The following is a 104,894-nucleotide window of genomic DNA, read 5'->3' on the forward strand; positions in this document are numbered from 1 at the left end:
GCCATAAAGGACCTTTATAACAATGAAATTGTAGCTTATCATATTAGCCATCGTCATGATATACAACTAGTTATCGATACGCTAAACAAGGCGAAAAAACAACGAAACGTGCAAGGGATTCTTTTGCATAGTGATCAAGGTTTCCAATACACTTCACGCCAATATAATGATTTCCTAAAAAAACATAAGATGAAAGCTAGTATGTCTAGAAAGGCGAATTGTTGGGACAATGCTTGTATGGAGAATTTCTTTAGTCATTTCAAAGCGGAGTGTTTTAATCTGAGTTCATTTCGTTCAGTAGAAGAAGTTAAATTTGCCGTACATAAGTATATTCATTTTTATAACCACCATCGTTTTCAGAAAAAATTAAAGAACCTGAGTCCATACGAATATCGAACTCAGGCTTCTTAACTATGCGTTTTAATTACTGTCTACTTGACAGGGGTCAGTACATATATGGCGGCTTATTAAAGGTATTAGCAAAAGAAAGTATTGTTCGTTTCTTTAAACATTTCGGACCAGTAATGGCAATTGGATTTAGTACATCTAGCTCTAATGCATCGCTTCCATTTGCAATGAAAACAGCACAAGATAAGCTTGGCGTTCCAAAAGCGATAAGCTCATTTGTACAACCACTAGGGGCAACTATTAATATGGATGGTACTGCCATTATGCAAGAAGTAGCCACTGTATTTATCGCTCAAGTATACGGAGTTGAACTTACATTACCGCAATTAGCTATGGTCGTATTAACTGCTGTACTAGCTAGTATCGGTACTGCTGGTGTACCTGGTGTTGGACTTGTAATGCTTACAATGGTTTTAAATCAAGTAAATCTACCAGTAGAAGGTATCGCTTTAATTATCGGTATTGACCGTATTCTAGATATGTCTAGAACAGCTGTAAACATTTCTGGTGATGCAATTTGCGCAATGATTGTCGCAAAATCAGAAGAAAAATATAATACGGATCAATCGGCAGCATCGTAAATCAAAAAAGGAGTGAATTATTTCACTCCTTTTTTGATTTACTCCCTTTTTTAGAACGATATTCTTTCCCTTTATTATCATTACCAGTTTCAAATTCAGTGCTAAATTCCTGATTAAACTGGCCGGACTTTGGTGATCCTTGATTACCGCTCCCTTTACTACCGTTACGATTCGTCATATTTCTCCCTCCTTCCTTGTATTAGTAGTATGGCGCTCTATCTTTTTTCATACACATTTTATTTATTAACATCTATTACACACGAAAGAAGATCTCCCATCTATAAGGAAGACCTTCTATTTTATCACGTAAGCGTTTTCTTGTTTATAATCACTTAAATAAGTTTTTTGGAAATTGAAATCATTACATTCATTTCATCTTCTGAAAGTGCAGAGAATCTTTCTTGTAAATATTGTTTTTTCGCATCTTCCATTTTCGCAACTAAATCTTTCCCTTGTTCTGTAATCTCTAAATACACAACTCGGCGATCTGATGTAGAACGTGAACGAGTTACAAAACCCTTATTAATTAATTTTTCTGTAACAGCTGTAATATGACTATTCGACACATTTAATTCATTTGCTACACGCGATACCATTTCTTTATTCGTACGATTTAATATTCTTAGGACGATGAATTCATTCCACGGTATGTAACCACCAAATATTTTTCCGATATCATTACGCAACGTGCGAAACATAGCAAACACATTTGTCGATAGTTCTTCCATTAATTGCTCTCGATTTTGAGACAACATTGACAGCTCCTTTTATTTCATTTAGTTAAATAAAAACCTTATTAATAATTTTACATGAAATCTTACTTTTTGTCACCTTATTTTCCCATAATTCGTAGTTTTTTAATATGTATTTCATGATAAAATGAAGTCAACTTCCAGAAAAAGGGGTATTTTAATGCATGAGGAGGATAGGTTCTCAAATCTCAGCCTAAAAGATAAAACAATTATCATTAGTATTATTGCTCTTTTTCTCATTATAGTTTTTACATTTATATTTTTTGTATATGTAGGAATCTTTCAAATTACAGGTATAGCGTATAGTTCACGTACTGCTTTACTTCTCTTTTTTTTATTAATCACTTTCTTAGATGGTATTACATTATTTATTTTCAGTTTCTTCAAAGCGCTGCTATATCCATTGACTCAAAACATGTCAAATTGGATTTCTCTCACTCTTTTCTCATTCATTGAAATTACACTAGATTGGTTCGTCATTCATACTGCTGATGATTGGATAGAAAGCGTACAAATGTCCAACTTAACTGAATTATGTGTCGTACTATTCTTTTTTCTATTAAATAAATTATTAAGTGACAAGAAAGAGTAAGAATACAAGCTTTTCTATATAAAAATTGGTACAATGAAAGCAAATCTTACTAAAGAGGTGTTAATTATGAACTTACAACAATGGGCTGATAAAGGTATGTCCTTTGATACATATGTGAATGAAATGCAAGTAAACCAATACGAGCTACTACACATTTACAATAATTTTTTAATTCCAAATGAATTACTTCCTGTATTAGAAGAACGTCAAAATGATGGCTGGCGTGTTATCGTATTAACTGCTGATTGGTGTGGCGATGCTCTTTTATGCGTACCTGTTATGAAACGAATTTCTGAAGTTGCAAATATTGATATGAGTTTATTAATTCGCGATGAAAACTTAGAATTAATGGATCAATATTTAACAAATGGAACAGCACGTGCGATTCCAATCTTTATTTTCATTGATAAAGATGGAAATGAACAAGCTGTTTGGGGACCACGCGCTCCAAAAGTACAAGAATTAGTAACTTCAATGCGCGCTACATTACCTGAAAAAGAAGATCCAACTTTCGAAGAAAAACAAAAAGAAATGTATGCTAATTTCCGTGCTACATTAGCTGATGATACTTCTCTTTGGGAACATGTAATGGAAAACATGATGGAAAAAGTAGTAAAATAAAAACCTGCCGAGCTCGGCAGGTTTTTTTATTACATAATGAAGAAATAGAATACCGCAGCTAAAATGAAACGATAATAAGCGAACGGTGTTAGTTTTACACGAGATAATAATTTCAAGAATGAAACAATTGCAAGCATCGCAACAACGAATGCAGTTACAAATCCTGTTACAAATAGCGTTATATCTGCTGAGCTTAATACATCCCAGCTTTTAATTAAATCTAAGCCACTTGCAGCTACCATCATCGGTACCGCTAAAATGAACGTATATTCAGCTGCCGCTGTATGCGACACGCGAGCTAATAAACCACCACTTATTGTAGAACCAGAACGAGAAAATCCTGGCCAAAGAGCTAAACATTGGAACATTCCAATTGTAAATGCCTGTTTATATGTGATTTCATCTAACGTTCTTGCTGTACTTGGTTTCGAAAACTTCTCAGCAACAATCATTAAAATACCACCGGCTACTAAGCTAATAACAACTGGTCCTGGACCAAATAAAACCTCTTTAATAGTGCTATGGAATAATACGCCAAGTACCCCGGCAGGAATCATCCCGATAATAATATGTAATAAATTTAACGATGGTCCGTCTGTTACTTTACCTATTCCAACTAACGACCATAGACGCTTCCAAAATATAACAACAACTGCTAAAATCGATCCCAATTGGATAACAACTTCAAAAACTTTCGCTCTCTCATCGTCAAATCCAATTAAATGTCCTGTTAAAATCATATGTCCTGTTGATGATACTGGTAGAAACTCTGTTAACCCTTCAACAGCACCCATGATTAAACCAATTAACCAATCAGCCACAAGTAGTGCCTCCTTAATAACAAATAATATGTAATTTTTTCACACCTTATCATAATACCTTATCCCTTTTCAAAGTGCATCCTTTTTTTATTGGCTTCATATGTTATAGGCGCGTATTTCTTTTCTAATCTTTGATTAAATTGTATGATAGTAAGAGTTTGTTTTTTTATACGGAAAGGGGATTTTATGAAAGAAACTACTTCATTCTCACAAAAGTTAAAGCAATTTGTATTACTATTTTTTCCGATTTTCGTAACGCAAATGTCATTATTTGCGATGAGTTTTTTTGATACAACGATGTCAGGACATGCAAGTCCAACTGATTTAGCAGGTGTGGCAATTGGAACAAGTATATGGATTCCAGTTAGTACGGGGTTAACAGGAATTTTAATGGCTACTACTCCCATTGTTGCACAGCTCGTTGGATCCAAGAAAAAAGAGGACGTTCCCCACGTTGTCATACAAGCAGTTTATTTAGCAATTTGTGCTAGCTTCGTTGTTATCCTCATCGGTTTTTTCGTCATTTCACCTATTTTAAATGGCATGCGCTTAGAAGAACCTGTGGAACGTATTGCAGCGCAATTTTTAAGTATTATCGCAATAGGAATTATACCTTTATTCACTTACACTGTTTTACGTGGATTTATTGATGCATTAGGAAAAACTCGAACAACGATGATTATTACATTATTATCATTACCAATTAATGTAATATTAAATTACCTATTAATTTTTGGTAACTTCGGTTTCCCAAAGCTCGGTGGTGCCGGAGCAGCAATTGCTTCCACTGCAACATATTGGTGCATTTTAATTATTACAGTCATTATTATTCAGACGAAAGAGCCTTTTGCCTCTTTCAACATTTTCAAACAATTATACCGACCTTCTCTTTCGAGTTGGATAGCATTCTTAAAACTTGGCGTCCCTATCGGATTTGCTATCTTTTTTGAAACGAGTATTTTCGCTGCGGTAACGCTCATGATGAGTAATTTTAGTACGACAACTATTGCAGCTCACCAAGCAGCTATGAACTTTGCTTCCTTGTTATATATGACTCCGCTAAGTTTAGCAATGGCAATGACTATTGCGGTTGGATTCGAAGTTGGAGCAAAACGTTACGATAATGCAAAACAATACGGACTGATTGGAATTGGATTAGCCCTTGCCTTTGCTTTATTATATTCGATTCTTCTCTACTTCTTTGACGATCAAATTGCTTCTATTTATACGACAGATGCAAAAGTTCATCATTTAGCAAAAGAATTTCTTATCTTTGCAATTTTATTTCAAATTTCAGATGCAATTGCAACCCCTGTACAAGGAGCTTTGCGTGGTTATAAAGATGTAAATGTTGCTCTAATTATGACTTTAATTGCTTATTGGATAATAGGTCTACCACTAGGTTACATATTAGCGACGTATACAGAATGGGCCGCGAAAGGCTATTGGATCGGTCTTATTATCGGTCTAGCATTTGGCGCTGCCTTCCTACTTATCCGTCTCTTTCAAGTACAACGAAAATATACAACACAAAACAGCCGCTAATAATAAAGCGGCTGTTTTCTTTATGCATATTTTTTCTTGTAACGTATAATATAATGAAAAAGAAAGGTGGGTACATATGGACGACAAAGAAAAAAAGCAATCATTCGATGAAGAATTTGCCCCTGAAATTTCACCTGGATATCGGCAAGATGTACATAAGCCACCTAAATATAAAAACACTTCGTTTTTAATGGGCATTACCATTTTCGCTGCTGTATTACTCATACTTATCATTTTCGTTTATTTTTGATGAAAGGTGGCCTATTATATGAAGAAACAAGATTCCAATCGTTCAAAAAGAACTGTTAAAACACAAAAAGGATATGCAGGAGATTCTGTTCATACTCTTAAACAAGTCGAGCAAGGGAATTTATATATTGCTCAAAAAGAACTTGGTCAACAAAATGAAAATCTTTAAAGGCCCTTTATTCCTTAAGGGTCTTTTTATCCGCATTAAGTAATACACCCTCAAATGTTCTATTGAGCAATGAATTTCCTTTATTGTACGCGCTGCTTTTGTTCTAGCACCATAAATATATTATTAACCTTTACAATTTTCACTTCATAATTCAATTTCATTTCGCTTCTCTTACTCTTACCATTTTCAGTACCCGCAACGTACGCTACAGCTTGATAAAGAAAACTCTCATTGGTCTCTTCACGTATCTCCTCGTTTGTAAATTTATACTCTAAATCTTGAAAACGATTTGGATAATAATTTCCCATTAATTGTTCATACCCTCTATTTAAAAATAGTTCTTCACCTTTTCGTTTCACATCTTCTTTATTAGTAGACCCAAACACTGATAGTTGCTCGGTCACAAAATGCTCTCCTACCTTTTTCATTTCATTATGAGTTAAGTTTTCTATACTTTTGTTCTTTAACTCTTTATTTAACTCGTACTGATCAATCGGTTTAAAGGTAGCAAAAACCTCCTCTTTATATGACCAAAACAATACAAAAGCGATACATAGAGAAATGATTAACAGTCTTTTTTTCGTAATACTCCCGCCCTTCTTCATAATAATAGATATATCTTAACATATAGAAAGAAAATTCTGATATCATAAAATAGAATAACTTAACTCAGAAACGAGGAACAATTATGGACTCTTACAAACATTATATAAAAGAAGCTTTGCCTAATCTTTCTATACATTCATATAAACAAAATGAAGAAGGATGGGATAATGTAGCAGTTATAGTAAATGATGAGCTACTGTTTCGTTTCCCGCGAAAACAGGAATATGCGATGCGAATTCCGTTAGAAAAAGAACTATGCGCAATTCTCACTCAATCACTACAAGAAATCGAAGTTCCACAATATCACCTAATTTATAAAAATGAATCTGATGAGGTTCCTCTTTTTAGTTACTATACTCTCATTCATGGTGAACCATTAAAAACAGAAACAGTTGCCACGCTGGAGGATCCAAAGCTGAAAGCAATTATTACACAATTAGCTACTTTCCTTGCGGTACTACATAGTATTCCTTTACACCAAGTTACAACGCTATGTTTCCCTATTGAAAAAACATGTACCTACTGGAAAGAGCTACAAACAAAATTAAACCAATATCTCACTACTAGCCTTACTTCATTACAGAAACTAGCCTTAAATCGCTTATTTGAAAATTTCTTTGCATGTTTAGCTACATCCACTTTTCAAAACACAATCATTCACGCTGATTTTACTCATCATCACATTTTATTTAACAAGCATAACAAAAGCATTTCAGGTGTTATCGATTTTGGTGATGCGCAAATTGGCGATCCTGCTTTTGATTTTGCAGGACTATATTATGATTTCGGACATGAGTTTACTACATCTGTATATGAACAGTACAGTACACTTATTTCTCATCATGATCCATTACTCATTCATCGTATTACTACCTTTTATCAATACAGTCCTTTACTACATAATATTATTTATAATTTTGAGTCAGAGAGTGAACTCGAATTCATTACAGGCACAGAACAGCTAAAAACGATATTACAGGGATGAGATTACATTCTCTCCCTATATACTCTCTCCTCATACATCATTAACTTTTTATCCATTTCAACAATAACTTTATACAATTGAAATGCCTGTAAAATTTGCAGTTGAATTTCAAAAGGAGCATTTTGTTCTTTTAACCATTGAAATACTTTTGTTTCATCTTTCATTGATTATTCCTCCCTTTATTCTGCTATTTGTGGGTAGCCCGATTAATGAGGGCTGATAATCAGTGGGTGATTGACAAAACCCCCACTGATTAAAGTTTCACTTTATTAAAATCTGCTACAAATATACCGTAAATGATGAAAAGCTTTTCATGTCAATAACAAAAAAGGATGCAAAGTTGCATCCTTTAATGAACTATATTTTTCTTCTGTTTCGCTTCTGTCTTTACTTCTTCCCCTTGGCATTCACTACGAAACGCACAACTTATACACTCAGAACGAAAATGACGCTCTGTATAATGCTCAGGTTGCTCTAACATTTCTTTCATTCTAGATAAATCAGCCATTCCAGTTATAATATTTTCCTGTTTCGGAATGTACTCATACTTAGTTCCTTCTATTAAATTAATAACTTCAATTTTTCCTGGAAGAACTCCGAAAGCTTTATAACTGAATACTGTCATTAGCTTCTGACAAAGAGCAAGCATTTCCTCATCTGCATCGACAACATACTTTTTAATTACAAACGACTCAGCACTCCACTCACCAACTTCAAATGTCAATGACATGTGGACACCTAACTCTTCCATATATGTTTGAAACTTCTCGTATAAAAATAATGGTGGTGTCTGACTATCATCCTTTTCAACGAACTGTAATAGGTGATCCGTTAGCTTCGCTAATACAATATAGTATTCCGTCTTCGAAGCAAACATATTAATCCTTACTTTTTTCCAATACTTTTCTATTAATATTAAAAGTACAATTTTCGTTTGTTGACCCGCAGGTAGCGTGTAATACTCGTTAATAATTTGATTGACAATCATTTGTGCTATTTGTTGCCATTCAAATGAAGAAGGTTCTCTTCTTTTTATGTGACGAAAATAAAATTTATGCGGACAACGCATAAAATCATACAAATGATAATCTGTCATCGTTTTGATTGAGATTTTCTCATGCACTTGCTCTTCATCTCCCTTCTGCCATTAAGAAAGGTGTTTTACAAATTCAGCTCCAAACTGTAAACATTTTTCTACATCTTCATCTTCTGGCGTTAATTCTACTTTTAGTCCTTCTAACACAACTGCTGCCCCGCGCTCTTGTAGCTTTTCTATTAAAATGTCAACTGCCACTCCGTATTTCGGATAAGCCGAATCACATGATCCGAATACTGCCGCTTTTTTCCCAGTTAAATCAATAGAATCCATTGCATCATAAAAATCTAAGAAATCATCAGGAAGATCGCCATCTCCCCAAGTGTATGCACCTAAAATAATTCCATCATACTGTTCTAATATAGAAGCTTCTGGTGAATCCATAATATCAATAACTTCAATTTCATTTTCTGTTTCACGAATTACGCCGGCAATATGGTCAGCCATTTCCTCTGTATTTCCACTCATACTTGCAAAAATCATTACTAACTTACTCAACTGAACCTCTCCCTTTACTTTGTATCTCTTTTTCTGTTTGAATGCTCTTCTTCTCATCTACATATTCAGACCGAATTACATTTCTTTGCCATTCCATATGCTGATCAACATCTTTATTTTTATCTTTTAATCCCCTCCGCAGAAGGTGAAAATTCTTTCTCATTAACATGTCGCATCCATCCTATTGATAATAATTATCAATTTCAACTACATTTAGATTAATTGACATTGATTACCAATGTCAATAACTATTTTTAAAAAAATGATTAAAATGTACAAGCTTGTCCGTTAGCTATTCATATACTATGAATGAGCATAGTTCTTTCTCAGCCCTCTCTGACGGAAAGAAATAAAAGCAACTGCAATAGAGTGCAGTTGCCTTTTTTTGTTTTTCTATAATTTTAGTAATCTTATAGTCGTCTCTAAAAATAGCTCCACTCCACAAATTAATGCTGATTCATCCACGTCAAATTTCGGATGATGATGTGGATAACAAGTATATATATTTTCATTACCTGTTCCTAATTTAATGAAACAACCAGGTGCTTTTCTTAAATATGCTGAAAAATCTTCTCCACCCATAGAAGGTTCAAGCTTCACAACACGCTCATTCCCAAACAAATGTAGTGCACTTTCTTCTACTATTTTCGTAATATATTCATCATTAATAACCGGATCATATCCATATCGATACGTATATGTATACGATCCTCCATGTGCTTCTGTAATTCCTTTCACAATTTTCTCGATTTTCCCTTCTGCTTCCACCCTCAATGCTTGATTAAATGAACGAACAGTTCCCATTAAAGTTGCTGTACTAGGAATAATATTGTCAGCCGTTCCCCCATGAAATTGTGTAACTGAAACTACCCTTTGCATAAAAGCACTTGTATTTCTTGATACGATATGTTGTAGATTTGTAATAATCTGTGCTCCGATAGCAATAGGATCTATCGTTTCTTCTGGTCGCGCCGCATGTCCTCCTTTGCCTTGAATCTCAACTGTAAATACGTCTGGAGCTGCCATCATCGGTCCATATGCAATTCCTATCTTTCCACTCTCAAGTCCTGACATAACATGTAAACCTATTACATAATCAACACCGTCCATTACACCTGCCTCAACCATTTCTTGTCCCCCACCGGGATACACCTCTTCTGCGTGCTGAAAGAATAGACGAATCTCACCTGCAAAATCTTCCTTTATATTTGATAACACCTCTGCTGTACTTAATAAAATAGCTGCGTGAGCATCGTGCCCACATGCATGCATCATTCCTTTATTCACAGATGTATAAGATTTACTTGTCTCCTCTTGAATTGGCAAAGCGTCTATATCAGCTCGAATCGCAATTACTTTCCCTTGCTTCACACCTCTTTTAATTGCTAGTACACTATACTTCGTCGGTCTCGTTACTTCAAAAGAAGAAAATGAGCATAATGTATCATATATAAATTGCGAAGTTTCTTTTTCATGAAATGATAATTCCGGATACTTATGGAAATGCCTTCTCCATTTCACGATATTTTCTTCCGAAATTAGATTCTTCCACACTCTATTCATGATAATTTCCTCCTTTTCAAAAGAACTAGAAATTTAAAAGTTTACTCCGTCTTAAATGATTAATAAAAACAAACACTGTATTTTTACGTATTCTTATAGTCCACTTTTATGTATTCACACAATCCACTTTCTATTTACATGTCAAACCCATTACAAATTCATGCTGAATGTAATATAATTGCTAAGTTAGGGATTTTCTTTTTTAGTATTTAGTGCTAATATCAAAAAAGAGCCTTTTGACTTATTTTTACCTAAAATGTGGGATTTTGTTTTTTTCACAATAATGTAGGACATGATACCTACAAAGAGCTATTATTTCATTAAGAGAGGGAAAGACATGGAAAGATTAAAAGAGATATGGTCTCGACCACTCACACAATGGGTTGCAAAGACGGTTTATTATCTTGCAATTTTATTTGCATTACTTTGGTTGTATGGATTCCATGATACAAACACAAGTACATTTATTTACAATGAATTCTAGGGTGGGAACGTTATGAAGTTATTAGAACAAATTGAAAAGTGGGCTGCAGAAACGCCTGATCAAACCGCTTTTGTTTGGCGAGATGCGAAAATTACGTACAAACAATTAAAGGAAGATTCTGATGCGTTGGCACATTGGATTTCTTCTGAGTATCCAGACGATCGTTCACCAATTATGGTGTATGGCCATATGCAACCTGAAATGATTATTAACTTTTTAGGATGTGTAAAAGCTGGACATGCTTACATTCCTGTAGATTTATCTATCCCAGCTGATCGTGTACAACGTATTGCTGAAAATTCTGGTGCGAAATTACTTTTATCGGCAACAGCAGTAACTGTAACTGATTTACCAGTTCGCATCGTAAGTGAAGACAACTTAAAAGATATTTTCTTTACTCATAAAGGGAACACTCCAAATCCTGAACATGCGGTAAAAGGTGATGAGAACTTCTACATTATTTACACATCAGGAAGCACAGGTAATCCGAAAGGGGTTCAGATTACTTATAACTGCCTTGTTAGCTTTACAAAATGGGCTGTAGAAGATTTCAACTTACAAACAGGGCAAGTATTCTTAAACCAAGCACCTTTCTCATTTGATTTATCTGTAATGGATATTTACCCATCATTAGTAACAGGTGGTACACTTTGGGCAATCGATAAAGATATGATTGCGCGTCCAAAAGACTTGTTTGCTTCTTTAGAGCAATCGGATATTCAAGTATGGACTTCCACACCTTCTTTCGCTGAAATGTGTTTAATGGAAGCATCTTTCTCTGAGAGTATGCTACCGAACATGAAAACATTCTTATTCTGCGGTGAAGTGTTACCAAATGAAGTAGCTAGAAAATTAATTGAGCGTTTCCCTAAAGCAACAATTATGAATACGTATGGTCCAACAGAAGCTACTGTCGCTGTAACAGGTATTCACGTTACAGAAGAAGTGCTTGATCAATACAAATCACTTCCAGTTGGCTATTGTAAATCAGACTGTCGCCTTCTTATTATGAAAGAAGATGGCACGATCGCACCTGATGGTGAAAAAGGTGAAATCGTAATTGTCGGTCCAAGCGTAAGCGTTGGATATTTAGGAAGCCCTGAATTAACAGAAAAAGCATTTACTATGATTGACGGTGAGCGCGCCTATAAAACAGGCGATGCTGGCTATGTTGAAAATGGTCTTCTATTCTATAATGGTCGTCTTGATTTCCAAATTAAGCTGCATGGTTATCGAATGGAATTAGAAGAAATTGAGCATCACCTTCGTGCGTGTTCTTACGTAGAAGGAGCAGTTATCGTTCCAATTAAAAAAGGTGAGAAATACGATTATTTATTAGCGGTTGTTGTTCCTGGGGAGCATTCGTTTGAAAAAGAATTCAAATTAACATCTGCAATCAAAAAAGAACTCAATGAGCGATTACCAAACTACATGATTCCACGTAAATTCATGTATCAATCTTCTATTCCAATGACACCAAATGGAAAGGTAGATCGCAAAAAATTATTGAGTGAGGTTACAGCATGACCGCATATGGATCATTTTATTTTTTCGCTATAGTGGGCATTTTATTAATACCTACTATCATAGCTGGATTAAAAGGTAAAATGTTGCGCAAATATAATGCCGTTTTAACATTAGTCATGATTGCTATTATCTTCTCAGATAAACCAAAGCAAGCAATGATGCTAGCTGCATTTATTATTTGGCAATATGTCCTTATTAAAGGCTATTTAATTTTAAGAAAACAAAATAATAGTACATTCATGTTTTGTGTAGCTGTTATTTTATCGATTTTGCCACTTATTTTGGCAAAAGTCGCACCATTTGTACCTGAATTGCATTTTATTGTTTTCGCAGGTATGTCTTATGTAACATTTAGAGCTGTACAAATGGTCTTTGAAGTTCGTGATAATTTAATTAAAGAACTTTCCTTCTTTAATTTCTGGGAATTCGTTTTATTCTTCCCTGCGATTTCAAGTGGACCTATCGATCGTTACCGTAGATTCCAAAAAGATATTCAAAAGCCGCCTAGTGCTGAGGAATATCAAAAGTTACTATATACAGGGTTTAACCGTATTTTCCAAGGTTTCCTGTATAAATTTATAATCGCGCACTTGATAACAACATATCTTGTAAAGGCTGTATTCGCCAATCAAGATACACTTTTATCTAATGTGATTTTTATGTACGCTACTAGCATGCAATTATTCTTTGACTTTGCAGGTTATAGTGCGTTCGTAATTGGTATCAGTTATATGATGGGAATTAAAACGCCAGAAAACTTTAATAAGCCATTCCTTAGTCGTAATATTAAAGACTTCTGGAACCGCTGGCACATGAGTTTATCATTCTGGTTCCGTGATTTTATTTACATGCGTTTCGTCTTTTTTGCAACGAAGAAAAAGTTAATTAAAAACCGTTACACCATTTCGTATATCGGGGCATTTTTAAACTTCTTCATTATGGGAATTTGGCACATCCAAGGAAGCGCTGTTGCGCAGTATGTTATTTATGGTCTATACCATGCCGCACTGTTTATTTTATTCGATATTTTTGAACGAAAAAACAAGAAGCATAAGTTTTGGCCAAACAATAAATTTACACACATCCTTGCGATTGTAATTACGTTCCACGTTGTATGTTTCGGTTTCCTAATCTTCTCTGGACACCTTAACAGATACTTTTAATGCACCCTTCTTATTCCATTAAGAAGTTGCACATATAATATATTTCGGATATAAAGGAGATTTTAAAAATGGCAGAATTCAAAGAGCAAGTATTAGATATTTTAGAAGAAGTATGTGAAAACGATATTGTGAAAGAAAACTTAGATGTTCAATTATTTGAAGAAGGTATCCTTGATTCTTTCGCTGTAGTATCTTTATTAGTTGAATTCCAAGAGCGTTTAGATATTGAAGTTTCTATTTCTGATTTTGACCGTGACGAGTGGGCTACACCAAACATGGTTATTAAAAAGTTGGAAGAAATCCGATGAACAAAGCAAAATTTGGTCCGATGCTTTTAGCATTGGCCCTTTTTGCTGTATTCTTACTTATTCCAACGCGCTTCCTACTTCCACTTTTAAGTGATGAAAAAGTAGAACAAGCTGCTACTTCTTTAAAAGAAGAAAAAATTCAAAGTATGATTTTACAGCAAAAGATGTTAGCAAATCCAAAATATCTTCCGATGTACGGTTCATCGGAATTCGCACGTATGGATGCTTTCCATCCATCTAATTATTTTAAAGTAAAGCCTGAAGGATTTACGCCATTCCTTCTTGGACGCGGCGGAACACAAGACCTTGTACATGTGTTAAACTTCGCATCTACAATGGATCAATTGAAAGATAAGAAAATGGTATTCGTTCTTTCTCCGCAATGGTTTGTACCACAAGGTATTGATGAAACGCACTTTGCACCTAACTTTTCAAAGCAACAAGGTTACCATTTCATTTTCAACAATGATTTAAAACCTGAAATGAAAAAACAAATTGCAAAGCGTTTATTAAACTTTGAGATTGTAAAAAAAGAAACTTTATTAAAAATTTCGCTTGAAGGCATTGCTTATGATGATACGAAGTATAAAGTAAAAGCACTTGCTGCTAAACCTTTCGCTTATATTTATCGTAACATTTTAGATCGTAAAGATTTATTTACAGCTATGTTTAATATTAAACCGCACAAAGAAAAGCTTGATCCTTCATTAAAACAAATGAACTGGGAAGAGGCTCGTAAACATGCGGATCAAACAGGTGCAGTAGAATCTGGATCTAATGAATACGGTATTGAAGATGATTATTTCAATAGCAAAATTAAGAAAAAATTAAAGCAACGTGAAGGTTACTTAAAAAATGATGCTTATGACCAATCGCCAGAATATGAAGATTTACAAATTGTACTTGATTTATTAAAACAATCTGGTGCAAAACCACTCTTCATTTCTGTTCCTGTCAAAGGTCCTTGGTACGACTACGCTGGATTCCCGAAAGAACGCCGCGAAGCATACTATAAGAAAGTTCATGAGCAAATCGAAAAAGCTGGTTATCCAATTGCCGACTTCTCAAATCATGAATACGATAAATACTTCTTAAAAGATCATATGCACTTAGGTTGGAAAGGCTGGGTTTACATCGACGAAGCCATCCAACAATTTTATAAAGCAAACTAATGAAAAGACCGCTTGAATTACTCAAGTGGTCTTTTTGTATATATTTTGTAATTGCTCGATTGCATTCTCCGCTTCTTTCATAACTCGCTCCACTACATGCTGAGCTGATTCGATTCGTGCCAACGATGCTGCCTGTCCTGCCCAAAGTGACATATATTCTTCCTTATTTTGCTTCGCTGCCTCTTGGCGTATTTTAGAAGTTAATACGTTTTGCACTGGATACATCGGAAGCCCTTCTTCTTTTCCTTCATGTCTCTCTATAAATTCATTCCGGATACCCCGTGCATATTTCCCGGAAAACGCACGAGTTACCGTTGTGCTCGTATCTGTACTATGTAAAACCGCTTCTTTATACACATCGTGCGTAATACTCTCTTCACTTGTTAAAAAGGCCGATCCCATTTGAACACCTTCTGCTCCTAGTGCCAATGCCGCAACAAGCCCTTGTCCGTTCATTACACCACCTGCTGCGACAATTGGGATATGCGGAACAGCCCCTACTAACTGAGGTATTAACGCAAAAGTACCAATCATAGCATCTTGTTCTTTCCCGACAAATGTTCCTCTATGCCCCCCTGCCTCGCTGCCTTGACCGACAATTATATCTACCCCTAATTCTGCAAGTACTTTTGCTTCTGTCACATGGGTAGCTGTTCCGATAACCTTTATTCCACTTCTTTTTAAGTCATCTATTTCTTCTTTTTCTAACGTTTGAAATGCAAAGCTAACGACCGGTACTTTTTCTTCTAATAACACTTGTAATTGTTCCTTATAGCTTTTTGGAAGCTTTAACGTTCCTTCTACTTCTATACCTAATTCTCTATTCACTCCGCTTAGTAATATTTTCGCCTCATTTACCTTCTCTTCTTCTATTTGTATCTCTTTCGTTACAAGTAAATTAACACCGAAAGGCTTATCTGTTAGTTCTCTTATTCTATAAATCGCTTCACCAATTTGTTCTGGGCTCATATAGCCCGCCCCAAGCGTCCCTAATCCTCCGCTATTACTTACTGCTGCAACGAGTTCTGGCGTCGTAATCGCGCCTGCCATACCGGCTTGAACAACAGGATACTCAATTTTTAATATGTCTGTTACTCGACTTGTAAACATCATTTTCCCTCCTATTTTCCTTATATCTTCTTTATTTGATAAGCTTTCCCCTGCTTTTGCAAGGGTTGAACTTCATATGAAGCGAATATATTGAAAGAGAAGGAGGCTGAGCTTAATGATTTATCCAAATGCATTAAAACAAGGTGATACAGTAATGATTATTGCACCATCTGGTCCACCTACAATCGAAAATGTATTAAAAGGTGTGAATGTATTACAAGAGATGGGGTTATCCGTAATAATCGGGAAGAGTGTTTACGAGAAATATGGATTTTTAGCCGGAAGTGATCAAGTTCGGCTTGACGATATACATGAAGCATTTACAAATAATGAAGTGAAGGCAATTTTTTGTGCACGAGGTGGTTATGGAAGTGCTCGTCTTCTTCCTCACATTCAATATGAAGTTATTAGGCAGAATCCAAAAATCTTTTGGGGATATAGCGATATTACAGCTTTACATACTGCTGTTTCACGTTATGCAAAGCTTATAACATTTCATGGTCCGATGATTGAAGAACTAGGAAAAGGTATTGATTCCCTATCTTTATCCTCTTTTAATCAGCTATTCCATCCGTATTCAACCATTTTATCTGCATCAGAATGTATCGTACCTAGCTCCCACAGTACAGTTACAAGTACGTTAGTTGGAGGAAATTTAGCTGTGTTAGCAAGTATAATTGGCTCGCCCTACGAGATAAATACGGACAATACACTTTTATTACTTGAAGACATTGGTGAAGAACCGTACCGCATTGACCGTATGTTAAATCAGCTACTTTTATCTGGAAAGTTTAATAAATGCAGGGGCGTTATTTTCACAAGTTGTCACGACTGCACTCCTTCAAAGCCATCTCAATCATTGCAAACAATATTATATGAATATTTCGCGCCATATCATATACCTGTCCTATTCGATTTACCAATTGGACATATAAGTCCAAACATCGGTATTCCACTTGGAGCTACAGCGACAATAAACACGAATAATAAAACAGTCTCTATTTCTTCTGGTATAGCCACTTCATATTCAAATTAAAAAGTAAAAGGAAAAGCGATTACGCTTTTCCTTTTACTTTTACTTTTACTTTTACTTATAATAATTAAAAATTCGTCCAGATGCGATATCTGCAATTTCTTCTGGAATAAATGTTTTACTTATATCAGTGCCAACATTTAATACAGCTGTAGCATCTTTCTCAATGCTACCAAATAACTCTTTCCCACGTATCGTAATAAGGGGCGTTCCTTCTGGCAACACATCTTTTACAAATTCCATTTGTGTAAAGAACGGAACGATCCATCTACCTTCTCCTTGGAAATGACGCAAACGAAGTATTCCTTCTGTTGCCCCGTCCTCTGCTTCTAGTGAACCAGCAACATAAAACTCAGTAGATAAGAGCAATTCATAAAATTCCTTTTGCTTCTGTTTATCATCCCCTGCTACAACAAGTACCTCTTCTAATTTCTTTACTGAAATTTGCTCCATATGATGCCACCCCTATTTTCAAAATGATTGTACTTAGATTATACGAAATATTCTTATTTTTTTCTACATAATTCGCAATTATTTTCTTAAAATAATTTTAACACTTCTTTTGTCGTCACAATCGTAGCAAACTCTTCATGTAAATTTACAAGTGTCATATTGTGAATATCTTCTGCACTATACTCTTTACCATCTAAACCTATACGGTTAAAAGTAGCCGTTGCATCACTCACTAAATATGTTGTAAATCCTAAATTCCCTGCCATTCGTGTCGTAGTTTCCACGCAATGATTTGTCGTTAATCCTACAACCACTACTGCATTACATTTGTTCTTTCTTAATTGCTCTTCTAAATTTGTCCCAATGAACGCGCTGTTAACGAATTTCTGAATAACCACTTCACCAAGTAGTGGTTGCACTTCTTCTTTAAAGTTTACCGTTTCCGCTCTCTCATAAAACATTGACTGAGCATTTTCTTTATTTACATGTTGAATATGAAAAACTGGTCGTTCCCTTTTTCTCCATTCTTCTAACAAAATTCTCATGTTTTCTTCAGCAAAAATATTATTTCTCTCGCCCCAATCTGGTAATTGAAATGCCTTTTGTACATCGATTATGATAAGTGCTATTTGATTTGTCATCATTTCCCCCTTAATTTGGCTGTAATTGAAATAGAAAACCAAGTTGTTGTGACGCAGTAATAAAGCAAACATAGGCGCAAAGCTCTACAATTTCTTTTTCTGTCCAATATTGTTTTAATACGTGAAACATAGTATCATCTATTGCTTTTCGGTTATGAACAAATGTATGCGCAAAAGTAACGGCTACACCAATCTCCTCTGCCTTTTGCACATCATCAGGTCTTCCCTTTGCCATACAGTACGGACATTCATTCCCATACGCTAATGTTCTTCTCACTTGCTCCTTCAACTCTGCTGAAAGAGTTCCTTTATTGTACAGTGTATCTTCTAACTTACTCCACGAGTGTAATATATCCGAATTATGCCCTAATAACTTTTGAAACTTTGTATCTCCTACATTTGATAATGAAATTCTCTCCATCATTTTCCCTCCTATTTCCTTCTGTTTTATTGTAAAATAAATAACGTTCACTTTACATTTCATATGAATCTTAATTTATATTTTTCCTTTACAAAAATCATTATTTTACTGGAGGTATATTTACAAATGCAACTAGACCGTGTTGATCGAAAAATTTTAAATGAATTATATAATGATAGTCGCCTTTCTATGCGTGAATTGGCGAAACGAGTAAACTTATCTGCTCCGTCTACTGCAGAACGTGTTCGTAAACTTGAAAGTGAAGGCGTTATTCAAAAATATACAATCGATATCGACTATAAAAAAGCAGGACTAGTTTTAGATTGTATTTTAGAAATCACTTTAAAAAATGGTGATACAACACGTATGCAACAGTTTATTCAGTCTTATCCATCTGCAAGTTTTTGTTACCGAGTGACAGGAAGCTTATGCTACATTGTAAAAATTTCTGTTCCTTCACTCGTTGAACTTGAAGAATTTATCAATGATGTTTCTTCATATGCAACGACAGTTTCTCATATCGTATTATCAGAAGTATCTCTTACTCCTGATATAGAACATATCTTCCCAGAAGATTAATTTATTTTCATTCATAAATTATAAAAAAACCCCTTACAATAAGAATAAAAATAATATATTATGTATTAAAATACATAAAATTCAAGAAAGGGGCTTTACATTGAAAATCTGGTTTTATGAAAAAACGGCACAATTAGATGACTTGCTTGGTATTTGGGACAATGTTCCGACCATCCCGCGAATTGGTGAAAAAGTGGAGATTTTAAAGACAGTCCGCACTGTTACAGATATTAAATATGTAAAGAATGGTAATAATTTTCGTGTAGAAATTATTACAAATTAAAAAGTAGCTCCTAAGAGCTACTTTTTAATTATCTATTATGTGCTTTCTTTATAACGATTTTATCTTCTTCTACAGCTACTGTTACATAATCATTTTCTTCTAACCGAAGCTTATTTACAGCCTCATCTGGTAACTCTATGGCCATCAATCTATCGGTTACGATCACTTGACTATACACTTCATTTTCTTGTGATGAATTCACTACTTTTTGCTCATTTATAAAACGTACTGGTGGCACGCCAACTTCTTTTACTGTACGCCATTGTTTCCAAACATACGGAATTAACCATAGTAATCCAACAACTGTAAGACCGATACCAATCCATAAATTACTTTGCGCCTGTAATTCAGTAATTGAGATTGTACCACTTTCTTCTCCACCGAAAAATTGCATACTTGTTGCAATCAAATTATTTAGAGCGTGCACAGCTATATTCGTCCATATATTTTTTGTCTTTATGTATAAAAGACACATAACGACACCAAACATGAACGCACCAATAACATCAAAATGTCCTAGGCCAAAAATAATTGAAGATATAATTACAGCTTTTTTAATTCCCCATTTATGAGCCATCCGCTGTAAGAAAAATCCCCTAAAAATAACCTCTTCCATAATAGGTGCTAACACACATGCTGAAATGAAAGTAAATATCGTCATATATACGTTACTCGTATTAATAACATTTCCGTCTTCTAGCATAGTAACTAAGAAATTCGGTAACGTATGTGCTAATATGTAAAATTGAATCTGAGATATGCCAACTGAAAAAATCATCCCCATTATCGTTGCTAATACAATTAATCCCCAAGATAAACGCCCTGGCTTATCAAAAAAACTGTTAAATACAACATTATTTTTATTTGTTTTTACGTATAGCCAAAGTAACGGAAATACAAAAAATACAGTTATTTGTGAAATAACCTCCATCGTATTCTCAGAAACATTTGCTAGACCTAATGGTATCATTATAAGGAACACCCCTATAATCATCCATCCAAAAAAGCTACGTAGCCTTATACGTGAAAATGCATAGTGCATATAGAACACCCCCAAAGATAGTAAAAATAAAATAAAACTTTAATCAGTACTTTATAGGCAATCCTTTCCCTATAAATAGCAGGATAACTAAATTATAATATGAATATAGTTGAAATCCTTCCTATTTTTCTCAAATCATTTCAAACAGCATAGCTCTTAAAATACCATATCGCTGTTCTTCAAGTTGCAATCCAAGTGAAATTTATGTAATAAAAATCCCCGTTTTTACAAGCGGGGATTTCTTTTATTATAATACGTCACGTTTTTGGAATAATGCACTTGATGCTACAAGTAACACAACAAAGTATGCAGCTACAAGTAATAATGAAGTTGTAAACGTAAATTCTGTAAATGTTGGTTCCATTCCACCATTGATTAATTTATTACTATCGTAAGCTCTTAAATCCAAATGGTTGAATACTACAAACTTCGCTACACCTTTTGCAAACATTATTAATACCATGTTAATTGCACCTTGTAAGAAGAATAGGAACATCGTAATAATTAATGGTAATACAGATTTTCTAAATACGTTTGCTAAGAAAAATGCAAGTGTTGCAAAGAAAAATGGTGATAGCAGCTGATATAATATTGTTTTTAAAACAATTCCTAACGTTAATTCAGTTTTACTACCGTCCATTACAATTAATCCAATAATCATAGCAATTAACGTACTAGCAAATACAATAAATAACATCGTTAATAACACTGTAATATATTTAGAAAATAAAACTGTCATTCGTTTTCTTGGACGAATTAATAATTGTTTAATCGTTCCTTTTTGGAATTCATCTGTAATTGTACGCGAAGCTGTTGTAATTCCAAAAATCGTTGCGAATATCATAATTAAGCCGATATCTGAACTTACAAAATCTAAGTAAGATCCATTTAAACTACCAGCTTCACCCCATTTCGCCAGTACTACTGCTCCTAAAATCTCCAATAAAGCAATGACACCAATTAAAATATACATACCTTTTTTCGCATGCAACTTTAAAAATTCATTTTGAATTAATTTAAACATTACGCTTTCACTCCCCCAGTAATCGCTAAGAACTCATCCTCTAACGTTTTATTTTGAACAGTAACCCCGTATACAAGCACATCAGCATGAACAAGTTTTTTTACAAGTTGCGGAATGTTGTCTTTTGTTACAGATGCTACAATTACATTCCCTTTTGCTTTACCTTTAATGATTTCATTCGCTTTCTGAACTTCATCTACTTCAAACGCTACAACGACTGCCTCATCATGTTTCACTTTTTCATGTAAGTTGTACTCTTGTACAAACTCACCTTGTTTAATAATAACGACGCGATCACACATTAATTCAATTTCACTCAATAAGTGACTTGATACGATTACAGCAATATTCTCTTCTTTCGCTAAACGTTGTAAATAATCACGAATTTGGCGAATACCAGCTGGATCTAATCCATTTGTCGGCTCATCTAAAATTAAGATTTTCGGCTGATGAAGTAATGCCTGTGCAATTCCTAAACGTTGTTTCATACCAAGTGAATATGTTTTCACCTTTTTATGAATCGCATGCTCTAACTCAACAAGCTTTACAATCTCAGCAATGCGCTCTTTACTAATTGGTGTAATGGCCATGTTCGCAAAATGCTTTAAGTTTTGCATTCCTGTCATATAATCATATAGTTCAGGATTTTCTACAATCGCTCCAATTTGCTCTAGTGCCTTTTCACGCTCCGAGCGAATACTATGTCCACAAATTGTAATATCGCCCTCTGTCATTGAAATAAGACCTGTCATCATACGGATCGTCGTCGTCTTACCGCTACCGTTCGGTCCAAGGAATCCGTATACTTCTCCTTCACGAACCTCAAATGATAAACCACGAATAATTTCCGTTCCACCAATCTTTTTTCGAACATTCTCTAACTTTACTACTACGTTTCCCAATGCTGATTCCTCCTTTAGACTTCTAGTTTTTTATCGATAATATAAGCAATTACATATATTATTAGAGCACTAACCATTACCATGAAACTTATATTAAAAATGTTAAATCCATTTTCTTGAAACATATTAATAAACAGACTCTTGCTTTCACTATGATATTCTACTCTTCGCAATACTTGGAAAGCTGGAGCTAATTTTCCTAGCAAGGTTGTCGCTAAAGTAATCGCGATATTTATTACTAGAAAAATAATAACGATTAGTATATTTTGCGCCTTTTTCTTTTTCGTAAGTAACTTTACTAGAGTAATTACCAATATGATTTGTAAAACACTAAACAAAAACTCAAATAAATCGCTTATCGTATATATTAAATTATTAATTATGCCTACTTGCATAATCTCTTTTGCTTCTACATATACAGAAGTCGTAGGAAAAGCTAATACATAACTTACGTAGAAAAGAATTCCACATATCCCATACCATATAGCCATTGCGATAAATGAGAAAATAAGCATAGAAATTACATATTGTTTCCCAGATATTGCTGTAAGTCGTAACATTGGATTAGTTAGTAAGCGTGAATATGATTTCATTGTTTGTATAAACATATAAACAATATAAAAGAAAAATATAATCATAATGATTCCAAATATACCCTCTTGTCTACTGATAGCCGCATCACTTTTTCTTACAATCATTTGTGAAAATAACACAGCTTCAATTAGCACAAAGAATAAAAAAGTAACAATATATCTTTTCTTATTTACATTCCATAAATAGGAAAGTACTGACTTCACTTACTAAACACCTCCTTAAACAATTCATGAACTGCTTTTCCTCTCTGAAAACGAATTTCTTCTACATTTTCATATAGAACCATTTCTCCATCTTTTAAAAAGATCACTTCATCAAAAATATTTTCAATTTCATTTATTAAGTGAGTGGAAATTAATATCGTACAATCTTCCCTATAGAACTGTAGAATTAGATCCAATACATGTTCTCTAGAAAGAGGATCAATCCCGCCCAATGGCTCATCCAGTACATATAGCTTCGCTTTTCGAGAAAACGTTAAAATAATCTGCAACTTCTCAACCATACCTTTTGACAATGCTGTAATTTTTTCTTCTAACGGTATTTTAAATTCTGCAATCGTATCTACCGCTTTTTGAATATCGAAGTCTTTATAAAAATCTCGATAGAAAAATAAAGCGTTTTTTACAGTCATCCAATCATCAAAGATTGGCTTATCGGACATAAATGAAACAATTTCTTTCGTCTGTAACCCTACCTTTTTACCGTCTATTGTAATACTACCTTCAGAAGGGTGTTGCAAGCCTGCAATCATTTTCAATAACGTCGTTTTCCCGCTCCCGTTATCTCCAACAAGCCCAACGATTTTCCCTTCCGTAATCTCTATGTTTAATTCACGGATCACTGCTTTTAATCCGTATCTCTTCCATAAGTTTTCTATTTTCAATAGCTCTGTCATTGGCTCTCCTCCCTCTTATCATGTAATGAAGAACGAAGAATTGTAAGAATTTCTTCTTCTGAAAAACCTAAATTGTCCATTCCATCTATAAAAGAATGAAGTAATTCTTTCGCCATCTCTTTTCGCAGCTCCATAATTTTCTCCCCTTCATTCGTTACATACCGTCCCATTCCTCTACGTGTGACAACAACTCCATCCCGTTCTAGCTCTTGAAATGTACGCTGAATCGTATTTGGATTCACTTGTAATTCACTCGCTAATTCACGGACAGAGGGAATTTTATCACCAGGCAATAAATGTCCTGTTACGATCTCTTTTTTTATGTATTCCATTACCTGAATGTAAATTGGTGTATTTGGAGAAAACTCTATTTTCATTTCTTCCCTCCTTTTGTATCGGTGTACTAGTTAAATAATACACCGATACAAAAGGTTTGTAAATACCCATTTAATTACAAAAAAGTTCTATCCGTTAAACGAATAGAACTTCCCAAATATAAATCGCTATACAAAAATAATAGTGTTATGTAAACAAAATTATAAAGAAAAACTGTCTTATCAATGAATAAGACAGTTTTTCTTTATAATCCTATATTAAAAGTTAAACACGAAGTCATCGTCAGCTAACTTTTCAACGTTCGTTGCTTTTACGTAACCATTTCCTTTTACAGAGAAGAAATCATGGTTTTTCGTATCTGTACGTAAACCATTTAAAACGATTGGGTTAATTTCTTCTTCTTCAAACTTCGGCTCAAGTCCTAAGTTCATAAGCCCTTTATTCGCATTGTAACGAACGAAACGATTTACATCTTCTACAAGACCGATAGAAGTGTAAATTTCTTCTGTATAGGCCATTTCAATTTCATATAGTTCCATTAATAAATCTTGTGTTTCTTTTTGCACTTCTTGTTGCTCTTCTGCAGAAAGTTCTGCGAAGATTTGTTGTGCTAAAATACCGACGAATACGCCGTGAATTGACTCATCACGAATTATCAAGTTGATAATCTCACCACTTGCTGTTAGTTTTCCTTGACCAGCTAAGTAAAGTGGATAGAAGAATCCGCTATAGAATAAGTAACTTTCTAAGAACACACTTGCTACCATTGCCATGTATAACTCTTTTTTTGTTACTTCAGGCTTTAATAAACGACGATAGTAACTAGTAATAATACCAGCTTTTTTCTCAAGTAACGGATGATTGTCTACCCAGTCAAAAATATCATCAATCTCTTCTTCTGTAGCTAATGTTGTGAAAATGTGACTATAACTTTTCGCATGTACTTCTTCCATAGCTCCCATGAAAGCTAATACACTTTTCGCTTGTAAATTTTCAAGATGAACCAGTACAAGTGGCATTCCTTCGCCACCTTGTTTCGTATCTAAAAGTGTTAAACCACCTAATACACGCTTATAAGCAATTTGCTCTTCTTTCGATAATTGCACCCAAGTATTTTTGTCAGACGAAACCGCAATTTCTTCTTCTGTCCAAAACTGAGCGATGTTTTGCTTCCAAAACATTAAACTAAAATCATCTTCTTTTTTGTTCCAGTTTACCGCACGCATTAAATCGCCCCTTCTCTAAATATGATAACTAAGCATGAGCAGGGTTCAGAAAACCCTGCTCATCATGTCTCACTTTTTATATTAAACGGTACAAGCCACACACTCTTCCACGCTTAATTTACGTGTTCTCGTATAATACAGACTCTTTAAGCCTTTTTTATGTGCATAGATGTAGTAACGTGCTAATTCACGTGTTGAAATATCACTATTAACGTAAAGAATTGTACTAATTCCTTGGTCAATATGTTCTTGAATTTCTGCGATTAAATCAATTAATTTAAACTGATTCATATCGTAAGAAGATTTATAGTACCAGAACGTATCTTTTGATAAATACGGCATTGGATAATATGTTGTCGCATTCGCATATGTTCTTGATTCGATTTGACTTACGATCGGCATTACGCTTGAAGTTGCATTTTGAACGTAACTGATTGATTGTGTTGGAGCAATGGCAAGACGATATGAGTTGTATAAACCATTCTTCTGTACTTGCTCTTTTAAACTTGTCCAATCTTCTTTTGTTGGAATATGAATTCCTTCAAATAGTTGCTGAACTTTTTCAGTTACTGGGCTGTAATCTGTCGTTTCATACTTTTCGAAGTATGTGCCATTCGCATAATCAGATTTATCGAAGTCCTTAAATGTCTCGCCTTTTTCTGTAGCGATTTCCATACTTTTCTCAATAGAGTAGTAATTTAACATCATAAAGAATGTACGAGCGAATTCTTTCGCTTCTGCACTTTCATAAGCGATTTTATTTTTTGCTAAATATCCGTGTAAGTTCATTGCTCCAAGTCCAACTGAATGAAGCTCGTCATTTGCTTTTTTCACAGTTGGTGCATTCGGAATAATCGTCATATCAGAAACAGCTGTTAAAGCTTCCATTCCCGCATGAACTGCTTCACGAATTTCTTTATTTTCCATTACGTTTACGATATTTAACGATCCTAAGTTACAGTTAATATCACGACGGATAATGTCATCTGTACCGTAATCATTTATTTCTGAAGTTTCTTGAAGCTGGAAGATTTCTGTACATAAGTTCGACATCTTCACAGTTCCAATATCCTTCAATGGATGTTGATTATTTGCATTTGATTTAAACATTAAGTATGGGTAACCAGACTCAAGCTGAATCATAGCGATTTTAATAAGCATATCACGTGCACTAATATCTAGTGGCTTCTTCTTCACTTTCGGATTGCTCATTAATTCATCGTACATTTCATCAATGTCAATATCATCTAAATGCTTGCCATATTCTTTATAAACCGTATAAGGCGCGAAAACATGGAAAGGTTCGTTTTTCTCAGCAAGCTCAAAGAACTTACTTGGAACGATAATTCCGATTGATAGAGACTGAATACGGCTCTTCTCATCGGCATTTATTTTTTTTGTATCAAGGAATTCAATAATATCCCAATGGAAAATGTTTAAATATACTGCACCGGCACCTTTTCGTTGGCCAAGCTGATTCGCATATGAAAACGAATCTTCAAGCAATTTCATAACAGGTACTACGCCACTTGCAGCGTTGTCGATACCTTTAATTTGCTCACCGCGTGCGCGTAGCTTAGATAAGTTTAAAGCTACTCCCCCGCCGATTTTCGATAATTGCATCGCAGTATTAATGTTAAAGCCGATCGAATTTAAGCTATCGTCCATCTCTAACAAGAAACAAGACACCATTTCTCCTCTTCTGCTTCTTCCCGCATTTAAAAAGGTTGGTGTCGCTGGTTGGTAGTTTTGTTTTACAATCATGCTTGCGAATTGTCTTGCCTTCGAAACATCACCGCGTCCTAAGTATAATGAAACAATTGCTACACGATCTTCATAGCTTTCTAAGTATTGTTTTTGATCATTCGTTTTTAACGCATAATCTTTGTAGAACTTAGATGCTGCCATATAAGATTGGAACTCGAAGTTTTCACCATAAGCGATGTTATATACTTCCTCTACTTCCTCCAAGCTATACTCGTCCAGAACGTTGTAATAGTAATCATGTTCTTTCATATACTCCATTCGCTCTGCCACGCTATTAAAAGGAACGGTATTCTCTCTAGCTTCTTCCATAAAGACTTCTAATGCCTCTTTATCTTTATGAAGCTGATAAAAACCGTCCTGCATTTGCGTGATTTCATTATTCAGTTCAATGTGTCGCAATCTCCCGCACCCTTTCCTTAAAATATTCTACATCGTTATTTGTTCCAGATAACTCAAATTTTGATACAATAGGCACTTCATATTTAGTAGAAATCTTGTCAGCACTTGCACCGAACATGTCTCCCCAGTTACGATTGCCGCTTGCAGATACGCCTTTTAATTTTTCATTATTGCGCTCTAAAAAGTCTAAAACACGTTCTGGTACATTGCCAAAACCTGTTGTATACGTAATAAGAATAAAGTCTTCATCTATTACTAGATCTTCATCAATTTGAACGGCCGGCATATTTAATTTGTGAATGAAACGCTTCACGTTTCCTGTCATAGAATCATATGCAACTAACATTTCCGACCCTCCCTCTCAAATCTATATTCTCTATATGTTGTTCTTGATTTCTCTATATATTGTATTACGTTTCAAAATAAGACACAAGATATATGTATAAATTCTTTCTTTTTTTAACTTTTACTTTTCGACATGATAGCCGTTTTTTTTCAATACAATGACTATGAAACAACATTCTAAAACTCATGTCAATAAAGTGCTTTTCAAAAAAGTTGTCAACGAATTTAACCTTATTTTTAAAAAAGTTAACAATATATTTTGTCATAAAACGGTAGATGCTGAAGAAATATATTTCTCCAGCATCACGCAAAAAAGAACAGATATGAAACTATAATCTGCTCTAAAAAACGATTACATTTATCAAATTTACCTTATTAAATATATTATACATATACTTTCGTTTCTCGTTACATACTAAAAGATAACTATTATAGAAAAAGATTATTATTATGGAACTTCAATTTATTTATGAAAAGTTTATTCAGAGTGCTCAATGCGCAAAATATCTTTTACAAATATATGATGCGGATTTTCATCTTTATCAATCATTGTACATACCGGAGCCTCTTCATCAAAGTATACAATCATTCCTTCTACGTACTGATATGTATGTCGAACTTGTACAGTTACTTTAATTTCTACTGCTTCTTCATATGCTCTTTTTATTTTCTGAAGCATTTTTGCTGAACATTTTCGTTTCTCTGGATACATAACCATTCCCATAAATCGATTGCCGGCTCTATCTTTCCACATATAATCCCAATGTGGTAAAATGCCTTGTTTAAAATCGCCCATAATTCCCCTCTCCTTTATCTTTTATTTATCCCGCATTAAACGTCCGATTGGTGAAAGGCTACTAATCAGTGAGAGATGCCCTGCTGATCAAAATTCCCCTTTATGAACGTGGCGTTTCTGAATATGTATAAATCACTTGCCCGCCTCGCTGTGCGTTACCAATGAAATGCTTAAAGTCTTCTCTATTTACAACAACTTCTCTGAACGTATAAAATACATCTTTCGTAACAACATACTCCTTTATTTCACCATTTTTTAGCTGATCTAAAATTGTATTTGCTAATTCTTTATCCATGTATTTCACCTCTCTGCAATATTTTATTTTATCGTATATTCTATAGGTCAACAACTGTAAATTTATCCCGCTATTTGCAGGTAGTGCGATTGGTGTTGACTACTAATCAGTCGTGGAATGAACAAAAAATCTTACTGATTAACGTTTCACTTTATCTCGTTGTTATGCCATGATTTTATTTTCGTTATTTCGCAAACAATATCGTTTTACTATATGTCCACTAAATATCATATACTAACATAGCTACTTCTCTATATCAAACATTTCGGCATTCAATTATGCAAAGTTCCATACCACTATGCTACAATATACAAATAGAACTAGGAGGGATACTATGATTCGGAAAGCAAAAAAGACAGATGCAATGGCAATAGCTCCTTTATTGTATAATGCTCTGCATGAAATTGCTGAAAAAATCACAGGTAGCACAGATGAAGCAGAAGTATTACTAGGACTTGAGACATGGTTCTCAAAAGAAAATAACCGTCTGAGCTACGAAAACTGTTTTGTCTATGAACAAGACGAGAGTGCAGTTGGAGTTATTGTCGCTTATCACGGTAGTGAAGCAACACAGCTTGACGCACCAATTGTACATCACTTAAGAGAATTACATAAAGATGAATCAATTACGTTAGAAAAAGAAGCTGAGCTTGATGAGTATTACATTGATACACTATCAGTTTCAAGTGCACACGGCGGAAAAGGTATCGGTTCTAAATTAATTGAAGCTGCCGAAATCTATGCAACTGAAAAAGGGCATGAAAAAATCGCTTTACTTGTTAATTTAGAAAACACACGCGCCTATTCACTATACGAAAAGTTAGGTTATAAAAAAGATGAAATTGTTATGCTAGTAGGCGAACCTTATGCTCATCTCGTAAAACCATTAAACGTCAAAATTTCTGTATCTTAACATAAAAGCACACGATTTATATAAATCGTGTGCTTTTATGTTAAATTCGTATTTAATATATTTCCATCCATCGCCTCGTGAAACGTATATGTTGTACATCCCCATGGCTTTCTATGCAAAATAGGCGAACCAGACCATCCCATTGCCCTCAGCTCCGTTCCAATCATCGAATTAAAATAATTATGACCTACAAGAGCAATACTTCCATGTACGAGAGCATAACGATGTAATACGTAAGCTGCTTGCCTTGCCCTCTCTCTTACTTCCTTATAAGATTCAACATTTTTATGGTAACCAAGTATCCATAATGCTCGTCCAATACACATCCATACGTTAAGTTTACACTTCAACCATTTTGGCGCATAAAAGCTCGCCGGAACTGCCACTTCCCTAAAAAGAGAATTTTGTATAAAACATAAAGAATCCATTAATTCAGCTGCTGACTGTACAGCACACTTTTGATCACTCGTTACAATCAATTTCGCTACTTCAACCGCTTCTCTTGTTTCCAATGGTATAGGTTGTTTTTCTGTTATAGTATGTAAGTCATATCCTTTTATCCATTCATGAAAGGATGTAACCGTCATTGGTTCTATAGTACAATCTAAGCGACCATGACGAATAAAAGAAATCTTCATTCTTTTCACTCTCCATTCATCACTTATGAACTCTATTATGCACTAGTTCTAAACATCATACCACGCAAGAAAATAAAGTTATATACCTTTACATCTCCCCACCATTATCATGTGTTATCGAAGCATGGATACCATCCATCCCATCAAAATATGTACTCGTATCATATTGACGAATCTTTTTTAAATGCATATAAGAAAATAAAAATAAAATTAAAGCTATAACACTCCCCACAAATTCAAACATCATTTTACCGCCTCTAATTTCTCCCACTTCAGCAGGTTATTCTACTTTTTCATTATACCTCGATATAAAGATTCTCGCATTTTTGCTATTTTTTTCAAAAAACATGGATTTTCTACATATTTTCTTACAAAAAGTGAATATTTTTCGAATTTTTACTTTGGAAACATTTACAAAGTAGGAAATATGGTTCAAAATAGGAGGAAATAAAAAAACCCAAATTTATTCTTTTTTTGGGAAAACTGTAACAAGGAGAGTTGCTTATGCAGATCGCAGAAACTGGAGATATCATCGAATTTAAAGGTGGAATGCAAGGCCGTGTTCAAAAAGTAAATCAAAACTCTGTTATTGTTGATATAACAATTATGAAGAATTTTAGAGAACTAGATATGGAACCTCTTACAGTTGTAAGTCATAAAAACTATACTGTCATTAATCAAAATGCATAATATAATAGAAAGAAAGGGCCTGTATACTATACAGGCCCTTTCTTTCTATTAACGATTATCAATTGTTTCCGGATATAGATCGTGGTTCATCATGCGGTAATCAGCCATTTGTTCATACTTCGTCCCTGGGCGCCCGTAGTTGCAGTATGGATCAATTGAAATACCACCACGTGGTGTGAATTTCCCCCATACCTCAATATAACGTGGATCCATTAATTTAATTAAATCGTTCATAATAACGTTCATGCAATCTTCATGGAAATCACCATGATTGCGGAAACTAAATAAATACAACTTTAAAGATTTACTCTCTACCATTTTTTGCTCTGGAATATAGCTAATATAAATTGTTGCAAAATCTGGTTGTCCTGTTTTCGGGCATAAACTTGTAAATTCAGGACAATTGAATTTTACAAAATAATCACGGTTTGGATGATTATTATCAAATACCTCTAATATTTCTGGGCTATATTCAAATAAATATTTTGTATTTTGATTCCCTAGTAATGTTACATCTTTTAAATCTTCATCTAATCTTCCTGTCATTTTAAACATCCCTTCTCGTTATACGCCGCGCTTATTTCCCCATACTAACGCATGAAGCTGAGGCAATACTTTTGCATCATTCATCTCTTTACAATTTACAGCTTTATCAATCAGCCATTCATACTTATCTAATAATTTTTTTATAAGCATCGCATCATCCACTGTTTTTGTATCATCGTTTCCTACTTGTAAGAAAAATGGTACCTTTGGATAACGTTCGTGCATCTTAACTGCATATTCAAAATCATGATCATCGAATACTACTACTTTTAAACTAATATCTTTTCCTGCTAGTTTCTGAATAATAGCATCTAACCTCTGAAAATCTGTTTTCATCGTTGAACTTGGTGGTTTTGGAGAAATTGTTATCTCATCAATTTGAAGTAACCAATCTTGCCATTTACTCCCTTGCGTTTCAATTGCCGTTCGCATTCCATTTTCTTTTAATATAGAAAGAAGAAACTCAATATTTTTCAGTAATGCCGGATTTCCACCTGAAATCGTAACATGAGAAAAATTTTCTCCTCCAATTGCAACAAGCTCATCCCAAATATCTTCTGGTGTCATCTGTCTAATTTGATCTTTAGCTGATCCATCCCACGTAAAAGCAGAATCACACCAAGCACAGCTATAATCACAACCAGCTGTACGGATAAACATTGTCTTTTGCCCTACAACCATTCCTTCACCTTGAATAGTCGGACCGAATATTTCTAAGACAGGGATTTTACTCATCAAGCATCCACTCCCGTCTTACTTCCGCATAACTAGTCGGCGTCTCAAATAGACGAACAAATTCAACGCGAGCTCCTTTATATTCGTTCACTCGATTCTCTTTTGTTAGTGCTTCTGCCATCTTTTCATAAATCCAAACGACCATATTTTCAGCAGTCGTATTCATTGCAGGTAACGTTTCGTTTAAATAACGATGATCTAGATAAATTTCTATTTCATTCTTCCAAATTTCTTTTATATCTCCAAAGTCAATTGCAAGACCTATTTCATTTACATATCCACTAATTCCAAATACAACTTTATATGTGTGACCATGTAAGTTTTTACATTTCCCTTCATAACAGTGTAAATGGTGTGCTGCATCAAATGTAAATTCCTTGCTGACCATTACTCTTTTATTATGGTATTTGAGTTGTTTACGCTGAATATCCTTGTCCATTTTTTGCAAATTCTCTACGATGCGAAATCCAAAAAAGTTATCCATTAGTTGTTCGCTCCTTCGCGTTCTTGTAGGTACGTATCTAATCCTGCTTTACGAAGTTGACATGCTGGACATTCACCGCAACCATCACCAATGATTCCGTTATAACATGTTAATGTTTTTTCTCGAACAAACTCAAATGCTCCAAGTTCATCTGATAATTTCCATGTTTCAGCTTTATCAATCCACATAAGTGGCGTGTGAATGACAAACGGGTAATCCATAGATAAATTTAAAGTAACATTTAACGATTTCACAAACACGTCACGGCAGTCTGGATAACCACTGAAATCAGTTTCACATACACCCGTTACAATATGACGTGCTCCAACTTGTTTTGCTAATACAGCAGCAAATGATAAGAAGAGTAAATTTCGTCCATCTACAAATGTCGATGGCAATTCACCTTCTTCATGTGTAATCTCCATATCCGTTCTCGTTAAAGCATTTGGAGCAAGTTGATTTAATAGACTCATATCTAGTACCGTATGCTTTATTCCTAGTTCTTTTGCAATTTCCGCTGCACAATCAATTTCTAGCTTATGACGTTGATTGTAATTAAACGTTACAGCTTCTACCTCTGCAAACTGCTCTATTGCCCAAAATAAACATGTCGTACTATCTTGTCCTCCACTAAAAACAACAACTGCTTTTTCTTTTTTCATTTCACTCATTCTCCTTCTCTACTATAAATAAGAAGAAAGAACGTTCTTGAACTGTCACAATAAAAAAACAAAACAATACCTAAGGATATTGTTGTTTCCATAGTTTTTTATAGAGGGAGTTCGCGAACCTCTCCCGCGCGGTGCACGGAATTTCTTCTTTCATTGACACAGCTTATTGTAACATATTGTATACTAGCGTAAAAATTTCTGATTTTTCAGATATTTATTATTTCATTTCTTTCATTTTATAGTATGATTAATTTAATATAAGAAGAGAGGAGGCATCCCACTGAAACCCTTTATTATTTATCTCTTTTTAAATATATTATTCATCCTGATTACAATGCTCGTATATCATTTATTTTGGAATCAAAAAGGGAAACGCTCTCCTAAATTAAATTCAGCTATATTCATTGTACTCTGTTGCCTTGCTACCGTACTCTGTATTACATTTGCAGCAAAAACAAATAATGGTTTTCAATTTGATATGCGCCATATTGTATTAATTGTCGGTACATTAACGGGAGGGCCTATTGCTGGTGGTTCTATCTTAGTTGTATTAAACATATATCGCTTATTATTAGGTGGGATAGGTGTTTTCCCATCTCTTATCGGTTCTGTTCTTCTATTTATTGTTCTATTATTAACATATAAATTTTTCAATCGAACTTCTAATCGTATAAAAATAACACTTGCTATTATCTACAGTCTCACATACGGATTTAGTTGGATACCCTTCTTCCTTTCAAAGGTTACAAATAAGACTGATTATATACCGCATATTATTGTGTATGAATTATGTTCAATGCTTGGTACGATTCTAATTTTATATTTACTACACATATTACAAACTCAAGTTCGTCTCCAAAACGAACTTATAAATGCTGAAAAGTTTCATTTAATTGGTGAAATGGCAGCGTCTATCTCTCATGAAATTCGCAATCCATTAACTTCAACGAAAGGTTTTTTACAACTGTTACAATCAGATACATGCACTGAGCAGGAACGAAAATTATATATCGACATTGCCATTAATGGCATCGAACAAGCAAATCATGTTCTTACAGATTATTTAACCTTTGCTAAACCAAGCATTGAAAAAGAACAAACATTACAGTTAGAAGAAGAATTACTACATGCATTGTCGTTAATTACACCGCTTGCTAATTTAACAAATGTACGTACTCATTATATAAAGCAAAGCACTTCTTTTTTTATCGCTGGAGAAAAGCAAAAACTAAATCAATGTTTATTAAATATTTTAAAAAATTGCATTGAGGCTATGCCAAAAGGCGGTGATCTTTATTTCACATTAGTTCCTGATCATAAGCATATTCAGTTATATATAAAAGATACAGGAGTCGGTATGGATTCAGAACAAGTAAAACGTCTTGGTTCGCCCTTTTATTCAACGAAAGAAAAAGGTACTGGACTTGGAATGATGGTCGTATTCAGTGTTGTTCAAGCTATGAATGGAAAAATTGATATTATAAGTGAAAAAGGAATCGGTACAACCTTTTTATTAACTTTTCCACTCATACAAAAAACGTGATGAAATACTCATCACGTTTTTTCTGTTCCTTCAACTAATTCAGCAAAAGCTTTCACTTTTCCGTGCGGTTGTTGATTTTCTTTACGTGCTTTCCAGGCGCGCTCTTCTTCTCGCTTCTTCTTAGACATGTTTTTTCAACTCCTTCTTTTCTTTCTCCATGTAGTATTCCAAAATAAGAAAGAAAACTATGCACGTATCAAAAAAGAAGTGGTTTCCCACTTCTTCCACTTTAGCGTTGCAAAATTGCATGTTTCGCCTCTTTTAACTGCGTAAGATGTCTTTGTTCATGCAAATCAAGAAATTGAACCCATTGATACAAATTCAGATCATTAAAAACAGGATGCTTTAATCCATTTTCAAATAAATCTTTTTCATCTATAACACTATGAAGCGCGTGTAATAGTTCTTGGCGTGAATGTTCTAGTAATTGAATTCCTTGCTGTTTTTTCATTAAAGTTTCTGTTGGTTGCATTTGCTGAGGAGCTTCTCGTTTATGTGTGCGATCAAGCGTAAGTTGGAGGTCTTTAAATGGAGTCATGTTTCTTTCATTTTTTTGTAAAGCATATACAAGGGCAGACGTGACAGATTGTTCAACTAAATGCAAGTGGTGTAAAATTTGAATAATACTCCATTTATCACGGCGTGGCTTTACATTCACTTCTGTGTCATTTAACATTTCAATTTCTGATAATAGCGTGCTTCGAGTAGCCTGTAATGAGTTTACTAAACTTTCTAAACTTACATCCATATTAGATTGAAGCATACTTGTTCCCCCCTTTTGTTGGTGAAAAGAGGTGCTCCTTATTAGAAACACCCCTTCAGTATTCTGAATTTTCTTTTATTATCTCATCATTTTCCCATTATGTCGATGTTAAACATGTGAAAAAAGCGCATGTTTTTTACAATTTTGTGTCGTCAATCGCATGTAACCATGCTTCAATTTCTGTAATAACACTTTTCACACAGCCTTCAGCAAATGGTGATGTTAAATTTGCAACCTCTACTAATTCTAAGAACGATTTACTTCCACCTTGTTGGCACAGATTCACATAATCTTCCCACGCCTCTTGTCTATTATCTCTTGCACGTTTCCAAAATTGTAGCGCACAAATTTGAGCAAGCGTGTAATCAATATAATAGAACGGTGAGCTATAAATATGCCCTTGACGTTGCCAAAAACCACCGCGCTCTAAATAATCATTCTCCTCATAATCACGATGTGGTAAATATTTCTTCTCTATGTTACGCCATGCTGTCTTACGCTCTTCAGGTGATGCTTCAGGATTTTCATATACATAATGTTGATATTCATCAACAGATACACCATAAGGTAAAAACAGAAGTGCTGAACTTAAGTGAGAGAAGTAATATTTATCTGCATCTTCTTCAAAGAATAGCTTCATCCATGGCCATGTAAAGAATTCCATACTCATAGAGTGGATTTCACACGCCTCATATGTTGGCCAATTATATTCTGGAATTTCAAATTTACGACTTTCATATACTTGGAAGGCATGACCTGCTTCATGTGTTAATACATCAATGTCACCAGATGTTCCATTGAAGTTTGAGAAAATAAATGGCGCTTTATAATTCTCAATATATGTACAATATCCGCCACCAGCTTTTCCTTTTTTCGCAACTAAATCTAATAAATCATTATCTAGCATGAAATTGAAAAATTCATCTGTTTCAGCCGATAACTCTTTATACATTGTCTTTCCATGATCAACAATCCAATCCGCATCTCCTTTTGGAGTTGGGTTACCTGTAGCAAACTCAAAGTTTTCGTCGTAATAAGCTAACTTCTCTACACCGATACGTACTTGTTGTCGCTTTCTTAATTCCGTTGTAACGGGAACGATATAATCTAGCACTTGCTGACGGTAATTAGCCACCATCTCCGCATTATAATCTGTACGGTACATTCTTGCATATCCAAGTTCAACAAAGTTTTTGAAACCTAAAGATTTTGCGATTTTCGTTCTCACTTTAACAAGCTCATCATAAATACGATCTAGTTCTTCCTCATTTCCAGCTAAAAATCCGTAGTATGCTTCACTTGCTGCTTTACGTTCGCTTCTTTCTTTTCCTTGCATAAACGGAATCAGTTGCGATAACGTTCTTTCTTCTCCAGCAAAGTCAATTTTTGCAGATGCTAATAACTGTGTATATTGCGATGATAATTTATTTTCTAATTGTAAATCTTTCACGACTTCATCTGAATATGTTTTTAAATCACATTCTGCTAGAGCAAATAATTGTTTTCCATAATACGCCTCTAATTCTTCACGAAATGGAGAATTAATGAGTGCCTTATAATATTTTGTACCATATCCTTGTACAACTGGAGAGAATTCATCAAAGAAATCCTGCTCCTCCTTATAAAAAGTATCCGTCGTATCAACAGAATGGCGAATGTAACAAAGGTTTCCCATTGTACCAAAATCGTTGCGAATCTCATTAATTGAATGAATGACTTGTTTTTGTTCTTCTACAGTTTTTGCGTTATCAAACTTCTCTAAAGCAACAGTAAATTTCTCTTTTAACTCTTCAATATTTGGGCGTTTATATTCATAGTCTTTAAATGACATGAACGAGCCTCCTCTCCATTACATACCTTTATTATAATTCAATACGTATTCTTGAATTCCCTCTTAATTTTCAACAAATTTCGGCAGTGACTGCCCTGAGTTCATTACAAATAAAAAAAGCCTTGGATTTATTTATCCAAAGCTCCTTTGGAACATATTATTTTTCATACTTCCCAATTTTTTTTAATAAATCAAGTAATTCATCTTTTTCATCTTTCGTTAACATTTCAAAAGACTGATGTATAACTTTCTCATGCCCCGGAAAAATAGAAGCAATAAAGTTCTCGCCAGACTCAGTTAATTGCGCGTAAATAACACGTCTGTCATTCGGACATGGAATTCTCTTTACTAATCCCTTTTTCTCCAGCTTATCTACAACATATGTAATGCTGCCACTAGCTATTAAAATACGCTCACCAATTTGCTGAAGTGGTTGACCGCCTTTATGATATAGCAGTTCTAATACAGCAAATTCAGTTGGATTTAATCCGTTACTTTGTATAGATTTATTTGTAGTATCCATAACAGAACGATGTACACGAGATAATGCAATAAATACTTTTAAAGATTGAGAAATATCTTCTCGTTCATTATTTGATGTCATACAACTTTCAACCCTTCACTTAAATTCTCAGCAATAAAAAGAAAATGCCACTTCATACTTCATGTGAATTCCGAATGAGCATTCACTCATCCATTTCCTCTCCCCTAATATATTAAGAATCATTCTTGAATAAAAACATGACAATTTTAACATAGTTTATATATAATGATAATAAAAAAAGAAGGAGTACCACATTTGAAAGTCAAATTCCAAAGCATAATTGTATATATATTGCTTGTTATCCTACCGACAATAGGGATTGGTGCTACATTTTATTCGTATCATACATATAAAATGAAACAGGAAAACAAATTATCTGCTCATACAGTTCTCTTTTTATATAGAGATTATTTGGATCATCATCTTGGTGAAGCAATTTCTGCTTTAGACATGCTTGCAAAAGTTGTAGGCACCGAGACTGGTAATATAAATGGCATTAAACAAATTGTACATGATACAGATGGAAACGATGCACGCTTTTCTGGTCTATATTACGCTACACCAGAAGGAGTCATTACAATCGCATCTGAAGATGAATCAAAGCCTATAGATGTTTCAGACCGTAAATATATTCAAGACGCGCTCCAAACTAAAAAAACCACTGTATCATCAGTCATTACTGATCGCGTTCTTGGACATAAAGCTATTATAATTGCTGCCCCCATATTTAATAAACAGAAGGAGCTCTCAGGATTATTATTAGCTAGTTTACGCTTTGATTACATTTCATCTTCTTTAAATGCCATTAAACCACAATACCATTTTGAGGTAACTGATAAACATGATGTAGTTTTTCTAACCGATGATAATAACGACACAAGTGATACGCATTCTAATATGCTTACTACCCCACTCCAAAGATTAAATTGGAAGGTCTCTGTTTCTCCATTACCTATTCATCAAAAAACCTTATACCAGTGGGTTACAATAGAGTGTATAGCTACTTTATTTTTAATGTCTATTTTATTTTTACTTGCTCAATATATTTTGTTAAAACGGCAAACAAAACTTGAAAGACAACAAAATGAACTACAGAAAATTGAATTAGTTGGAACTTTTGCAGCGAGTACAGCACACGAAATCCGTAATCCTCTTACTGGAATTAAAGGGCTCGTCGCTCTATTAAAAGAGAAATATAAAGATGAGCAAGATCAGTTCTACTTTTCCGTAATTGAACAAGAAATAGAGCGAATCAATGAAATTGCAAGTGAATTTCTTATTCTCGGAAAGCCAACCGCCATCATCGAACAAACGTATGATGTAAGAACAATTCTAAATGAGGTAGCATTAATTATTCAATCTGAGGCGAATTTACATAACATTGTATTCCATTTACATTTGCCAGACCATCCTGTTCATATCCGTTGTTCGAAAGACCATATGAAACAAGTGGTTTTAAACATTACAAAAAATGCAATTGAGGCCATGACTTCTAGTGATACACTAACCATTGTAGTAAAAAACAATGAAACACACGCACAATTGCAGATTATAGATACTGGAAAAGGGATTCCGCAACATATTCAAAAACACCTCTTTCATCCGTTCTTTACTAATAAAGATACTGGAACAGGTCTTGGACTTGTCATATGTAAACGAATTGTAGAGATGTATAATGGGCATATTTTTATTGACAGTACAGAAAACGAAGGAACAACAGTTCATATCGAAATTCCGTTACACATAGTATAATTATCCTTATCCTATAAGGGTAATTATACTTATTTCATAAAACCAGCCACAAGCATTCGCCAAAAATTATTTGATTTTCCTTCATACCCGATTTGGAAAATAGGTATTTTTATAATTGAAAACCATTTCGGTGTTTGTTTTTCTTTATAACATTGATATTGTAAAATAAGCTTGTCCAATTCTTGACTAACTTGAATTGTCTCCCTACTATTTAGCCCACTTGTTAATCCTAGTTGAATCATTTCTTCACGTTTCATATGAATATCACGTGAAAGCTTTTCTAATGTGTACTTCCTTTTTACAGTAAACATCCATATCCCCCTTATTATACTTCCATGCTCTTAACTTCACTTCTCCATTGACTTTTTTAACTACTTAATCATATGCAAATTTGAAGAATCAGAAATTTTAACATTTTCTCCCTGTAATTTACAAATCTTTACCCTCACTTTGAGAATTATTACAAATTATTCTATCTTTGTAAATACATTCGCAATAATAGACATTTTTTTCATCTTGTTTTTTTATAAATGCTACGTAAACCGGTGATTCTTAATTTTCCACCTACTTTTCTTCGACATTTTTTGTTTAATTTATATAAAAAAGCAAAACATAATGATGATTGATAAAGTGAAACTTTAATCAGTGTTTTTTGTTCAGCCCCCACTGATTATTAGTATTCACCAATCGGGTAGGCAGTGAATCTCCCACCTATCCAGCCCAATGTTGAGGTGGGAGTCTTACTCCCCACAAATAGCGGGATAACAATAGAAAGGAAATATTTATATGCGAAAATATACGATTGCATTACTCATCATTGTTTTGTTTTTACCGTCCTTCTTATTTCCTATTCAAGCAAATGCTCATACGAATAAAGTTGCTATTGTCATTGATGATTTCGGAAATAATATGAAGGGGACTAATCAAATGTTATCACTTCCCATTCCACTCACTGTTGCTGTTATGCCTTTTCTTCCTTCCACAAAAGAAGATGCAATAGCTGCCCATAAGAAAGGCCATGAAGTTATTATACATATGCCAATGGAACCTATAAAAGGTAAAAAAGAATGGCTTGGGCCGAAAGCAATTACAACTGATTTAAGCGATGAAGAAATAAACAACCGACTTGAACAAGCGATTCAAGAAGTACCGCATGCAATTGGAATGAACAATCATATGGGGTCAAAAGTAACAGCGGATGAAAGAATTGTTCGCCTTATACTTGCTGCTTGTAAAAAACACGGTTTATTTTACTTAGATAGTAAAACGAATCCTAATAGTGTCGTCCCAAAAATCGGAAAGGAATTAGGAGTTCCTATTATTGAAAACCAACTATTTTTTGATGATGTGTATACAGCAGGACATATTTCAAAACAAGCCCAATTACTCATCAAAAAAATTCAAGAAAAACCTATTATGGTAGCTATCGGGCATGTGGGCCCTCCAGGTGAAATTACATCACGCGTTATTGAAACTTCTATCCCTAAAATTCGTGAGCATGCAGACTTTATTTTCTTATCTGATCTAGCATTATCCCCGCCTCCTGTTTCAAAATAAAGTTCATTACTCACATATAATCAGCCCTCACCAATTGGGCTTTTATGGGCAATCCGTCCCCCCACTTAACTTCTTTACTTGCGCTGAATTTTGAGGCTCGGATTTTACTGCCCACAAATGGCGGGACAAAAAAGTACCTATCTATATATAACAGATAGGTACTTTTTTTAACTTAAATATAATCTACATGACTCACTCTGAATCCTTTTTTCTCTATTTTTCCGATTAATTGCTTTAATCTTGTTTCATCTAACTCATCTGATATATTTACAATAACGCGGCGGATATATTGATCACCGTTATCTAACGTAAATAGGCCACCGATATTATATGCTTTTAACAATGTCCCAAGCTCTTTAATCGTTCCCTTACAATCTTGTGTTGCAATTGTTAATATATAACCACCTGTTCGCATACCAAATGAATCTTCAATAACATCAAATATATTCGAATGCGTTAACATACCGACAAATTCATTATAATCATTTAGCACGGCTAAAAACGGAAGCCGACGAATTACATAAAAAGCTCTGAAGAATGAATCCTTTTCAAAAATAAATGCATTGGAATCATCAAGCATATCCCCTGCACTTACATGCTCTAATCCGCTATTGCATTTTTTTTCTAATAAATCTACTTTATAAATAATCCCCGTGAATTTCTTCTCATCTTCTGCTAATACCGGGATGGCTCGAAATCCCGTTTCGTTCATCATTTGCAGTGCCTCTTCACCAGAATCATTTATCTTGCAAAATGTTACTTGCTGCTTTGGCAGAAAATGATATTTAACTCGCAAAATATGTTCCTCCTTACATGTCAACATGTAATCTATATATAATAAGGAGACCTATATTTTATGAGTGAAATTATTTTTAAAACGCTTTCATTTGTTTATTAACTTGTATCCATATCACATCCATTTTTATATAACAGAGCTCCTTGCACCCTTAATCATTAATAACTTTACATGATAGTTCATTAAATATTCTATACCCTCTAGCCATTTTTTCGCTTCTTCTGGCGTTTTTCCCCACACAATCATGCCGTAATTATGAACAAGAACTACTCCTCCACCTTCAATGAAATTCGGAACATTGCTTTCTAATAAATCAGCGAATTTTTTTTCATCTTCTACAATTGGAATTGTCATTTCTGTTATACCTTCTTTTCCGAAAACACGCTCCACACTGCGTTTATCGAACGTTACTTCTCCTTCTTCCCCATATAACTCTGATATTAAATGACTATCTACAGTCTGCACTTGTAAAATACATCCTGCACTACTTTTTTTATAAATATCCGCATGCATAAATGACTCTGCAGCTGGTTTTTCTTCATTTTCAAATACTGACTCGCACATGCAATTTACGACAATAAAATCTTCTTCCGAAAATAGCCCTTTATCTCTTCCCTCAACATTTACTAAAAATGTTAACGGCTCTTTTGACGTACATAGCGATAAGCTAATTTTGGTACCATAAAACCAATCACGAAGTGCCAATTCAGATTTCACATCTTTTAATTCATTCCATTTCTTCAGAAAAAATAACATTTCGTCACCCCCGGCATAATATTCATATAAGGTTCGAATCCTTTCTATGTAAAAGGAATATTTTTTGATTATTCTAAAAATTTAATTGAATTATCACATGAGAACGCTTTTTTGTCAATATAGTTTCGTGGTTCTTCTTTAAAATAGGCTATTCATATGTCTATACTCCTATCTATTTCCTATTTCATTTTGCACATAAAAAATACGCTATTCTTTAATTAAAGAATAGCGTATTTTCCTCATTTTTTATCCCGCATTAACGGGCAGCCCGATTGGTGAGGGCTACTAATCAGTGGGGAATGAACAAAACCCCCACTGAATAAAGTTTCACTTTATTTCTTTATTGCATTATACAAAAACTGTGCGTATTGTTCACGTGTTACGAAATTATCTCCTAAAAAATTCCCTTCCCCGTCGCCTTTTGATATTTTATTATCCACTAAAGCTTTCACATATCCTTTCGCCCAATGGCCATTTGGTACATCTTTAAAATTCTCTGCACTATTTTCATTTTCTTTTAACTGAAATACTCTTTGTAGTACTACTGACATTTCATATCGAGTTAATACTCCATCCGGACGGAACATACCATTTCCATAGCCTGTCATAATTCCAGCTTGAACCACTGCATCAATAGCCGTTTCATACATATTTCCTTTCGTATCTGTAAATGCCGTTTTTTGTTCTAGATTATTTTCTAATTTTAAATACCTTTGTATTAGAAGTGCTACTTGTCCACGAGTAATGTTATCACCAAATCCAAATTCACCATTTCCATAGCCTATAAATAATTTTTCTTTCGCTAAGTAATTAATTGCTTCTTCTGACCAATGTCCCTTTGGTACATCTTTAAATTCTACCACTTCTGTTTTCTCATCTTCTTTAGATGTATTACCGTCTTTACTTTCTACTACATTTTGAATAACAGATCCTGTAAAGAAGATTCCTGTATCCGCGAATGGATCTTTCAAACCAAATTCATATACTTTCTCACCTGGTGTACTCCATTTCACTACACCATTACTATACGTACCATTATCGCTCTTCAGACGGATTTTCGTAGAAATCTCACCATCTTTTTCATATATAGGTACTTTTACTTCTTTATTTACTTCTGTTTCCTCTAAAAATACTTTTTGATTTTGGACATTAATATAAGCCGTCTTACTTAGTTCTATAACTGGTCGGACATCACGGATTTCATTTGCAACAAAACTTAGAAATACTAATTTTTTCAAATTACTAACTGGTGATAAGTCTGAAATATAATTCGCTTCTAAATCAAGCTTTTGTAAGTTTACTAAACTTGATAATGAAGTAATATCTTTTAACTCGTTGTTGGGTAAGTTTAAAATTTTCAACTGTGTCATCTTACTTAGAGGAGTAACATCTGTTATTTCATTTTTCCCTATCCATAGCTCTTGTAATTGATTCAATTGATCAATGCCTGATAAATCTTTCACTTTATTACGTGTTAATACTAAATCTTTTAACGGTAACGTATAAAGCGGTTTAATATCTTCAATTTGATTACCTGCTAAAGTTAAGTATGTTACATTTTTCAAATTGCTTAATGGAGCAACGTTCGTAATTTTATTATTTGCTAAATTCAAGTAATCTAGTTGTTCCATTTTCGCTAATGCTGTTACATCTTCTATTTGGTTGCCTGATAGAAATAAACTTTTTACATTTTTCATTTCAGTTAGTGGTGCAACGTTTGTAATTTTATTATTACTTAAATCAAGGGATTCTAAATTATCCATCTTAACAAGTGGCGTTACATCTGCAAATTCATTACCACGCAAAGCTAAATGATTTAATTGCTTTAAGTTCGCAAAGAACGACGGATCCTTTATCTTCGCATTCGCAACTGTTAAAGATTTTAAATTTGGCATATATTTTAATGCACTATAATCAAGTATCTCATTTGTATTTAAAAACAAATCCTTTACTTGTAATAAATCTTCTTTCGTAATTGGTGTATTTAAATCTTTTCTATTAAATACTTTTTTATTAACAAGCTCTCTTAATTTGTTATCTGTTATCATATTTTGATTATCAACTGGATTATCCGTTTCCGTATTTCCTGAATTAGAGTTATCATCTGGTTTCTCTGTTTCTTTGTTACCTACAGTTGGATCTTTAATTTCAAATTGAACTTGATATTTGTGATCATATCCAATAGCTGGAATAAGTATATGCATTTGCATATTGTGCTTCTTCTCAAACTCGCCAATTTCAAATTGAACTACCTTCGTTCCATTCTTCCTCTTATCTTCTGACAAAACCTTCACATCATGAAATACACCAGGCTGGTTTTTATCTTCTATTCTAAGATATTGAAAATAATCGCTATCTTGCATTGTTACAGTGACAATTTTTTTGCCAGCTGCAATCGTTACTTTAGGATTTTTTATATATTGAGAAACCATAGATGGCTCATCTTTTTGGTCCTTATATATTTTAATCTCAGTATCATACGTGCGATCACTCGCTGCTGCTACCGATTGATTTGCTTCAACTTTTAATGCCGCTAATGCTGGAGTAGAGTACGTAGCAAATGGAATCGCTAATGTTGTCGCTACTACTAGCGCCTTCATATAATTTTTTTTCAAAATAATATCCCCTATCATATATAATTTTCACAATTGATAACATTTATCAATTAATCACAAATAAATGATAATGAATCTCATTATCATTGTCAATGAGAATATTACATTAAATTTATATTTTTAAAGGTACAAAATAAAAAAGCCCTTTATTCAAAGGGCTTTTTTACCTATCGTATGAAGAATTTCACTTTTTTCCTTCTCATTGATGACACCTATTTTTTGCAAAATATTCGCGTACAATACAAGTTTATTATATATTCGTTCTGACATGTTCTCCCTTCTTTCCTTCGACCAACTTTTTTTGTATTGGTAAATTATATGAAAGAGGTGAGAAAATGTGTCCACTTTTTGCATAACTGCAAATCTTTTATTTTACGATTTACAGATAATAAAACTCCCTCCTAAAAATTAGGTGGGAGTTTATGTGCTTTCACTGTATTTAACAAACTGTCCACTGAATATTATGCTTCATAAGTTCTTCTTCAAAGCTATATGGCATTTTTTTATCACAAATTACGTGTTGAATACGCGAAATTGCTGCTATACGATAATTCCCTTTCACGCCTACCTTCGTATGATCACATAAAATATATGTTTTCTCAGCTAATTTCATCATCGCCTCTGACAATTTCGCTTTCTCTAATTCAAAGCTGGAAACTCCAAAACTAGGTAATAACCCATCAATCGAAACAAACGCTTTATGAAAATGGAATTGCTGTATGACTTGCTGAGAAATAGACCCTGATACACGCGAATGCTTTGGAGATACTTTTCCACCTATAAATAAAACTTCACCATGAAACATCTTTTTATTAATAGAAGAAATTAATTGTGTTGCGACTGGAAATGAACTTGTTACAATTGTTAAGTTCTTACGATGAACAAGGTATGGAACCATCTGAAGCGGTGTACTTCCATCATCAATTGCAATGACATCACCATCTTCTACAAATGTCGCTGCTTTATAACCAATTCTTTTCTTCTCTTCTATATGTAGCATTTCTCTTTCTAACATTGGTGCCTCTACTCCAGCGCCTGGAAGTTGAACAGCTCCACCATACACTTTTTTCAGCTTCTTTTCACGATCTAATTCTTCTAAATATCGACGAATCGTTTCTGTTGATACAGCAAATTCTCTCGCTAATTCTGAGACCTTTACTTTCCCTTTAAATTCTACCTTTTCAAGAATGGTTCGCTTTCTTTCTTCTCCTACTACAGACATAGCTTCACCTCATTTATATCTCCCTTATAAACTTCCTTACTTATACAAAGTTATAATTTTCTTTATAAGTAGAAACTTCTTCATGAATATGAATACCGCGCTTTGCTAGCTCATCAAAAATCAATTGTGGATTTTCAAAGGCTTCTTCAGGCGTAACAACACCCACCCTATTTACATTTCCATTTGCAATTAACTCTGTAGCAACACCAAATGGAATACCGACGTTTCTCGTATACGCTCTTAATTTTTCCCATCCTACAACAGAACCATCAGATAACGGATGTGTATGATATAACACATGTCTTTGCTTCTCATTATTTTTCATACCTATTACTTCTACATGAAGTGCATAACCATAAAGCTCTGTTTCTTGACCTTCTTTCGATTGCAATAAATACTGCGAAATACAATCCATAATTCCTATTTCTTTCCCGTTTATTTCAATCTGATCATTACGCAATATGCCGTAATCATATAAAGCACGTACAAGTTGCATATTTTGCTTTGGCCAAGTTCCTCTCGTCTCTATCAGTTTGACACCTTTATTTTCTAGTGCCTTTGCTAACGTAATCGTTTCAGAATGCGGAATGATATACTGTGTTGCCTTACCATAAGGCGCTGGCAACTCTATTTCTCTCGGACGCGCAAACGGAAGTACTTGCTTAAATTCACCATCTTCATACACTATACGCGATGATAAATGTGGATCATATTCATATGTCGTTGTCTCTGTAATTGAAGCAGAAAAAGCAATCGGACGATACGAACCGTGACTTACACGGACGGACTCTACAGTATCCAGTTGATTTGCTGCATGCATTGCCATCATTTGCGTTACACCTGGCGTCATGCCAAATCCAGGTAAACATGTTTTTTCATTTTGAACAAATATAGCATGCGATTCATTTTCTTCACCAAATCCATTTAAGTTCACACCGTGACAGCCTGCTTCTGCAATACAGCGAGTCGACAATCCGTTTAGCTTTATCGTCGTACCGTCCATTACAATGTCATAACCTTTCATTTTTGCAACCGTATCCTCGTGATTCGTTACATCTACTTTTACAAAATCAACACGAGGATCGTTGAGCCATTCTACTACTTTACGGCCCTCTTCCTCGTTAAAATCGGCTACAGTAATCGTCTCAAAAGATGAAAATTGAACTAAATCCAAAATAGCTTCACGACAAATTTTACCTGCTCCACCTAAGCAAAATACTTTCACCCAATAACAGCTCCTTTAGCCATACAATCAACTAAGCGATTAATATCTTCTTCATGTACATCACCGATATTTCCAATGCGGAACGTATCTACTTTCGAAATTTTCCCAGGGTAAATAACAAATCCATAACGCTTTAATTCGTTATATAACTGTTGAAACTCAAACCCCTCTTTTGGATAAATGAAAGATGTAATAATAGGAGATTGATATTTCTTATCTACTAGTGGCTTAAATCCGATTTCTCCCATTCTATTCACTAGTAGTTTTTGATTGTTGTAATATCGATTGTAACGCGCTCTTACTCCACCTTCTTTTTCTAGCTCAAGTAGCGCTTGATAAAAAGCATGTACAACATGTGTAGGCGAAGTAAAACGCCATTTCCCATTTTGTTTTTCCATCGTTTCCCATTGATCATATAAATCAAGAGATAAAGAGCGTCCTTGCCCTTTACACTTCAATAATTCATCACGTTTTGCGATTACAAATCCGAATCCAGGAACCCCTTGAATACACTTATTTGCACTACTAATTAAAAAATCAATTTGTAAATCAGCAATGTCTATTTCAATCCCGCCGAAACTACTCATCGCATCAACAATTGTAACCTTTCCATACTGTTGTCCTAATTTACATACATCTACAATTGGATTTATAATTCCTGTCGTTGTTTCACAATGAACAACTGCAATATGCGTAATCTCTTTATCTTCTTGCAATAACTTTTCTACTTCTACAATATTAGTAGGTTCCCACTCTTCTGTTTGACTGATCACTACATCAATCTGTAACATCTCTGCCATTTGCACAATTCGCTTACCGTACGCACCATTTGTACAAACGAGAAGCTTCCCATTTGCCGGAATAACAGAACCAATTACTGCTTCAACTGAAAACGTACCGCTTCCTTGCATTAACACTGTTGTATATTTCTCTTCTTCCTTCGTCGCTAACGATACAAGTTTAGCTCTTACTTCTTGCACCATCGTATTATATTCATCATCCCACGTACACCAATCGTATAGCATAACTTCTTTTACTGATTTTGTTGTCGTTAATGGTCCTGGTGTTAATAATAAGTAGTGATTTTCATTCATGATCCCGTGCCCCTTTTATGAAATAATAAGTTCTTGTTTCTCGATATGTTCCATTACGTTTTCGAGCTCCTGCATCGTTTCAATCGTAAAATGAGCCCCATTTTCAACAAACCGATTACGAACTATTTCTATTTTTTCACGAAGCTCTACCGAATCCATACTCTCCACTTCCTCTTCCGTTAAACCAAGCTCACTACTTCCAAGAATTACACCAACTGTCCACATTCCAGCATTTCTACCTTCTTTCATATCTGATACTGTGTCCCCTACTTTTATCATATGGTTCATCGGATACACACCAAGTTCCATTGCATTTTTATAGCACATCCATGGATATGGACGGCCTGCTGGAACATCATCTGGCGTAACAAGAAAATCAGGTTTATATCCTTGTAACACTGCTTCCTTTGCTACAATTTCCATCATTTCTCTCGTATAGCCCGTTGTTGAACCGATTTTAATGCCTCTCTCACGTAAAGAAGCGATTACTTCTTTTACCCCATCAATCGGCGTAGCATAACTTGGTAAAATAGAAAAGAGAATTTCTTCAAACTCTTCATACATCTCATGAATGTCTGCTTCTGTTGGTAATTGACCGAAGACACGCTTCCACTCATCCGCAATACGAGGCATTTCTGTTAGTGCCCTTACATGATCTATTTTTAATAATCCCATTGGCTTACGTGCTTCTTCTGCTGTAATTTCAACGCCGCGTTTATGAAAAATCTTCATGAATACTTCTAGCGGTGCAAAGCATCCGTAATCAACCGTCGTACCTGCCCAATCAAAAATAACTGCTTCAATTTTCATTCTGTCCATCACCCTTCTTACTTATCTTTTTTGCCATTGTGAAGTTCGGTTACGAAGTGCTTTCGTTCCCCATTCATATACAACTCTCACTACAATATTTGTAACAACAATAAGTACACTCATTGCAGCTGCTGGCGCTACATTTCCTGCATCATCCATATTTACGATTGATACGGCAGCTAGTTTAAAATCAGCTGCATATAGGAATACAACTGCCGATACAGTTACCATTGAATTTACGAAGTAGTACATTACCATTTCTAAAATTGCTGGTAAACACATTGGTACTGTTACTCGGAAGAATGTTTTATAAAACGGAATACCCATCGACTGCGAAACAAGCTCAAACTCTCGGTCTAATTTCTTTAAGGCAGTCGTTGCCGTGACAAATGTTACAGAATAAAAATGAATGATATTTACTAGTACTAATACAGCGATTGTTCCGTATAAAGAATGAAACGGATTCGTTACTGATAGTCCAAGAATTTGAATCGTTGGTTGACTAAAGAAAAAGACATATCCTAATCCGAGTACTAAACCTGGTATCGCTAACGGCACTATAGAGAAAAAGTAACCTGTTTTTCTAAAAAATTGTAGCTGGTCTATTTTCTCAATTGCATATGCGAATGCAATTGTTAAAATCGCCCCAATAACTGCTGTAACTGCTGAAACAATTACGCTATTTTTAAATGCTTCAAGTCCATCTCCTGTTAAACTTGAAAAATTAAAATGCTCAAATGTAAAACTCATATTATATGGCCATACTTTCACACTTGCAGCAATACCAACTGCAACAAATAATAGAATGATCATAAGGGTAATCACACTACAATATATGAATGAGATTACATCTCTTTTCTTATTAGCTATTATTCTGTATGGTACTGCTTTTGAAGATAAGAAATTCGCCTGCTTTCTTTGCGTAATACGATCAACTACAAATGCGAATATAGCTGGGATTAATAAAATCATTCCGACAGTTGCACCCATCGGCATATTTTGCTGTCCAATTACTTGTTTGTATACGTCAGTAGCAAGCACATTATATTGCCCACCAACAATTTTTGGTGCCCCAAAATCAGTAAAACTAAGTGTAAACACAACAAACATTGCACTAATTAATCCGTACTTTACACTAGGTAAAGTAACCGTGAAAAATTGCTTTGTTTTACTGGCTCCTAACATATTAGAAGCTTCATATAAACGATAATCAGATCCTTGAAAGGCAATTAGCAATATGAGAAAGGCTTGCGGAAATGTATACATAACTTCAGCTATTACAATTCCTACTGGTCCATATAAAGGGATTTGTATACCTTCAAATAAACCAAACATTCCTTTCGTTACTAGCCCTTGATTACCAAATAAATATGTAAGTGCTATACCGTGCATCATTGTTGGTGCAAACAATGGTAATAACGCTACATACTGAAATACACGCTTTCCAAAAACATTCGTACGGGCAATTGCATATGCGTAAACGAATGCGATTGCAACTGAAATAATTGTTGTTGCGCCCGAAATCCATACTGTATTTTGTAAAGACTGAACTAAAGTTGGTGTTGTGAAATATTTACTGAAATTCGATAAACCAACGAAAACTCCATCTTTATTATAAAAAGCTTGTGTAAATAGTTGTAATAGCGGTAATACAAGTATGATAAGGAAAGAAAAAATCATACCGATAATTACGAGCCTTTGGATCCATTCCTCTTTCCCTATACTTCTCTTAATCTTTTTTTTCGTACTTTCTACCTTATAGTTTTCTAACATCTCCATCTATACAATGACCTTCTTTCCATATGACAACATATGATTTTCTGAGAAAGAGATTTGAATCGGCTTTCCTTTTCTAATAGCCGTTGCTTCTACTTCTGATGCTAATATATCCACTACAATTTTCTCATTATAAAGGTGTGTGTTTTCTTCTAAGACTCGCACTTCCGTCCGATATACAGATCCGCGAAATTCCATACTTTCCACAACTGATTTAATACCGTCCTTTTGTACAATTGTTACATGTTCAGGACGAATTGCATGTTCTTCGTTATTTTTCGAAAAGAAATTAATAGAACCAATAAAATCTGCCACAAACGGATTGGCTGGTCTTTGATAAATCTCCTCTGGTGTTCCAATCTGCATAATTTCCGCATGATTCATTACAACAATTTTATCAGCCATCGTTAATGCCTCTTCTTGATCATGCGTTACCATAATCGTCGTTACTCCTATTTTCTCTTGCAAATCACGCATTTCCCTACGTAATTTTTCACGCACTTTTGCATCTAAAGCTGATAACGGCTCATCGAGTAACAAAATATCTGGAGACAGAGCGAGCGCACGTGCAAGTGCTACTCGCTGCTGTTGTCCACCAGACATTTGAGCAGGATATTTATCTTTTACATTCAGCAAATCTACAAGTTTTAACGCATCTAGCGCTTTCTCTTTCACTTCTGCTTTCCCATATTTTTTTGTCTTTAAGCCGTATTCAATATTTTCAAGTGCTGTTAAATTCGGAAATAAAGCATACGATTGGAAAACCATTCCGAAGTTTCTCTTTCCAGGAGGCAATGCTGTAATATCTTTTCCATTCACAGCTATACTGCCAGTCGTTGGTTCCTCTAGTCCCGCTAAAATGCGAAGCAACGTCGTTTTCCCACAGCCACTTGGGCCTAATAAACAAACAAACTCATTTTTTTTCACAGTAAAAGAAATATCTTTTAACGCTGTAAATGCATCAAACTGTTTTTGAATGTGTTGAATTGATAAATATTCGCTCATTTTTCTCTCTCCCACTCACTTACTTTTTCGGTTCTGCTTTTTGGCCAAACTCTTTTTCCCATTTTTCTAAAATTTTGTCGCGATTTTCTGCTGCCCATTTAAAGTCATTCTTTTTATATAATTTTTCCGTAACATCTTTCGGGAATCCCTCTGGAAGTTTATAGTCATTTTTAATTGTCGCAAATCCATTTTTCTCAAAGTATAACTTCATTACATCATCAGTAATTGCCCAATCTAAAAATGCTTGCGCTAATTTATCATTTTTCGCATTATCTTTCTTAATAAGTGCGTTCGCTTCTACTTCCCATCCTAATCCTTCTTTCGGCAGTACAACTTCAACTGGTGCACCTTTTTGTTTCTCTTTTAAAGCACTATAAACCATTGATACACCGACTGGATATTCACCTGCTCCTGCTAATTTCGCTGGTTTTGAACCTGAATGCGTATAACTTGCCATATTATCATGAAGTTTCTTCATGTAATCCCAGCCTTTATCTTCACCCATAATTTGTAGCCATGCAGAAACTGTTAAAAATCCTGTTCCAGATGATGCTGGATGTGGCATAACAAGTGTTCCTTTATACTCTGGTTTCGTTAAATCTTCATATGATTCTGGCATCGGTAAATTTTTCTTCTTTAACTCTTCTTTATTTACAGCAATCCCCGTCATAAATGCAGTATTTCCTACCCATTTTTCAGGTTGCTTATCATCTTTAAATTGTGGAAGAACACGATCTGCTCCTTTTGGAGAGTATCCTTTTAACATATCTTTTTTATCTAAAGCTAATAGACTTGATGCCGCAGTTCCCCATACAACATCTGCTTGTGTATTTTTCCCTTCAGCTAGTAATTTCGCAGTAATAACTCCTGTTGAATCACGTACAATGTTCAATTTCACATCAGGATATTTCTTTTTAAAGGAATCAAGATAAATTGGTACAAGCTCTTCTTCAATGGCTGTGTAAACAGTTAATGATCCAGATAATTTGTCATCTTTCACTTTCGCTCCAGCACTTTCTTCTTTCTTTGCACCACACCCCATTAATAACGAAAATACCATTCCAGTCGCTACAGCTTTAAAGATTGTTTTTTTCACTGTTTCTCTCTCCTTTTACAAATCTTATGTACAACTCAAATATAAACAACTAGTGTAAAAGCAGTATTAAACCAACATTAATCTTTTGTTTGTTGTTTGTTTTTGTGTAATACGTTGCTACTTCTATGTTTTTTCGCATTTTTCTGCTAATAGAAAACACTAAATTTACAAATAATTAAAAAAACCTTTATAATCCCACAAAAAAATGAGGCGTTTGTAAAAAACGCCTCATTTTTGTTTCCCTTTTTTTGAATTACGATTAGCATACTTTGCGCTATTTTCTCCTTCATACTCTAATGCAAATTCTGCATCTGGTAAGCTTTCTTTCGGAGTTTTATTATTATTGATTGCCGCATTTTGTTTCACTTTTCTTTTTACCAATACATTCACCTGCTCTCAAGAAATCACTTTCTACTCTATTTTGAAACAACTTAAAACAATTATTACTGGCAAGTGTTAACAAGTACATAAGAGGCGTTCGATGGAAATACTACATATGAAGAAACCATTATAAAAAGGAGCGATGATTTTGAAGAAAAAAGAAAAGATTCAATCACCGATTTTAGACGAAACGCTCCCGCATCAAATGAATTTTCCATCTTTTAAAGGAACAGGAAAAACGATGCAACAACCTTTTGTGAATCAATATGATGTTGTAATTGGAGACAGTAAATATAATTCCGAGAACAGTCCGCTTAACAATTGGAGTGATGAAGTAGATCCTGCCATTATGGCTGGCGATGAGTGGATCCATCCTACAAATGATATTGGCTGGATTTCAGAAGAAAATCAAGAATTGCTAAAAAACGAAGCGGATAATAAAAATGAAGCTTTTATGCATCCACAATTTGGCATTAACGACTAAAAAACCATTCTACCTAACGTAGGTAGAATGGTTTCATACTATCCAATAATAATCCGCTCTTTCGGGTATTTATAGCGAGGTGGTTGTTCCCTTCCACCACTAGCTAAAATAAATGTTAAAATGCCAACGCGTCCGATAAACATAAGCACAATAAGTACAAGTTTCCCAACAGTTGTTAAATCAGGCGTAACACCTGTTGATAGTCCCGTCGTTCCGAAAGCAGAACAAACTTCAACAATTAGGCTCATAAGCGGTACATTTTCCGTAATAGATAAAATGAATAGCGCAGTAGCACATAACAAAATCCCCATCGTCATAACGACAGATGCTTTCAGTACATCCTCTTCATGTAGCTGACGTTTGAAGACTCTAACTGTTCTACCGCCCCTTGCAAAGGTGTATAGTGACAATATACTAACAGCAAATGTTGTTGTACGTATTCCGCCCCCAACCGAACTTGGAGATGCCCCTATAAACATTAATATACTCATAAATAAAAGCGTCGGTTGTGACAATTCACGTATATCCATCGTAGCAAGTCCACCACTTCGCGTCGTCACAGATTGGAATAATGTATAAAAGACAGTTTCATGCCATGACTTTCCTACTAAAAAATGATTTCTCTCCAGTAAAAAAATCATAATTGTACCAACAACAACGAGTGCAAAAAATGTTGTTGTCGTCAATTTTGTAAATAATGAAAAACGGAATAATTGTTGTCTCCTTTTACTAAGGAATTGTTTCACTTCCATTAGCACAGGGAAACCAATCGCTCCTAAAATAATTAGTAACATATGAATCATTTGAACAATATAATCCTTTTTATAAGGAATTAATGATTGTCCTGTTAAATCAAATCCGCCGTTCGTAGTTGCACTAACAGCTGCAAAGAAACCGTGAAAATAAGCTTCTTGCCAAGTCGGAAAATAAAGTAAAAATCTTGTACCTAATAGGATTGCTCCAATAAGTTCTATTGAAATAATTACAATCAAAATAGAACGCATCAATTCTACAAGACCCGATAAATTCCCTTGATTATGGTCTGCCATAATTAATCTTCTTCTTTGCAAACCAATCTTTTTCCCCGTAATGATCCAAACAAATGTACCAAGCGCCATAATTCCTAAGCCGCCTAATTGTAGAATAAGGGCTAAAACAATAATTCCTGCTGTAGTAAACGTATCTGAAATCGTAATAACAGACAGTCCCGTAACGCTTACCGCACTAACCGATGTAAAAAGCGCATCTATAAATGTCCATTTCACACCAGGCTTCGTAACAAACGGTAAACTAAGCAATATCACCGATACAACTACTGCTAACAAATAAAACAAAACGATGAGTTGTACAGGACGTAATTTTTGTAAAAACTTTTTTATATCTCTCATTCCATCACTTCGCTACCTTTTTTCTATCGATTAAATAAAGAAAAATCTTTACTTTCTTTATTTGTAAGTAACTGCTCAAATAATTTGGCAAAGACCATTCCATATACAGTTCCATTACCTCCATACGGCAATGCGTAAAACAAATTATGTATCTTTTCGTCTTCTTTTAAAATGGGGAGACCATCATGAGTACCACCAAATGCAGCTGCCCAATAGTAGTCTGCCTGTATATTTTTATACTGCGGGAACATCTCTTTTACAATATTAATAAGGATATCACGCTTATGCAATAATTTCGTATCACCAATTGTTTGAATTTGCAGCGCTTCATCTAATCCGCCTACAATAATGCGGTTTCGATACGTTCGAAAATATAAGTAGGGCCGTGCCGTTTCCCAAATTAACGATCGCTCATGCCAGCCTTCAAACTGATCTATTTCATTTGTTACAATTGCATAAGAGGTGTCTACTGTTGTATTTTTTCTTTCTTTCCAAAAAGCGCTTCATAACCTGTCGCCATAATAATATTCTTTGCTACAATTTGATTTCCTGTTTTCGTGTAACAAATTAAATCATTTTTGCGTTTCTTTATATGTATTGCCTCTGTATGTTCATATATATTAGCTCCCATTTGATTTGCTTTATGCAAAAGACTGTGCGCTAATAAATACGGATTCACCTCGGCATCACCGTGTGTATATAATGCCGCTTGTTTTATGAAAGGATAACGTTTCTTAATATCAGATTCTGTAAAATACTCAACAGGAAATCCATAATTCTGTAACGTATTGTACTCCTCTTGTAAAAATGAGACATCCTCACTTTTACTTGCATAATATAAACTATTTCGCGGAATAAAATGGGGATTAATATCAAGAGTCGGTATAACCTCTTCCATTGTTCTTAGCGCTTCATAACAAAGCTTATATGCTCGTACCCCTTTTTCTTTACCCAATGTATGGATAAGAGAGGTTAACGATTTATCATGAAGAAATTGTAGTAAACCTGTATTAGCAGCTGTGCTACCACATGCAATTACTCTTTTTTCAATAAGTGTAACACTCATGCCAATTTCCGCTAACGAATGCGCTATATGAGCACCGGCTTCGCCACTTCCGACTACGAGCACATCACATATCATATCATTTTCTAACAGTGGATAACAAGGTACAGAAACTCCTGTATTCCAAAACAACTTACCCATCATAAGTTTCATAATTATACTCCTAAAATATAAATTTCTCCTTTCTATGTTTTGTTATTTTTCATAAAAAAATCCAACTAACATAGGCTAGTTGGATTTTTTATTTTTAATTAGAACGCTCTTCAAGCCAATTTCCAATCGTCGGATATGTTTGTTTTACAGCTGTTCCACCGTAAACGATAGACATATGCCCTGTCGGTAAACATACATATTGTTTATCTGTGCTAGAAATATGGTCTAGTAATGCTTCTACTTGACATGGCAAAGCGATATGATCACGTTTCCCGGAAATATTTAAGACATTCGCCTTAATATTTGCAAGATCTACCTTTTGTCCGCGAATAACGAGTTCACCCTTAACCAATTTATTATTTTGATAAAAATCACGAATCCACTGTCTGTATGATTCACCTGGGAACGGAATACCATCACCAACCCACTTTTGAACCAATCTCCAGCTTTCGACGAAGCGTTCATTCTCTGAACGATCTACTAGAGCAACATATGGACCAACAAAGTTCGTAATTGGCTTTAACATTTTGTTTCCGAAATCAATCATTTCTGGCGGAATATTTCCAAATGTATCAACCGCTTTATCTAAATTGAAGTATTTCTCATCTAATAAAGGACCATACAATCCTGTTTCAGAGAAATCAAAAGGACTTGTCATGAAAATTAAATTACGAATTGGCATGTGCGGATGAAGCGCTGCATAAATAGAAGTTAGCGTTCCACCCATGCAATAACCAAGTAAAGAAATCTCGTCCGATTTTGCAGTTCGCATTACTTTTTTTACTGCTTTTGCAATATAATCAAACACGAAATCATCAAATTTCAAATGACTATCTTCTAAACCAAATGTGCCCCAATCAAGCATATATACATCAAAACCACGATCCACTAGATATTCCACTAAACTATTTCCAGGAGTTAAATCCATAATATATGGTTTATTAATAAGAGCATATATTAACAGAATTGGAACTCTTTGTGTTTTTTCTTGTTTTGGAATGTAGCGATAAAGCTTCGTCTTATTCTTCGTCCAAATAACCTCTTTCGGCGTTAATCCGACTTGCGGCTCTGGTTCACGTAATAAAATTTCACTCGCCCTTTTCACTCGGCGGTATGCTTTTCGGTACTCTTCTGGGTATAGCTCTAATTGCTTTTCCCATTCTGTTGCGAATGTAGTCATTTTTCTATCTCCTTTTTGGTCGATTTCCTTCTTAAAAAAAAGAAGTGCATTCCTGCTATGGATATGCACTTTTTTCTTACTTCATTACATATATAATCCGCCGTTAATGTTTAATTGTTGACCTGTGATATACGCACCGTCACGGCATAGGTATACTACACCTTTTGCAATTTCATCAGCTTGACCAAAACGTTTTTTCGGGATTTTTGCAACGATTTTTTGACGTACTTCTTCTGGTACTTCTGCTACCATTTCAGTATCAATAAATCCTGGGCAAATAGCATTTACAGTGACATTTGTTTTTGCAAGTTCTAACGCTAATGATTTTGTAAATCCTAACATCCCCGCTTTTGCTGCTGAGTAGTTTGTTTGGCCAAATCCACCTGCTTGACCAATAATAGAAGAAATGCTAATAATTCTTCCTTCTTCTGCTTCCGTTATGTATGGAAGAACCGCACTTGTCGTATTAAATACGCTGCTTAAATTCACGTCAATTACGCGCTCCCAATCTTCACGATTTAACTTTTTGAATGTACGGTCTCTTGTAATACCAGCATTATTAACAAGAATATCAACTTTACCAAAATGATTCACAGCTTCTTCTACAAGTCGGTTTGCATCTTCTACTTTAGAAACATCCGCTTGCACTGCATAAACGTCATGTCCGTCTTTTCCTAATTCATTTACTAAATTTTCAGCTGCTTCTTTACTGCTATTATAGTTAATAACTACTTTCGCTCCCTCTTGTGCTAATGCTACTGTAATTGCTTTTCCAATTCCTTTTGCTCCACCTGTTACGATTGCTACTTTTCCATTTAATTGAACCATTTCTTTTCCCCCTTAAATGAATTTGTGAACGATTGTTATGAATCATTTTGGTACTCATACTATAGAGTCCATATATAATTATGTTTCGCTGTTTATACGTGAAAAGAGATTCTCCCTCTCTCTTTTATCTGTTATAAACAAGCGCTTTTATCATTTTTTATTTTCTGGTTTATTCGCAGGCTTTACCTCTTCTTTTACAGGTACTTGTAGTTTAGCTAGTACTGCATTTTGCTTTTCTAGCAATTCTAAAATTTGATCTACTTTTGTTTCAAGCGTACGAATATCTTGTTTTACTTTCGTTACATCACGCTTTAATGTAGGAGCTTGCCCTAAAGAATCTACTTTCTCCTCTAGAAACTCCTCAATGTTATCTACTTTATTTTCTAAGTTAATAACAAGCGTAGCCACTCTTGCGATATCCTCTTTCGTCGGCACATTTACTTGTTCTAAATAGTTTTTTGTCGTATCATTTAATGCTTTTTGATAAAACAAATTCAAATCTAGAACGCTGCCCATCCAAGCAGAATATTCTTCTGTTTTAATTGTTTCATTGAGCGCTTTTCCCCAAAATGTTTCGGTTTGTTCATAAGCATTTTTCCATGCTTGTAGTGGATCGAATTTTTGATCAATCACTTTACCTACACTCCCTTTTTCGTTTTTGAAACAATTCAACCTATTCGCTATTTTCTAATATTCTGAATAAAACTTCAAGTCTATATTTTATTTTTTTCTATTTTCTAACAAATGTGTTGACTTTAAAAACAGATAGGTGTAAATTGCACTTATAAGCAAAAAATTCCATCTAACTGATTCATGAGGTGATGCACAATCATGCTACAAAATGAACCAGAACAACGCGAAAGTTTGGAGAGCAACCAAGCGAAACAACCAAACTCCATGCCAAAAAACTTCTTAGTTCCCTTCTTACTTCTCTGTCTAAAAGACTGGAGTCTTCATGGTTACAAACTTATTCAAATGCTAATGGATATCGGCTTTTCTTCTGTTGACCAAGGTAATGTTTATAGAACACTACGCAAATTAGAAAAAGAAAACCTTATTTCTTCTACTTGGGATACAAGCGATGGAGGGCCGGCAAAAAGAATTTATTCTTTAACTGAATATGGAGAGCAATATTTAACAACATGTGCGACTTCTTTTGAACATTATCAAAATATGTTGCGAACGTTTTTCACGTTATACACCAATGCATTCTTTCCATTTTCTACTTCTCCAGAAAAGGATGAAACGGATTCTTCATCTTCACCTGGTGGTACAGCAGAGTAATCTGCGTTCACAATATGCAAAAAAACATTTGGGGGTCAAACAATGGAAACTAAACCATACGAATTAGTCGATGCATTTTGGAAAAACTGGTCTCAATCACTTTCCCTTTTCTCTTCAGCTGGGAAGCAATTAGAGCAACTTACTTTAGAAACATTAAAACAACAACAAGACGCTTTGCATAAATTAACATCAGGAGTAGATGAACTAGAAAAAGAACTACAACAACTCACTGCTCAGTTCAATAACCAATATACAGATTACGTGAAACAATTAACTGGAAACTCCTTAAATGATCAAATTAACGAGTGGCAGGACAAATGGAAGGAACTTTCTGCTCATATGCATCAGCTTACTGTTTCTCCTACAAAAACATCATTGTCAATTCTTACCCAAACAAGCGGCCAATTTGAAGAAACAACAAAACAATTTATTGAGCAACAACAATTACAACGTGAAGAGGCTCAAAAACAGTTAGAGGGTTTTTTGGAAGAGTTCAAGTCAAAACAGTTGGAACTCGCAAAAAAGTTCGAGGAAAACTCAAAAAATCTATTTACTTCCATCAAGTAAGAAAAATGTGGGAGCTAACCGCAGCACAAACAAAACTCTTTCTTCCTCCTACTACATCAAGATGGCTAACATTTTTCGATATGGAAAAGAAGGAGGACAAAATGAATCCATTTCAAGAAGCACAAACTGTTCCGGAGCTTCGTTATGATGAGATTCAAGTCGGTGATCAAGCATCCCTTACAAAAACAATTACAGATGAAGATGTTATCAATTTTGCAAAATTGACTGGGGATGTGAATCCTATTCACATTTTAGATTCTTTTGCAAAAACGACAATGTTTAAAGAACGTATTGCTCACGGTATGCTCGTTTCGAGTTTTATTTCTACCATCCTTGGAACGAAACTCCCAGGCAAAAATACGATTTATTTATCCCAAAATGTTTCATTCCGTGCCCCTGTCAAAATCGGTGATACACTTCGCGTTGTGGCAGAGGTTATTAAGAAGCGTGATGATAAAAAAATCATTACGCTGCAAACAAACATATATAATCAATCAGATGATATTGTCGTGGAAGGAACAGCGACAATACTAAAAAAAGAGTAGCAAATTTGCTACTCTTTTTTCTATCCAAGAACTTCTAATCGCACCGATTACTTCCGCGTATGAGTACGTCGTTTCCACATAAAATAACGTTACCAGTTTAGATAAGAACTTAGCTGAACTGGACTACTCATAAGGATGTGTATCAACATGGTAAAAACAAACAAATTATTAGTTCCAGGTGCAGAACAAGCACTTGAACAATTTAAATATGAAATTGCACAAGAATTTGGTGTAAGTTTAGGATCTAATACAGCATCTCGTTCTAACGGTTCAGTTGGCGGTGAAGTAACAAAACGTCTTGTTGCTTTAGCTCAACAACAATTACGTGGATAATAATATAACATATGGCTTAGAGGCAGATATTCTCTGCCTCTTTCTATTTTCAACATACATAATGGTGCTTTTTCACATACTAATCAAAGCAAAACGAAAGGAGCGATATGTGAAATGAAACGGATTAATATTAGCATGAGCCCTCCCCGCGTTCTTACTTTGTCTTTTCTTGTATTATCAGTTGTCGGCACATGTTTATTAAAACTACCCATTGCTACGACAACGTCCATTTCATGGCTCGATGCCTTATTTACAACCGTTTCCGCTTGTACTGTTACTGGGCTTGGTGTTGTAGATACTGGAAAAGTATTTACTTTGTTTGGACAATGTGTCATTTTAACGCTTATACAAGTTGGCGGGCTTGGCATTATGAGCTTTGCTGTCTTAATTGCGATTATGCTCGGAAGAAAAATCGGTCTTCAAAATCGGATTTTACTGCAACAAGCATTAAATCAAACGAATATCGGCGGCATCATCCGTCTTGCCAAAGCATTATTTTTATTCTCTTTTACAGTCGAATGTATCGCTACTATAATTCTTTCTTTTGAATGGGTACCAAAATATGGGGTTATGAAAGGGATCTATTATAGTTTTTTCCATTCAATCTCAGCCTTTAACAATGCTGGCTTTTCTGTGTGGAGCGATAATTTAATGTCCCATTCTCATAGCATTCTTGTCAATCTCGTCATTTCCTCTCTCATCATTTTAGGTGGAATTGGTTTTACAGTAATCGTAGACATAAAAAGAAAGAAAAACTTTAAAAACCTTACACTACATTCAAAACTTATGCTCTCTTCTACTCTAATCGTCAACATTATTGCTACCCTTTTTATTTTTATATTCGAGTTCCATAACTCCCTTTCTATGAGAGGTTTTACCCCATTTGAAGAAGGATTAGCCTCTTATTTTCAAGCAATTACAACGCGAACTGCCGGGTTTAATACAGTTGATATTTCTACATTGTCAAAACCTTCTCTTCTATTAATGATGCTCCTTATGTTTATTGGTGCTGGTAGCGCTTCAACTGGTGGTGGGATTAAGTTAACAACATTTTTAATCATATTTTTTGGCGTATTTAAATTTTTACAACAACAAGAGGATATTGTCGTATTTAAAAAATCCATTAAAGATACTCTCATTGTCAAATCATTAACCATTACTATTATTTCAATTTCATTTATCTTTTTTGCTATTTTAATTTTGAGTATTACTGAGCGAGTTCCTCTATTGATGAGTGCTTTCGAAGTATTTTCAGCATTTGGGACTGTTGGCCTCAGTATGAATTTAACACCCCACTTAACTATAATCGGAAAAGCTATTATTATCTTTATGATGTTTTTCGGGAAAATGGGTCCTTTAACATTGGCTTTTTCATTTGCTCGTAAAAAGAACCTGAAAATAAAATATCCGAATGAAGATATTTTAACAGGTTGACAACCGTATAAATTATCCATATAATGAGAATACAATAACATATCTCCAAAGGGGAGTAGCGTCCAAGAATATTCCTTGGAAACAAAGTCGTCATTACGTAGAACTTAGTTCTTCCGGCTTTGTTGGCATTTTTTATTACATATGTCTAGCAAGACCTTTGCCTATTAACGGCAGAGGTCTTTTTTGCATTCACTTCCAAATTCTTCCAAAGTTAATAGGCAGGAGTATGGGGAAACTAAATAGTGGGGAAATTCTTCACTTATTTAGAACTTATAGAAATGAGAGGAGAATGTACATGGATGTATCATTATTATTGGAGTATGGTTGGGTATTACTCATCCTAATTGCACTTGAAGGGATTTTAGCGGCTGATAACGCTCTTGTTCTTGCAATTATGGTAAAACATTTACCAGAAGAAAAAAGAAAGAAAGCACTATTTTATGGATTAGCGGGGGCATTTGTTTTCCGATTTGGATCGTTATTTATGATTTCGTTCTTAGTCGATGTATGGCAAGTGCAAGCAATCGGTGCCATCTACCTTATGTTTATCGCTGGTAATCACTTATTTAAAACATATGTTAAAAAGAACACAGATGAAGAAACAGAAGAAAAAGAAGCAAAGAAAAAACAAGAGAACTTTTGGTGGACTGTATTTAAAGTTGAGGTTGCTGATATCGCCTTCGCAGTTGATTCAATTTTAGCTGCTGTTGCACTAGCAATGACTTTACCAAAAACAGGATTAGGTACAATTGGTAGTCTTGATACTGGGCAATTCGTTGTTATCTTTGTAGGTGGACTTATCGGATTAATCATTATGCGATTTGCAGCAACTGCTTTCGTACAAATCTTAAAACGTAAACCAGGACTTGAAACCGCAGCATTCTTAATTGTAGGTTGGGTTGGTGTGAAGCTAGCAGTTTATACATTAGCACACCCTGCATTAAATGTAATTCCACATTCATTCCCAGAATCCACTCCGTGGAAGCTTACATTCTGGATTGTATTAGTCGGAATCGCAGTTGGTGGTTGGTTCTTCTCAAAAGAAGTAGAAGTAAAAGTAGAAAAGAATTTAGACGAAAAAGCGCTGTAATTACAGCGCTTTTTCTTTTTCTTTCTTCCTCCCAATGTCCAGAAAAAATTCCATTATACTACCTTTTGTAAACGTTTTCTTAATGTATGTATGTCCTTTTTGTGAAACATTGCACAAACTTATTGAAAGTGAGAACAATTCCATGTACTTTATTCATATAAGGAGTATTTATAGAAGATTTACTAAAGGAGCGTATTACTCATGCTAGAACAAGGACTAGATTATGTTGTCAAACTGGCTAAAAGCAAAAAGAAAATACTAGATACAAACCCAATGCAATATTTCATTCGTGCTGCACTTGCGGGTATTTATATCGGTTTTATTATTGTACTATGTTTTAAATTAGGTAACTTTTTTCACATTGCAGATTCACCAGCAACTTATTTAGCTGCTTCTATGTTTTTCGGGATTGCTCTCGTACTTATTATATATGGCGGTGCTGAATTGTTTACTGGGAACACAATGTACTTTACTGTAGCAACTTTAAGAAAAGAAACAACGATTTCTGATACACTACGTAACTGGGTTGCTTGTTATGCAGGTAACTTAGCCGGCGCGTTATTCTTTGCCTTACTATTTTACGCAACTGGAATTTTTGAAGCAATTGATCACGGTCACTTAATGAGTAAAGTCGTTGAAGGAAAGATGAACACACCTACAATGCAGTTATTCTTTAAAGCCATTTTATGTAACTGGCTCGTATGTCTTGCTTGTTTCTTACCTTCTCAGGTTAAAGGTGACACAGCAAAAATAATAGTCATGATGCTACTTGTTTTCACATTCTTCTTATCTGGTTACGAACATAGTATTGCAAACTTATCACTCTTTGCTTTATCTTTAGTTTCACCGCATCCTGAGACAATTTCTTTTTCAGGTGCTATTCATAACTTAATTCCTGTTACAATCGGTAACATTATTGGCGGATCAGTATTTGTCGGTATGGTATACCACTACTTAACAAAGAAAACACCTGAAGTTCAACAGGAAGAAACTGAAATCGCAGCAGCTCAACAAGAAGAGATTATTCCTTTACAAGCACATATGAAACATTAAAAACTCCAAAGTTTTACTTTGGAGTTTTTAGCTTCCCACGTATTTAACAACAAGGTGAGGATTAATTTCTCCTTCTTCTTTTCCCTTATCCATTCTCTGTTTCATCTTGTGCATACCGATGACATCATTCGTATGAAGGTGAATTTCATTCACATATAATCCCTCTGTACAAAAAGCTTCTACAAAATCTAGTCCATTTTTTGCTCTCCACCCCATATTAAAATCAAGGGAAAGAATATTCACATCCTAATTCCGAACCATTTGCAAGGCACATTCTACCGTAGTTGCGGACACATACCCGAACGGGCAACTTCTTTGATCATCCATATATACGTTCATTTTTGACTCCCTCTCTAATTTGAATATGCGGCCAATACATAACACATTGCCCCAAGACTAATAAAAGGACCAAATGGAATTGGCTTTCCTACTTCTATACGTTTTAATACGATACCAATCCCGAAAAAACAAAGACTAAAACAAGATGCTAAAAATAAAACGATAAAAACTCCCTTCACTCCTACTATAAAACCAAGTAACGAAAGTAGTTTTATATCTCCTCCGCCAAGCCCTTCTGGATATATCTTTTGCATGCAATATAACAAAAGGAATATAACACCACTACCAACTATACTATCTGTCCAAGTAACTAATTGTACAAAAATACTTTCGAGAATGAGTAAAACGGCAAACGAAATTAAAATACAATCAGGAATTAACATATATAAGTAATCTGTAACTGAAATAATAAGAAGTAGCGAAAAAAGGGATAAAACGATAATAAGTTCTCGTTCTATTCCAATCATATACACGGTAAGAAGAAATATACTTCCTGTTATACATTCAAATGCTACATATATAATTGGAATTTTCCTCTTACAATTCGTACAACAGCCTCTTTGTATATAAAATGAAATGATGGGGATTAGTTCTTTTGGCCTTAGCACATATTTGCAATAATAACAATGTGAACGCGGGGTAATAATAGACGCACCTAATGGAACCCTCACCGCAACTAACATAAAAAAAGAACCAAACACCATCCCTGCTAACAGTGCATATAAATAAGTGAACATCCCTTCCTCTCCTTTCCAAAAAAACATAGCAAAAAAAGGAGAGAACTTCTACTTCATATTATCCTTTATTCTACTAAAAAAGCAGGCCATTTTCCGGCCTGCTTTCCCCTCTTTTATACGATGAAATATACTGCTTTTAATGGTCCATGTACTCCGACAACAAGATTCATCTCAATGTCAGCCGAGTTACTTGGCCCTGTAATAAAGTTAATACAAGATGCCGCTGTCTCCCCATTTTCTACGCGTGAGTTCATATCCTGAACTGCTTGTGTAATACGAGGCACAAGTGTTTCACGTGGAATAATAGCAAAATATACAGTCGGTAAAAAGTGTAAAGAACGTCCCTGCCCTTTATGACTTTGTACAACAATTGTACCAGATTCGGCTAATGTATAATCACTAAATGCAATACCAATATTCGCTTTTTCAGCTAAACGCATATTTTCGTCTTTTCTCTCTGGATCCCATACGTTTACTTCAACGTCTCGCTTTGGAAGTTCTTCTTTAAATAAAGATGTTAAACCATATGCATCAAAACGATCATCTGCTGATAATAAAATAGGTCCCCCGCCGTTTTCCATGATTACTTTTTGAAGGTCTTCACCTAAACGGTCATTTGTCGTTTCTACTACAGTTGTATGAATGTTTGTACATTGCTTTTTAAACACTTCTAGTAATTCTTCTTGTGAATAATCTTTTAACGTTTCTATATTCACATTACTTTTCCATACTGGACGCTCAACACCTTCTGTTTTACGTGCGCGCCCAAGTTCTTTTGCAATGTTATCTAGAAAGGCATCACGGTTTTGAATTAATCCTGTCATTATTTATCCCCGCCTTTCTTATGATCTTTATACCAATCACGGAATCGTTCTTTACTTGGAGCTGGGAATTCACGAATATCCGTCCAGTTTTTAAGTGGTCCAACACCTTTTGATACACGATTACCAGATGTAAATGGACTCATTGCCGCTGGTGCCATTTTTGAACCCATTTTATATAAAGCAGCTGAAGAAGCACCCATACTAAACATTTTCATCGCTAGTTTTTCTGCAAGTGGTGCACGACCTTCTTGCTCAACGATGACTTGACGATGTTTTAATAATAAATCATGCAATGGAATTTTTACTGGACAAGCTTCTGTACATGCTCCGCATAAACTAGATGCATAAGGAAGCTCTTTGTAATCATCATATCCACCTAGAAGCGGTGTTAATACCGCACCGATTGGTCCTGAGTAAATCGATCCATATGAATGTCCACCAACGTGACGATATACAGGACATACGTTAACACAAGCAGCGCAACGAATACATTGTAATACGGAACGGAATTCAGATCCAAGAATTTGAGAGCGACCATTATCAACAACCACTAAATGGAATTCTTCAGGTCCATCAACTTCCTCTTCTTGAATTGGTCCTGCTACTGTTACATAACTTGTTAATTTTTGACCTACTGCACTACGACATAGTAAACCAACTAAAACATCTAATTCTTCCATTGTCGGAACCATACGTTCCATACCCATTACCGCAATTTGTGTTTTAGGAATTGACATAACAAGATCTGCATTACCTTCATTCGTTACTAAACAAAGAGATCCAGTATTTGCAACAGCAAAGTTACAACCAGTTACACCAATTTCTGCATCCATAAATTTCTCACGAAGTTGTTTACGAACAAACTTTGTCATTTCATATGGGTCATCAGAATTTTCATAGCCTAGCTTTTCTTTAAATACATCGCGAATTTGCGTTCTATTTTTATGAAGTGCAGGTGCAATAATATGTGAAGGTGGATCGTTATCTACTTGCAAAATATACTCTCCTAAGTCACTCTCTAACACTTCACAGCCAATCTCTTCAAGCGCATGGTTCATACTAATTTCTTCTGTTACCAGCGACTTTGATTTTACTACTTTTTTCGCTTGTTTCTTTTTGGCAACGTCTTGAATATACTTTGCAGCTTCCTCTTTCGTCTTCGCAAAGTACACGTGTCCGCCTCTTTTTGATACATTTTCACTTAACTGCATTAAGTAATAATCCAGATTTTCTAACGTATGTTGACGAATTTGTTCACCTAGTTCACGCCACTCTTCCCAGTTTCCTAATTCATCTGCAGCTTTTAAGCGATTCGTATATAAACGCGTTTGTGCAGAAGATACTGCTCCGCGCATAAACGAATCTTGAATTCCATCACCAACGCGATCATTAAATTTTTTCTCACTGATTTTCATAGACATAGCTTATGTTCCCCCTTCATGAGCGACTATTCAGTACCTCAGCAATATGCATTACTTTTACTTCTTTTCCTAAACGCTCAATACGTCCGCCAATGTTTAACAAACACCCACAATCTGCACCGATTAAATAATCTGCACCTGTTTCCATGACACTATCTACTTTTTCGTCTACCATTTGCTCAGAAATTGGAGTCATCTTAACTGAAAACGTTCCCCCAAACCCGCAACAATTTTGCACGTTTGGCAAATCTCTCACAGTTAATCCTTTTACATTTGATAATAAAATTCCTGGTGCTTCTTTTACTCCAAGCATACGCGTCATATGACATGATTTATGAATAGTAGCTATCCCTGGTAAACTTGCACCAACATCTGTAACTTTTAAAACATCTACAATAAACTGTGTAAATTCATAAGTTTTATCAGCAACTTTTTGTGCACGTTTAGCCCACTTTGGATCATCTTTGAAAACATGCGGATACTCATGAAACATTGTCGCACAAGAACCAGATGGCGTAACAATATATTCTGCATCTTCGAAAGTTTCAATCATATGTTTCATCGCTTCTTTTGCTGCTTCTACATGGCCGCTATTATAAGCAGGCTGACCACAACAAACTTGTGCTTCTGGAAATTCAATTTCACAACCTAAACGCTCCAACACTTCAACTGTTGCTTTGCCGACATTTGTTTCAAACATATCGACTAAACAAGTAACAAATAAAGTAACTTTCATAACTATTACTCCCCCTTTTTACAACTTCACCAACAAACCTATGGTCATCAGATGACTTAGTAGAGAAGAAATAGGCTCAACCATGGCCTATCCTCTCCCTCTTCTAAAGAAAACGCTTACTTAATCTTTCTCTATTTTATCAGAAAATTGAATTTTTAAAAGATTAAATTACGAATTTATATCGTTTTTACCTGTGACAATATGTTCTACATTTGTTAAATGATCTAGCATTGCTTGCTGCGCTAATTCTACATCTTGTTTTAACACCGCATCATATATAACTTGATGCTCTTCTATAAGTCGTTCTGATGTCGTTTGTTCACCATATAAAATAATGCGTCTTGATTCACCAATTGTTTCAGCAATCATCTCTGAAACATGATTCATGAGTTCAAGCAAAATGTTATTATGCGAAGACTCTGCAATTCCCATATGAAATTGAAAATCGGCTTTTTCGCCAGCCTTTTCATCTCCAATGCTCTTTGCCATTTCATCTAACCAATGTTTCATATTTTGTAAATTATCTTCCGTACGTTTTGCCGCCGCTACTCGAACTGCCCCCACTTCAAGCACCTTTCGTACTTCTAATAAATTCAAAATATCTTCTTTCTTCATTAATAATCTATTGTTTAATGATTTCGTTAATGAAGAAGAATCGAAGTTCTTCACATATGTACCTTCTCCTTGTTTCATCTCAATTAAGCCCATCGCTCTTAGCGCACTTAGCGCTTCACGAACAGCAGATCTGCCAACTTGAAACTGCTCAGCTAATTGATGCACAGGGAGTAGTTTGTCACCAGGTTTTAACGTACCATTTTTAATCATTGTTAAAATAGCTTCAGATACTTCTTCGTAAATTTTTTTCGGTTTAATAGATTTGTACTCCAGTTAAATCACCTCAGTATCTTCCAAACAACAATTGAAACGATTTATAAGAACTTTGCATCATAACTATTTTAGACCGAATTGATAAGAAGTACAAATGTTTTGTTCATAAAATAGTCAAATTTTCGATATTTATTACATATTAATTTATATTTTTACGTATAAAGTGAAACTTTAATCAGTGGGGGTTTTGTTCATCGCCCACTGATTATTAGCCCTCACGAATCGGACTTTTACGGGCAGCAGGACCTCCACCTAACTTCTTTGCTTCCGTTGAATTTTGAGGTGAGGGTCTTACTGCCCGGCGAATAGCGGGATAAATATTTTCTTCAATATAAAGAACATGTCCTAAAAATTAGAACATGCTCCCCTCATCCTGTACATTCAGTTTAATAATAACCGTTGTTCCCTTATCTTTTTCACTTTCAATTTTCCACTGTCCACCATGTATATGAACAATTTGTTTCACAATAGCAAGGCCTAAACCTGTTCCACCGTGTTGACGACTTCTCGCTTTATCAACTCGGTAAAAGCGTTCTCCAAGATTCTCCAAATGTTCTATATCAATACCAATTCCTGTATCTTTTATTTTTAATTCACAGTAATCATCGATTTGCTCTAAAGTTATAACGATATTTCCTTTTTGATTTGTATACCGTATCGCATTATCTAACACATTATGAAGCACTTGTTGCATACGATCTTCATCAATCATGACAATGACCTCTGGATTTAAATTAGTTGAAATATGAATTTCCTTTTCTATAAACTTAATCTCATACGTATCTAATACGTCTTCAATCAGCTGTGAAAAAACGATAGGTTGCTTCTTTAACGGAAAGTGCTCACCTTCTAATTGTGCTAAGTCTAACAAGTCATGAACGAGACGCTGCATACGACCTGCTTCTTTATGAATTAGCTGCGTTACTTTTTCCTGCTGCGGTCCCTTTGCAACACCATCTAAAATAGCCTCGCTATACCCTTTTATATAACTAAGTGGTGTTCTAAGTTCATGCGAAACATTTGCTAAAAATTCCTTACGCTTTACATCTTCTGTTTCTAATGAATTTGCCATTTTATTAAATGCTTTTCCTAATCGTCCAATTTCATCCTCTGAAGAAACTGTAATCCGCTCCGAAAAATCTCCCGTAGCCAAATGATTTGCAACCCGCTCCATTTGCGAAAGTGGCTTCGTAATTGCAATTATAATTTTCCTTCCAACCCATATCGTAATTAAAATCATAGCAATTGCTAACGGTGCTAAAATAAGACCCATATCATAGATTAAATCTTTTATACTTTTTAAAGGAATATACGAATAGACAATTCCGACTAATTTTTTATTTTCCAATACAGGGATGACAACCCCCATAATATTACGGTCAAAATGTTCTTCATATCCTATTTTTGTCACAGTTTTCCCGTCTAATAGCGTTTGCCTATCTCCTTCACTTATAAGAGAATGATGATGCACATCAAAAGGCAAACATGCGCTTAAATCACGCGGATTAGACACGAAAATAACGTCTGAACTAGATATTTGATCAAACGATCTTACTTTCTCTTCAAAAGTTGATATTCCTTCACGCTTATCATATTGAGCAGCAAGACTTTTTCCTTCCATTACTAACGAAGCTTTTAAATTATCAACGTATAATTTTTCATACGAGTATAAAGATACGAAATAAAGAAAGGACACTGTTACACATACTGCACATACTACTGTAAGCCAAAGTTTTTGTACCATCGTAAACATACGTTACACCTCAAATTTATAGCCTACACCCCAAACAGTTTGAATGTAGTTTCCACTTTCTCCAAGCTTCAAGCGCATCGTTTTCACATGCGTATCTACCGTTCTTGTACTTCCGGCATAATCATATCCCCATACCTTTTCAAGTAATTGCTCCCGGCTAAATACTTGTCCTGTATGTTGGCAAAGAAAATATAATAAATCAAACTCTTTTACAGTAAGAGAAATCGACTCACCATCCGCCTCTATTCGTCTACTTTTTTCATTGATAAGAATTGGTCCAAATTGAATCTCTTCTTGCTGTTCTTGCTTTGTATATCTTCTTAGCACAGCTTCCATACGGGCAACCAATTCACCAGGACTAAACGGTTTTACAATATAGTCATCTGCTCCCATACGTAAGCCGTTCACCCTATTCCACTCTTCACCTTTTGCCGTTAAAAATATAATCGGCACATCTGACGTTTTTCTAATTTCTTTACAAACTGAAAGTCCATCCATTTCTGGCATCATTATATCTAATACAACGAAATCATAATGATCCGTTTCTAGTTTTTTAAGAGCCTCTTTTCCATTCTCAGCTTCTCCCCACTCATATCCAAAGTTATCCAAATACATTCCAACAAGCTGTCTCATATCACTTTCATCATCTACAACTAGCACTCTATATTTATTCATTGTCCTTCCCTTCCCTCTCTATGAGTTGAAACGGTCCTTTTCCGACTTTAATTGTTTGTTTTATTTTCAAATTCTTCATATCTATAACGCACACTTCATCACTATCATAACTGGCTACATACCCTTCTGCTCCGCTCTCAAAAAATGCAAATGGATTCGACCCTACTTCTACAGAAGCTATTTCTTTATATGTTCTAATATCAAACTTTCTAAGTGTATTCGACCCATGACTGAGTGCATATACGTACTTACTATCCCTCGTTATATTCACAGGCATAAATGGAGCGTGTAAAGAACGCACCATTTCTCCACTCTGTAAAGAATACACTAACACTTTCTCATTTACTTGATTTCCATCACCATGTCCGCCAATCCATATTTCTTTCCCATCAGGACTAATCGTCGCTCCTGTTGATGCTGGCGGAATCATAAAGGATTGAATAACTTCTTTTTTCTTCGTATCAATTGTCGTTAGTTTCGTATCATAAAAGTTTAGTACAGATAACCGATTCTGATACTCTACCATCGTTATAGGCCCTTTTCCTGTTGAAACATTTCCTGTCTCTTTCCCATTTATCGTAAAGAACCTTACCTTTTGAACATTTTGATCAGCAGCAAATAATTGTTTTTTATCTGCTGATACGACCACATTTACAATGCCCTTTCCAGTTTTATATTTTCCCACTTGCCTTCCTTCCGCTAGTGAATATACATACATATATTCTAATTGCTTACCGTATACAAGTATTTCATCGCCATTTGGAAGCAGTGTGATTCCGGCCATTGGCTCATTTAGTTCCCATGTCGTAATTAACTTTTTATCTTTTTTATCAATAAAACTAATGCTGCCTTCTTTTATATTCGTAGTTATAATAACATTTTTATCTTTAGCAATTGGTGTATATGAACTTCCTTGACACCCTACTAGTAGAAATAAAAAACAGAGAAGAAAAACATACTTTCTCAAAAGATTCCCTCCATCTTCGGATGATTTCGTTATAATTGTAAAATAACAAATAAATGTGTGGAAAGTGTGAAATTTCCCTTTCTTACTCAATTTACATATATAATGTACAACAAATAGAATTTGAGGTGTGTCAATTATGCTATTTCCTGATTTAGCGAATAAAATTGTACGAGAAGTACGCAGACTAATTACAGAAAATATTATTATCATTAATATAGAAGGCGTTATTATCGCAAGTACAGATACAGAAAGAATTGGTCAATTTCATGAAGGTGCACTCCGCTGTGCCAAACAAAAGAAAACCGTCATCATTACAAAAGAAGATGAAAGGCGATTGCAAGGTGTAAAGGCTGGGATGAATCTTCCTTTATTATTTCATGATGAAGTAATTGGTGTCATTGGAATTACAGGAGAACCTGAAAATATTTCACGCTACGGAGAAATATTGCGTAAGATGACCGAATTATTAATTCATGAAAACTACTTTTTAGAGCAACTAGAACTTGAGCACCGTTCTTATGAAGCTTTTGTCTTTGATTGGCTTCAAAATACAGAGTGGTCTCCAAGTTTTCTTGATCGCGCCAAAACACTTGGCATTGATTTATATAAGAAAAAACAACTTATTTTGTTTTCTATTGGCAAAAATGACACGATGCTCCAGCGTAAAATATGGCAACACATACGTAATATTTTAACAAAAGAGCATCTATTTGTTCGCTGGGGAAATGATCGTTTTATTTTATTTACAGCGATGAGCTCCAAAGAACAAACTTATCAATTTTTAAAACGGTTAAAACAAGACTGCGAAACTTTATTTTCTATTCCTTTATATATAGGGATTGGACAAACAGTTACCCCAAACAATATGAGCATATGTTACGAACAAGCATTACGCGCTCTTTCTGTATCATTGGAGACGAAAAAAATTGTATTTAATGAAGATTTACGTTTAGAAATGTGTTTACAAGATATTTCTGTCGAAACGCGTGAACAATTTCTAGAGCGTACCATCGAAAACTTATTATCATTTCCTGAGCTTATGCAAACTTTACGCTTATTTGTCGATTATAACCAATCTTATAAACAGACGGCTAAACAATTACATATACACATTAACACATTACATTACAGGCTAAAAAAGATTGAAGAACATACAGGACTTGATCCAAAACAATTCAAAGACTTAAACGTTTTGTACTTCGCACTTCTCCTATTAGATAATTATACAAAAAAGAATGATAAAACAGATTAATCTTTAGATGATTATACATAGAAAGAATCCCTCGACTTTTTTATCATTATAATGAAAGCACTGTTACCACGTTGTTTATTATAACTAAACACGTTAACAGTTTGAGGGGGATTTCCAATGTTAGAAAAACAAATTATTCATTCATTCGTATCTATTGTTGGCGAAGATAATGTAGATACATCCAATATGGGGCGTTTAACTTATAGTTATGATGCCACTCCAAACTTCCAAGCAATGCCTGATGCAGTCATTGCTCCTCGTAATACAAATGAAGTAGCTGAAGTGTTAAAAGTATGTAACACTCACAAAATCCCTGTGTATGTGCGCGGGTCTGGAACAAACCTTTGCGCAGGAACATGTCCACTTGAAGGCGGTATCGTCCTTATTTTCCGCCATATGAACAATATTTTAGAAATTGATGAAGAAAACTTAACAATTACTGTACAAGCTGGTGTCATTACACTTGATATTATTAAAGCGGTAGAAGAAAAAGGTTTATTTTATCCACCAGATCCAAGCTCGATGAAAATTTCTACAATCGGCGGTAATATTAATGAAAACTCAGGTGGATTACGCGGTTTGAAATATGGCGTAACACGTGATTATGTAATGGGGCTTGAACTTGTCTTACCAAATGGCGATATTATTCGCACTGGTGGTAAATTAGCAAAAGATGTAGCTGGTTACGATTTAACTCGTTTATTTATCGGTTCTGAAGGAACACTTGGCGTGGTAACAGAAGCTATATTAAAACTTGTTCCTATGCCTGAAACAAAGAAAACAATGCTTGCACTATATGAAGATATTAATGAAGCTGCACGTGCTGTTTCTTCTATTATTGCAAATAAAATCATTCCAGCAACACTGGAGTTTTTAGACCAACCGACAATTGAAGTAGTAGAAGCGTTTGCACAAATCGGTTTACCTACAGATGTAAAAGCAATTTTATTAATCGAACAAGACGGTCCGCCCGAAGTAGTCAATCGAGATATTGAAAAAATGGCTAACGTTTGTCACTCTATGAATGCGGTTGATGTTCGCGTTGCAAAAGGTGAAACAGAAGCAGATGCGCTTCGTACCGCTCGCCGTAGTGCTCTATCAGCGCTCGCACGATTAAAACCTACTACAATATTAGAAGATGCGACTGTACCACGTTCACAAATCGCTCCGATGGTTGAAGCTATTAATGCCATTGCAAAAAAATATAATATTCCTATTTGTCCGTTTGGACATGCTGGTGATGGTAATTTACATCCAACTTGTATGACAGACGCTCGTAATGCAGAAGAGATGCACCGAGCTGAGCAAGCTTTTGCTGAAATATTTGCGAAAGCAATTGAACTTGGTGGCACAATTACTGGTGAACATGGTGTTGGTGCAATGAAAGCTCCATATTTAGAAATGAAATTAGGTAAAGAAGGTATTGCAGCTATGCAAGGAATAAAGCAAGCTTTCGATCCAAATAACATTATGAATCCTGGAAAAATGTTCGCGAAAGACACTCGAAAAAGAGTGGTGGTTGAGCGATGACCACATTAAATAAAGAAAATATTCAAAAAGAATTTAAAGAACGATTAAGTGAAGATGAATTACTAAACTGTATGCGATGCGGTTTTTGTTTACCTACTTGTCCTACCTACATTCAATCCGGATATAAAGAGTCACATTCACCGCGCGGACGTATTGCATTAATGAAAGCAGTCGTTGATGGTTTAATCGAACCAGATGAAGATGTTGAAAATACATTAAACGTTTGTCTTGGTTGCCGTGCTTGTGAGCCTGTTTGTCCATCTGGTGTAAATTATGGACATTTATTAGAAGAAACTCGTGATATTATTAATCAAAATAAAAAATTCTCAGTGCCAGTGAAAGCTGTTCGAAAAGTCGTTTTTGAAGGATTATTCCCCCATCAAAATCGAATGAGAACATTAACTGGACTAATCGGATTTTATCAACGTTCTGGTTTACAAACGCTAACACATAAAACAGGGATTATGAAGTTATTCCCTGAAACCCTTGCAACGATGGATCTCGTTTTACCAAAAGTCCCTAAAATGAAAGCGATGAAAGATCGTCCTTCATTTTTACCTGCAGAAAGTACAAAGAAAAAACAAGTTGCATTCTTTACAGGCTGCTTAATGGATACGATGTTTTTAGAAACAAATAATGCAACGATGAAACTTCTTCAATTAGCTGGTTGTGATATCGTTATTCCGAAAACACAAAGTTGCTGCGGTGCATTGCATGGACATGCTGGTGAAAAGAGTGGAGCAAAAGAATTAGCAAAGCGAAATATAAAAGCATTCGAAAATTTAAACATCGACTATATTATTACGAATGCAGGTGGTTGCGGGGCTTATCTTGTAGACTATGATTATCTTTTAAAGGATGATCCGGATTGGGCTGAACGTGCTAAGCAGTTTGTTTCTAAAATTAAAGATATTACTGCTATACTAGTAGAACTAGACTTCCATAAGCGAACTGACTTACGACTCACGCCGCAGGTTATTACGTATCAAGACTCTTGTCATTTACGCAATGTTATGCGCACATCTTCTGAACCTCGTATGTTACTAGAGGCTATCCAAGGTGCAACATATCGAGAAATGAAAGATGCCGACCGCTGCTGTGGCTCTGCTGGTATTTACAATATTGTTCATTCAGAGTTATCAATGGAATTTCTAGATTACAAAATGGACCGTGTGCATGAAACAGAAGCAGCAACCATTGTTACTGCAAATCCAGGTTGTTTATTACAAATGAAATTGGGCATTGAGCGAGAAGGGCTTTCTCATAAAATGAGAGGAATTCACATTGTGGATTTATTATTAGAAGCAATTGAAACTAACTCGTAATAACTCGTAACATACGTAATAATAGGAAAACGGCTATCTCCTTCGTCTATGTAAAGAGATAGCCGCTTTTTTGTCTGCTACAACATTAAAAATATGTTACTTTATTATAAAAAAGAACAACAGAAACATTACAGTTTTGTAAAAATCAATCCATTATATTCCTCTAAAAATCGTTCAAACCATTGATACAATAGGATTCTTCATTTTCTATTTAGGTAACTTTATCCAAAAATCCCCTCTTAAAACCAAGTATAAAAACACTATAAATTCCTTTTATACTCTATATTTCTCTTATTTTTACCCCCTTCTTCTCTTAGGATAAATTAGGTAATTTTAAAGTCTATGAATTTTTTTCCATCTTTTTTCTCGCAAATTGTATGCTACGATGAATTTGTCAGTCAGACAGGCTGTCAAAAACAAATCGTGTGAAAACAAATTAAAACTTTATATAGGGGGACACACATCATGAAAAAGCGTGTTTTATTATCTGTAGCTGCTGCAACAGCTCTTACTTTAGGAGTATCTTCTCTAGATGCACAAGCTGCAACAGTACAACCATCTAACGTAAAGGTTCAAAATATTCAGCATTCAAAAGTAATGATGAAACAAATGAGCCAACAAGAATTACAAGCATTCTTACAATCTATGGGAGTTGAATCATTAGCACAATGGCAACAAGGAAACTTCCAACCAAACTGCTTCATTCCTGGTCAACAACCTACTGAAAATGTTGTAACTGAGCAACCAACAGCTAAGCCAGAAACTCAAAAGCCAGTTGAGCAAAAACCTGCCGAGCAAAAGCCTGCTGAAAACAACAATACTCAAAAACCAGCTGAGCAAAAACCAGCTGAGCAAAAGCCTGCTGAAGAAGCAAAATCTTTAAGCGAGTTTGAACAACGTGTTGTTGAATTAACAAACGCTGAGCGTGCAAAACAAGGCTTACCAGCACTAAAAATCGATACTGAATTAAGCAAAGTAGCACGTATTAAGTCTGAAGATATGCAAAAAAACAACTACTTTGATCATAACAGCCCTACATACGGGTCTCCGTTTGACATGATGAAGAAATTTGGTATTTCTTATACATCTGCAGGTGAAAACATCGCTCAAGGTCAACGTACACCTGAAGAAGTAGTACAAGCTTGGATGAACAGCGCTGGACACCGTGCAAATATCTTAAATAACGGCTTCACTCACATCGGTGTTGGTTATGTAGAAAGCGGCAACTACTGGACACAACAATTTATTACGAAGTAAATAGATTAAAAGAGTCTTCTCATAATGAGAAGACTCTTTTTTAAGTTTCATAGCTTTCTATTATGTATGAATAGAAAATATATAACATAAACAACATAGATCCACAGCTTATTACACTAAGCAATACATAAAATCCCCACTCTAAGTTCAAAAACAATGAAAACAATATGCCGCATGCCATCACTTGAAAAATCCGTCTACTCACTAAACAAATTTTTTGTAATTTAATTGGATCTTTTTCTTTTTCTTTTTCTTTGCCTTTTATTTTCTTAAATTCTTTACTCAGCATAAAAAGAAACATACTAATCCCAATCGTTAATCCTGTTTGAAAGGATATCAAATCCCCAAAATTAATAAAGAGGATAAGCGTATGAATAAACAACATAAATAACGTAATTTTCTTTATAAATCCGCCTATAATACCATGCTCTCTTTCATTAAACTTAAATATATTATGTGAAATAATATACAAAAATCCATATGAAAAAATAATAAAACAGGGAATAAATGCTACAACGACTTGTTTACTCATAAACTCGTTTGGCTGACCATTTACATTCCAATGTACTGCCATACGATTTGGTAAATAGGGATAGAGAAATAGAGTAAGTAAAAGACAAGCGAAAAATATTCCCAGTACATACTTATATTTAATCAAGTGATTCTCACCTCTCTTTTCTCTTAACGGCTTCGCTTCTTTTAGAGAAATCCCTGCAAAAATCTACTTTTTTCAAGTTAAAACTTATACTTTACGCATTTTCTTTTTGAAATTCTTTTATTTTATTATTTAACTTTGTAGGAAACGGCACATCAACTTCAATCGCTTCTTTCGTAATTGGATGCAAGAAATTTATCTTCATCGCATGCAATGCTTGACTGGACATATATTTTGTTTGTCCACCATATAATACATCCCCAACTAATGGATTACCATTATGACTCATATGAACACGAATTTGATGTGTTCTACCCGTTTCTAATTGTAACGTTACGAAAGTCGTGTTTTGCTTCTTAAAATACTTTTCTACTTTATAATATGTGATAGCTTGGTCACCTTTTGGAGAAATACGACGCCTTGTAGCATGATGGCGATCCCTTCCGATAGCAGCATCAATCTTTCCTTTTTTCTTCTTTACTTTCCCTTCAACGAGCGCTGCGTACGTTCTTTTAATTTTTCTTTCCATTAATAAGCGATCCATAATTGAACCAGCAATTCTATGCTTAGCAAACACGACACCACCTGTCGTATCTTTATCTAAACGATGAATATGACGCACCTTCGTCTCTAAACCTTGCATTTGAAAATGAAAAGCAACAAGATTTGCAAGCGTCCCGGTTCCACCTTTTTCAGCAGGGTGCGTGTCCATTTGCTCTGGTTTATTTACGATCAGTACGTGATCATCTTCGTATACTACATGTAATTCACCATATTCTGGATCTACACCGTACTCTTCCTCAGCAAACATATGGACTTGTAACTTATCGTTCTCTTTTAAAAGCTCATTCCATCTTCTTTGTTCCCCGTTAACCGTAACACCTTTTTCCATACGAAGCTGATGTAATAGCTTTTTCGGTATTTCCCATTCTACTTTTAATACCGATTCAATACTTATACCATTCCATTTAGCTGGAACGGTAATTTCACACCATTCACCCTTTTTCTTTGTTTCCATACTGTTTATCACCTTATTTCTATTGATTCTCTCATTGTAACGGAAAACACACTTTGATGCACCGTCAAAAATAGAGGACAGTCTTATAATAGACTGCCCCTCAAGCTCTAAGTCTTTTCATTTCTAACAATACTTCTTCAGCTTTTTGTTCATACGATAAATCTTTAAAGAAATCCGCCAACCTTTTATAATCATTGTAAGCATCTAATAAATCGTCCATCTTTTCTATTTTCATCACTTGTTGTTTTTGTTTCATTTTTACTGGATAGCGATAACCTGATACTTCTTGTATTTTGTAATACTCATCCTCTACTTGAACGACCTTTACAAGTTCTTCCTCTTCTGCATCCATCGTATACCCGTCAAATTCTCTAAGTAGTTCATAAATGATATGAGTCCATTCATCTTTTGGATAAAACCCTTTTTCTAACCGATAACCGACAATGCGATACATATGCCCATCGTTCTCGGCAAACTGTACTGTATCATTTAACTTAAACTTAAAATAACGAAACATTGCCTTCACCTACTTATTATGTAATGTTCTTATCACATACTATTTGCAAAATGTAGGCTTTGCTATTCATAAAAAATGCTCATCATATTGATGAGCATTTTTTATGATGCTTTTTCTCTTTTTTTTCGAAATGGTAACCACCAGTTCCAGTCTCCAAATAACTTCATTAAGCTTGGTACGAGCATAAGACGAATAATTGTTGCATCAAGAAATATTGCTAATGCAACGCCAAGACCCATCTGCTTTACTGGTAAAATATCAGTAAATGCGAATGCACCAGTTACAACAATCATTATTAAAGCAGCTGATGTAATAATTCTACTTGTTGAAACGAGCCCTTCTAACGTTGCTTGATCGTTATCTCCTGTTTCTTCATAGAGCTCATGAATACGTGAAATAAGAAATACTTCATAATCCATACTAAGCCCAAATACGAGGCCAAAAATGAAGATTGGTAAGACAAACAGAACCGGACTTGCTTCTAAACCGAAATGACCACCTTCAAATAACCAAACAACAATTCCAATGGTTGCACTTAAACTAAGTATATTCATAACAATTGCCTTAATTGGAATGAGTATAGATCGGAATGCAAATAATAATATAACAAAGGTCGATCCAAATATAACAGACATACCAATTACAACTTTATCTTTAATTTCATCTTCTAATTCTTGTTGAAACGTCGTCATTCCGCCTAGATAATACGTAACATCCGTTTCTTTATAGTTCTTTTTAAAGTCACGTACCCACTGTTTTGCAGTCTCTGTACGTGGTTTTGTTTTCAAAAAGATTTCTATCGTCGTCTTATTCCCTTGCGTGTATGCTTCAAATACAGGAGTTAGTTTCGCTGATTCTGGCGACTGCAACATTCCAACAACTTGATCTGCTTTCATTCCAGTTAACCCGTCGTATAAACTTCTTACTTCATGTACTTTCTTATCATCTTTTAACTTTTGAACGACTTCTTCTATCTTTTGTAGACTTTCTTTTTCTTTCATATCTTTTTTCGTCTCTACAACTAATGTAACATCAGCGTGTGTTTTGACAGTTTCATTAAATGCTTCTTCATACTTTTCATATGCAATCCTTGTATCACTCTTTTCAGGTAAAGCTTCAACACCAGGGAACTGCAAATTAGCTGTACGTAACGGTAATAAGCAAATAACAATAAATGTTGTAACAACAATAATCATTGCAATTGGATGTTTCATCACAAATTGTGCAAATTTACGCCATGCTTTTGCCGGCGTATGTGCTACTTGATTCTTTTTTAATATTCTTTTACCGATTAACGATAATAGTGCTGGAAGAAGTGTGAGTGAGAATAAAATACTCATAATGACAACAATCATTCCGCTAATCGCGACAGATTGAATATAATCTATCTTAAAGAAAAACAAACCGGATAACCCAACAAATACGCATAATCCTGAAAATACAATCGCACGTCCTGCCGTTTGATATGTAATTGCTATCGCTTCTTTTACCGTTCGTTTAGCAACTTCCTCTCGAAAACGGTTCACAAATAATAGCGCAAAATCAATAGATAATGCAAGTCCAATCATCGGTGCAACGTTTAACACGAAAATAGATAGTTCTTTATCAACACCGATGAAATACAATATACCCATCGTACTAATAACACTAAGCGCCCCATTCAAAATCGGTAAAATTGATGCCAAAAGACTACCAAACGAAAATAGTAATACAAGAAACGCAATTGGTAATCCAATCATCTCTGCTACTTTTAAATCATTTTGCGTTCTTTCATTAATCTCTTTATTAATTTTCGGAAACCCTGTAGGTGTTACTTTTAATGCTATATTACTTTCTTTCTCAATCTCATCAGCACATTGTAATGTCTTTTCCATTCGTTCCTTATTTGTTTTCCCGGAAAATAAAATTGTCGCATAGCCGATGTCATCTTGTAGCATTTCTTTATTTTGGATTGGGTGATGGAAAGATTCATAGTTCTCTTTCTCTTGAACATTCTTTACAATTTCATTTATTCGCTTTTTAAATTCCTCATGCGAAGCATCTTTATTTTTCTCAAAAACGAGCAGCAGCGTATCTTGAGACTTCTTAAAATCTTTATCTAAAATTTCTTTCGTTTTTTGATAGTCGCCTTCCGTTTGGAAACCGTCACCACCTAATACTCCCGGTAGCTTTGGAGCAAAAATCCCAAGTGCGATTGCGAGCAACAGTAACGCTACAATTACTGTATAACGAAACTGATACAAAAAGGCTCCTAACTTCCCCCACTTATCAACTTTATGTACATTTGTCTTCACACATTTTCACCTACTTTACATAATTCAATTGTCACTTATACTGTATCACATCTTGATATAAACAAAAAACGTCTGGAAAAACTATAATAATAGTTTTTCCAGACGTTTTTCTATCTCTCTTTATTAAGCCCTAATCTCTCAGTAAGTAAACGATGGTAGTAAATCGCGATAATTAACAAAATACCACCTACGCAGTAACCAGCTAAAATATCAGTTGGGTAATGTACATTTAAAATGACTCTACTTAATCCAATCGATAGAATTACTATACCCATCAAAATCGTTGTGACACATTTCCCAGCTACGCTTTTCAAATTAGCAGCAATGATATAAGTAAGAAATCCAAATGTCATAATCGATAACATTGCATGTCCACTAGGAAAACTATACCCAAGTGCATCTAGCGCTTCATTTAATGACGGACGTTCTCTCTTTACAATCTCTTTTATCCCTTTATTCACAAGATGTGTTATTAAAATTCCCATTGGATATACAATCATCGCAGCATAATAACGCTTCTTCCAAAAAACAAGCAAACTTATAACGAGCGTAGCGACTATCCCAATTGCTGATCCCAATTTTGTAAAGTACGAGAAAAATGTAAGCGAACTTTCCGTTTGTAGCCCTCTTACTAATCCACGGACATATGTATCCATCACTGTAACGCCACCTGCATGTACGCGCCAAGCAACAATACCAAATACAGCAAATAACAAACCGATACACATTACCTCATACTGATGTAACTTCTTCTTCAAACGATTTCCTCCTACTATGAAAAAATGCGATTTCTACTTTAGAAACCGCATTTCCTTGCTTATTTACCTTTTGTTTTTAGCTCTGTCCAGTAACGATCATAGTCTTTTAACTTATCGTCTACATCAACAAGCCATTCTGTACGATCTAACTCTTCTTTCGTTAAGAAAATCATGTGATTATCACGGTATTCTTTACTATGAAGAGGATGAGCTTTTTCATTTGGATTACTGTAACCAATTGACTCGTAGTTTTTCACACTTACTTTTTCATCTAGTAAGTAGTTCATAAATTTCTCAGCAAGCTCTTTATGTTTTGCACCTTTTGGAATTGCTAACGTATCAGCCCAAATTGTGCCGCCTTCTTTTGGTACAACATATTCTACATCTTTATTATCTTTTGCGATAAATGCTGCATCTCCAGACCAAACTGTTCCGATCCAAGCATCTTCTGTAATGAATTTTTGTTTAATGTTATCTGTATCAAATGCTAATAAGTTTGGAAGCAGCTTCTTTAAATCATCTGCTGCTGTCTTTAATTGTGCATCGTCTTTCGTACTGTTTGAGAACCCGTGCTTCTTAAGACCCACTCCTAATACTTCACGAGAATCGTTCAGTAACGTTACATGTCCTTTATATTTCTCATTCCATAAGTCCGCCCAGCTTGTAGGTGCTTCTTTCACATACTTTTTATTGTATGCAATCCCTGTTACACCCCAAGTGTACACTAAAGAATATTTATTCTCTGGATCAAACGCAGGTGTTTTAAAATTAGAAACCATATTTTCGATATTCGGGATATTCTTTTTATCTAACGGAGCTAATAAGTCCATTTTCGCCATTGTTTTAACCATGTAATCCGACGGCTGAATTAAGTCATACTTTGCGCCACCAGCTTGTAATTTCGCAAGCATTTCTTCATTACTTGCGTACTTGTCATAGTTAATTTTCACATTATACTTCTTTTCAAAATCTTTTAGCACTTGCTCATCAAAATTGTCAGCCCAACTATAAATATTTAATTCTTCTTTCTTTTCACCACAACCAGCAAGCACACCAGCAACAAGGCTAAAGATAATTGCTGCGCCAGCTATTCTTTTCATTAATTTCATCGGTTTATTACCCCCTTGTACTTTCTATATCGTTCGTATTATAAAGGAAGGTGTCCTCCAGAGTTTTCTTCACCATCTGCACCTTTGTTCCGGAAGATTTCAGATAAAACCATTAATCCTACGATAGCAACAATTAAAATTGTAGAAAGAGCATTAATTTCTGGTGATACTCCGCGCTTAACCATACTGTAAATGTATAGTGGCAATGTTGTTGATCCTGGTCCTGATACGAAGAAACTAATTACAAAATCATCAATTGATAATGTGAATGTTAATAATGCTGCCGAAATAACTCCCGGTGCAATTGCTGGGAACGTTACATAACGAAACGTTTGCCAAGGTGTTGCTCCTAGATCATTTGCAGCTTCTTCTAAGTCACGTCCCATACTTGAAAGACGCGCAGCTAAAATAACAACAACAAACGAAATACTAAATGTAATATGTGCAATAATAATCGTTGTTTGTCCAAGTTCCATTCCTAACTGACTGAAAAGAATTAGTAAAGATAATCCCATTAAAATATCAGGAATTAAAATTGGTAAATATACAAGGCCATTAATAGCCCCTTCGAAACGATATTTATAACGATGTAAAGCAATTGCAAAGAATACACCAAGTACCGTTGTCACAATCGTTGTTATAACTGCAATCGTAATACTATTTACAAATGCATCAATAACATCTTGTTTTTGAAATAAATCTGTATACCAATGGAATGTAAAACCTTCCCACTCCGCATTAATGCGAGAGTCGTTGAAAGAATAGACCATTAAAACCATCATTGGAAAATACAAGAATAACAAAATTAACCAAGAATAAGAAACTAAAAACTTCTTCATCTTTGCCTATTCCCCTCCGTTCTCATTATATTTATATACTTTCGTTGCACGATAATATAAGTAAATTAACAGAACAGAGAATAGAACAACGATAATCGATAACGCAGATCCAAACGGCCAGTCACGTGCACCTAAGAATTGATTTTGAATAACGTTTCCGATTAATGCTACTTTCGATCCGCCCATCACGTCTGATACAACAAACATTCCGATAGAAGAAACGAATACTAAAATAGAACCAGTCGCAATTCCTGACATCGTCATCGGCACTGTTATATTCCAAAATGCCTTTATTGGTGTTGCTCCTAAATCATAAGCCGCTTCTAGCTTACGCTTATCCAGCTGCTCAATTGCTGCATACACTGGTAAAATCATAAATGGTAATAAAGAATAGACCATTCCGAGTATTACAGAAGGAGTATTATATAATAAATTTAACGGTTCACTAATAATGCCAAGCTTTAATAACAACGTATTCACAAGACCTTGTGAACGTAAAATAACAATCCATGCGTATGAACGAACAAGAAAGTTAATCCAAAACGGGATCGTTGCCAATAATAAAAGAATAGAGCGGTATTTGCGGTCAACAATTGTAATTGTATACGCAAACGGATAACCAATTAATAAACATATTACTGTTGTAATAACTGCGATCTTAACAGTTTCCCATAACGTTCCTAAGTACAATGGATCAAATACACGGGATATATTCTCCAGCGTAAATTGCATTTCTACTGTCCCGTAAGCTCCGCGCTGCATGAAGGCGAATCCTAATACGAATACGAGCGGGATTAGGAAGAAAATTAACAGCCACGCGACTGTAGGTAGTGCGAGTAATTTCCCTTTTTTCAATTTAAGGTCACCTCGTCCTCTTGCTCCCAGCCTACATATACATTATCTCCAATGCTCCACTGCGCTGCCTCTTCAGCAGTTTGATATGCCATTAGTAATTCTGATGTTTTCTCATCACGTACATAAAGCTTCTCCATATTTCCGACAAACTCAATATCTTCAATATGTCCAAGATGGTATTCTTTTAAAATTGGTTCTTCAACCGAACGTACTTTTACATTTTCAGGGCGAATTGCTACATAGCCTTCCCCGTTCTTCACAATATTATTTTCACCGATGAATGTCGCAACGAACAATGTTTTCGGCTTATTATAAATTTCTTTCGGCGTTCCGATTTGTTCGATATGTCCTTTATTCATAACGACAATACGATCGCTCATGCTCATTGCTTCTTCTTGATCGTGCGTTACGTATATGAACGTAATTCCTAAATTACGTTGTAAGTTTTTCAATTCACGTTGCAAGTCTTTTCGTAACTTAAAGTCAAGCGCTCCAAGTGGCTCATCTAATAGTAATACACGCGGATTATTTACAATCGCTCTTGCAATTGCAACACGCTGCTGTTGTCCACCAGAAAGCTTCGCAGGTTTACGATTACGGAACTCAAGTAACTGCGTTAAACGCATTGCCTCTTCAGCACGCTCTTTCTGCTCTGCTGCTGATACTTTCTGCATTTTCATACCAAAACAAATATTCTTCTCTACTGTCATATGTGGGAATAGTGCGTAATGTTGGAACACTAGGTTCATATGACGCTTATATGGCGGCAAATCGTTAATTCTTTCATCATCTAATAAAAGATTCCCTTTAGTTGGAGTTTCAAATCCTGCGATCATACGAAGTAAAGTCGTTTTCCCGCAGCCACTCGGCCCTAAAATTGTTAAAAACTCTCCCTCTTTAATATCTAAAGAAAGAGGTGGGATAATCACTTGATTTCCAAAATGTTTTTCAACTGCTTCAACTTTAATAATCTTTTTCATTTTCCCGTCCTATCTACCTTAAATTTTAAATTTTTATATTCATGAATAAATATTTATGTTCTATAGACTATTTTTTGTTTCGATCCAAACAAAAATGGTTATTTAACAAGCGTTCGTTTCTATTCTTTATGTAGTATGTTTGATTCATTTTCGCATGATACATAACGTCGAACAGAAAAACCCCTTCCATTGCGAAGGGGCTATTATCATACGGCTACGCCTACTGATAAACACCATCATCATTTTAACAACTTTCGTATGAATTTTAAAGCACTTTTTGTAGAAGAGTAACGAATTTTCATGTCGAATGCTGTAGATTGGGCTAAAATGCTTTTATAATGTGAAAAAGTCCGAAAACTTTCTTTCCCATGATAACCCCCTAATCCACTACTTCCAACACCCCCAAAAGGTAAATATGGCGTGGCAAGATGATAGACAACATCATTAATACAGCCTCCACCATATGAAATATTACTCGTCACTTTCTTTTGTACTTCTTTATCTTCAGAAAATACATATAACGCTAACGGCTTCGGATGTTGCTGGATTGTGCCAATTACATCTTCTATGTTGTCGTACTCTATGATTGGTAAAATCGGACCAAAAATTTCATCTTCCATAACAGTATCTTTCCATGTAATATCCGCTAGTACTGTCGGTTCAATATGTAATGTATCTTCCTTATAGTTTCCACCAATTACGACTTGACCATCTTGTAAAAATCCACATAATCGTTCGAAATGGCGCTCACTTACAATACGCACATAATTTTCATTTTGCAAAGGTTCTTTACTATACTGCTCTATAATTTCATGTCGCAGTGCCTCAATTAGCTTTTCTTTCACGGAAGAATGCACATACATATAATCAGGCGCTACACACGTCTGCCCCGCATTTAAAAACTTACCCCAAACAATTCTTCTTGCTGTCATCTCTATCTTTGCATCTTTATGTACAATACAAGGACTTTTCCCGCCAAGTTCTAAAGTGAGCGGCGTCAACTGCTTCGCTGCTGCTTCCATTACAACTTTTCCAACGCCAACACTACCAGTAAAGAAAATATAATCAAACGGTTCCCTCAGCAAAGATGTACTCTCTTCAACGCCACCTTCTACTACTGCTACAAGCTCTTCTGGGAATAATTCATCTAACATTCTCTTAAGCACTTTTGAAACGCTTGGTGTTAACTCTGACGGCTTTAAAACGATTGTATTTCCAGCTGCCAGTGCTCCTACAAGTGGTGCAATTGCTAATTGAAAAGGATAGTTCCACGGTGCAATAATAAGCGTCACACCATACGGTTCTGGCACTACTTTTCCTTTTGATCCCAAATGAGTAAGTGCTGTTCGAACTCGTTTCGGTTTACTCCACGATGAAATATGTTTCAATTGAAAGGAAATTTCTTTTAATACATATCCAACTTCCGTTGTAAACGACTCGTGAACTGACTTATTTAAATCTAATTTCAATGCCTGAAATATTTCTTCTTCAAAATGCTGAATGCCTTCATAAAGCTTCTTCAAATTATTCTTTCGCATTTCGATGCTTCTCGTATGCCCTTTTAAAAAATATTCCTTTTGCCTACTTACAATAGAGGAAATACTCATTCACTCACCTTCTCCCACTATTTTTATCCAATTCTTTCATTATTTATATAGACTTCATATATAACAAATTTCTATTCTTAAGGTTACATTATATATGACTTTTTCAGCTATATAAAATTCATTGCTCACAAAAAAACTACCGAAAGAAAATCTCTCGGTAGTTTTACAGTATTAACGATATAAACGAACAGCACCTGCAGAATTATCATCAGCTTGTCCTACTACTTCAAACTTCAGACCAAGCTTCGGTAAAATACGTCCTGCATCTGGAATCTGTTGATTAATATACGTTTTAGAATCATCAAACTTCGGTACACCTGCTAAACCATCATACGTATACGTTCCACGCGTTGGAGATACGACTTTCCAAGCTGGCGTTTTATCAAATGAGAACGCCGCATCTGCGATTTGGAATCGTGTACTACTTTCCACTGTCGGTTTACCATTTAAAGTTCCTACAATTGCTTCTGGATGAGAATCAACTACACCTAGGAAACCGTGTCCTGGATGTACACCAACCCAGTTATCTGTATAAGCTGAATCTGCATACCATACGACCATACCAGCGTTATATACTGGACCACGTGCAAATTTTAACGCGTTATCTGAACCAGCATAGTTTCTCCACTCAACATAGTAGTTATGGCTTTTCTTCTCTGTTCCGTTAGAAACAGCAAAACCATCTAATTTGAATTGTGGCGTACCTTCTGCGTCATCAGAGAATACTACTTTATCATCTACTGTTAATGAAGCATTATCAAGTAAAAAACCATTTAATGCTAAACCACCATCAGTAATGTAATCAAATGTTAATTTTACTTTCTTACCTTTGAACTGGCTTAAATCATATGATTTGTCAATCCATTTTCCATTTGTCGAATCTGCATTTCCACTATTTGCTTTCTCACCAAGTCTTTCAATTAACGTTTGTTGACCATCTTCCGTTACAGCGTGTACTTCAAGGAAATCATACTCTGCTTCAATTTCATATAATGATTTGAAGTCAAATTTTGCAGTCGTTGCATTTGTTAAATCGAACAGTGGTGTTTCCATCTTCGTATGAAGATCATCACCTTTTGTGCTGTAGTAATACTGTTTTCCGAATGCCGGTTCAATTGTTTTTATATCTTTGTCTGGTAAGTTAACACGAATCATACCTGGACGGTTAGATTTCGTAACACTTTGGTCTAAATATGTTGCTAGGCCGATACCTTTATTTAATTTCTCGTAATCTACTTCTACGATATTTGCCCAGTTACCACCGATTGTTTTTTGGAAAAACTCTTTATTTTGTGGTGATAAGCTCGTTGGTGTTGTACCTGCAATTTTACCAGCCCAGCTTCCGCCACTCATGATAGACCAAGCTTGAATTGGCTCACCAGCACCGCTATATTGTGTATCATACTCATCTGGTAAACCTAAATCATGACCATATTCATGCGCGAATACACCAACTGCTCCATCTTCTGGTTCAATTGTGTAGTCGAACGCTGCCATCTTTCCACCCCAATATGGAACTTTCGCTTGTGTACCTTCAATTGCGAATGGTTTTGGTCCAACTGTCCAGCGATGTGACCAAATTGCATCATCACCTAATTTACCCCCACCTGCTTCTTGTCCAACACCTGCATGAATAATCATTAAGTGATCAATTAAACCATCCGGTTGATTTTTATTTCCATCACCATTTACATCATATTGATCAAATTGATCAAACTCTGATAGATCAAGACCGCTATCTACAGCTGCTTTTAATGCATCTTTTACTAAATCACGTGGGCCTTTTGGTCCTTTATTATCATGACCGCCGCTAGCAGCATCTGCACCGTAATCAGCAGCTTTACCAGGAACTGTTAACCATTTTGTAACTGTTCCGTCCACTGTGTAACTACCACCAGATTGCTCTTCGTAATATTGTTTAAACGTTTCAATTTTACTTCCATCATCTAATGTAAACGGCTCGTTGCCGAATAACATTTTTTCATAATGTTCTTTATTAAAATCGTTAGAATACATATATCCAGGCTCTTTGTCGATATTATTATGTTTAAAGTCAGCGTACTCTACAAGTAAAACGAGTACTTTATCTTTACGAACTTCACCGTTATAGTCTTTTTGTTTCGCTGGAGAAGTTGGTACTTTACCATTTAGACCGCCTTTAACTGGGCCTGTCGCTGCAGGTGTTCCTGTTGCAGGGTTATCTAATTTTTCTTTCGTGTCTGCTTTCGCATCTTTCACTTTCTTTAAAAAATCAGATGCTTCTTTCGTAAGTTGATCCCCATTCGGTACTTCTTTCCCAGGATTTTCACCCTTTTTGTTCTCTACATACTTTTCGACAGCTTTCTTTGTTTCTTTCTCTGAAGCTGACGAATCAATTACCCCACGTTTTTTTAGCGCATCTGCTAAACGTTCTTCCGGAATTAAGTGATCATCAACTGGGCTCGTAGCCGTTTTATTCGCAGGCGTTTCAGCATATGCAGATTGAGTGCCAGCCCCGAATGAAAGGCCTAATACAGCTGTTAAAGCGATTGATGACAAAACTTTGAACGGTTTCTTGTTCATCCCTTATTTCCTCCCCTAATAAATAATATGTATTACAAATTGAATTTTATTAAAAATTCAATATTTTTTCAATATTTAGTCATATTATGTAATATTTTTAATATATTTGTAAAAATTTCATAGTTAGCATACGAATATATCACAATTCAACAATATTTTCTGAAAATATTGAAAGTTTTTTATCGAACAATTTATAATTTCCATAGAGGGAGTTTAATGGGGATTTTATCTTTGTTTCATCTACACAATATTTGATAATTCACTATATAAAACACAAAATCCAATTGCATTATCATGTATTCTGTAGCAGCAATTATGACCGATAATTAGGGAGGAATTACATTTGTACAAAGATAAGACAGACGCACTGGATCAAGAATGGATTGATTTAATACTTGAAGCTCTAGATGCTGGTATCGCCATGCAAGACATCGAGCAATTTTTCCAACGTATGAAGCCATCCAGTCAGGCTCAATAGGTTTGTTCTTTTTAACGAAGTTTATGTTATAATAATGACATCATAAGACAACTACATATTGATAGAAAGGTGCGCAAATATGATTGGAGAACGTATAAAACGCCTTCGTTTACAAAAAGGGATTTCATTAACTGAACTTGCCGAAAAAGCTGGCGTTGCTAAATCTTACATTAGTTCTATAGAACGAAATTTACAAAAAAACCCTTCCATTCAGTTTCTTGAAAAGATCGCAGCAGTTCTACAAATTCCAGTTGATACTTTACTTCATGATGAAACAACAAAGGAAACTAACCTAGACTCCGAATGGACACAACTCGTTAAAGATGCAATGAACTCTGGTGTCTCCAAAGAACAATTTCGTGAATTTCTTGAATTTACAAAATGGAAGCAAAATAATAAATAGAAAGAAGTGCTTACAAGTAGCACTTCTTTTTCTTTATAAAAAAAAGCGGGGGATACCCGCTTTTTTATTATTTTTCTTCCCCAGCTTCTTGGTTAGCATTGAATGTCCATTCTAAATTCAATGTATCACCTTGGAAGATATTTTGATCTTTTCCATTATCTACAAATTCAAATTGTACCCATAGATAATCCTCTGTACCAGCTGCTAATCCACCCTTTTCTCCCCACTCAGGAGCAAAGATGTCTTTAGCTAAAAGATCTGGATCAACTTTTTGTAAGTCTGCTAAAGTTGTTTCGTATACAGGCTCACTTTGTTTATCCCAGTTCCAAAGGAATTTTACTTTAACGTGCTTACCAAAGTCTTCACCAGCATTATCACCTTTTGCATCTTTAACAGTATACTTTGTTGCTAATTTAACATCTTTAATAGTTAACGAACCGCTGTTTTGTAATAAGAACTCTTTCTTAACAGAATCCCCTGGTTTTAAATCTTTAATATCTACAAGCGTCTTAGGGTTTAATGTAAGGTCTAACGTCCCAGCTGCAAATGTATTGTTTGATACTTCTTTATCGCTAAAGAATGCAAATGTTCCTCCACCAATTAAAGCTAACCCCAATGCTGCTGATGCAACTCCCATACCTAATTTCTTTTTCAGACTCACAATCAATTCCCCCTAGCTTTTTTTTATATTTTTATCACTTATTTTTCAATAAGAGATGTAAAGAAAACTATATTAGCTTAGCTAATATGTGTTCTTTTTTAAAAACCTTATGTTCATTATAACGAACAATCCTATATAAACACAACACATATTTATTAATATTTTCAGTTATTTTTATTTCTCAATATTATTTAGACTTTTCAGAAAAAATGATGATAATTTATAACTTTTTTCACACTCAAATCATTTAATACTATAAGAAAAAAGAAAAACAAAGAGGTGAGGGCTAACGTTCCCTCACACTCGTATAAATATTACTAGTCTTGCTTATTCGTTCACTCTCTCTTACACCACATTCTTGTTTTCTAGCTGTTTCACTAAAGCAGTTCCTCCGCTTTCTTCTGCTCTTCTAGCTTTTTCTGTTCTTCCGCTTTCTTTTGCTCTTCTACTTTTTTCTGTTCTTCTACTTTTTTCTGTTCTTCTACTTTTTTCTGTTCTTCTACTTTTTTCTGTTCTTCTACTTTTTTCTGTTCTTCTACTTTCTTCTGTTCTTCGGCTTTCTTTTGTTCTTCTACTTTCTTTTGTCCTTCCGCTTCAATTGCAACGTTTAATTGTTGCTGAAGAGCCTGAATTTGCTCATCAATAGCTTTCAAGCTAATTTCTTTCTCAATATAGTCACGCTTCTCTTTGATACTGCGAAAGCCTTCATTTACATATATGGACACTTGCTGCATCGACTCATCTTTATTTACCTTTAATTCTTCTTGTATTTGATTGTAAGGAGCTTCTATTTCAGTATATACATTTTGCAGAGCTTCCTTCTCAGCAACAATTTTCTCACGCCCTTGTTGCCATACAGAAATCGCCTGTTTTATTTCTTCAATAGAAGTTGCTTTCGATTTCCCCTTCATCGTTCCATACTCACGCTCAATAAACTGTTTATGTTTCTCAGATTGCTCTTTTAACGTATTAACTGTTTTCGGAAATATAATTGCTGTAGAAAGCGTCGCTTCTACTTTCGTTTCATGAATGAACGCCGCTTCTGTATGCGTCATAATTTGAGATCCTAAATAAAACGTAATAGAACACATACACGGCAATATAAGCATCTTTTTAAAATTACGCGGTCTTTTCAGCATCTTAATCTCTCCCATCGAACATTACGTTCTTTATACAGAACATTATCTATATTATAGTAAAGAACTATTAAAATTGATAGACAAATACTAGAAAAATAGAAAAAGGGCTATCCATGTGATAGCCCTTTTTATTATTATCTTTCTTCACCTGCTGTTTGTTGTGCATCAAACGTCCAATTTAATTGTAACTTATCGCCTTGGAATTGATTTTGATCTTTTCCATTATCAACGAACTCAAATTTCACTTTGAATTTATCAGATTTACCTGCTGAAATACCTTTTTCATCCCAGAACCAAGCCGATAAATCATTATCTACAGCTGTAAGTGTGTCACCTTTTAATTTATCTAAAGTAGTTTGTTTCACAATTGTCTCATGCTTATCTACATTTTTTAAGAATGTTACTTTAATATGTTTACCAAAATCATCTTTATTATCTTTCTTTACATCTTCTACATTATAATCTGTTTTCAGTAGAACCTTTTTAATATCTAAAGAGCCTTTATTTTCTAGTTTAAATTCTTTTTCAATTGTATCCCCAGGCTTTAAATTCGATACGTTAACAACTGTTGATGGATTTAATGCTAAATCCAGTGTTCCAGCCGCAAATGTATTGTTTGACACTTCTTTATCACTGAAAAATGCAAATGTTCCTCCACCAACTAAAGCTGCTCCTAATACTGCTGATGTAATACCCATTCCTAATTTTTTCTTTAAAGTCATGTCCATATCCCCTTAATATATATTTGTTAACTTCCTAAACGGAAAGTATAACCAAACGAACTAGACGGATTGTTCTACTTTTTTATCTTTCTTTTCTCCGTCAATGCTACGAATAGCACCAAAAATAGAAATAGCGGAATAACCAAGCAAAAAGACTCCTGGAATAATAAGAAGTAATGCTGCTCCTGCTTTCGAATTCGCATAATTCAGTAAATAACCAACATATGGAACTGTAATATCTGCATACTTTCCAACTACATTTTCTGCAAGTACTGGCTCTAAATCTGGTCCGTTGTTGTTATCCCCTTTTGTTTCATACATTACTTTTCCATTTGTATCTTTCACACCGATAATACGGTGAGTGATAATTTTTTGATCTTTCTCTTTAAAGGTAATAACATCACCTTTTTGATATTTAGAACCATCTTTGTTTGGTTCTATTGCAATGATTGATCCTGTTAAAAACGTCGGCTCCATTGATCCTGAAAGAACGCTCTTAAATTGATATCCCATCACTGTCGGATCACCACCGCTTGCTTTTGAAGAAATAACTACAAAAGCTAAAAAAACCATCAATGCAAATAAAACAAATGAGATCGCGTTGCTAATTATCTTCCATATTAATTTCATCGTCTCTCTCCCTCTCCGTTGTTTTATATTATTTGAAGTATGCAATATCCATTGCGTTCTTTAACAAGAACACAAGTAAATGATATAACGAACTTTAAGTTATTGCAATAAGAAAATTTACAATTATTAGTTATTTAAGATATATAAAAAAGACTGTGCCAAAATTTTACACAGTCTTTTTATTAGTAATTTATTTACCTTCTGATTTCATTCCTTTTGTATTTCGGCGCAACACTACATATAAAATTGCTCCAAATAATACAATCGCACCTATCCCAACACTTATTACTTTCATATTTGAGTCTTTTACTTCAGGCATAGTTGTATCTTTTTTAGGCATCGCAAAAGTGACATCTTCTGTTGAAAGAACATTTACCGTCGCAATTGTTTGATTATTTTTCGTAATATCAACTGCACCAACTACCTCACCACGATGTATTCCTTTATGATATAAAGATTCTTTATCTAATGAAGCCGCCCGGAAAATAGTTTTCACATTTTTCCCTTCATCTTTCTTAAGCATAAGCTCTGCACTTTGTTCCAACTCAGAATTAACATCTTTATTTAAATATGTTGTTTTTTGATGCCAATTATGTTTATCAAGCACCATTTGCTTCGTAAATTGACCGAAAGAATAGTCCGCCATCTGCTTCAAATCTTCATAAATTTCAGGTCTTTGAGAAGCCATTACTACGCTTATAATACGATTTCCATCTTTCTCATTTAATAAAACAAGTGTATTACGCGCTTCATTCGTAAACCCTGTTTTACCGCCAATGCTATATGGATTTTCAAAAAAATTAGATTTATTAAAAATAGACACCGTCTGCATAGACGTCGTAACTGTCGTTCTTTTCGTATTCATCGCTTGTAAAATTTCAGGATACTTTTGCACACCCTTCGTAATCATAGCCATATCATACGGCGTCGTATAATGGTTCGGATCATGTAATCCATTCGGTGTTACAAAGTGGCTATCTTTCGCCCCTAATTGCTTCGCTTTCTCATTCATCATATTAGCGAAATTCTCAACACTCCCGCCAATCCGCTCCGCAATCGCATACGACACATCATTCGCACTCAGCACCATTAAAATCATAAGCGCAGTATTTCTATTAATTGTCTCTCCAGGTTGAAACTCAATTTGATAATTACTCTTCTCTTGATCTAATGCTAATTGTGAAAATGTAAATTGATCCTCTGGCTTTGTATGCTCCATGAGTAAAATCGCTGTTAACACCTTCGTCGTACTAGCAGGATATGCTCGGTGATATGCGTTTTTATCATACAAAACATCTCCTGTTTTCGCATCAATTGTCGTTGCAAACTGACTAAAAACATTCGGTCCTTCCGCAGGTGGTGGTGCAACTTGTTCTGGATTTACTCCAATATTCGTCTCAGCACGCAATGTTATGGGCGTCAAAAAAAACGAACAAATAACTGTAATAAAAACCAAAATTTTCTTAAAATTTACCATATGACTCTCCCTTTTCCATTTACTCCTTAACAAAATAATAAATCTACCAATCATATGTAATTTGTATTATATTGGAAGAAATTTCACTATTTTTTACTATATCATACTTTTACGATAAAGAACATAAATATACAATAAAAATAAGAAGGAATTACTCTTTCTTATCCTTCTCATCAATCAACGAATCTATTAACTTTTGACTAGCTTCCTCGGGCGTAATCTCATCTGTTATTCCCATAAACGACCAACCTTTAGAATCGACCCACTCAACAAACTCTTGTAAAAATTCATCATGTGTAACATCCACATCAAGAATCGATCCATTAATCGAAATCGTTCTATTTTTAGACACGCGCATCTTGAACGTTTTTCTTACCATTACAACTTTTCTCCCTCTACTTCTGAATATTTATAAAGTGAAACTTTCATCAACCCTCACGAATCGGACTTTTACGGCCATTCCAACCCGAACCTAACTTCTTTACTTTTGCTGAATTTCGAGGTAAGGGATCTTACTGCCCGCAAATAGCGAGATAAAATAATCATGTATCTCTGTTATACATGATTTTCAGTAAATTGTAAAAAGGATATATTGGCCAATTTAAATAGCAAAAATAAAAATCTCTTACCTACGTAAACGTAATACGACATACAATCGCTCATAAATTATTAAATAAATCCATAAAAATATACACTTTAAAACATAATTGAGTAAGCCATTCTAGTCTTTTGGAAGATATTATCTAAAATAGTATACTAAACGGATAAAGGATATTTGAATAAAGAAACTGAGGCCCTCTATTTAGCTGGATTCTTAAGTTGTAGACTTAAAGACTGATGCCTGAATTCATATTTAATTTCTATTTCTGTACATCATATCGTAAGAAAGAAGGTAGTACTGTGAAAACAACAGAAAATTTTACTGACAGGGCCGATATATATGCAAAATATCGCCCTAGTTATCCTAATGAATATATTGATTACTTGCTTTCAGCTAACCAACTGAAAGGGAATCGGATTGTGGCTGATATTGGTTCAGGTACGGGGATATTTAGCCACCAGCTGCTTGAAAGTGGTTTACATGTTATTGGAGTTGAACCAAATGATGATATGAGGAAGATCGCTGAGCAATCGTTAAAACTATATTCTCGTTTTCAATCCATAAAAGCAACTGCTGAACATACCACTTTAAAAGAAAATAGTGTAGATTTAGTAACTGTTGCCCAAGCATTTCATTGGTTTAATAAAGAGGCTTTCAAAATCGAATGCCAACGAATTTTAAAACAAAAAGCAAATGTTGCACTTGTTTGGAATAGTAGAGATTTAACTAGTCCACTTATTAAAGAGAACGCAGAAATTTGCCAGAAAACCTGCCCAACCTTTAAAGGATTTAGCGGTGGAATAGATGAAACTCCAGAAGTATTTAACAGCTTTTTTAAAGATGGAAAGTATGATTTTAAAGAATATCAAAATGATTTACTTTTTGATTATGAAGGGTTTTTGGGAAGGAATTTATCAGCATCTTATGCTCCGAAAGAAAATGACGAACAGTATAAAAACTTTATTTTTCTCCTATCAGAGCTATTCGAAAAATACAGTAAAGATGGAAAAATTATTCTCCCGAATTTAACGCGAAGCTATCTAGGCAATGTATAAACAGCCTGATACAAAGAGACTTTGAACGGAATTAAAACAAGCCTAGCCCCTTCCTGAATGTAGAAAGAGGTTAGGCTTGTTTTGCATTTTACCACATCAAATTCAAATGACTTTCGTACAATAAAGTAGAATATATTAGAAAACACCTTAAACTGAGGAGGAACTCAATGGCGCATTGTACGTATTGTAAAACGAAATGGAAAGTAAAAGATGTATGGTCAATACTCGTGACATTTGAAAAAGATTGTACGTATTGTTTTGGGAGGCAATATCTATCAAAGAAAACAGTGAACGCTATGCCAGAACTTATAAGCTTACCTTTACACTTCTTGTTCCCTTTTCTTGTTGATTTGAGTGATGAAGGTCCTTTGGATTGGTATCGGAAATAATATAACCTCTACATCCAAAGACTACTTTCTACTAAATTCGCTTCTCATCATTATCCCTTCATACATTACTCTCATAATCGCTTATACTTTCCCTTTTAAAGATCCCATAGCTCAACAGGAAGAGCGTCCCCTGAACAAATTTTATCAATTATGACTAAAAAAACAGTGATATATGTATACTGTTAAACATAAAAAATTAGCATTAGGTTCCAATTAAATATTAATTGAAACCTAACACTACTTGTATTCTGTAATTCAGAATACAAGTAGTGTTTTTATTATGCATTTTTGCATACAGTATTGTTTTCTCTTGTAAATAGATAATAATGGTATATAATAAAATCAACGTTTTACCAATAAAAGGTAATAAAGAGTAGTGGGATAAGCAAATACCCAAAACGTATTAACAGATTTATTCTATGTAAATCATGATACATATATGGAATCAAAACTATGAAATTTTATGTAGAGATTAGATTACTACAAGATGAAAGATTCATAGCGAATAAACTTAAGGAAAAAACGTTCCATTAGATTAATGTGATATCTATCGAACGAATTGAGAATATACTTAGGGGGAATTTCAAGTGAAAACATTTAGTAAAGTATTATTAACAGGAGCTTTAGCTTTAGGCGGTTTAACAGCTATGAACATTGAAACACCAAAAGCACATGCTGACGAATGGGATGGTTGTCATTACATTTGTGGTCCTGGTGAAACGGTGAACGGTGTTACAGTTCAGGTACACTCTACACAAGTTACTTTTGGTAACAGCGTAATTGCAAGAATTACAAATGACCGAGCTGAAGAAATTCATTACAATGTCAGCCTTGAAAAGAAATATGGCGATAGATGGGGAGAATTTGAAACCAACTTCCGTTGGCAAAATCAATGGGTCCCAGCTGGAAGCAATGATGAAATTGCAACTTTCACAGGATATGGCGATGATATTTATGAGGATGGAACATATCGTTATAAAGTCGAAATAAAAGGCGCTGACGGTTCTATTGATACAATTTACACAGCAGGAATGACAGTTACAGGACGATAGCTTATGAACAAGCTCCATTATTTATGATTGTATTTTTGAAAATATCATTGATAATTGCGTTGATATTATTATTAAAATAAGCTCTTCGGGGCTTATTTTTTTATACAAAAATTAGAATATAAATATTCAGAAAATTACATCTTTACACCATTAAAGTTTGTTGCTATTATAGGAATACATCAAATGTTACAATACCCAACAAATTGTACAAATCCTCCGATTACACGAATGAAATGAAAATACATTGCTGATGGTAACATTTATAGTTGGGATCCCGTAGCTCAGCAGGGAGAGCGCCACCTTGACAGGGTGGAGGTCGTGAGTTCGAGCCTCTCCGGGGTCATATAAAAAAGAGACACCATATCAACCTTCTACGTGATATAGTGTCTCTTTTTTATCTCATTCAATTACTTCCCACCAAACATCTTCTCCAAAGACTTTGCATTGGCAAACAATACTTCTTTCAAGTTATCGTCAGCAACGATTTTATAGTCGTCATCTTTGTCTTTCTTTAAGTTCAATGTAACTTCGCGAGTTGCCATTGCTGCATCTTTATCCGTTAAGTTTTTGATGATAGTTGAGGTCATTGTTTTTTCGATCGCTTTTTCAGATTGTTCTTTGTCTTCGCTAAATGCGCTAGCGAAGGCCATTGGCATAACTTCTCCCACTGCTTTTGTTACAGCAACGGATAGATCAGCAGATGTAATTTTCACTTTCACTTCTGCTTTGTCATCCTTTTTCGATACTTCTTCTAGCTTTTCAAATTTAAAGTTCTTTGTAATTGCACTTAGCATTGCTTTTGCCTCAGCATCATCTGTTTTTTCATTTAGTTTATTAAATTCCTTGTCACTCTCAACAAATGTACGAGCTTTTTCTATATCACCTTTTTGTATCGCTGTTAAAAATTCTTCTGTAGTATCTTTCGGATTTGCACACCCTGCTAAAACACCTGCTGTTGATCCTACTACCATCATTAATAGCAATAATTTCTTTATCTTTTGCACGCTCATTCTCCTCTTATCTTTTCTAGTAAGTCAGCATCATACAATATTATGAAACTGACATTACAAACATTTTTTAGTATAGCATTTATATGATTCGTTTTCTATTAATTCCCAAAAGATAAAGGGCCTTGCAGCATTCCTACAAGGCCCTCTTCTATCAATCTGTATCCGTAGCACAAATGAACCACATTTTCTGTTCCCTACTATCTAACACCATCCAAGTAACATCCCACGCAACATCGTAAAACCAATCTGTCCAAGGGCGATAGCTTTCGAACACTTTAATATCTTCGTATCGATCTTGGAACATATATTGACATACATTGACTGCTAATTGTTTTGCGATAACTGGTCGTTCCTTAAACCCTTCATATGCTCCGCCCCACAAAATTTGCGCAGCAATGCTACCATCAAGCATAACTGCCAGCTGCTCTTTAAAACGAAACTTATATTTGTCTGATGTATGTATTTTTAACTCTTCTAAGTTATTGATTATGTCTAAAGAGTTGAAGATTCTTCTAAAGAAGTGCTCATGTCCATCTTTCGAATGTGGTATTTCTTTAAAAAAATTTTCGTTATGCACTTTAAAACAGCTTATTATTGTTCCACCAATTAAGTTTTGTTCCTTAAACGTGTTTATAAGTTGCTCAACAGATGAGTCATTCGTGTCTATTTTTTCAAACGTTCCCTCTTTCCATCTCATAACGCCCACTACTCTCTATTAAAAATTTGTTTCTTCATTATAAATAGCAAAATAAAAACCAGCAACTTTAAGGTTGCTGGCTTAGCTCTTATTCATATTCGAAAAAACAATAACAACTGCTCCAAACAAATAATGCCCTACTACCATCCACATACTCCAATCAAAAATCATAAACGATAACCAAAGCGATATATTAATAGCAGTAAATAATAAATATAAAATGAAATCTCTCTTTTGCATTGCTCCTCTATTCATCAAAATGTAAACGGCACCGATAGGAGGAAAAGACAAATATTTTTCTTAACGACCACGAATACTAAATTACTGTCTACAAAAGATTCTCCTTTTCATCACAATACCTGCTTCGACATCGGCCTCACTACCCTATATTCATCACTATAAGCTTCCTTTATGATTAAAGGCGGATATTCACTTTTTTCTTCCTCAATCATTGTGAATACTTCTGTTTTCTCTTGTAATGTATTAGATTCTCTATTTTTAGTAGGTTTTTTACTTGTTTTAATTTCCCTTGTTACTTCGCCAAGTTTTCGCCCAACTTCTTCTACTTTGGCAGGTTCATTCGTAACATAATATTCTTGTTCGTCCCATACTAATATAGGTGGCACTTGTTCTCTTTTGTTACATATTATATAAGTAGTACTAGCTACAAGTAGTAGACAAGTTAATAAATAGAAGATAGTTTTTTTATTCATATACTACACTCCTTATCTATCATTTCATTGGATTATATAATATAAGTTATTTATAGTAAATGGAATTAATGGTATTTTTTAGGTTGAATAATATAAAAAAACCTTACCGAAGTAAGGTTCCGTTTTTACATTCTATAGTGACTGACTTATTAAAACAATCATTACAATAATCGCTATAAGCATAACAACTAAACAGGCGATTAATTTATAAAATCCTCGTTTCGTTAACGTCCCGCCTTGAACGTCTTTACGAATAAATAAGAATACGGCTAAAAATAATACAAGCCCAATGCCAAAAGCATACATCATTTGCATATGTTAATCTTCCTTTCTCTCTTCCATCTTAATATCTTTTTGATAAAACAACAAATGAGATAAAAACTGTACTCATCGTAAGTGCCATAAGTATATTTAATAATTCAGTAGCAGAAAGTGTAAGTATTTTTAAGTTTAAGCCGATAGAGAAAAGAAGATAATATGCCGTTAATGCAAAAAAGGTTACAAACATTCCCTTATAACGAATAAGTTTCATTCGCTCGTCTTTTTCTTTAAATTGCGGGTGCAAGTAGCTTAGACAGAAACTCATAATCATCATCCCAAGCAATGGATACGTTATGGTTGGCGGTGCAGAATGCGTCATTATACCTGTTAATATCATAAATCCACTCATAAATAGAAAAATAATCCCCATAATTACAAAGTACTTTTGTGAATAATTCATCCCTATTCCCCCTCGTATATTAATATTTAAGCCCTATCTCAGGCTTAGTTTTACTCTCTAATAAGAGTCCAGTAATAAAGAAAATACTTGGACGTCTCAAGATATTTCTAGATAATGGT

General features: G+C 34.8%; 117 protein-coding genes, 1 tRNA gene, 4 pseudogenes and 2 riboswitches. Of the genes and pseudogenes, 39 read left to right on the forward strand and 83 right to left on the reverse strand.

Annotated features, from left to right (window positions below; genetic code table 11):
* On the forward strand, positions 1 to 411 hold a 411-nt coding region (locus MR168_RS03730; RefSeq protein WP_242291192.1), incomplete at its 5' end, for an IS3 family transposase.
* Positions 412 to 449: 38 nt separating this feature from the next.
* A pseudogene (locus tag MR168_RS03735) lies at positions 450 to 989 on the forward strand (dicarboxylate/amino acid:cation symporter); the annotation flags it as partial.
* A gap of 22 nt (positions 990 to 1,011) precedes the next feature.
* On the opposite strand, the gene MR168_RS03740 reads toward MR168_RS03735, so the two are convergent.
* Both MR168_RS03740 and MR168_RS03745 read right to left on the reverse strand, forming a co-directional pair.
* On the reverse strand, positions 1,012 to 1,167 hold the full coding sequence (locus MR168_RS03740) for a hypothetical protein (RefSeq protein WP_000184928.1): 156 nt from the start codon (positions 1,165 to 1,167) through the stop codon (positions 1,012 to 1,014).
* Between the two features lie 154 nt (positions 1,168 to 1,321).
* Positions 1,322 to 1,741: a MarR family winged helix-turn-helix transcriptional regulator gene (locus MR168_RS03745; RefSeq protein WP_000081432.1), complete on the reverse strand. Its 420-nt coding sequence runs from the start codon at positions 1,739 to 1,741 to the stop codon at positions 1,322 to 1,324.
* 160 nt (positions 1,742 to 1,901) lie between these two features.
* Here MR168_RS03745 and MR168_RS03750 point away from each other — a divergent pair, with 160 nt between their 5' ends.
* Positions 1,902 to 2,333: a regulatory YrvL family protein gene (locus MR168_RS03750; RefSeq protein ID WP_000544069.1), complete on the forward strand. Its 432-nt coding sequence runs from the start codon at positions 1,902 to 1,904 to the stop codon at positions 2,331 to 2,333.
* A 33-nt stretch (positions 2,334 to 2,366) separates the two neighbouring features.
* The gene (locus tag MR168_RS03755) at positions 2,367 to 2,954 is read left to right on the forward strand and encodes a thioredoxin family protein (RefSeq protein ID WP_002023667.1); all 588 of its coding nucleotides are present in this window, start codon (positions 2,367 to 2,369) and stop codon (positions 2,952 to 2,954) included.
* A gap of 29 nt (positions 2,955 to 2,983) precedes the next feature.
* On the opposite strand, the gene uppP is transcribed toward MR168_RS03755, so the two are convergent.
* On the reverse strand, positions 2,984 to 3,775 hold the full coding sequence (gene uppP, locus MR168_RS03760) for a bacitracin resistance undecaprenyl-diphosphatase (protein ID WP_000796256.1): 792 nt from the start codon (positions 3,773 to 3,775) through the stop codon (positions 2,984 to 2,986).
* A 186-nt stretch (positions 3,776 to 3,961) separates the two neighbouring features.
* Between uppP and MR168_RS03765 the strand changes: the two genes are divergently transcribed.
* The 3 genes from MR168_RS03765 to MR168_RS03775 all read left to right on the forward strand — a co-directional run bounded on the left by MR168_RS03765 (position 3,962) and on the right by MR168_RS03775 (position 5,738).
* Positions 3,962 to 5,320 carry an MATE family efflux transporter gene (locus MR168_RS03765; protein WP_242291193.1) on the forward strand — a complete coding sequence of 453 codons (1,359 nt, stop codon included), beginning with the start codon at positions 3,962 to 3,964 and terminating at the stop codon, positions 5,318 to 5,320.
* Between the two features lie 76 nt (positions 5,321 to 5,396).
* Positions 5,397 to 5,570, forward strand: a complete 174-nt coding sequence (locus MR168_RS03770) for a hypothetical protein (RefSeq protein WP_000341062.1) — start codon at positions 5,397 to 5,399, stop codon at positions 5,568 to 5,570.
* A gap of 18 nt (positions 5,571 to 5,588) precedes the next feature.
* Positions 5,589 to 5,738, forward strand: coding sequence for a hypothetical protein (locus MR168_RS03775; protein ID WP_000743742.1), 150 nt, complete (start codon positions 5,589 to 5,591; stop codon positions 5,736 to 5,738).
* 80 nt (positions 5,739 to 5,818) lie between these two features.
* Here MR168_RS03775 and MR168_RS03780 read toward each other — a convergent pair whose 3' ends face one another.
* Entirely contained in the window at positions 5,819 to 6,343 is a 525-nt protein-coding gene (locus MR168_RS03780) for a hypothetical protein (RefSeq protein ID WP_000715254.1), read from the reverse strand.
* A gap of 83 nt (positions 6,344 to 6,426) precedes the next feature.
* Here MR168_RS03780 and MR168_RS03785 point away from each other — a divergent pair, with 83 nt between their 5' ends.
* Positions 6,427 to 7,329 (forward strand): aminoglycoside phosphotransferase family protein, encoded by a 903-nt coding sequence (locus MR168_RS03785; RefSeq protein ID WP_242291194.1) that lies wholly within the window; start codon positions 6,427 to 6,429, stop codon positions 7,327 to 7,329.
* Positions 7,330 to 7,331: 2 nt separating this feature from the next.
* Here the strand turns inward: MR168_RS03785 and MR168_RS03790 are convergent, their stop codons facing one another.
* From MR168_RS03790 to amaA, 5 genes are all read right to left on the reverse strand, one after another.
* On the reverse strand, positions 7,332 to 7,493 hold the full coding sequence (locus tag MR168_RS03790; RefSeq protein WP_000651086.1) for a hypothetical protein: 162 nt from the start codon (positions 7,491 to 7,493) through the stop codon (positions 7,332 to 7,334).
* 185 nt (positions 7,494 to 7,678) lie between these two features.
* Positions 7,679 to 8,452: a hypothetical protein gene (locus MR168_RS03795; protein ID WP_016122159.1), complete on the reverse strand. Its 774-nt coding sequence runs from the start codon at positions 8,450 to 8,452 to the stop codon at positions 7,679 to 7,681.
* A 24-nt stretch (positions 8,453 to 8,476) separates the two neighbouring features.
* The gene (locus MR168_RS03800; protein ID WP_000041153.1) at positions 8,477 to 8,923 is read right to left on the reverse strand and encodes a flavodoxin; all 447 of its coding nucleotides are present in this window, start codon (positions 8,921 to 8,923) and stop codon (positions 8,477 to 8,479) included.
* Complete coding sequence (locus MR168_RS03805; RefSeq protein ID WP_000929023.1) at positions 8,916 to 9,092, reverse strand: hypothetical protein; 177 nt, start codon at positions 9,090 to 9,092, stop codon at positions 8,916 to 8,918. The genes MR168_RS03800 and MR168_RS03805 overlap by 8 nt, the downstream gene beginning before the upstream one ends.
* A 224-nt stretch (positions 9,093 to 9,316) precedes the next feature.
* The gene (gene amaA / locus MR168_RS03810) at positions 9,317 to 10,486 is read right to left on the reverse strand and encodes an N-acyl-aliphatic-L-amino acid amidohydrolase (RefSeq protein WP_006928846.1); all 1,170 of its coding nucleotides are present in this window, start codon (positions 10,484 to 10,486) and stop codon (positions 9,317 to 9,319) included.
* Between the two features lie 337 nt (positions 10,487 to 10,823).
* Between amaA and MR168_RS03815 the strand changes: the two genes are divergently transcribed.
* The 5 genes from MR168_RS03815 to dltD all read left to right on the forward strand — a co-directional run bounded on the left by MR168_RS03815 (position 10,824) and on the right by dltD (position 15,140).
* Positions 10,824 to 10,970, forward strand: a complete 147-nt coding sequence (locus tag MR168_RS03815) for a teichoic acid D-Ala incorporation-associated protein DltX (RefSeq protein WP_000440293.1) — start codon at positions 10,824 to 10,826, stop codon at positions 10,968 to 10,970.
* Between the two features lie 12 nt (positions 10,971 to 10,982).
* The gene (dltA, locus tag MR168_RS03820; RefSeq protein WP_000770505.1) at positions 10,983 to 12,497 is read left to right on the forward strand and encodes a D-alanine--poly(phosphoribitol) ligase subunit DltA; all 1,515 of its coding nucleotides are present in this window, start codon (positions 10,983 to 10,985) and stop codon (positions 12,495 to 12,497) included.
* Positions 12,494 to 13,660, forward strand: a complete 1,167-nt coding sequence (dltB, locus tag MR168_RS03825) for a D-alanyl-lipoteichoic acid biosynthesis protein DltB (protein ID WP_016122158.1) — start codon at positions 12,494 to 12,496, stop codon at positions 13,658 to 13,660. Before dltA ends, dltB begins: the two co-directional genes overlap by 4 nt.
* Positions 13,661 to 13,728: 68 nt before the next feature.
* Complete coding sequence (gene dltC / locus MR168_RS03830; RefSeq protein ID WP_000807310.1) at positions 13,729 to 13,968, forward strand: D-alanine--poly(phosphoribitol) ligase subunit DltC; 240 nt, start codon at positions 13,729 to 13,731, stop codon at positions 13,966 to 13,968.
* Complete coding sequence (gene dltD, locus MR168_RS03835; RefSeq protein WP_001030287.1) at positions 13,965 to 15,140, forward strand: D-alanyl-lipoteichoic acid biosynthesis protein DltD; 1,176 nt, start codon at positions 13,965 to 13,967, stop codon at positions 15,138 to 15,140. Before dltC ends, dltD begins: the two co-directional genes overlap by 4 nt.
* 21 nt (positions 15,141 to 15,161) lie before the next feature.
* Here the strand turns inward: dltD and MR168_RS03840 are convergent, their stop codons facing one another.
* Entirely contained in the window at positions 15,162 to 16,250 is a 1,089-nt protein-coding gene (locus MR168_RS03840) for an NAD(P)H-dependent flavin oxidoreductase (RefSeq protein WP_000495274.1), read from the reverse strand.
* Between the two features lie 115 nt (positions 16,251 to 16,365).
* Here MR168_RS03840 and MR168_RS03845 point away from each other — a divergent pair, with 115 nt between their 5' ends.
* On the forward strand, positions 16,366 to 17,286 hold the full coding sequence (locus MR168_RS03845) for a S66 peptidase family protein (RefSeq protein WP_016122156.1): 921 nt from the start codon (positions 16,366 to 16,368) through the stop codon (positions 17,284 to 17,286).
* A 51-nt stretch (positions 17,287 to 17,337) separates the two neighbouring features.
* On the opposite strand, the gene MR168_RS03850 is transcribed toward MR168_RS03845, so the two are convergent.
* From MR168_RS03850 to MR168_RS03860, 3 genes are all read right to left on the reverse strand, one after another.
* Entirely contained in the window at positions 17,338 to 17,736 is a 399-nt protein-coding gene (locus MR168_RS03850; RefSeq protein WP_000435265.1) for an SseB family protein, read from the reverse strand.
* An 86-nt stretch (positions 17,737 to 17,822) separates the two neighbouring features.
* Positions 17,823 to 18,377 (reverse strand): cysteine hydrolase family protein, encoded by a 555-nt coding sequence (locus MR168_RS03855; RefSeq protein ID WP_000184429.1) that lies wholly within the window; start codon positions 18,375 to 18,377, stop codon positions 17,823 to 17,825.
* Positions 18,378 to 18,387: 10 nt separating this feature from the next.
* Positions 18,388 to 18,801 (reverse strand): carboxymuconolactone decarboxylase family protein, encoded by a 414-nt coding sequence (locus MR168_RS03860; RefSeq protein WP_012593181.1) that lies wholly within the window; start codon positions 18,799 to 18,801, stop codon positions 18,388 to 18,390.
* Positions 18,802 to 18,924: 123 nt separating this feature from the next.
* On the opposite strand from MR168_RS03860, the gene MR168_RS03865 reads away from it, so the two are divergent.
* Positions 18,925 to 19,377: an Lrp/AsnC family transcriptional regulator gene (locus tag MR168_RS03865; protein WP_001175498.1), complete on the forward strand. Its 453-nt coding sequence runs from the start codon at positions 18,925 to 18,927 to the stop codon at positions 19,375 to 19,377.
* Between the two features lie 100 nt (positions 19,378 to 19,477).
* The gene (locus MR168_RS03870; protein ID WP_000707107.1) at positions 19,478 to 19,660 is read left to right on the forward strand and encodes a DUF3913 family protein; all 183 of its coding nucleotides are present in this window, start codon (positions 19,478 to 19,480) and stop codon (positions 19,658 to 19,660) included.
* A 28-nt stretch (positions 19,661 to 19,688) separates the two neighbouring features.
* Here the strand turns inward: MR168_RS03870 and MR168_RS03875 are convergent, their stop codons facing one another.
* From MR168_RS03875 to MR168_RS03925, 11 genes are all read right to left on the reverse strand, one after another.
* On the reverse strand, positions 19,689 to 20,702 hold the full coding sequence (locus MR168_RS03875; protein ID WP_000558812.1) for a CPBP family intramembrane glutamic endopeptidase: 1,014 nt from the start codon (positions 20,700 to 20,702) through the stop codon (positions 19,689 to 19,691).
* Positions 20,703 to 20,949: 247 nt separating this feature from the next.
* Entirely contained in the window at positions 20,950 to 21,726 is a 777-nt protein-coding gene (locus MR168_RS03880; RefSeq protein ID WP_000475435.1) for an ABC transporter permease, read from the reverse strand.
* Positions 21,726 to 22,628, reverse strand: a complete 903-nt coding sequence (locus tag MR168_RS03885) for an ABC transporter ATP-binding protein (protein ID WP_000528788.1) — start codon at positions 22,626 to 22,628, stop codon at positions 21,726 to 21,728. The genes MR168_RS03880 and MR168_RS03885 overlap by 1 nt, the downstream gene beginning before the upstream one ends.
* A gap of 14 nt (positions 22,629 to 22,642) precedes the next feature.
* Positions 22,643 to 23,425 (reverse strand): hypothetical protein, encoded by a 783-nt coding sequence (locus tag MR168_RS03890; RefSeq protein ID WP_000843921.1) that lies wholly within the window; start codon positions 23,423 to 23,425, stop codon positions 22,643 to 22,645.
* Complete coding sequence (locus MR168_RS03895) at positions 23,422 to 24,120, reverse strand: ABC transporter ATP-binding protein (RefSeq protein WP_000137745.1); 699 nt, start codon at positions 24,118 to 24,120, stop codon at positions 23,422 to 23,424. Before MR168_RS03895 ends, MR168_RS03890 begins: the two co-directional genes overlap by 4 nt.
* The gene (locus tag MR168_RS03900; RefSeq protein WP_000687512.1) at positions 24,117 to 24,497 is read right to left on the reverse strand and encodes a GntR family transcriptional regulator; all 381 of its coding nucleotides are present in this window, start codon (positions 24,495 to 24,497) and stop codon (positions 24,117 to 24,119) included. The genes MR168_RS03895 and MR168_RS03900 overlap by 4 nt, the downstream gene beginning before the upstream one ends.
* A 216-nt stretch (positions 24,498 to 24,713) precedes the next feature.
* On the reverse strand, positions 24,714 to 25,682 hold the full coding sequence (nrdF, locus tag MR168_RS03905; protein WP_001203028.1) for a class 1b ribonucleoside-diphosphate reductase subunit beta: 969 nt from the start codon (positions 25,680 to 25,682) through the stop codon (positions 24,714 to 24,716).
* Positions 25,683 to 25,763: 81 nt separating this feature from the next.
* Positions 25,764 to 27,848 carry a class 1b ribonucleoside-diphosphate reductase subunit alpha gene (gene nrdE, locus MR168_RS03910; protein WP_001215839.1) on the reverse strand — a complete coding sequence of 695 codons (2,085 nt, stop codon included), beginning with the start codon at positions 27,846 to 27,848 and terminating at the stop codon, positions 25,764 to 25,766.
* Complete coding sequence (gene nrdI, locus MR168_RS03915) at positions 27,835 to 28,194, reverse strand: class Ib ribonucleoside-diphosphate reductase assembly flavoprotein NrdI (protein ID WP_000959447.1); 360 nt, start codon at positions 28,192 to 28,194, stop codon at positions 27,835 to 27,837. The genes nrdE and nrdI overlap by 14 nt, the downstream gene beginning before the upstream one ends.
* A 477-nt stretch (positions 28,195 to 28,671) precedes the next feature.
* Positions 28,672 to 28,989, reverse strand: coding sequence for a hypothetical protein (locus MR168_RS03920; RefSeq protein ID WP_000502205.1), 318 nt, complete (start codon positions 28,987 to 28,989; stop codon positions 28,672 to 28,674).
* Between the two features lie 100 nt (positions 28,990 to 29,089).
* A complete protein-coding gene (locus tag MR168_RS03925) occupies positions 29,090 to 29,284 on the reverse strand; it encodes a hypothetical protein (RefSeq protein ID WP_000356684.1) in 195 nt (64 codons plus the stop codon).
* A gap of 334 nt (positions 29,285 to 29,618) precedes the next feature.
* Between MR168_RS03925 and MR168_RS03930 the strand changes: the two genes are divergently transcribed.
* Positions 29,619 to 30,197 carry a GNAT family N-acetyltransferase gene (locus MR168_RS03930; protein WP_000619542.1) on the forward strand — a complete coding sequence of 193 codons (579 nt, stop codon included), beginning with the start codon at positions 29,619 to 29,621 and terminating at the stop codon, positions 30,195 to 30,197.
* Positions 30,198 to 30,232: 35 nt separating this feature from the next.
* Here the strand turns inward: MR168_RS03930 and MR168_RS03935 are convergent, their stop codons facing one another.
* Together MR168_RS03935 and MR168_RS03940 are read right to left on the reverse strand one after the other, a co-directional pair.
* On the reverse strand, positions 30,233 to 30,835 hold the full coding sequence (locus tag MR168_RS03935; RefSeq protein WP_000703102.1) for a hypothetical protein: 603 nt from the start codon (positions 30,833 to 30,835) through the stop codon (positions 30,233 to 30,235).
* A gap of 88 nt (positions 30,836 to 30,923) precedes the next feature.
* Positions 30,924 to 31,106, reverse strand: coding sequence for a hypothetical protein (locus MR168_RS03940; protein WP_002023607.1), 183 nt, complete (start codon positions 31,104 to 31,106; stop codon positions 30,924 to 30,926).
* Between the two features lie 233 nt (positions 31,107 to 31,339).
* Between MR168_RS03940 and MR168_RS03945 the strand changes: the two genes are divergently transcribed.
* Positions 31,340 to 31,525 (forward strand): YkvS family protein, encoded by a 186-nt coding sequence (locus tag MR168_RS03945; RefSeq protein ID WP_001165082.1) that lies wholly within the window; start codon positions 31,340 to 31,342, stop codon positions 31,523 to 31,525.
* A gap of 48 nt (positions 31,526 to 31,573) precedes the next feature.
* Here MR168_RS03945 and queF read toward each other — a convergent pair whose 3' ends face one another.
* From queF to queC, 4 genes are read right to left on the reverse strand one after another with little or no spacing between them, the layout of a single operon-like run.
* Positions 31,574 to 32,071 (reverse strand): preQ(1) synthase, encoded by a 498-nt coding sequence (gene queF / locus MR168_RS03950; protein WP_001986050.1) that lies wholly within the window; start codon positions 32,069 to 32,071, stop codon positions 31,574 to 31,576.
* Positions 32,072 to 32,089: 18 nt separating this feature from the next.
* A complete protein-coding gene (gene queE, locus MR168_RS03955) occupies positions 32,090 to 32,806 on the reverse strand; it encodes a 7-carboxy-7-deazaguanine synthase QueE (protein WP_000036294.1) in 717 nt (238 codons plus the stop codon).
* Positions 32,799 to 33,290, reverse strand: a complete 492-nt coding sequence (queD, locus tag MR168_RS03960; protein WP_000368414.1) for a 6-carboxytetrahydropterin synthase QueD — start codon at positions 33,288 to 33,290, stop codon at positions 32,799 to 32,801. Before queD ends, queE begins: the two co-directional genes overlap by 8 nt.
* The gene (queC, locus tag MR168_RS03965) at positions 33,290 to 33,952 is read right to left on the reverse strand and encodes a 7-cyano-7-deazaguanine synthase QueC (RefSeq protein ID WP_000711595.1); all 663 of its coding nucleotides are present in this window, start codon (positions 33,950 to 33,952) and stop codon (positions 33,290 to 33,292) included. The genes queD and queC overlap by 1 nt, the downstream gene beginning before the upstream one ends.
* Before the next feature lie 93 nt (positions 33,953 to 34,045).
* A riboswitch (PreQ1 riboswitch) is annotated at positions 34,046 to 34,089 on the reverse strand.
* Between the two features lie 206 nt (positions 34,090 to 34,295).
* Here queC and kinB point away from each other — a divergent pair.
* The gene (kinB, locus tag MR168_RS03970; protein ID WP_000964151.1) at positions 34,296 to 35,504 is read left to right on the forward strand and encodes a sporulation sensor histidine kinase KinB; all 1,209 of its coding nucleotides are present in this window, start codon (positions 34,296 to 34,298) and stop codon (positions 35,502 to 35,504) included.
* A gap of 11 nt (positions 35,505 to 35,515) precedes the next feature.
* On the opposite strand, the gene MR168_RS03975 is transcribed toward kinB, so the two are convergent.
* From MR168_RS03975 to MR168_RS03990, 4 genes are all read right to left on the reverse strand, one after another.
* Positions 35,516 to 35,632, reverse strand: coding sequence for a DUF6254 family protein (locus MR168_RS03975; RefSeq protein ID WP_000038355.1), 117 nt, complete (start codon positions 35,630 to 35,632; stop codon positions 35,516 to 35,518).
* 101 nt (positions 35,633 to 35,733) lie between these two features.
* Positions 35,734 to 36,267 carry a DinB family protein gene (locus tag MR168_RS03980; RefSeq protein WP_000941961.1) on the reverse strand — a complete coding sequence of 178 codons (534 nt, stop codon included), beginning with the start codon at positions 36,265 to 36,267 and terminating at the stop codon, positions 35,734 to 35,736.
* Positions 36,268 to 36,403: 136 nt separating this feature from the next.
* A complete protein-coding gene (locus MR168_RS03985; RefSeq protein WP_086411848.1) occupies positions 36,404 to 38,098 on the reverse strand; it encodes a M3 family oligoendopeptidase in 1,695 nt (564 codons plus the stop codon).
* Positions 38,099 to 38,255: 157 nt separating this feature from the next.
* Entirely contained in the window at positions 38,256 to 38,702 is a 447-nt protein-coding gene (locus MR168_RS03990; protein ID WP_000203336.1) for a MarR family winged helix-turn-helix transcriptional regulator, read from the reverse strand.
* A gap of 195 nt (positions 38,703 to 38,897) precedes the next feature.
* Between MR168_RS03990 and MR168_RS03995 the strand changes: the two genes are divergently transcribed.
* Complete coding sequence (locus tag MR168_RS03995) at positions 38,898 to 40,394, forward strand: DUF3149 domain-containing protein (protein ID WP_086411849.1); 1,497 nt, start codon at positions 38,898 to 38,900, stop codon at positions 40,392 to 40,394.
* Between the two features lie 29 nt (positions 40,395 to 40,423).
* Here the strand turns inward: MR168_RS03995 and MR168_RS04000 are convergent, their stop codons facing one another.
* A complete protein-coding gene (locus tag MR168_RS04000) occupies positions 40,424 to 40,705 on the reverse strand; it encodes an aspartyl-phosphate phosphatase Spo0E family protein (RefSeq protein WP_000495536.1) in 282 nt (93 codons plus the stop codon).
* A 475-nt stretch (positions 40,706 to 41,180) separates the two neighbouring features.
* Between MR168_RS04000 and MR168_RS04005 the strand changes: the two genes are divergently transcribed.
* Positions 41,181 to 41,951, forward strand: coding sequence for a divergent polysaccharide deacetylase family protein (locus MR168_RS04005; protein WP_001234119.1), 771 nt, complete (start codon positions 41,181 to 41,183; stop codon positions 41,949 to 41,951).
* Positions 41,952 to 42,123: 172 nt separating this feature from the next.
* On the opposite strand, the gene cbpA is transcribed toward MR168_RS04005, so the two are convergent.
* The 11 genes from cbpA to MR168_RS04060 form a co-directional block, all read right to left on the reverse strand.
* Positions 42,124 to 42,747, reverse strand: a complete 624-nt coding sequence (cbpA, locus tag MR168_RS04010; protein ID WP_001264208.1) for a cyclic di-AMP binding protein CbpA — start codon at positions 42,745 to 42,747, stop codon at positions 42,124 to 42,126.
* Between the two features lie 126 nt (positions 42,748 to 42,873).
* Positions 42,874 to 43,503, reverse strand: a complete 630-nt coding sequence (locus MR168_RS04015) for a class II aldolase/adducin family protein (RefSeq protein WP_000896006.1) — start codon at positions 43,501 to 43,503, stop codon at positions 42,874 to 42,876.
* A 332-nt stretch (positions 43,504 to 43,835) separates the two neighbouring features.
* Entirely contained in the window at positions 43,836 to 46,136 is a 2,301-nt protein-coding gene (locus tag MR168_RS04020) for an NEAT domain-containing leucine-rich repeat protein (protein ID WP_086411850.1), read from the reverse strand.
* Positions 46,137 to 46,557: 421 nt separating this feature from the next.
* Entirely contained in the window at positions 46,558 to 47,340 is a 783-nt protein-coding gene (locus MR168_RS04025) for a DeoR/GlpR family DNA-binding transcription regulator (RefSeq protein ID WP_000117668.1), read from the reverse strand.
* Between the two features lie 40 nt (positions 47,341 to 47,380).
* The gene (locus tag MR168_RS04030; protein WP_000862165.1) at positions 47,381 to 48,565 is read right to left on the reverse strand and encodes a saccharopine dehydrogenase family protein; all 1,185 of its coding nucleotides are present in this window, start codon (positions 48,563 to 48,565) and stop codon (positions 47,381 to 47,383) included.
* Entirely contained in the window at positions 48,562 to 49,659 is a 1,098-nt protein-coding gene (gene phnW / locus MR168_RS04035) for a 2-aminoethylphosphonate--pyruvate transaminase (RefSeq protein WP_001004775.1), read from the reverse strand. Before phnW ends, MR168_RS04030 begins: the two co-directional genes overlap by 4 nt.
* 15 nt (positions 49,660 to 49,674) lie before the next feature.
* A complete protein-coding gene (gene phnX / locus MR168_RS04040; RefSeq protein ID WP_006917745.1) occupies positions 49,675 to 50,469 on the reverse strand; it encodes a phosphonoacetaldehyde hydrolase in 795 nt (264 codons plus the stop codon).
* Positions 50,470 to 50,490: 21 nt separating this feature from the next.
* Positions 50,491 to 52,248 (reverse strand): putative 2-aminoethylphosphonate ABC transporter permease subunit, encoded by a 1,758-nt coding sequence (locus tag MR168_RS04045; RefSeq protein WP_140159363.1) that lies wholly within the window; start codon positions 52,246 to 52,248, stop codon positions 50,491 to 50,493.
* The gene (locus MR168_RS04050) at positions 52,249 to 53,250 is read right to left on the reverse strand and encodes a putative 2-aminoethylphosphonate ABC transporter ATP-binding protein (RefSeq protein WP_000006189.1); all 1,002 of its coding nucleotides are present in this window, start codon (positions 53,248 to 53,250) and stop codon (positions 52,249 to 52,251) included. It lies immediately after the preceding gene.
* Positions 53,251 to 53,269: 19 nt separating this feature from the next.
* On the reverse strand, positions 53,270 to 54,346 hold the full coding sequence (locus tag MR168_RS04055) for a putative 2-aminoethylphosphonate ABC transporter substrate-binding protein (RefSeq protein ID WP_000750893.1): 1,077 nt from the start codon (positions 54,344 to 54,346) through the stop codon (positions 53,270 to 53,272).
* A gap of 228 nt (positions 54,347 to 54,574) precedes the next feature.
* The gene (locus MR168_RS04060) at positions 54,575 to 54,727 is read right to left on the reverse strand and encodes a hypothetical protein (RefSeq protein ID WP_000240799.1); all 153 of its coding nucleotides are present in this window, start codon (positions 54,725 to 54,727) and stop codon (positions 54,575 to 54,577) included.
* A gap of 148 nt (positions 54,728 to 54,875) precedes the next feature.
* Here MR168_RS04060 and MR168_RS04065 point away from each other — a divergent pair, with 148 nt between their 5' ends.
* Positions 54,876 to 55,211 (forward strand): DUF3905 domain-containing protein, encoded by a 336-nt coding sequence (locus MR168_RS04065; RefSeq protein ID WP_000726024.1) that lies wholly within the window; start codon positions 54,876 to 54,878, stop codon positions 55,209 to 55,211.
* A 38-nt stretch (positions 55,212 to 55,249) separates the two neighbouring features.
* On the opposite strand, the gene MR168_RS04070 is transcribed toward MR168_RS04065, so the two are convergent.
* The 5 genes and pseudogenes from MR168_RS04070 to phaR form a co-directional block, all read right to left on the reverse strand.
* Positions 55,250 to 56,599, reverse strand: a complete 1,350-nt coding sequence (locus MR168_RS04070) for a TrkH family potassium uptake protein (protein WP_001204707.1) — start codon at positions 56,597 to 56,599, stop codon at positions 55,250 to 55,252.
* A gap of 23 nt (positions 56,600 to 56,622) precedes the next feature.
* Positions 56,623 to 57,815: pseudogene (locus MR168_RS04075) on the reverse strand (NAD(P)/FAD-dependent oxidoreductase).
* 94 nt (positions 57,816 to 57,909) lie between these two features.
* Positions 57,910 to 58,995, reverse strand: a complete 1,086-nt coding sequence (gene phaC, locus MR168_RS04080; protein WP_000206336.1) for a class III poly(R)-hydroxyalkanoic acid synthase subunit PhaC — start codon at positions 58,993 to 58,995, stop codon at positions 57,910 to 57,912.
* Positions 58,996 to 59,079: 84 nt separating this feature from the next.
* Complete coding sequence (locus tag MR168_RS04085; protein ID WP_000250407.1) at positions 59,080 to 59,823, reverse strand: acetoacetyl-CoA reductase; 744 nt, start codon at positions 59,821 to 59,823, stop codon at positions 59,080 to 59,082.
* A 150-nt stretch (positions 59,824 to 59,973) separates the two neighbouring features.
* The gene (gene phaR, locus MR168_RS04090; protein ID WP_000566942.1) at positions 59,974 to 60,456 is read right to left on the reverse strand and encodes a polyhydroxyalkanoic acid synthase subunit PhaR; all 483 of its coding nucleotides are present in this window, start codon (positions 60,454 to 60,456) and stop codon (positions 59,974 to 59,976) included.
* Between the two features lie 198 nt (positions 60,457 to 60,654).
* On the opposite strand from phaR, the gene phaQ reads away from it, so the two are divergent.
* The 7 genes from phaQ (at position 60,655) to MR168_RS04125 (ending at position 66,129) form a co-directional block, all read left to right on the forward strand.
* Entirely contained in the window at positions 60,655 to 61,107 is a 453-nt protein-coding gene (phaQ, locus tag MR168_RS04095; RefSeq protein ID WP_000939956.1) for a poly-beta-hydroxybutyrate-responsive repressor, read from the forward strand.
* Positions 61,108 to 61,149: 42 nt separating this feature from the next.
* Positions 61,150 to 61,674, forward strand: a complete 525-nt coding sequence (gene phaP / locus MR168_RS04100) for a polyhydroxyalkanoic acid inclusion protein PhaP (RefSeq protein WP_000448594.1) — start codon at positions 61,150 to 61,152, stop codon at positions 61,672 to 61,674.
* 101 nt (positions 61,675 to 61,775) lie between these two features.
* Positions 61,776 to 62,219 (forward strand): MaoC family dehydratase, encoded by a 444-nt coding sequence (locus tag MR168_RS04105; protein WP_001067916.1) that lies wholly within the window; start codon positions 61,776 to 61,778, stop codon positions 62,217 to 62,219.
* Between the two features lie 147 nt (positions 62,220 to 62,366).
* Positions 62,367 to 62,552, forward strand: coding sequence for an alpha/beta-type small acid-soluble spore protein (locus MR168_RS04110; protein WP_000241212.1), 186 nt, complete (start codon positions 62,367 to 62,369; stop codon positions 62,550 to 62,552).
* A 114-nt stretch (positions 62,553 to 62,666) separates the two neighbouring features.
* Positions 62,667 to 63,986, forward strand: a complete 1,320-nt coding sequence (locus MR168_RS04115) for a TrkH family potassium uptake protein (RefSeq protein WP_086411851.1) — start codon at positions 62,667 to 62,669, stop codon at positions 63,984 to 63,986.
* 38 nt (positions 63,987 to 64,024) lie between these two features.
* Positions 64,025 to 64,191, forward strand: a riboswitch (yybP-ykoY riboswitch).
* 90 nt (positions 64,192 to 64,281) lie between these two features.
* Positions 64,282 to 65,076, forward strand: a complete 795-nt coding sequence (locus MR168_RS04120) for a TerC family protein (protein ID WP_000383326.1) — start codon at positions 64,282 to 64,284, stop codon at positions 65,074 to 65,076.
* A 201-nt stretch (positions 65,077 to 65,277) separates the two neighbouring features.
* Positions 65,278 to 66,129, forward strand: coding sequence for a formate/nitrite transporter family protein (locus MR168_RS04125; RefSeq protein WP_000893026.1), 852 nt, complete (start codon positions 65,278 to 65,280; stop codon positions 66,127 to 66,129).
* A 27-nt stretch (positions 66,130 to 66,156) separates the two neighbouring features.
* On the opposite strand, the pseudogene MR168_RS04130 reads toward MR168_RS04125, so the two are convergent.
* The 9 genes and pseudogenes from MR168_RS04130 to MR168_RS04170 all read right to left on the reverse strand — a co-directional run bounded on the left by MR168_RS04130 (position 66,157) and on the right by MR168_RS04170 (position 74,469).
* Positions 66,157 to 66,468 (reverse strand): annotated as a pseudogene (locus MR168_RS04130) (cyclic-phosphate processing receiver domain-containing protein).
* Positions 66,469 to 66,482: 14 nt separating this feature from the next.
* On the reverse strand, positions 66,483 to 67,205 hold the full coding sequence (locus MR168_RS04135; protein WP_016122146.1) for a prepilin peptidase: 723 nt from the start codon (positions 67,203 to 67,205) through the stop codon (positions 66,483 to 66,485).
* Positions 67,206 to 67,318: 113 nt separating this feature from the next.
* Positions 67,319 to 68,029, reverse strand: coding sequence for a LutC/YkgG family protein (locus MR168_RS04140; protein ID WP_000147187.1), 711 nt, complete (start codon positions 68,027 to 68,029; stop codon positions 67,319 to 67,321).
* Complete coding sequence (locus MR168_RS04145) at positions 68,029 to 69,450, reverse strand: LutB/LldF family L-lactate oxidation iron-sulfur protein (RefSeq protein ID WP_242291195.1); 1,422 nt, start codon at positions 69,448 to 69,450, stop codon at positions 68,029 to 68,031. The genes MR168_RS04140 and MR168_RS04145 overlap by 1 nt, the downstream gene beginning before the upstream one ends.
* A 16-nt stretch (positions 69,451 to 69,466) precedes the next feature.
* On the reverse strand, positions 69,467 to 70,186 hold the full coding sequence (locus MR168_RS04150) for a (Fe-S)-binding protein (RefSeq protein ID WP_000869148.1): 720 nt from the start codon (positions 70,184 to 70,186) through the stop codon (positions 69,467 to 69,469).
* Positions 70,187 to 70,354: 168 nt separating this feature from the next.
* The gene (locus MR168_RS04155; protein WP_254904515.1) at positions 70,355 to 71,044 is read right to left on the reverse strand and encodes a FadR/GntR family transcriptional regulator; all 690 of its coding nucleotides are present in this window, start codon (positions 71,042 to 71,044) and stop codon (positions 70,355 to 70,357) included.
* A gap of 382 nt (positions 71,045 to 71,426) precedes the next feature.
* A complete protein-coding gene (locus MR168_RS04160; protein ID WP_000494796.1) occupies positions 71,427 to 72,827 on the reverse strand; it encodes a sensor histidine kinase in 1,401 nt (466 codons plus the stop codon).
* Positions 72,828 to 72,830: 3 nt separating this feature from the next.
* Positions 72,831 to 73,502: a response regulator transcription factor gene (locus MR168_RS04165; protein WP_001046397.1), complete on the reverse strand. Its 672-nt coding sequence runs from the start codon at positions 73,500 to 73,502 to the stop codon at positions 72,831 to 72,833.
* Positions 73,495 to 74,469: a YncE family protein gene (locus MR168_RS04170; RefSeq protein ID WP_001234152.1), complete on the reverse strand. Its 975-nt coding sequence runs from the start codon at positions 74,467 to 74,469 to the stop codon at positions 73,495 to 73,497. The genes MR168_RS04165 and MR168_RS04170 overlap by 8 nt, the downstream gene beginning before the upstream one ends.
* Before the next feature lie 127 nt (positions 74,470 to 74,596).
* Between MR168_RS04170 and MR168_RS04175 the strand changes: the two genes are divergently transcribed.
* The 4 genes from MR168_RS04175 (at position 74,597) to MR168_RS04190 (ending at position 79,833) form a co-directional block, all read left to right on the forward strand.
* Complete coding sequence (locus MR168_RS04175) at positions 74,597 to 75,721, forward strand: CdaR family transcriptional regulator (protein ID WP_002023601.1); 1,125 nt, start codon at positions 74,597 to 74,599, stop codon at positions 75,719 to 75,721.
* A 117-nt stretch (positions 75,722 to 75,838) separates the two neighbouring features.
* Complete coding sequence (glcD, locus tag MR168_RS04180; RefSeq protein ID WP_242291196.1) at positions 75,839 to 77,251, forward strand: glycolate oxidase subunit GlcD; 1,413 nt, start codon at positions 75,839 to 75,841, stop codon at positions 77,249 to 77,251.
* Entirely contained in the window at positions 77,248 to 78,576 is a 1,329-nt protein-coding gene (locus MR168_RS04185; RefSeq protein WP_000209655.1) for a (Fe-S)-binding protein, read from the forward strand. Before glcD ends, MR168_RS04185 begins: the two co-directional genes overlap by 4 nt.
* A 465-nt stretch (positions 78,577 to 79,041) precedes the next feature.
* Positions 79,042 to 79,833 (forward strand): CAP domain-containing protein, encoded by a 792-nt coding sequence (locus MR168_RS04190; protein WP_086411853.1) that lies wholly within the window; start codon positions 79,042 to 79,044, stop codon positions 79,831 to 79,833.
* A gap of 40 nt (positions 79,834 to 79,873) precedes the next feature.
* Here MR168_RS04190 and MR168_RS04195 read toward each other — a convergent pair whose 3' ends face one another.
* The 11 genes from MR168_RS04195 to inhA1 form a co-directional block, all read right to left on the reverse strand.
* Positions 79,874 to 80,491 carry a DUF1648 domain-containing protein gene (locus MR168_RS04195; RefSeq protein WP_000599004.1) on the reverse strand — a complete coding sequence of 206 codons (618 nt, stop codon included), beginning with the start codon at positions 80,489 to 80,491 and terminating at the stop codon, positions 79,874 to 79,876.
* 91 nt (positions 80,492 to 80,582) lie between these two features.
* A complete protein-coding gene (locus tag MR168_RS04200) occupies positions 80,583 to 81,506 on the reverse strand; it encodes an RluA family pseudouridine synthase (protein ID WP_000448349.1) in 924 nt (307 codons plus the stop codon).
* Between the two features lie 100 nt (positions 81,507 to 81,606).
* Positions 81,607 to 82,023, reverse strand: a complete 417-nt coding sequence (locus tag MR168_RS04205) for a hypothetical protein (protein WP_000490301.1) — start codon at positions 82,021 to 82,023, stop codon at positions 81,607 to 81,609.
* A 101-nt stretch (positions 82,024 to 82,124) separates the two neighbouring features.
* Positions 82,125 to 84,317: an MMPL family transporter gene (locus MR168_RS04210; RefSeq protein WP_086411854.1), complete on the reverse strand. Its 2,193-nt coding sequence runs from the start codon at positions 84,315 to 84,317 to the stop codon at positions 82,125 to 82,127.
* A 110-nt stretch (positions 84,318 to 84,427) separates the two neighbouring features.
* Positions 84,428 to 85,075 carry a phosphatase PAP2 family protein gene (locus tag MR168_RS04215; protein WP_000727792.1) on the reverse strand — a complete coding sequence of 216 codons (648 nt, stop codon included), beginning with the start codon at positions 85,073 to 85,075 and terminating at the stop codon, positions 84,428 to 84,430.
* Positions 85,076 to 85,134: 59 nt separating this feature from the next.
* Positions 85,135 to 86,184 (reverse strand): spermidine/putrescine ABC transporter substrate-binding protein PotD, encoded by a 1,050-nt coding sequence (gene potD, locus MR168_RS04220; protein ID WP_086389282.1) that lies wholly within the window; start codon positions 86,182 to 86,184, stop codon positions 85,135 to 85,137.
* Between the two features lie 38 nt (positions 86,185 to 86,222).
* Entirely contained in the window at positions 86,223 to 87,023 is an 801-nt protein-coding gene (gene potC / locus MR168_RS04225; protein WP_000714192.1) for a spermidine/putrescine ABC transporter permease PotC, read from the reverse strand.
* A gap of 6 nt (positions 87,024 to 87,029) precedes the next feature.
* The gene (gene potB, locus MR168_RS04230; RefSeq protein WP_000715500.1) at positions 87,030 to 87,878 is read right to left on the reverse strand and encodes a spermidine/putrescine ABC transporter permease PotB; all 849 of its coding nucleotides are present in this window, start codon (positions 87,876 to 87,878) and stop codon (positions 87,030 to 87,032) included.
* Entirely contained in the window at positions 87,875 to 88,858 is a 984-nt protein-coding gene (potA, locus tag MR168_RS04235; protein WP_000720333.1) for a spermidine/putrescine ABC transporter ATP-binding protein PotA, read from the reverse strand. Before potA ends, potB begins: the two co-directional genes overlap by 4 nt.
* A 239-nt stretch (positions 88,859 to 89,097) precedes the next feature.
* Positions 89,098 to 90,465, reverse strand: coding sequence for an aldehyde dehydrogenase (locus MR168_RS04240; protein WP_086411855.1), 1,368 nt, complete (start codon positions 90,463 to 90,465; stop codon positions 89,098 to 89,100).
* A gap of 171 nt (positions 90,466 to 90,636) precedes the next feature.
* Entirely contained in the window at positions 90,637 to 93,027 is a 2,391-nt protein-coding gene (gene inhA1, locus MR168_RS04245; RefSeq protein WP_001035937.1) for a M6 family metalloprotease immune inhibitor InhA1, read from the reverse strand.
* A gap of 343 nt (positions 93,028 to 93,370) precedes the next feature.
* Here inhA1 and MR168_RS04250 point away from each other — a divergent pair, with 343 nt between their 5' ends.
* Together MR168_RS04250 and MR168_RS04255 are read left to right on the forward strand one after the other, a co-directional pair.
* Positions 93,371 to 93,505 carry an anti-repressor SinI family protein gene (locus tag MR168_RS04250; protein ID WP_000276219.1) on the forward strand — a complete coding sequence of 45 codons (135 nt, stop codon included), beginning with the start codon at positions 93,371 to 93,373 and terminating at the stop codon, positions 93,503 to 93,505.
* A 79-nt stretch (positions 93,506 to 93,584) separates the two neighbouring features.
* Positions 93,585 to 93,908 (forward strand): helix-turn-helix domain-containing protein, encoded by a 324-nt coding sequence (locus MR168_RS04255; RefSeq protein WP_000578884.1) that lies wholly within the window; start codon positions 93,585 to 93,587, stop codon positions 93,906 to 93,908.
* Positions 93,909 to 93,975: 67 nt separating this feature from the next.
* Here MR168_RS04255 and calY read toward each other — a convergent pair whose 3' ends face one another.
* The 6 genes from calY to MR168_RS04285 all read right to left on the reverse strand — a co-directional run bounded on the left by calY (position 93,976) and on the right by MR168_RS04285 (position 98,916).
* Positions 93,976 to 94,569, reverse strand: a complete 594-nt coding sequence (gene calY / locus MR168_RS04260; RefSeq protein ID WP_000053714.1) for a biofilm matrix protein CalY — start codon at positions 94,567 to 94,569, stop codon at positions 93,976 to 93,978.
* Between the two features lie 377 nt (positions 94,570 to 94,946).
* On the reverse strand, positions 94,947 to 95,723 hold the full coding sequence (locus tag MR168_RS04265; protein ID WP_242291197.1) for a DUF4047 domain-containing protein: 777 nt from the start codon (positions 95,721 to 95,723) through the stop codon (positions 94,947 to 94,949).
* A 119-nt stretch (positions 95,724 to 95,842) separates the two neighbouring features.
* Positions 95,843 to 96,430 carry a CalY family protein gene (locus MR168_RS04270; protein WP_000172852.1) on the reverse strand — a complete coding sequence of 196 codons (588 nt, stop codon included), beginning with the start codon at positions 96,428 to 96,430 and terminating at the stop codon, positions 95,843 to 95,845.
* 60 nt (positions 96,431 to 96,490) lie between these two features.
* On the reverse strand, positions 96,491 to 97,060 hold the full coding sequence (gene sipW, locus MR168_RS04275; RefSeq protein WP_000767792.1) for a signal peptidase I SipW: 570 nt from the start codon (positions 97,058 to 97,060) through the stop codon (positions 96,491 to 96,493).
* Positions 97,061 to 97,250: 190 nt separating this feature from the next.
* A complete protein-coding gene (locus MR168_RS04280; protein WP_069604300.1) occupies positions 97,251 to 98,537 on the reverse strand; it encodes a D-alanyl-D-alanine carboxypeptidase family protein in 1,287 nt (428 codons plus the stop codon).
* A 151-nt stretch (positions 98,538 to 98,688) separates the two neighbouring features.
* On the reverse strand, positions 98,689 to 98,916 hold the full coding sequence (locus MR168_RS04285; RefSeq protein ID WP_000251856.1) for a hypothetical protein: 228 nt from the start codon (positions 98,914 to 98,916) through the stop codon (positions 98,689 to 98,691).
* A 521-nt stretch (positions 98,917 to 99,437) separates the two neighbouring features.
* Here MR168_RS04285 and MR168_RS04290 point away from each other — a divergent pair.
* The 4 genes from MR168_RS04290 to MR168_RS04305 all read left to right on the forward strand — a co-directional run bounded on the left by MR168_RS04290 (position 99,438) and on the right by MR168_RS04305 (position 101,977).
* Positions 99,438 to 100,193 carry a class I SAM-dependent methyltransferase gene (locus MR168_RS04290; protein ID WP_069604301.1) on the forward strand — a complete coding sequence of 252 codons (756 nt, stop codon included), beginning with the start codon at positions 99,438 to 99,440 and terminating at the stop codon, positions 100,191 to 100,193.
* Positions 100,194 to 100,360: 167 nt separating this feature from the next.
* Positions 100,361 to 100,582, forward strand: a complete 222-nt coding sequence (locus MR168_RS04295) for a hypothetical protein (protein WP_086411857.1) — start codon at positions 100,361 to 100,363, stop codon at positions 100,580 to 100,582.
* Positions 100,583 to 101,169: 587 nt separating this feature from the next.
* Positions 101,170 to 101,634, forward strand: a complete 465-nt coding sequence (locus MR168_RS04300; protein WP_048534153.1) for a hypothetical protein — start codon at positions 101,170 to 101,172, stop codon at positions 101,632 to 101,634.
* A gap of 270 nt (positions 101,635 to 101,904) precedes the next feature.
* Positions 101,905 to 101,977 (forward strand) — tRNA-Val (locus MR168_RS04305).
* A gap of 64 nt (positions 101,978 to 102,041) precedes the next feature.
* Here MR168_RS04305 and MR168_RS04310 read toward each other — a convergent pair.
* The 6 genes and pseudogenes from MR168_RS04310 to MR168_RS04335 all read right to left on the reverse strand — a co-directional run bounded on the left by MR168_RS04310 (position 102,042) and on the right by MR168_RS04335 (position 104,775).
* Positions 102,042 to 102,638, reverse strand: coding sequence for a hypothetical protein (locus MR168_RS04310; protein ID WP_140159364.1), 597 nt, complete (start codon positions 102,636 to 102,638; stop codon positions 102,042 to 102,044).
* A 157-nt stretch (positions 102,639 to 102,795) separates the two neighbouring features.
* A complete protein-coding gene (locus MR168_RS04315; protein ID WP_001267333.1) occupies positions 102,796 to 103,341 on the reverse strand; it encodes a hypothetical protein in 546 nt (181 codons plus the stop codon).
* A gap of 81 nt (positions 103,342 to 103,422) precedes the next feature.
* Positions 103,423 to 103,636, reverse strand: a pseudogene (locus MR168_RS04320) (hypothetical protein).
* Between the two features lie 55 nt (positions 103,637 to 103,691).
* Positions 103,692 to 104,054, reverse strand: a complete 363-nt coding sequence (locus tag MR168_RS04325) for a hypothetical protein (protein WP_001036583.1) — start codon at positions 104,052 to 104,054, stop codon at positions 103,692 to 103,694.
* A gap of 132 nt (positions 104,055 to 104,186) precedes the next feature.
* Entirely contained in the window at positions 104,187 to 104,369 is a 183-nt protein-coding gene (locus MR168_RS04330; protein ID WP_001178291.1) for a DUF3976 domain-containing protein, read from the reverse strand.
* Positions 104,370 to 104,397: 28 nt separating this feature from the next.
* A complete protein-coding gene (locus MR168_RS04335; protein WP_086411859.1) occupies positions 104,398 to 104,775 on the reverse strand; it encodes a permease in 378 nt (125 codons plus the stop codon).
* Positions 104,776 to 104,894 lie beyond the last annotated feature (119 nt).

The organism is Bacillus cereus group sp. BfR-BA-01356 (assembly GCF_022663635.1).
GTDB lineage: Bacteria > Bacillota > Bacilli > Bacillales > Bacillaceae_G > Bacillus_A > Bacillus_A cereus.

What these genes read in the sequence shown, in the direction of transcription:
- MR168_RS03740 (WP_000184928.1), bottom strand. Translation starts at nt 1,167, where the DNA reads ATGACGAATCGTAACGGTAGTAAAGGGAGCGGTAATCAAGGATCACCA.
- MR168_RS03750 (WP_000544069.1), top strand. Translation starts at nt 1,902, where the DNA reads ATGCATGAGGAGGATAGGTTCTCAAATCTCAGCCTAAAAGATAAAACA.
- MR168_RS03755 (WP_002023667.1), top strand. Translation starts at nt 2,367, where the DNA reads ATGAAAGCAAATCTTACTAAAGAGGTGTTAATTATGAACTTACAACAA.
- MR168_RS03765 (WP_242291193.1), top strand. Translation starts at nt 3,962, where the DNA reads ATGAAAGAAACTACTTCATTCTCACAAAAGTTAAAGCAATTTGTATTA.
- MR168_RS03770 (WP_000341062.1), top strand. Translation starts at nt 5,397, where the DNA reads ATGGACGACAAAGAAAAAAAGCAATCATTCGATGAAGAATTTGCCCCT.
- MR168_RS03775 (WP_000743742.1), top strand. Translation starts at nt 5,589, where the DNA reads ATGAAGAAACAAGATTCCAATCGTTCAAAAAGAACTGTTAAAACACAA.
- MR168_RS03780 (WP_000715254.1), bottom strand. Translation starts at nt 6,343, where the DNA reads ATGAAGAAGGGCGGGAGTATTACGAAAAAAAGACTGTTAATCATTTCT.
- MR168_RS03785 (WP_242291194.1), top strand. Translation starts at nt 6,427, where the DNA reads ATGGACTCTTACAAACATTATATAAAAGAAGCTTTGCCTAATCTTTCT.
- MR168_RS03790 (WP_000651086.1), bottom strand. Translation starts at nt 7,493, where the DNA reads ATGAAAGATGAAACAAAAGTATTTCAATGGTTAAAAGAACAAAATGCT.
- MR168_RS03805 (WP_000929023.1), bottom strand. Translation starts at nt 9,092, where the DNA reads ATGTTAATGAGAAAGAATTTTCACCTTCTGCGGAGGGGATTAAAAGAT.
- amaA (WP_006928846.1), bottom strand. Translation starts at nt 10,486, where the DNA reads ATGAATAGAGTGTGGAAGAATCTAATTTCGGAAGAAAATATCGTGAAA.
- MR168_RS03815 (WP_000440293.1), top strand. Translation starts at nt 10,824, where the DNA reads ATGGAAAGATTAAAAGAGATATGGTCTCGACCACTCACACAATGGGTT.
- dltA (WP_000770505.1), top strand. Translation starts at nt 10,983, where the DNA reads ATGAAGTTATTAGAACAAATTGAAAAGTGGGCTGCAGAAACGCCTGAT.
- dltB (WP_016122158.1), top strand. Translation starts at nt 12,494, where the DNA reads ATGACCGCATATGGATCATTTTATTTTTTCGCTATAGTGGGCATTTTA.
- dltC (WP_000807310.1), top strand. Translation starts at nt 13,729, where the DNA reads ATGGCAGAATTCAAAGAGCAAGTATTAGATATTTTAGAAGAAGTATGT.
- dltD (WP_001030287.1), top strand. Translation starts at nt 13,965, where the DNA reads ATGAACAAAGCAAAATTTGGTCCGATGCTTTTAGCATTGGCCCTTTTT.
- MR168_RS03840 (WP_000495274.1), bottom strand. Translation starts at nt 16,250, where the DNA reads ATGTTTACAAGTCGAGTAACAGACATATTAAAAATTGAGTATCCTGTT.
- MR168_RS03845 (WP_016122156.1), top strand. Translation starts at nt 16,366, where the DNA reads ATGATTTATCCAAATGCATTAAAACAAGGTGATACAGTAATGATTATT.
- MR168_RS03850 (WP_000435265.1), bottom strand. Translation starts at nt 17,736, where the DNA reads ATGGAGCAAATTTCAGTAAAGAAATTAGAAGAGGTACTTGTTGTAGCA.
- MR168_RS03855 (WP_000184429.1), bottom strand. Translation starts at nt 18,377, where the DNA reads ATGACAAATCAAATAGCACTTATCATAATCGATGTACAAAAGGCATTT.
- MR168_RS03860 (WP_012593181.1), bottom strand. Translation starts at nt 18,801, where the DNA reads ATGATGGAGAGAATTTCATTATCAAATGTAGGAGATACAAAGTTTCAA.
- MR168_RS03865 (WP_001175498.1), top strand. Translation starts at nt 18,925, where the DNA reads ATGCAACTAGACCGTGTTGATCGAAAAATTTTAAATGAATTATATAAT.
- MR168_RS03875 (WP_000558812.1), bottom strand. Translation starts at nt 20,702, where the DNA reads ATGCACTATGCATTTTCACGTATAAGGCTACGTAGCTTTTTTGGATGG.
- MR168_RS03880 (WP_000475435.1), bottom strand. Translation starts at nt 21,726, where the DNA reads ATGTTTAAATTAATTCAAAATGAATTTTTAAAGTTGCATGCGAAAAAA.
- MR168_RS03895 (WP_000137745.1), bottom strand. Translation starts at nt 24,120, where the DNA reads ATGACAGAGCTATTGAAAATAGAAAACTTATGGAAGAGATACGGATTA.
- MR168_RS03900 (WP_000687512.1), bottom strand. Translation starts at nt 24,497, where the DNA reads ATGAAAATAGAGTTTTCTCCAAATACACCAATTTACATTCAGGTAATG.
- nrdF (WP_001203028.1), bottom strand. Translation starts at nt 25,682, where the DNA reads ATGCGTGCGGTAAACTGGAACAAAAAAGAAGATGATTTTAGTTTAATG.
- nrdI (WP_000959447.1), bottom strand. Translation starts at nt 28,194, where the DNA reads ATGTTAGTTGCATATGATTCTATGACAGGAAACGTGAAGCGTTTCATT.
- MR168_RS03920 (WP_000502205.1), bottom strand. Translation starts at nt 28,989, where the DNA reads ATGGGCGATTTTAAACAAGGCATTTTACCACATTGGGATTATATGTGG.
- MR168_RS03925 (WP_000356684.1), bottom strand. Translation starts at nt 29,284, where the DNA reads ATGGATAAAGAATTAGCAAATACAATTTTAGATCAGCTAAAAAATGGT.
- MR168_RS03930 (WP_000619542.1), top strand. Translation starts at nt 29,619, where the DNA reads ATGATTCGGAAAGCAAAAAAGACAGATGCAATGGCAATAGCTCCTTTA.
- MR168_RS03935 (WP_000703102.1), bottom strand. Translation starts at nt 30,835, where the DNA reads ATGAAGATTTCTTTTATTCGTCATGGTCGCTTAGATTGTACTATAGAA.
- MR168_RS03945 (WP_001165082.1), top strand. Translation starts at nt 31,340, where the DNA reads ATGCAGATCGCAGAAACTGGAGATATCATCGAATTTAAAGGTGGAATG.
- queF (WP_001986050.1), bottom strand. Translation starts at nt 32,071, where the DNA reads ATGACAGGAAGATTAGATGAAGATTTAAAAGATGTAACATTACTAGGG.
- queE (WP_000036294.1), bottom strand. Translation starts at nt 32,806, where the DNA reads ATGAGTAAAATCCCTGTCTTAGAAATATTCGGTCCGACTATTCAAGGT.
- queD (WP_000368414.1), bottom strand. Translation starts at nt 33,290, where the DNA reads ATGGATAACTTTTTTGGATTTCGCATCGTAGAGAATTTGCAAAAAATG.
- queC (WP_000711595.1), bottom strand. Translation starts at nt 33,952, where the DNA reads ATGAAAAAAGAAAAAGCAGTTGTTGTTTTTAGTGGAGGACAAGATAGT.
- kinB (WP_000964151.1), top strand. Translation starts at nt 34,296, where the DNA reads ATGCTCGTATATCATTTATTTTGGAATCAAAAAGGGAAACGCTCTCCT.
- MR168_RS03975 (WP_000038355.1), bottom strand. Translation starts at nt 35,632, where the DNA reads ATGTCTAAGAAGAAGCGAGAAGAAGAGCGCGCCTGGAAAGCACGTAAA.
- MR168_RS03980 (WP_000941961.1), bottom strand. Translation starts at nt 36,267, where the DNA reads ATGCTTCAATCTAATATGGATGTAAGTTTAGAAAGTTTAGTAAACTCA.
- MR168_RS03985 (WP_086411848.1), bottom strand. Translation starts at nt 38,098, where the DNA reads ATGTCATTTAAAGACTATGAATATAAACGCCCAAATATTGAAGAGTTA.
- MR168_RS03990 (WP_000203336.1), bottom strand. Translation starts at nt 38,702, where the DNA reads ATGACATCAAATAATGAACGAGAAGATATTTCTCAATCTTTAAAAGTA.
- MR168_RS04000 (WP_000495536.1), bottom strand. Translation starts at nt 40,705, where the DNA reads ATGTTTACTGTAAAAAGGAAGTACACATTAGAAAAGCTTTCACGTGAT.
- MR168_RS04005 (WP_001234119.1), top strand. Translation starts at nt 41,181, where the DNA reads ATGCGAAAATATACGATTGCATTACTCATCATTGTTTTGTTTTTACCG.
- MR168_RS04015 (WP_000896006.1), bottom strand. Translation starts at nt 43,503, where the DNA reads ATGTTATTTTTTCTGAAGAAATGGAATGAATTAAAAGATGTGAAATCT.
- MR168_RS04020 (WP_086411850.1), bottom strand. Translation starts at nt 46,136, where the DNA reads ATGATAGGGGATATTATTTTGAAAAAAAATTATATGAAGGCGCTAGTA.
- MR168_RS04025 (WP_000117668.1), bottom strand. Translation starts at nt 47,340, where the DNA reads ATGTCTGTAGTAGGAGAAGAAAGAAAGCGAACCATTCTTGAAAAGGTA.
- phnW (WP_001004775.1), bottom strand. Translation starts at nt 49,659, where the DNA reads ATGAATGAAAATCACTACTTATTATTAACACCAGGACCATTAACGACA.
- phnX (WP_006917745.1), bottom strand. Translation starts at nt 50,469, where the DNA reads ATGAAAATTGAAGCAGTTATTTTTGATTGGGCAGGTACGACGGTTGAT.
- MR168_RS04045 (WP_140159363.1), bottom strand. Translation starts at nt 52,248, where the DNA reads ATGGAGATGTTAGAAAACTATAAGGTAGAAAGTACGAAAAAAAAGATT.
- MR168_RS04050 (WP_000006189.1), bottom strand. Translation starts at nt 53,250, where the DNA reads ATGAGCGAATATTTATCAATTCAACACATTCAAAAACAGTTTGATGCA.
- MR168_RS04070 (WP_001204707.1), bottom strand. Translation starts at nt 56,599, where the DNA reads ATGAGAGATATAAAAAAGTTTTTACAAAAATTACGTCCTGTACAACTC.
- phaC (WP_000206336.1), bottom strand. Translation starts at nt 58,995, where the DNA reads ATGACTACATTCGCAACAGAATGGGAAAAGCAATTAGAGCTATACCCA.
- MR168_RS04085 (WP_000250407.1), bottom strand. Translation starts at nt 59,823, where the DNA reads ATGGTTCAATTAAATGGAAAAGTAGCAATCGTAACAGGTGGAGCAAAA.
- phaQ (WP_000939956.1), top strand. Translation starts at nt 60,655, where the DNA reads ATGCTACAAAATGAACCAGAACAACGCGAAAGTTTGGAGAGCAACCAA.
- phaP (WP_000448594.1), top strand. Translation starts at nt 61,150, where the DNA reads ATGGAAACTAAACCATACGAATTAGTCGATGCATTTTGGAAAAACTGG.
- MR168_RS04105 (WP_001067916.1), top strand. Translation starts at nt 61,776, where the DNA reads ATGAATCCATTTCAAGAAGCACAAACTGTTCCGGAGCTTCGTTATGAT.
- MR168_RS04110 (WP_000241212.1), top strand. Translation starts at nt 62,367, where the DNA reads ATGGTAAAAACAAACAAATTATTAGTTCCAGGTGCAGAACAAGCACTT.
- MR168_RS04115 (WP_086411851.1), top strand. Translation starts at nt 62,667, where the DNA reads ATGAAACGGATTAATATTAGCATGAGCCCTCCCCGCGTTCTTACTTTG.
- MR168_RS04120 (WP_000383326.1), top strand. Translation starts at nt 64,282, where the DNA reads ATGGATGTATCATTATTATTGGAGTATGGTTGGGTATTACTCATCCTA.
- MR168_RS04125 (WP_000893026.1), top strand. Translation starts at nt 65,278, where the DNA reads ATGCTAGAACAAGGACTAGATTATGTTGTCAAACTGGCTAAAAGCAAA.
- MR168_RS04135 (WP_016122146.1), bottom strand. Translation starts at nt 67,205, where the DNA reads ATGTTCACTTATTTATATGCACTGTTAGCAGGGATGGTGTTTGGTTCT.
- MR168_RS04140 (WP_000147187.1), bottom strand. Translation starts at nt 68,029, where the DNA reads ATGACAGGATTAATTCAAAACCGTGATGCCTTTCTAGATAACATTGCA.
- MR168_RS04145 (WP_242291195.1), bottom strand. Translation starts at nt 69,450, where the DNA reads ATGTCTATGAAAATCAGTGAGAAAAAATTTAATGATCGCGTTGGTGAT.
- MR168_RS04150 (WP_000869148.1), bottom strand. Translation starts at nt 70,186, where the DNA reads ATGAAAGTTACTTTATTTGTTACTTGTTTAGTCGATATGTTTGAAACA.
- MR168_RS04160 (WP_000494796.1), bottom strand. Translation starts at nt 72,827, where the DNA reads ATGTTTACGATGGTACAAAAACTTTGGCTTACAGTAGTATGTGCAGTA.
- MR168_RS04165 (WP_001046397.1), bottom strand. Translation starts at nt 73,502, where the DNA reads ATGAATAAATATAGAGTGCTAGTTGTAGATGATGAAAGTGATATGAGA.
- glcD (WP_242291196.1), top strand. Translation starts at nt 75,839, where the DNA reads ATGTTAGAAAAACAAATTATTCATTCATTCGTATCTATTGTTGGCGAA.
- MR168_RS04185 (WP_000209655.1), top strand. Translation starts at nt 77,248, where the DNA reads ATGACCACATTAAATAAAGAAAATATTCAAAAAGAATTTAAAGAACGA.
- MR168_RS04190 (WP_086411853.1), top strand. Translation starts at nt 79,042, where the DNA reads ATGAAAAAGCGTGTTTTATTATCTGTAGCTGCTGCAACAGCTCTTACT.
- MR168_RS04200 (WP_000448349.1), bottom strand. Translation starts at nt 81,506, where the DNA reads ATGGAAACAAAGAAAAAGGGTGAATGGTGTGAAATTACCGTTCCAGCT.
- MR168_RS04205 (WP_000490301.1), bottom strand. Translation starts at nt 82,023, where the DNA reads ATGTTTCGTTATTTTAAGTTTAAGTTAAATGATACAGTACAGTTTGCC.
- potD (WP_086389282.1), bottom strand. Translation starts at nt 86,184, where the DNA reads ATGAAATTAATGAAAAGAATAGCTGGCGCAGCAATTATCTTTAGCCTT.
- potC (WP_000714192.1), bottom strand. Translation starts at nt 87,023, where the DNA reads ATGAAGAAGTTTTTAGTTTCTTATTCTTGGTTAATTTTGTTATTCTTG.
- potA (WP_000720333.1), bottom strand. Translation starts at nt 88,858, where the DNA reads ATGAAAAAGATTATTAAAGTTGAAGCAGTTGAAAAACATTTTGGAAAT.
- MR168_RS04240 (WP_086411855.1), bottom strand. Translation starts at nt 90,465, where the DNA reads ATGAGTATTTCCTCTATTGTAAGTAGGCAAAAGGAATATTTTTTAAAA.
- inhA1 (WP_001035937.1), bottom strand. Translation starts at nt 93,027, where the DNA reads ATGAACAAGAAACCGTTCAAAGTTTTGTCATCAATCGCTTTAACAGCT.
- MR168_RS04255 (WP_000578884.1), top strand. Translation starts at nt 93,585, where the DNA reads ATGATTGGAGAACGTATAAAACGCCTTCGTTTACAAAAAGGGATTTCA.
- MR168_RS04265 (WP_242291197.1), bottom strand. Translation starts at nt 95,723, where the DNA reads ATGGGAGAGATTAAGATGCTGAAAAGACCGCGTAATTTTAAAAAGATG.
- MR168_RS04270 (WP_000172852.1), bottom strand. Translation starts at nt 96,430, where the DNA reads ATGACTTTAAAGAAAAAATTAGGAATGGGTATTACATCAGCAGTATTA.
- sipW (WP_000767792.1), bottom strand. Translation starts at nt 97,060, where the DNA reads ATGAAATTAATATGGAAGATAATTAGCAACGCGATCTCATTTGTTTTA.
- MR168_RS04280 (WP_069604300.1), bottom strand. Translation starts at nt 98,537, where the DNA reads ATGGTAAATTTTAAGAAAATTTTGGTTTTTATTACAGTTATTTGTTCG.
- MR168_RS04285 (WP_000251856.1), bottom strand. Translation starts at nt 98,916, where the DNA reads ATGGTAAGAAAAACGTTCAAGATGCGCGTGTCTAAAAATAGAACGATT.
- MR168_RS04295 (WP_086411857.1), top strand. Translation starts at nt 100,361, where the DNA reads ATGGCGCATTGTACGTATTGTAAAACGAAATGGAAAGTAAAAGATGTA.
- MR168_RS04315 (WP_001267333.1), bottom strand. Translation starts at nt 103,341, where the DNA reads ATGAGATGGAAAGAGGGAACGTTTGAAAAAATAGACACGAATGACTCA.
- MR168_RS04325 (WP_001036583.1), bottom strand. Translation starts at nt 104,054, where the DNA reads ATGAATAAAAAAACTATCTTCTATTTATTAACTTGTCTACTACTTGTA.
- MR168_RS04330 (WP_001178291.1), bottom strand. Translation starts at nt 104,369, where the DNA reads ATGCAAATGATGTATGCTTTTGGCATTGGGCTTGTATTATTTTTAGCC.
- MR168_RS04335 (WP_086411859.1), bottom strand. Translation starts at nt 104,775, where the DNA reads ATGAATTATTCACAAAAGTACTTTGTAATTATGGGGATTATTTTTCTA.